This is a genomic window from Bacillus sp. TH19 (genome assembly GCF_016651075.1).
GTDB classification, from domain to species: Bacteria; Bacillota; Bacilli; order Bacillales; family Bacillaceae_G; genus Bacillus_A; species Bacillus_A mycoides.
Genome location: NZ_JAEKEO010000007.1, coordinates 755,949 through 871,291 on the forward strand (window position 1 = coordinate 755,949; position 115,343 = coordinate 871,291).

The window sequence follows — 115,343 nt, forward strand, 5'->3', positions numbered from 1 at the left end:
CGTTCTTGAAAGCTTTGTACATTTTGTAAGCGTGGATGATACGCGTATACAGTAAATGAAAAGAAAACCATTATAGAAAAAGCACTACTTACAAAATAAGCAAAATATGCTTTAGAATTACGCGAGACATTTTTAAATGCAAATTGCCAAAACGTCATCCACGCCTTCCTCCTAATAATGCTAAAACATCTAATATTTCTTGATAAAATTTCTCGCGATATAGTCCGCGGTGTAATTCATTGTAAAGCCCACCATCTTTAATGAAAATAACGCGGTTACAATAACTTGCTGCAAACGGATCGTGAGTAACCATTAAAATTGTTGCATCTTCTTCTTTATTTAACTTCGTAAATAGTTCCATTACATCGATAGCTGCTTTTGAGTCCAAGTTTCCTGTCGGTTCATCAGCTAGTAAGAGAGAAGGGTTATGAATAACGGCACGTGCTACTGCAGTACGCTGTGCTTGTCCTCCAGAAACTTCAAAAATACGTTTGTCCAAAATATGATCAATTCCAAGCTTTTTTGAAATGTTATCGAGTTTTTCGTCCATTTCTTTTAAAGGAACATTGTCTAGCGTTAAAGGTAATACGATATTTTCACCAATTGTTAGTGTATCTAATAAGTTAAAGTTCTGGAAAACAAAACCTAACTCTTGGCGGCGGAAAATAGCTAACTTTTCTCTACGGAATGTATGCGGTTGTTTTCCGTTAATAACGACTTCTCCAGAAGTAGGTGAATCGATAGTCGAAATAACGTTTAAAAATGTGGATTTCCCACTTCCGGATGGTCCCATAATCGCAACGAATTCACCTTTATCTACGTGTAAATTTATATTTTTCAAAGCAGTATGAGGGACTTTTCCTTCATACACTTTTGAGACGTTTTTTATGTGTAATACCTCTTCCATAATAATCACCTTTCTATTTTTAAAACTTAATATGTTGTGATAACTTTTGCATATAAAAGGAACGAATTAAAAGGAAAAAGAGAATTTCAACCGTTCCAAAAATCATAAGCACGACTGTAATTTCAGCGAAGAACGAGAGATTTAATACATCTTGTAGCATCTTTGTCGCAAACATCGTATGGATGGATGCCATAATGTAAGGGACGAAGAATAAAATAGCAAGTTGGATTGTAGCAGATTGCTTCATCTCAGTTTCTGTTAAACCAATTTTTGTAATCGTTATATACTTTTCTTGCTCATTTGTTAAATCTGTATACATTCGGAAGTAAAGAACACTGCCAGCACCAATAAAGAAAATAACGCCAAGGAAAGTTCCGATTAAGAAAAAGGAAGCAACATTTAGTTTCTTGTTGTATAAAGAGTCACTTGCTTCACTTGCGTGGAACGGTGGATGTTCTGCCTGAATAGCTGCATTGTCATTATCAATTTTTGTTATAAATGCTGAACCGATATTATGTGCCTTTTCCCAATCTGGAACTTTGAAGCTATATACACTCATCTGTTTTGAAGCGGTTGATAAGGCTTCTACATTTTCATCAGATAATACGAGAAGTTGTGATATTAAGCTATTCGGGAAAGGGTTATAACTTTTATATTCCTTCACTTGTAGATGTAAAGAGTTTTGAGTAAGTGTCAGAGTATTTCTCTTTTCTTGATCAAAAACTGTTCCAATGAATTGATCATCTATGTCTTTAATAAGGATATAAGACTCATTATTACTTACGGTGAGCGTTTCCAAATTTAATGCTTTAGCAAGTACATTATAGTCACTTTGTTTAATTGCATAATAGAGCTGCGCGTTATCTTCTGCCGAAGACACTTCATATATATCCGTTTTAAATTTCTTATAAGCAAACTGCTCTTCGTTAAATTTTTGTTCTAACCAATTTAAATGTTCATCAGCTAACGTATTTTCAGTATGTGATAAATAAGTAAATGGGAAAGGGTTTTTCCTTATTTCATCAAACTTTGTGAATTTCCCAAACCCATATAAGAATGTAATCATTGTGAAAGCGAGTGTCGATAACATCGTCACGATAAAGAGCATGTTAATATTTGTCCGAATCCGAGTTGCTAAATCAGAAACCCAAAGCATATTAATACGTTTCATATAAAATTTTCTTCTCGTCTTTAATATGCGAATGAGTAAGAAGCTAATTTGTGAGAAGAAAAAATATGTCCCAGCTGCAGCAAGTGATGGGATGACAAATATACAGGAGGCAGCGTACAAAAGCCCAGCGATATCTCCTAGTGACATAAAATATAGTGGGTTTGCTGCTAAAACATATCCAGATATTAAACATATCGCACCAAAGAGAGAGATGAGTACAGATGCTTTTCTTTCTTTTTGTTTTGTTCCTTCTTTTAAAAGACGTACAGCTTTTCTCGTACGGATTAGCATCGGTGTAAAAGATGATACGAGAATGAAGAGTCCAAGAAAGATAACTATAGTTAAAACGATAGCAGCTGTAGGCCACCAATATAAATATAAACCAGGCACATGCGTAATTTTGGCGGTAATTAATAAAAAGAACTGTGAAAAGACAAGGCCAAATTGAATGCCGAAAAATATGGATAGGCCACCAATTAGCATGTTTTCTAGAAATACGAGCCTCTTTAATTGCTTTGGAGATATGCCAAGTACTGTTAAAATCCCGAACTGTTTTTTTCGTACTTTTAAGAAAGTACCGATTGAATATAGTAAAAAGAAAAATGAAAAGAATACAATGACAACTTCTGAGATTGTCATTAATATGTTCAGAGCAGCATTCACGCCTGTCATATGCAATTTAGGATGAAATAAATAAACTGCAAACGAGAAGAAAATTGCAATGGAAAACGCACTACTTACAAAATAGGCGAAATAAGCTCTGGCGTTCCGCGTCACGTTTTTAAATGCAAACTGCCAAAATGTCATGCGCCTAAACCTCCTAATAGAGTGAAGAAGAAAAGGATATAAGAGATACCCTTTTCCTGTACTAATATATTCATAAAACTTAACCATTCGTATACTCTGATAACTTTTGCATGTAAAAGGAACGAATGAATAAGAAAAAGACGATTTCAACTATGCCAAAAATAATAAGAACGGCTGAAATTTCTTTGAATAGTGATAAATCAATTACATCTTGAAGCATTTTTGTTGCGAACATTGTATGAATGGATGCCATAACATATGGAACGAAAAATAAAATGCTAAGTTGAATGGTTGCAGATCGTTTCATCTCTGCATTTGTTACACCAATTTTTGAAATTGCTACATATTTTTCTTGTTCGTTTGTTAAATCTGTATACATTCTGAAGTAAAGAACGCTACCTGCTCCAATAAAGAAAATGACACCTAAGAATGTCCCGATTAGGAAGTATGCAGCACTTCCTGATGTGATTCTATATAATGAGTCTGCTGATTCATAGGGGCGGATAAGGGGGCCTTCGTATTGGAATTCCTGTCGATCTTTTTGTATTTTTTTCATAAAATCATTAGCAATTTTATACGTCTTTTCCCAATTTTGTACGTTATAATTGTACGCTGATATATGCTTTGTTGTACTTGGTAAGTTGTTTACAACAACATCAGGTAAAATTAAAGTTTGATATGAAAAGTTAGATGGAATGGCCCCTACTTGTTCATAGCCCTTTACTTGTAATATCGTATTTGTGCTAGAAAGTGTAATGGATTTTCTATTGAAGCTTGGCTCAAATTGGCTAAATAAGGTGAAATAAGCGCTATCGCTTAAGACATATGCTTCGTTATCGCTCATGAATAGTTGTTTCATTCGTAGGGAAGCTGCAAGTTTATTATAGTCACTTTGTTTCATTGCATAGACGTCATTGTAAGCCGTTATACCTTCATCTTCTTTCAGTGGTGTTTCATATAAATCAGCTTCTATCTTTTTATAAGAGAAATTTTCTTTTTGTAACTGCTGTTCAAGCCAAGTTAAATGCTTGTTAGCAAAAGGATTTGCGTCATATGAAAAATAAGAAAATGGAAAAGGTGAACTTCTCGTAACATCTAGCTTTGTAAACTTTCCAAATCCATATAGAAATGTAATCATTGTGAAGGCTATTGTAGATAGCATCGCTACAATAAAAAGCATATTGATATTCGTGCGAATACGACTTGCTAAATCCGAAATCCAAAGCATATTAATACGTTTCATATAAAAATTTCTTCTTTTCTTTAAAATATAAATAAGTAAGAAACTAATTTGAGAAAAGAAAAAATATGTCCCAATTGTAACAAGTGCTGGAATCACAAAAATACTTGAAACCATATATATAACGCCTACTTGCGGGTTTATTGAGAAAAAATATTTAGGGTTTACAGCTAAAATATAACCACCTAATAAACAGATAGCACCAAATAGAGAAATGGATATGGATGGTTTTCTTTCTTTTTGTTTTACATTGTTTGTTTTTAAAAGGTGCACTGCTTTTTTTGTTCGAATAAGCATTGGTGTGAATGCAGATACAGCGATAAAGAGACCAAGAAACACAATCGTTGTTAAAATGAAAGCATTCGTAGGTATATATAAATATATCCCTGGTAGGTGTGTAATTTTCGCTGTCACTAATAAGAAAAATTGTGAAAATACAAATCCAAACTGCATACCGAAAAAGATAGATAAAATACCAATTAGCATATTTTCAGTGAAAACGAGTCGATGTAATTGCTTTTTTGATATACCTAAAACAGTTAAAATCCCAAATTGCTTTTTACGAACCTTTAAAAACGATCCGATTGAATAGAGTAAAAAAAAGAACGAGAACAAAACAATAACAACTTCTGAAAAAATCATTAATCCTGAAATTTCAGAGATCATAGTGGAATTTTGTAATTTTGGATGAAACAAATAAACAGCGAATGAAAAGAACACAGCAATGGAAAAGGAACTGCTTAAAAAATAGGCAAAATAAGCTCTTGAGTTGCGCGTTACATTTTTAAATGCAAACTGCCAAAATGTCATAATATATGCCTCCCGTTAGCAGGCCGATATGTAGTCTTATTGCAAAAAATGTATGAGAGTAAGTTCTCATACATTTTGCTAGCATATGTTATGGTCATGCTTCGGTCACCTTCTCCGTGTTTTCTGCTTGATTGTTTGCAGCGTTGTGGAAGATGATTTTAATCGTCGTTCCTTTACCAACTTCAGAGTCTAGTTTCACAGAGTGACCTAAATAATCACAAATTTTACTTACAATATAAAGCCCCATACCAGTAGATTCTCCGAATGCACGACCGTTTTTTCCAGTGTAAAAAGGTTCAAATACTCTTCGAATATCTTCTTGCGGAATACCAACGCCTTCGTCACGAACTTCCAAAATAATATCTTTACCATTGCGATAAGCTGATAAGAAAACTTTCTTTCCGCGCTCACCAGAGTAGCGAACTGCATTTGTCATTAACTGATAAATGATGAACTTTAGCCATTTCGCATCAGAAGCAACCTTTAAATCTGAATGAACTTCTAAAACGGGGAAGACTCCGTTTCGAATGAATAATTCTTTCAACCCGTTAATATTTTTTGTCACAGCATCTTTTAATGAAATCGTCTCAACATGGAAGTCTTCATGGAAGTTATTTAGCCTTGCCATATATAAAGCCATATCGAGTCCTTGATTTAATCGTTCTAATTCTTTTTTGAATTTCGGGATTAAATGTTCATCTTCCATTTCAAGCACCATAAGCTGCATAACAGAAACAGGCGTTTTCATTTGATGCACCCAATGATTAATAAATAACTGGTGTTCTTGCTGCTTTACTTCGAATGTTTGTAGGTCTTTTTGGAATAGACGATATTGCGTACGAACGAGCTCGTTTACACTGTGGGGCATAGGAGCAGTCGCTCTTTCAATAAACGCATCTTCCATTTTCTCTGGTGGTTCACTTAATCTGTGGTACATTCTACGGTTACGAACGTAACGATAAGCGAGGAAACAGATGAATAAGTATAAGCTTAAAACGATGAAGTAAAACTTATTATTTTGAAATCCGTCTACTGCATCATAAAGAACGAAAATGATTCCGAAGTTTAATACATATAGTAGGAAAAATGCAAAATGATCACGTAAAAATAGCTTCATGTTTATTCACTCCAAGTTGCGTTAAAACGATACCCAAGTCCACGTACTGTTTCAATAGCATTTTCAATACCAAGCTCATTGAACTTTTTACGAAGACGCGTGATGTTTACGTTTAATGTATTTTCCTCAACGAAGCTTTCGTCGTCCCAAAGAGCGGCTAGTAAATCTTCACGACTCGCTGTACGCGGGAATTTAGATAATAGCATTTCTGCTAAAATAGCTTCTTTCTTCGTTAAAAGAACTTGCTCAGCTCCAAAATGAATTTCTGGACGCTCAGGGAATAGTTTTAGTCCTTCAACCTCAACGATACGTTCAGAAATATTTGGTGCATAATCACCGTAAATACGGCGTAATTGACCTTTGATTTTCGCCATTACAACGTCGTAGTGGAACGGCTTCGTAATATAATCATCCGCACCGCTTTCAATCGCCATAATTTGTTCCATTTCACCAGCACGAGCTGAAATGAAAATAATTGGACAAGTAGATTCATGACGAATTTGACGGCACCAGTAGAAACCATCGAATTTCGGTAAGTTTACATCAAGTAAAACAAGATGTGGTTTCACGGCGTTAAACGATTCCATAATATCATCGAAGTTCTCTGCAACAACAGCATCATAGCCGTATTTTTGAATGTGAGATTGCAGTAATGATGAAATATTTGGATCGTCTTCAACGATTAAAATTTTATACATATGTATATTCCTCCTCAAAAAAACAATTGTAGCTATAGTGTACCATGTGTTTCACGTCTTTTCATTATGTTGAAATATAAGCTAGTAAACAGTATAGGTCAAAAGTGGAAAAAGTAAAAAGGGCCGTATATATAATTGACAATTAACTGAAATCATTTTAACATTTAGATAAATATCTAAATGTCTAATTATCGAAAGGAAGAAAGACATTGAACCAAGCATTCAAAGCATTAGCAGACCCAACAAGGCGAAAAATTTTAGATTTATTAAAAGAAGGCGATTTAACTGCTGGCGAAATTGCTGAACAGTTCAATATGACAAAGCCAAGTATTTCTCATCACCTAAATGCGCTTAAAAATGCTGAACTTATCCAAGATGAAAAAAGAGGGCAATTCGTTATGTATTCTTTGAACACAACTGTATTTCAGGATTTATTGACTTGGGTGTTTACGTTTACGAATAAGGGGGAAGAGGGGAAATGAGGAAGCATCTTATCGCAATTATATTAATTCTTATAACTTGTATCGCATGGGCGTTTGCTTGGCCACATTTGCCAGAAGAAGTTCCGAGTCATTGGAACATTGCTGGTGAAGTAGATGGATATATGTCAAAAATGGGAATGATGATTTTTGATGTAGCAATTATGGTTTTTATATATGTATTAGTGACTGTATTACCTAAGATCGATCCGAAGTACGATAACTATAAAAAATTTCCTAAAGCACTTGGAAGGATAAATGGAGCAATTTTATTTTTCTTATTTACTATTAATATGATGACACTAGCAAATGGTTTAGGATATAACGTTCCAATTGGAATTGTTGTGAACATAATGGTCGGTATCCTTTTCGTTGTACTCGGCAATTATATGCAGCAATGTAAACCAAATTTTTTCATAGGTATTAAGACACCATGGACTTTAAGTAGTGAAAATGTATGGAGAAAAACGCATAGGATAGGATCAAAGATTATGATGATTGGTGGTATTGTAATCATATTTTCCTCGTTTCTTCCGGGAATGTGGAAGATGATTTGTTTGTTAAGCGTTGTCGTTGTACTGGTTGTTGGTACGATGGTTTATTCCTATGTTGTTTATAAGAAAGAGATAGGGGCTTAATATAAAATTTATGGGGGAGAGAGGATGAAAAGACACGTATTACCATGGAGTTTAATTATTGCAATTGCAATTGGCTGGTACATTGTATGGCCTTATTTACCGAAACAAATTCCACGTCATTATAATGCTGCAGGAATGGTAGATGGATATTTTTCTAAAGTAGAAGCGAGTTCAGTTTCAATAGGTAGTATGGTGTTGCTGTATTTGATATGGCTAGCTATGGGGTATATTGATGTAACGAAAGATAAGTATAAACAGCATGCTAAAGTCCTTTCTGCAATCCATTATGCCATTCTTTTGATAGGGTTCGGCTGTAATATATTTGCGCTATTAGCAGTGTCTAATTATATTGCATCGGGCTCCATTGCATTTAATTTCGGACTTGGAACATTGTTTTTAGTACTCGGCAATTATATGCAACAAACGAAGCCAAATGGCTTAGTAGGAATCCGGATGGACTGGACATTAGAAAATCCTGTAGTTTGGAGAAAAACACACAGATTTGCTTCGAAGGTATTTGTAATAGGTGCACTTTGTATATATGCTGGGGCGGTACTTCCAGATCCATTCAATATTTTTATGGCAATTGGAATAATATTAGTATGCATCTTCATATCAACGATAAAGTCATATGTTATTTATAAAAAAGAAATGCAATTGTGAGCAATAAGCGATTGAACTACACTAATCAAATTTAATATTTATAGTTTTTATGTGTTAACAGGTTCTAATACTCAGTGAGGATAAAAAACTTACTGAGTAAAATTAAAGGCTTTTCAGTCTGAATATTTCGTTTTTAATCCAAGGGATAGTTTGGGGGAAATCACATGTTAGAAATTATAAATTTTAGCAAGACATACAAAGGTGGCAAAAAAGCAGTAGATCAGTTAAATATTACTGTTCAAGCAGGAGATATCTTTGGATTTATTGGGCATAACGGTGCGGGGAAAAGCACCACGATTAAGTCGTTAGTAGGAGTTATAGATTTTGAAGAGGGTGAAATTTTTGTTGATGGACATTCAGTAAAAAAGGATCCGATTGCATGTAAAAGAGTAATGGCGTATATTCCAGATAATCCAGATTTATATGAGCAATTAACAGGAATTCAATATTTAAACTTTGTTGCGGATGTTTTTAAGGTGTCTGCAAAAGAGCGGGAAAAGGAGATACAAAAGTATGGAGATGCTTTTGAGATTACACCGTACCTAGGTGATTTAATATCTTCTTATTCACATGGTATGAAACAAAAAGTGGCGATTATATCAGCGGTTTTGCATAAACCGAAATTATTAGTTTTAGATGAACCTTTCGTTGGTCTTGATCCAAAGGCTGCTGTAGTGTTGAAAGGTATTATTAAGGAGCTTTGTGAAAAGGGAAGTGCGATTTTCTTTTCTACGCATGTTTTAGATGTGGCGGAGAAGTTATGTAATAAAATAGCGATGATTAATAGAGGGAAATTAGCACTTTCAGGGGAAGTGAATTCTTTAATAAAGGAAGGTTCATTGGAAGAGCTCTTTATGAAGGAGCTTGCTAATGAATATTAGTAGTCTAGATCTTTTAAAAATCCGCTTGATAACACAGCTTGGTTTAAATACTTTTAAATACGAAAAAGATAAAAAGAAGAAGCAGAATAAGATTTTGTTGTCAGTGTCTATTGCCTTGGTGGGTGTCATGTTAATGCTATATTGTGGTGCCTCAGCATATGGGTTGGTGAGCTTGGAAATAAGTGGAATTATCCCAGTTTATGCATTAGTTATTAGCAGTGTATTGACGTTGTTTTTCACTATATTTAAGGCAAACGGAGAGATTTTTGCTTTTAAGGACTACGACCTTTTAATGTCATTACCGATTCGTGTAAGTACTGTTATTACAAGTAGGTTTTTGTATTTATATTTGCTGAATACGATCTTTTCAATCATAATCATGCTACCAATGGGAGTTGTTTATGGCATACATGAGAAGCCATCAGTTTCTTTTTACTTTATGTGGTTCATCAGTATGTTTATAGCATCTTTAATTCCAACAACAATCGCAGCGGTCTTTGGAGCTGCGATTACGGCAATCGCTTCTAAATTTAAAAATACGAATAAAATAACTACGACTTTAAGTTTTATAGTAATTATTACATTCGGTTTCTTTATGCTAAAAAGCGGAAATGCTCAATATAGTCTTAATGATATGAACGGAATAGGTACAATTATTTCAGAGCAACTAACTAAAGTGTATCCATTAGCTAACATGTTTCAAAAAGCAATTGTTCATGCTGATATTGTAGCTTTCATCCTGTTTGTTGGGATATCGGTTATTTGGTATTATCTTTTTGTAAAAATCCTTTCGTTAAAATATAAGCAAATAAATACAGAGATTACCACTTATCATATGCTTTCAAATTATGAAATTCATAGCATGAGAAAAGAAAGTGTATTGGCCGCATTGTATAAAAAAGAACTGAAGCGTTTCTTTTCTTCTACAGTGTATGTGTTAAATAGCGGAATGGGAGTTGTGATGGCGCTAGCTTTTGCACTAGCTATAGTTGTAGTAGGGCCAAGTCAATTAATAGCGTATCCTGGAATTGAGCCTCTGTTGCAAAAGATTGCTCCATTTGCTATTTCAGCAGCGATTTCGATGACGTGTACAACATGTGTATCATTGTCATTAGAAGGAAAAAATGTATGGATTATTAAGTCGTTGCCTATAGCGCCAAAGATGATTTATGACAGTAAAATTCTTATGAATCTTTCATTAAGTATACCTGCATCACTTATTAGTGCTGTATTACTGATAATAGGGTTAAAACTAGATGTTTGGAGTTCTCTTTTCATCGTAATAACACCGATAACATATTCATTATTTTCGGCAGTATGGGGGATTTTTATTAATAATCGATTTGGTTATTATGATTGGGTATCAGAAACTCAAGTAGTAAAACAAAGTATAGGATCGTTTGTCGGTATGTTCGGTGGCTTAATTATGGCTGTTATACCTGCCTTGTTAATCGGTACTGCTACGATCTCGAACTACAGAGTGTTTACTTTTGGAGTTGTTATAGTACTTACGATTGTTACTATTTTCTTGTATAATAACGAGTCGAGAAGAAGTATAAAATAAAGTTAATGTCATATTCGTATTTTGTTTGTAAAGAAGAAGTTAAAATAAAAAAGCTACTGCTCCTTTCAAAGGAGCAGTAACTTTTTTATTTTAGGGAAATTTGGATCTAGACATTATTTCTTCAAAACCGGTATCCAAATTTCACTTTTGAAGTTTGGAGAAGTTACATCTTTCTGTTCATTCCACAATATTTCCGGTCCTTCTGCTAGTTCATAGTTCGAAGAAGGGAACCATTCGGAATAAATACGTCCCCACACATTTTGTAATGCATCAGGAAATGGACCGACAGCTTCAAATATAGCCCATGTTGAAGCGGCGACTTCAAGTTGCGCAAATTGCTCTGGGCAATCTTTCGTTGTGGCTACTCCAATATAGTGATCGAGTTCGCCTTTTTCTTCCATTCTTCCTTCAGAAAAGTTAGTAGAGGCACTAATGATTCCATTTGGGTTCACATTTGAAAGCATCTTTAATGTTTGAATGGACTGTGGGGTTAAACTTTTCCACATAGAAGCAATTTCTTTGTTTACACCGTTAAAAACGATTGGTACTCGTTTTTGTATACCAATGATTTGAAATGGCCCTTTTTCTTCAATTCGATAGTTCATTTCATTTCCTCCTTGAATGGATAGTTGGAAGGTCATTGGTGAATAAGCCTTCAAAGAACGAATTGTACTTCGAGCTTCTGAAGGCGTTATTCCGTGCAAATTTTGAAATGCACGTGTAAATGAATCTGGTGAGTTGTATCCATATTTTATAGCGACATCAATGACTTTTGCATTGCTATCTTTTAGTTCAAAGGCAGCAAGGGTAAGACGTCTACAGCGAATATATTCTGATAGTGATATGCCAGCTAAAAAAGAAAACATTCTTTTGAAATGATATTCGGAGCAGAAAGCTATTTTTGCGACTTCTTTAAAATCAATTTCGTGTGTAAGGTTGTCTTCAATATACTGCATTGCCGCATTCATATTTTTAAGTGAATCCACTATATGACCTCCTTTGTATATAGAATATCAAGAACGAAATAGCTCCATCCGACATTTCATGCACAACTTTGTGGGGCATTTTTAACCTTACAAAATTGTAATGTTCCTGTAAGGAGAATGAATGGATGGCATGATATCCCAATGTTATAGTAACAAAGTACTTTAGTACATTAGGTTAAATTCTGATGTCTTTACTTATGTGCCTTACATAACTGTCATGTTTGTGTAAGAAACATCGATAGTGGCAAGAGTAGAGAGTGTATATAGTTGAAAATAGAGAATAGAAGAAATGAGGGATGTCGAGATGAAAACAGTGTTAGAAGCAAAAAATATTGAAAAAGTATATGACACAGGTGGGAATAAATTTGCAGCGTTAAAGGGTATTAACTTACAAGTAAAAGAAGGTGAGTTCGTTGGAATTATGGGACCTTCTGGTTCGGGTAAGACGACTTTACTAAACGTTCTTTCTACAATTGATAATGCGACGAACGGTGAAATTTTAATTGATGGAAAAGATATTGTGAAGATGAATGATGATAAGCTAGCGTTATTCCGTCGCGATCATTTAGGATTCATTTTCCAAGATTATAACTTATTAGATACGTTAACGGTAAAAGAGAATATTGCGCTACCTCTTGCGTTATCAAAGGTAAAAGCGAGTGAGATTGATCGCCGCGTTCTGGAAATCTCAAAGAAATTCGGTATTGATCATATTTTAAGTCAGTTCCCATATCAAGTATCTGGTGGACAGAAGCAGCGCTGCGCAGCATCGCGCGCGATCGTTACAAGTCCTAGTATGATATTTGGGGACGAACCGACTGGAGCACTTGATTCTAAATCAGCGACAGATTTATTAGAAAGTATGAAGTCGTTAAATGAATATGATAATTCTACAATTTTGATGGTAACGCATGATGCATTTGCGGCGAGTTATTGTAAACGCGTTATTTTCATTAAAGATGGTGAGTTATATAAAGAATTACACCGTGGTGAATCAACACGTAAACAGTTCTTCCAAAAAGTCGTTGACGTAATGTCTTCTATTTCTGGAGGTATGGCTGATGACCTTATCTAGCATTGCCCTCCGCAACATACAGCGGAACTTTAAAGACTACTTTGTATATTTTGCATCTATGATTTTTAGTATCGTCATTTACTTTACATTTAAAGCACTGCAATATAATTCACAAATGGAAAAAGCAGCGGAAGCCTCTAAAAAGATTAGCGGTGCGTTTCAAGTTTCCAGTGTGATGCTTATCATTTTCGTAGCAGTGTTCATTATATATTCGAACGGATTCTTTACACGTAAACGTAAAAAAGAAGTTGGCTTATATTCTTTATTAGGTATTCGTAAAAGACAAATTGGTAAAATGCTCTTTTATGAAAATATGTTAATGGGATTAATGTCATTAGTAATCGGGATTGCGATTGGTAGTGTCCTTTCAAAATTATTCCTTGAGTTATTAGTAAGTATGATGGGATTAAACTTAAACGTTCATTTTGAAGTACCGATGGCTGCCATTATTGATACAGCAATTATTTTCTTTGTGATTATTTTATATACATCACTCCAAGGGTATCGTTTAATTTATCGCTTTAAGTTAATTGAACTTTTCCGCGCAGAACGTGAAGGAGAAGCAATGCCAAAAGGATCTGTCATTATGGCATTAATTTCAGTTTTCTTAATCGGTTCAGGTTATTTCTTAGCGTTAATGTTTATGAAGGCAATTATGTATGCAAACTTTATGGCAGTTGCACTTTATATTTTACTTGCGACAGTATTAGGTACGTACTTACTATTTATGTTCTTTACTGTATTCGTATTGAAACGTGCAAGAAATAATAAATCATCGTTTTATAACGGTATGAATATGGTAACGACGTCACAGCTACTATATCGTATTAAAGGGAATGCAAAGTCACTTGCGACAATTTCTATTTTAAGTGCGGTAACATTAACAGCGGTTGGTACGTCAGTTACGATGTATTACAATACATTTACACAATCAAAAGCAGTTGCACCATACAGCTACTCTTATGAGAAGAAAGATGCAGAACTAGATAAGAAAGTAAATGCGATTTTTGCTGAGGAAAAAGAGAATCATCCTGTAAAAGATCAATTTGAAGCTGAGATGGTTCCTGTAAAAGGAAAGTTTGAAGGAGCTAAAGTCGATTTCATCTTTAATATGAACTACAGTATCTCAGAGAAATATCAATTTATATCTCAATCTGAATTCAACAAACTTGCGAAAAAAATCGATGCGCAAACAGTGAATGTAGCTGCTGGTGAAGCATTTATATATGATAGTTCTTATATTGAAGGGTATGAGTTTAGCCCTGAATATAAAGGAAATAAAGCGGTATTCCAAATTGGAAATGAAACGAAGACATTGACGATCCAAGGTGCAAATAATAATGCAATTACGAACTTAGGTGAATTAGTTGTTGTCGTTCCAGATGAAATGTATGAACAGGCGAAGCAAGCATTTGGAACACGTGTTGTAAAAAATATTGATGTAAAAGATGAAAGAAACAGTAAAGTATTAACAGAAAAATTAACAAAAGTGATGCCAGCTAGTGAATCAGAAATGGCACCACCATTTAGAGACTTCTATACTGGTTTCCATATGGGACTTGAAGCAACTGGACTAATGATGTTCATCGGAATGTTCTTAGGACTTGTATTCTTACTAGCAACAGGTTCTATTATTTACTTCAAACAGCTAACAGAAGCAAGTGCAGATCGTGAGCGTTACGTTGTCCTTCATAAAGTCGGTGTAACGAAACAAGAAATGAAAAAAGCTATTGCAAAACAAGTGAGCTTTATCTTTGCAATTCCGTTAGTAATCGGAATTCTACACAGTTTGTTTGCATTAAAAGGTTTAGGGAACATACTACCATTTGAAATTATGATTCCGCTTCTAATTAGTATCGGAGTATACAGCGTTATTTATATCGGATATTACTTCTTAACAGTTCGCTCTTATTATAAGATTGTGAGCGCGAAGTAATGAAAGAGTTGTTTTATCTTAGTAAAAAAGCATCCGACTAACATGTTAGTCGAATGCTTTTTTGTCTATACGTGAGCTTTATTTTCGTCCGAACTATCAAACATGTCCATTACTTTAAAAATACCTTCCAATAGCAAGGTACATAAAATAGCGAAAATTAATACGGCATGAGGTGATAATTCAACTGATGTGAAGTTAAGGTCTGCCAACCAAAAGTAACCTACATAAAAACTTAGAAATGTGCTAACAGCCGAAAGTGTACATCCTAAAAATCCTAATTCCTTTAATTTTTCCTCAGATAAGTTACATAAACGTAAAACAATAGAGAAAAGAATTCCTACTATGAAAAATCCCATACATAATGCGAACAATGATATTATGCTTGGATACTTAACTTCATCGGGCATCCACTTTTTCATTCCCACTATTAAAAATGTAGGGACAAGAATAGGTAATAAAAGTGGTAGCACTATTTGTATAGCTGCAAATAATGCATTTGATTTATTATCGTTTTGATTATTCATAAAGCCTCCAAAAATGATTTCTATACTAATTTCAAATATCTTAGAGGATTCTAACATAAAAATAGTAACTTCGCTATACAAAATCGGAGTAGGATCATGATCATTCATGGTAAATAAACAAGATGCCTTATTCGTATATGTTCGAGTCGTTTATCCTTGTAATTCAATTTTCATATCTGCTTATAGTAAATAAGGAGATTTCCTTCATCTTCATAAAATCTTAAGAAATCTCCTCAATTTTTGTTAAGAAACGATAGTTATACTTAAACACAAGTTGAAAACTATTGAACGAATGGAGAGAAGTTACATGCAGCTCATAACATTCTTAAATGAATTTATTAAACATCCGAAACATACTGGTGCGATTGCGCCAAGTTCAAAGATATTAGCAAAGAAAATGGTAGATGTAATTGATTTTAATAGAGCGAAATGCATTGTAGAGCTAGGGCCTGGTACAGGAGCCTTTACGAAAGAAATTATAAAGAGAAAGAAGAAGGAGACAATATTTCTTCTTATTGAAATTAATGAAGTATTTTTCAAAGAGTTAAAGAGAAAATTTAAAGATGAGCAGAACGTGATTGTTATACACGGCTCAGCGGAAAATATAAAGAAGTATATGGAACAATTGAATATAGAATGTATTGATTACGTCTTATCGGGATTGCCTTTCACTTCTTTACCAGAAGAGGTTTCAAAGCGCATTTTAAACAGTGTAATGGAAACGATACATGAGAATGGAGAATTTATTACATTCCAATATTCACTTGTGAAAAAAGGATTTATACAGCATTTCTTCCCTGAAATTACACTAGAAAAAGTGTGGTTCAATTTCCCACCAGCTTACGTCTTTAGCTGTAAAAAAGAGCTAAGGGGAGCATATGCATAATGGAGCTACATGAATTAATGTCATACATTGAGCAGTATGGTTATTGGGCACTATTTTTTTGTTTATGGCTTGGTATTATCGGTATGCCGATTCCAGATGAAATGATTGTAATGAGTGGTGGTTTCGTATCATCATTAGGCATATTAAATGTAATTCCCGCTTTTGTCTTAACATATTTAGGCGTTGTATCAGGGCTTTCTTTAGGTTATATAATAGGAAAAGTATTTGGTACGAAAGTACTTGATAAGCTAATGAAAAAGAAAAAAGCAAAATATCTTTTAAAATCGCAACAGATGGTTGAAAAATACGGTCATTATGCGTTAGTTACAAGTTATTTCATACCTGTTGTAAGACATATTGTGCCGTATTTAGTTGGAATGAATAACATGTCATTTAAGACGTATGCGATTTATTCATATGTAACAGGATTTGTTTGGACGTTAGTTTACTTTGTGCTAGGCTCTATATTTGGAAAGCATATAGAAATGATAGTAACCCTTGTGACCGAGTATGGTATATATTTTGGTGGCATCGTTATCATAGTTTCTAGTATTTCTTATGTGTATATGCATAAGAAGAATGCGGTAGTGAGTGAAATAAAGCAACATTCATAGTTTGGTAAATGATGCTGGAGGAGATTTTGTGAGTAAAGGAACGATACTTATCGTGGACGATGAGAAGGAAATTAGAAAACTTATCGCCATCTATTTGAAGAATGAAGGTTACGAAGTATTACAAGCTGGAGATGGTGAAGAGGGGTTAGAAATAGTAAGGAAAAGAGACGTGCATCTAATTGTACTTGATATTATGATGCCGAAAATAGATGGTATTCATATGTGTATGAAAGTGAGAGAAATAGCGGAAATGCCCATTATTATGCTGTCGGCAAAAACGCAAGATATGGACAAGATTTTAGGGTTAACAACTGGAGCAGACGATTACGTAGCAAAACCATTTAATCCACTTGAACTCATTGCTCGTATTAAATCACAACTTCGGAGATATATGAAAATGAGCGGGGCAAGTGTAAAAGATGAAAATGTATTTGAAGTTGGAGATATAAAGATAAATATAGCAACGCGGCAGGTCATTATTGCAAATGAAGAGGTGAAATTGACACCGAGAGAGTTTGAGGTATTAGAATTGCTTGCACGAAATCAAGGAATGGTATTAAATGCAGAGCAAATTTATGAAAGAGTATGGAAAGAGCAAGCTTTCCAATCCGATAATACTGTGATGGTACATATTCGGAAAATACGTGAAAAGATAGAGGCAATTCCAAGGAAGCCTCGTTACATTAAAACAATATGGGGAGTTGGCTACAAGATTGAGAAAGATATTTGAACCGATAATATGGATGAATCAAGTTTTAAAAAAAATGATAGGTAAAACAGGTAGTTATTTGCAAAAGAGTATACGTGTACAGCTAATTACTACATTTACTTTCTGTACATTACTTGGTGTATTAGTAGGGTGGTCTTCATCTTCCTTTTTCGAGGATGCGAATAAAATTTCTATCATTGATTATGCATCAGGTATGGAAGCCATTGATGGACAGACACAAAGGCTTGTTGAAAGTATGACAGAAGAGGGTAAGGAAATTAATATACAAGAACTGCTTGATCAATTGAATCATCAAAATCAATTGAAGGTTTTAATAATAGATGAGAATGGGAAAGTGGTTTATAAAACAAAGGGAGCACCGGAAGAACAGATTAATCTTCATGAGACGATGCGTAATGTAATGGATTTTAAAATGGATCAAGTACGATATGTAGAGGCACAGAATTTAATTCAAGATAGAGCTGAACAAAAGCGTAAGGAGTTTACAACCTTTTATCCAGTTACTGTTAATACGAAAAATATGTATATCATTGCAAGTGGTATACCACAAGGAAATGTAAAGTATGTAGTGAACGGTAGTAGTCCATTCCCATCTTTACTAGGTTTTATTACTTTTCTACTTTCTTTCTTTTATATAACGAAAAGGAAGATGAATCAGATTGAAGCAATGGCAGAAGGAGTAAGAGAGTTTTCGAAAGGGAACTTACAATACAAAATCAAACAGGCAGGTCAAGATGAAATAGGTGTATTAACTTCAAATATTAATCAAATGGCAGAAAAGCTTTTGGCTAATATAGAAAAAGAAAAACAAATAGAGAAACAAAAAAGTGAATTGATTACAAATGTATCACATGATTTAAGAACACCACTTACTTCTATTATGGGGTATTTACGCTTACTAGGTGATGCGAAATATGAAAATAAAGAACAGCATGATGAGTATATAAAAATTGCTTTTTCAAAATCAGAGCAGTTGAAGATGTTAATAGAGGATTTGTTTGAGTATACAAAACTAACAGATGAAAATATGGTGTTAGATTCACAAGAAGTGTGTATGAATGAACTACTTGATCAGTTAATAGAAGAGCTAGTACCACAAGCGGAGGAACATAATCTTTCATTCGTGAAAAAATTTCAGGAAGATCGTATATATGCCGTTGTGGACTCGGAAAAAATGGTACGTGTGTTTGAAAACCTCTTAATAAATGCAATTAAATACAGTATAGATAAAGCAGAAATTCAAGTTTCACTTCAAAGAGAAGAACAGCATATCAAAATTTCTATAGCGAATCATAGTGAAGAATTTACAAAAACAGAATTGGAGAATTTGTTTGAGCGTTTTTATAAAAAAGATCAATCGAGAAGTAGAGCTGTAGAAGGTTCAGGCTTGGGGCTTGCAATTGCAAAAAGCATTGTTGAATTGCACAAAGGAGAAATTCGAGCAGAATATGAAAATGGGGTTATTCAATTTATTATCTTATTGCCAATTTAATTAGAAGAACATTAGAAATATCGGTTACCTTCTAATTAGGGAAGAATGAGTGATAGTGTTGCTATTGATTTAGAGAGAGTCTTATTCCATCATTCAGGTGGACGTTGATTAATAAAACAGAGAAGTGGAGAATCGAAAGTTATATGAAAAAATTAAGTGCGTTTATCGTATTGATTATAGTTGGAGTTACATTACTTGTAGTGAAAGGTGGACCGATTGTAGATCAAATGAATCCATTTATTAAAGAAGATGTTTATTATGCTGTTGTCGACAGTGATGGGGAATATGAAGTGAAAAGTAAAGGTTTTGGTAGATGGAGTTATAAATTTAAAGGGTATGATGAATCTGGGGAAGAACAAAAAATTATGATGACTTCTTCAAAACATTTACGAATAGGAGCATATTTAAAGATTAAGTCTAAAGGGACGTATGGTATGAAATGGGAAGAAATACAAGGTGACGAAATGCCCGCTAAAGCAAAAGAAAAAGTAACAATAAAGCATGTCTAGTTATAGAAATGATAAGTTGTATTCAATAGATAAAGTAACGATCAAGCTTCAAATGTAATGGCAGTATATGATAATTTCTAAAATTTTTATAAAGAAGATAAAGATTATCTGAACTTTATCTAAACTGCATTTCTTCTGTATACAACTACTAGTATTCTATATTGTGTAGATAAGAATGGTAAGGAGTAACAGGATGATTATGCAGGTTTGTAATAAGAAAATATTATTATTTCTTTCAATTATTCTTTTTGTTTTATTGATGATGTATGTATGCACGAATAATAGGCATGTACAAAATATTGTTCACAATATAGAAGACATTTATAAAGTATATAAAGAGAATCAAGTATTGAAAGAAAAAATCGAGCACCAAGAATCGTTAAAGAGTAAAGTACACATATTAAGTGAGGAGAAAGAAAACCTTACTAAGCTTATCAACAAGACGAGAGAATTAAAGGAACAAGGAAAATACAATTTAATTCAAGCTACAGTAGTAAGGCGCGTAGCAGAAGAGTGGTATGGAAAAATCACTCTTGATAGAGGGGCACAACATGGTGTAAAGGTTGATATGGCTGTTATTACAGTGAATGGTCTTATTGGAAAGATAGAGAGTGTAGATCAATTTACATCTGTTGTGAAATTAATTACGAAAGATGAACGAACAAATCGTTTAACAATCACCTTCCAAAATAATTCATCCATTTTAGGATTTGTTACAGGGTATGATAAGGAAAAACAAGCCCTTCGAATTGATAATATTCCATCAGATAAAGCGAAAGAAATAAAAATAGGTGATAGCATTATTACCTCTGAATTGAGCCAGAAAATACCACCTGGTCTTGAAGTAGCAGAGGTAATAGATCAAGAGCCCGATAAATATGGTCTTGCACATATTATTTATGCAAAACCAAAGGCGAATTTATATGATTTAGAAGATGTCATTTTAGTAGAACCTAAAGGGTAGCAAAGAATAGTGTCTATTAAAAGTGAAGAAGAGATGAATATCACTTTTTTTAGGTAGAGTAAGATTAAGAGGAATAAGAAAAAGTATGGAACAAAGAAAAAGAAGCTTTTGGAAAAGCACGAGAAGAAGTAAAATCAGTTCATAAATCTATAGATAAAATGGAAGATGCAGCTCTTCAGAAACAAGCAAAAATTAAGATTAAAGAGGAGAAATAAAGTCTTTATTTCTTACTCAAAAATAGAATATAGAAACCAAAAGTCCCAAGTACTAGCTTTGGGGCTTTTTCATATTCTTAAAGAAATATTAAGAATATCCACTGCTATTTATTAAGAAATGCTATCTATACTTAGAAATGGGTTAAGAGGTGCTCGGGAAATATGTAAGGAAAATAAAAGTAGGAAAAGAAGTGTAGGAGGATATATATGAAAACATCAGTTGTAGAGGTAAAGAATGTACAAAAGGTATACGGTAAAAAAGGTGAGAGCCAATCACATGCATTAAAGAATGTATCGTTCTCAATCCAAGAGGGTGAATTCGTTGGGATTATGGGACCATCTGGTTCAGGGAAAACAACATTATTGAATGTGATTTCTACATTAGATAAAGCGACAGGTGGAATTGTTGAAATTGCTGGAACAGATATTACGAAAATGAAGCAAGGGGAATTATCTGATTTTCGTTCAGAGAAACTAGGGTTTATCTTTCAAGATTTTAACTTACTTGAAAATTTATCAATCTATGAAAACATTGCATTACCGCTTTCTCTGCAAGGTGTTCATTCGAAAAGAATTGGATCAAAGGTGAAGAAGGTAGCAGAAATGTTAGGAATTTCAGAGATTCTTCAAAAATATCCGTCCGAAGTATCTGGTGGACAAAAACAACGTTCGGCGGCGGCTCGTGCACTTGTACATGAGCCAGCAATAATTTTAGGAGATGAGCCAACAGGAGCGCTTGATTCTAAAAATGCGAAAAGTTTATTAGAGGCGATGACCAACTTAAATGAAGAACAGGATGTTTCAATTATGATGGTTACACACGATCCATTAAGCGCAAGTTATTGCCGACGTATTTTATTCATCCAAGATGGAGAATTGTATAAAGAAATTCATCGCAGAGGTACTCGTGAAGAGTTTTATAAAGAGATTTTAGATGTGCTTGCAGATTTAGGCACACAAAAAGCATAAGAAAGAAGGTTCAACATGTTATTCAAACTTTCCATGTCGGGACTAAAAAGTAAACGAAAAGACTATATGGTCTTATTAGTTGGGCTTATTATGTCTATTTCAATTTTTTATATGTTTCAAACGTTAGCGTTAAATAAAACGTTTATCGAAGGGAATTCCATGGATGGAATTTTTTCAGTCTTCCAAACAGGATCATTTTTATTAGGTTTCATTACATTATTTTATATTTTATACGCCAATTCATTTTTATTATCACTTCGGCAAAAAGAATTTGGTATGTATATGGTATTAGGGGCAAAAAAGCATAAAATTACATTGCTTATGTTTATTGAAACAATTGTATTAGGAATAGTATCTCTTATAGTAGGTGTGATAGTCGGTATAATCTTGGCGCAAGGCGTTGGACATTTACTGATGAAGGAACTAGAATTTACTGGCGGTGGTTATCATGCATTTTATGTACCATCAATTATTGTTACTTTCATCTTTTTCATTGCATTATTTATGTTGTCCGCAATTATGAATGGTATGAAACTAGTGCGTAATTCGCTATTACAACTCGTTCACTCCAATAGTCACACAGAGCGTACGCCTACTAAAGGAAAACTAACGAATATAGTAGTACTTTTATCAATTATTTTATTAGCAGTTGGTTATGCTTCGATGATTTATATGAAAGAGTTAAAGGAATCAGGATTTATCATTGCTACAATTACAGTAACACTAGGAACTTATATGCTATTTGCATCATTCCTTCCCATTATTATTAACAAACTAAAAGCGAATAAAAATCGTAGTGAAAAAGGAATCAATGCGTTTACGTTTGCACAGTTAAGTTTTTCTATTAATAGTTTAACGAAAGTATTAGCGACAGTTGCTATGTTAGTGGCTCTCGGTGCGGGTGCAATTTCTAGTGGGATGGCGTTAAAAAATAATGTCACAAATATGGTGGAGAGTGCAGAATACTATGATGTCGAAATTAAAAATCCCACAGCAGAAGAAAAGAAAATATTAGATAGCATTACATTTAAAGAAAAGAATGAATATCGATACAAAGTAGATGAGCAGTTTATTTATCAATTGAAAGAAGATTTAGAAAGAAATCGTCCGCTAACACGTACTGGAAAAGACGAGAATAGTAGCCGATTCGTGCCTGTTTCGAGGGAGCTAATTGTGGGAGCCGTTTTAAGTCATAGGCAAGAAAAAAATGAGGATAATACCAATGTAATTCCAGAAGAGTGGGGAAATGTTTTAAGGTCTCTTCAAAAGACATATATGAATCCTAGTCAAAAGATACAAATTGTAGATCAAAAGATGTATGACGGGATACAAGGTAAAGAAGAAATTATAATACTGGGGAAAACGGACAATTTTATAACGTATAAAGAAGAATGGAAAAAAATTGATGAATTAGAGCTAGCTAAATATAAAGATATGAAGGACGTACATCTTTTGAGTAAATATATGCTGTATGAAGGATATTACAGTACTTACAGTGGAACAGTATTTATGGGATTTTTCTTAGGCATAGCTTTCTTAGCGATGCTGGCAAGCTGTTTAATGTTTAAAATTCTTTCTGGTGCTTCAAAAGATATTATTCGCTATCAAATGCTTCGTAAAATTGGTGTGCGTTATGAGCTATTAACGAAATCAATTTATAAAGAGTTACTTTTAGTTTTCTTGTTCCCAGCGATCGTAGGTATAATGCACGTATTAGTCGGAATGAGCATGTTCTCGTTCTTAATAGATAATCCATATTTCCGTATTTGGCTGCCGATTATTATTTTCTTAGTCATTTATGTGCTTTATTATTTCATTACAGTTCAATTGTATAAAAAAATTGTTCTTTCGAAAGAAGTGTAGTATGTAGTGAGTAAGGGGGATGATGAATAGAGATAAATTTAGGGGAATATCATATGGAATTTATAGCGATGAAGAAGTTATAGATTGAAAGAAGCAGCTATTCTACGTAATAGCTGCTTCTTTCATTATTTATAATTAGGAAGCAACTTGTACTGTAGATAAGGAGAAATAAAATCCTCTATCTTTTCAGTATATAAAAGATAAAGAGGGAAAGGTATTATAACTTCTGTAGTAATCGTTCGCTGCTTTTCATGTCACCTTTACACAACGGACATTGTGGCTTATCTTCTAAAGAAAAGTTTTTACGCATCCATCCAAGGCAGTCGTCTGCTTCGCATTCCCACACAGCAATTGCTTCTGGTTCTTCTACAGGTTTATCATTTTTTCTCCAATACATGTGATCGCTCCTTTAAATTGAAAAGTTTTTTAGAAAAAACAAAAAAGGCTGTTAACGTTTTTGTTAACAACCTTTTATTTATTCATCATACTATATTTTTTGAAAAATGCGAAGTTTAGTAATTATTAAAGTTATAGTAAAATAGTGATTATACAAACGCAGGATTATAAATCATCGTTGAACGCCTTGGTAACAATTCAATTTGACACGGTGTATGCCGTCAACCTTCTCCGCATGTTTCTACCTCTTTTTCTTCTCTTGTTTCAATTCAGATAAGCCTAAAGAACTATAAAGGAAAATAAGTATACTATCAAAAATTTTTAAGAGAACTGAATTAAAATAGATTTAATATGAGTAATCGAGGAGTATATCCATTAGTAGTTGGAATTTCAAATAGTTTATTTGCGCTAAAAGGTTTATCGGCAGTACTTCCGTATGAAATTGCAGTCCCGTTATTAATTAGTATTGGTCTGTATAGCACCATGTATATTGGCTATTATTTCTTAACGGTTCGTTCTTATTTTCGGATTGTTAGGGAATAAAAATAGTGATGAAATTTCTCGTGAAACGAAAGAGAACGTAGTGGGAATTATGTTCTCTTTCGTTTTTTTATTAGTTAAAATGAAGTATGTATGACAATGGTATTTAAATGGAGTGTTATAATTGGAGATTTTAATTATAGTAGGATGCCTATTAATAGGCATCATTTTTATTGGTCTAAGTATTTATAGGTTTGTAAAAGAAATGAAAGAAAAAAATTCAAAAAAGATAAATGGACAGTAGTATCACAAAACATTCTAGGGCTATTTTGTGATACGCTGCACGGAGCACCGTTCTATTTTTTAGTTGGTGCGCTCTTTTTTGTAGTGGGGCTTTTATTTCTCTATATGGGAATGGGATGGGTTGAAATTGATTAGTTGGCGCTAGAGAATCAATTATATAGTCGTAGTGTTAAGAAGGAGAGAGTAGATGCCGATTATAAGAGATATCCGATTAAGTTTTCTAAAAAGAAAAGAGAATATAAGTAGTCTAGAGGTATTACAATCAACATCCTCGAGTAACTATGAGGAAGAGATATCTTTTTTAAAAGAAACGAGCTGTATTACTTCTTTATACGAGCGACATATGTCAAAGTTAAGAACAGACTATGAAAAAGTTATCTTGATTTACTGTGTGGATGATATTTCATTATTAAATCAGTGGGAGAAGAAATATCGAATTTTTCCTGAATATATGAATGTGTTTGTAGAGTATGGGAATGTAAAGGATTTTCCATATTTATCAGATAGAGAGAAAAAAGAATTAGCACTTCAAATCGTTCATACTGAAATGAAGAGTTTAGCTGTGGAATGTGATTGGGATATAGAGATGTTAGAAAAGGCATACAATAAGGTACTGGATTTGGATTATAAAAATGAACTTGTATATATAAAGAAGAGTAGTCCGAATAAAAAATATGTATGTAGTATAATTTGGCAGCATGAAGTGGCTTATGCTGATATGTACTTAGAAATAAGGGAGTATAGAACGAGACGATTAATCAAAAAGGAAAAGCTTATGAGAGAAGAAGATATGTATAAAATGTCTAATTATGTTAGTGACGTGGCTTGGAAGTTAAACCATAAAGTGATGTTGATGAACGACAAAGGAAAAACTATGTGGATGTTAACCTTTTTAGAGAAAAACAATCCAGATAATTTAGTTTGGAAGATGGAAAGAATTGAGGAAAGTTGATAAAAAAGAGCTTGAAACCATTCAAGCTTCTTTTTATTACTATTTATGTCCTAAAATACGCTCAACCTCATGCACACTTAATTTACTTGCCTTAGTAATCGTTTCAAGTGGTATACCAAGATCATACATACTTTTAATCATTTGAATTTTCCCCTGCTGAACCCCTTCTTTTCGACCCTTTTCAATGCCTTGTTCAATCCCTTTTTCAATCCCTTTTTTTATTCCTTGTTCCATTCCTCTTTTTATTCCTTCTGTCTCTGCGTGGGCGAATTTTGCTGCTTCATCCATTAAAACTTTCTCCCTTGCGTCATAGGCTTGTCGGAAAGAAGAATCTTGACTCATACGTTCCCATTTATTTATCGCTTTTTGTAAAATAGGATCTTGGTTCATAGCAATATCCTCCAATGTTTTAGTTAAGTGCTCATCCTCATTTGCTGAAAGTAATAAAAGCCAACGAGCAAATGGATCTTTCCACGGATTTACTTTTTCTTCATGCCATTGTTCTGTTAACCTTGGAATTTCTACAATGTGAATTTCTATGTCATCACTCAAGAGTTTCTGTTGTTGTGTATTCCATAATGTACCCGTTGTATGAAATTCTTTGTGATCTGAAAACATTATGAAGTTCAATAAATTAATGGTGATGGTTTTATGAAGCGAGCTGTAAGGCATACCTTTTTGTAATTGGGATGTGTATAATTTTCCCCAATAATATAAACTACGTTTTATCATATCGTGATTATTATTGAGCTGTATTTCTACATTTACTTTTGTTCCTGTGTTTAATGTCGCTGAAATGTCTAAAATAGATAACTTATCCTCTTCATATTCCCGATGTAAATGTGGATCTTCTAGTTGTAGAGAAGCAATGGGCGACTCTAAAGACTCTTGTAACATAGCGTTTAAAAATGCAATTAGAATATCTTCACTACCATTCGTACCAAACAATTGTTTAAATGCAAAATCAATGCGTAAATTAACTAACTGTTGGTTGAACACAGTTTTTTCTCTCCCTTGTATCAGGTTGCTTCTTTCCTTCATTGTATCTAAAAAGAACTGGGGCATGCAAACAGACCCTTCTGCTATTTTATTAGTAGTATTATTAGAAAATAAAAGGCAAGTATGTCTATGTTATACTCTAGTGAAATTGGATGGATTTTGAGTGTGAATGAAATTTAAAGGATAGGAGAACTCATAATAGATGAAAAGAAGAAGAAAGTCTGGAGAAAAGATACAAATGAACCGATTTACATTCCCTTTATGTTACGGAAGTGAAGCACCATCTTATTACTACGAGGTAGCGGCTCATGAAAGAGAGGGACGCTTCCATTTAACATCAGATCTTTGTGTAATGGACGATGAACATTATTTTATTAGAGGCTGTTTAGAGATTCCTATAATTGATTACCACGAAAATTTCATCTGGACTGTGTGGGTATCACTTAGTAAAGAAAGTTATGATAAAGTACTAGAAGAGTGGGATGAGAGAGGACGAGAGAATAGTGATCCTCATTTTGGCTGGTTATCTGTAGAAATACCAGTTTATCCAGAAACACTAAATTTAAAGACAAATGTACATATAAGAGAAGTTGGAATGGCACCGTATGTTGAATTAGAGCCAACCGATCACCCTTTAGCGATAGAACAAAGAAATGGAATTACTTTAGAGAGAGTTAAAGAAATACAAGAAATTATACAACGACATAATTAGATTAGAAGAAAAAAACGAGTGATATCACTCGTTTTTTTCATTACACAACATTAGGATTATAAATCATCGTAAAGTGCGCTTGTAACAACTCAATATGACACGGTGTATGAAGAGAGCTTTCACCATCTGTATCTACTTCTTTTTCTTCTTCTGTTTCAATATGAATGGATTTAGCTTTGACGTGGAAGATGTCATTTTCATTTGAGTCTTCAAATAGTTTCTTTCCGATATAATCTTTAAACGCTTGAATGCCTGTTGATTTGACTACGAAAATATCAAGTGTTCCGTCATCACATTTTACGTTCGGAATAAAGGATGGGATACCCCCGAGATATTCACCGTTTCCAACCATAACAAGGACAGCTTCGTCTTCATATACTTGTCCGTCGTACGTAATTTTTACTGGGAATGTTTCAGCATTTTTGACAGTTCGAATAGTGCTTAAGTAGTAACCGATTTTTCCAAGCTTTGCTTTCTCTTCTGCATCAATATTGTTTGATACTTCAGATACGAGTCCAATGCCCCAAAAGTTTAAGAAGTGCTGTCCGTTTGCTTTTGCGACATCAATTGGTTTTACATGTCCTTTTGTAATGAGTTTCGCTGCTTCTGCAATATTTTGCGGAACACCAAGTGTGCGAGAGAAGTCGTTGCAAGTTCCGCCTGGAATGATTGCAAGTGTAGGTCTAGTTTCAAGAGGGGCTAAGCCATTAGTGCATTCAAATACAGTTCCGTCACCACCAAAGACTATAATTAAATCTACTTTACTAGCAAACTCTTGGCAATATTTTGTTGCATCACCTTGTTTTTTCGTATGAAGGATATGCAGGTCAGGAAAAGCTGCCGCAAGAGGTGGTACGATTTTTGTTAAGTTCGTATGTAAATCGCCTTGTCCTGCTTTCGGATTTACGATGAGGAGTACTTTTTCAAATTTTGTCTTTGTCATTTTTATTCTCTCCCTTTGTCTTTTACGAATCGTGATAGAAAATAAACTTCCATCAATAATTGATGGAAGTTTACTCTATTTATATTACTCCGTTACAACTGAAGCGATAAATGGTAAGTTACGATATTTTTCTGCGCAGTCGATACCGTAGCCAACGATAAATTCGTCTGGAATTTGGAAGCCAACATATTCAGCTTTTAAGTCCACTTTACGGCGTTCAGGTTTATCAAGTAACGTACAGAATTTCAATGCTTTTGGTTTATGCATGAAGAAGTGATCTTTTAAGAAGTGAAGTGTTAAACCAGAATCGATAATGTCTTCTACGACAATTACGTTTTTTTCAGTAATGTTTACATCGATATCTTTTAATAGTTTTACTTTTCCAGTTGTTTCTGTTTGATTTCCGTAGCTAGATGCAGAGATAAAATCGATAGTTACTTCGTTTTTAATATGACGAATTAAATCAGCAGCGAATACGAAAGATCCTTTTAATACAGCGATTACAACGATTTCTTCTCCTTCAAAATCACGTTCGATTTGAAGTGCTAGTTCTTTTACTTTTTCTTGTAATTGTTCTTCAGAAATTAAAGTGTCTTTTATTTCAATTTTCATTTGAATCCTCCTACAGTGTAAAACTTGTGAACATTTCGACTGTAAAGGATAGAAAGAAAAAAGTCAAAGAAGATATAAGGTTTTTACAGAAATGCCCACAAAATAGTCAGATGATATGATATACTGATCATATTAAGAAAACGCTTCCGTGAAGGGTGATTATGATGAAAAAGAAACAGTATACAAGTGTAACATTTATAAAAGCATTGCTTTTAACAATCGTTCTTGGTATGTTGGCTTACATAATTGATGTACCTGCAATTCGGATTCCATTAATTGGAATGGCTTTAGTATTAGGCGCAATTTCCCACGGTATGATGTCACAGCTGCAAGAAGTTGGACTTGATGATATGAAAGATCATATAGATAAGAAATGAGAAACCTTCACGTATATAGAGTGAAGGTTTTTTCGTTTCTTACAAAAATGTAAGGTGATTTGTAAGACAAATCGATAGTTGCATAGTAGTGTTTTGGATAAACTATAAGTGTAAGGTAAAAGGCAAGCATATTTTAGGTAAATTAAGTTTTAGGCACTCTATATGTGAAAAAGGAGTAGGAGGGCATGGAGAAACATTGGACGACCTTTTCTTTTTTAGCAACTAGTAACACCGTAATGCTAGCTGGAGAAATGGATTTTTTGCATACGTTTGATCGAGAAGACGATCATTCTTCTTCTAAATTTACAATGAAATGGAGTAAGTGGAGCGATAGTTGTAAATTGGAAGAAGAGGCCCCTAACGAAAGGCAAAAAATTATTTTAACAAATCCTATTAAAGCATGGGTCTTTCAATGTCGTAAGTGTAACGTCAAAAATCACTTCAAGAAAACTGAGCCGAGACAATTAGTTATCACTCCGGCCCTTTCTACTTCTCAATCACGCGAAAGTAACAAATAAATATCGAGACACACACCCGAAAAAAACATCGTATATATTACGGTGTTTTTTTATTTTTCTAAAATGAAATCTTTAACAGAATTCCATTTCATCTGCATCTTATATTTACATCTCTTGTTTATTCTAGTAATACATCCGGTGCGACGTGATGTGTTACTAGAATAAAGTATAAAAGGAGAGAAATAAAATGAAAAAAAAACTATTACCAATTTGTGCAATGGCACTTTTAACAGTAGGATATTCTTCAGTAGCGAGCGCTTCTACTGGAACATTAACAAAAGAAGAATCAGCGCAAATGCAGCAAGATAAAGCTAAAAAAGAAGAAGCAATTAAGGAACAGCAAAAGAGCGAAGTAGAGAAAAAAGAAGCAGCACAAGTACAAGAAAAAAGTGATATGGCTAAAAAAGAGGAAGCAATAAAAGCAGGGCAAAAGAATGATACAGCGAAACAAGAAGTAACACCACAAGTGCAAGAAAAGGAAGCTCTTGCAAAAAAAGAAGCAGCAATTAAGGCAGGGCAAAAGAATGATGCAGCGAAACAAGCTGTACAAGGTGAAAAATTACCAAACACAGCATCAAATAATGTAGCAATGATGGCAGTAAGCGCATGTCTTGTAGCGATAGGGACATTATTTGGTTTGAACCGTCGTAATAAGATTAAGGCATAAATAAAATATTGTTCTATAAAGAATGGGATAATTTCATATATTAAAAATGGTAGGTTACTCCTACCATTTTTTGCATGGAGGGATTCACAGTGACAGTTCTAAATCGTATTGGATTTACGTTAATGATAGTAGGCTTATTAATGGGAGCCTATTACGCTTTTGAATGGTATAAAGGAAAAAGTTCTGCACAAGATTTAACGACAGAAGAAATTAAAAATTTTGAACAACAAACATCCAAGCAGCATTCTAGCGAAGTACCAGTAAATGCACAAGTACCTTCTTCTCAAATACAACATAAAGAAGGAGAAAAGATAGCTATGTTAAATATACCGAAAATAAAGAAGAAGTTTTCTATATATTGGGGAGCAAATGATGCTACATTGAAAAAAGGAGTCGGTATGTTTGTTAGTGATTTAACGACAACACCATCTGGAGGAGGGCATACTGTACTGAGCGGGCATAGGGATACTGTATTTACAGAATTAGGGGAGCTTAAAGAAAAAGACAATCTCATTGTAGAATATGACAATACAATGTACACATATGAAATTCAAAAGATGTGGATTACACACGCGGATGACCGCACTGTTATTGTAAAAAAAGAAGAACCGACATTAACACTGACGACTTGCTATCCATTTGATTATATAGGGGATGCACCGGATCGATATATTATCGAGGCAAAGTTAATTACGAGCAATTCAAAATAAAATTATCAAGTACAAAATGCTAGCTACTTAAAATGAGAGGGGGAGACATAGATTATGTCAAAAAACATTTTAATTGTTGAAGATGAAGATATTTTACGCGAAATATTAAAGGATTACTTTTTGAGTGAACAATATAAAGTGCTTGAAGCGAGAGACGGAAAAGAAGCTTTAGTCTTATTTGAAGAAGAAGAGGTCGATTTAGTTATACTTGATATTATGTTGCCGGAACTTGATGGATGGTCTGTTTGCCGAAGGATCCGTAAGACGTCCGGGGTCCCAATTATTATGCTGACGGCACGTGTAGATGAAGATGATACGTTACTTGGATTTGAGCTTGGGGCAGATGATTATGTTGCGAAACCATATAGTCCGCCTATTTTATTAGCGAGAGCGAAACGATTATTAGAAAGTAGACAAGCATCAAAGAAACCTTTAGAAAATGAAGATGATACGTTATCAATTCATGGCATTCACGTCCATTTTCCGTCACGTACTGTTACTGTTGATGAGGCAGACATTACTTTAACACATACAGAATTTGAAATATTAGCTTATTTCATGAAAAATCAAGGGATTGTTTTAACGAGAGAACAGTTAATTTCACGAATTTGGGGGTACGAATTTGCTGGCGATGATCGAACGGTTAATAGTCATATTCGTAATTTGCGAAATAAATTAGGAGAGAAAGCAAAGTACATTACAACTGTAGTGCGAACCGGTTATAAATTCGAGGGGAACATATGAGAAAAGGGATTGTACTTAAATTATTTACCCTTACAACAGCTCTATGTATGTTGATTTTAGCGACGATATTTATTGGTCAAACGATATTTTTTAAACAATATTATGCGAACCGAAAAGTAGAAGATATTAAAGTGAATTTAAATTCCTTTGAGAAGAATTATTTGAATTATGTAGGAAATGCAGAAGGAATTCAGAAGCTGGAGCAAGATTTTTTAAGAGAAAATAATACGTGGATTACGATATTAGATCAGAATGGGAATTTAAAACATGTGGATGATTTTTATTTTGAAGTAACGATAGACCGTAAGCAACAGAAGAGCTTTGGACAACAAATATTCAAGATTCCCTTAGGTAATCTCGTCAATATAGAGGAGATTGATAATAAATTATCAGAGAAGTTTTTAGGACAAGAAATTTATTTTTCTGGAGTGAGAAAAGAAGAAAGTTTTATTCCATTCTCTTTCTCGTTAGGTAAGCAAAATTTAAGTGGATCTAATAAACCGTTAGAAAAAGCATTTAATGAGAAAATGATTAAATTAGATCAGGAGAAAAAGAAAGCAGCTGAGGAACAAGTTGTTAAGGAAAAGAAGCCGGCCGTTCAGGAGCAAGCTGCTCAGGAATTAGATGCTTTCATAGTAGGACGTGTTACGAAAGTACAGTTCCCCGATGTAAAAGGTCCTGTGAATCCAATTTATAAAAATAGTTTATTCTTAGATAGCATAAAAGAATTTCAAACTGATTTATTATTAAAAGAGAATAATCATATACAGTATTCAACACAAATAATGGACTATGAAAAAAATGATATAAAATATAAATTATTAATTAAACCAAAAAAAGAAAAAGACGGATCGGTAACATATATATATGCGATGGCTTCTTTACAGCCTGTAGATGAGGCTGTACAAATGGTGCAAGATTATTACATCTATATTGTTGCATTTGTAGTCATTCTAATTTTTCTAGCTTCGTTTTATTACTCAAAACAAATTGCAAAACCGCTACTAAAAATAAATGATACAACGAAGAAAATAGCTCATTTGGATTTCACAGAAAAAATTCCGATTACTTCAAAAGATGAAATTGGTGATTTATCGCAAAATATTAATACATTATCTAATAAACTACATTCACATATTGGACAGTTAGAACAAGATATTGAAAAAGAAAGAAAGTTAGAAAACACAAGGAAAGAATTTATTGCGGGTGTATCGCATGAACTAAAAACGCCGCTGAGTATTATGAAAAGCTGTATTTTCATTTTAAAAGATGGGGTAGCTGAGCATAAGAAAGACTACTATTTTCAGGCGATGGAAAAAGAAGTAGACAAGATGGATATACTAATTTTGGATATGCTTGAATTAGCTAAATTTGAGTCTGGCACATATAACATGAAGATGGATTCTTTCTATATAGATGGAGTGATTGAAGAAATATGTGAACAGCTTTCAGCGGAGATAGAGAAAAAAGAACTGAGTGTGCACAAACATATATGTCCAGCAGAAGTGATTGGGAATCAAAATAGAATTGAACAAGTAATTGTGAATTTTATTACGAATGCAATACGTTATACACCAGAAAAAGAAGATATTATTATTTCCACAATAGACGGGAAGGATCATATAAAAGTATGTATTGAAAATAAAGGTGCTCACATTGAAGAAGAACAATTAGATAAAATTTGGGATCGTTTTTATCGCGTGGATGCGGCAAGGAAACGTTCACAAGGTGGAACAGGGCTTGGTCTTGCAATTTCAAAGAATATTTTAGAATTGCACGATGCTGAATATGGGGTGAAGAATACCGAAGATGGTGTGTTATTTTACTTCTATTTACCGAAAAAAGCGTAGACAATACTATCTACGCTTTTTTAATTTATTTTCATATTATCTTTACCTAATCTTTATTTTGGAGCAGTATAATTTGAATAGAAAATGAGGTTATGTAAGGAGTCGATGAACCGTGCATAGCAATTGGCTAAGTATAATGGTATTTATTTTCTTTTGTGCATTTATTGTATTTTTAATTGATATTACGATGTGAAAAAAGAGCGCTAAGTTAAGCGCCCTTTTTTTGTGAATTTATTTGATAAGCACTTATGCTTTTGAATAATCTTGGTGAAGTGATAAATAAAAATATAAGTAAAACGGTACATAGAATATAGGAACCAATCATTGTGCTACCGTTAAATATTAAAGAATATAGAATAGCTGATTGACCTTTCGGTGCATATTGTCCCCAGAAAATAATACCGGCAATAAAGTGACAGAAGTAACGAGCTAGACTACCGATAAAAGTAGCAATGATAATGTATCCAATTACTTTCTTTCCTTGGTTTTGTTTTGATGAAGGCTTATCTTTACGGCTACTTAAGTTTGATTGTTCGTTTCCATTCTTATTAGATGCTAGAAGTGCTTTTTGAATTGGACGATAGAATAAACCAGCAAATCCAATGAATGCGAAAGCAACGAAGTATTCAATGATTACTTGAATTGGTGTGACGATAATGGCATCGCCTACGACAATTTGTAATAATCCCCAAATTAAGCCTCCTAAGAAAGCCATTTTGAAGCCCCAGCGGTATGCGATAATAAAGATAGGAATCATAGCGAATGAGATGGAACCGCCTGTTGCTGATATTTTGATTGAAAGTGGTAAAATATCGATGACCAAGGCGAAGGCTGCAAGAATAGCAGATTCGATCATCGCTTGTAAATTGGTGTTACGCATGTTGTCTCCCCCTATATCCAAGTTGCACAAAAAAGAACATTATCATAGGAGGATACGAAATACGTAAATAAGAAAGAGGTATGTATTTCGGACGTTTGCACAATCCCTGCGATAGCATTAACTAACAGGTTCTAAGGGTCGGAACGAAGTGTTCCCTCTCAGCGATAAGGCTCCCCCTGCGATAACGAGATTCTTTATTTGCTATTGTTTATTGTAAGCGAAATGGATGAGAATGGCAAATGAACCTAGTATGACAATGTTTGAAATAGAATTGTAGCGAAATGTTAATAAATATGAAGCGAAAGGGTATAGTACAAGAGAAATAGATTATGATATAATTTTTTTGAAAATAATTATCATTCTCTTCTGAGGGGGAAGGTTATGAGCTTAGTAGATATTAAAATTGGTGAGAAAGTGTTAGTAAAAAGTATTCAGTCGTTAGATCAGTTATTAAAGCGTAGACTAGCTGCTTTTGGTCTTGCGGAAGGAAGCGAACTTCGCATAAAACAGAAAGCGATGTTTAAAGGTCCTTGTACATTGGAGTGTCGTGGGCAGTTAATTAGTATTCGTCATTGTGACGCGAAAATGATAAAGGTGGAATTAGCGTGAATAAAGTTGCTTTGCTAGGGAATCCGAATACAGGGAAAACATCATTATTTAATGCACTTACCGGTTCTTATGAGTATGTAGGAAACTGGAGCGGTGTAACAGTAGAAAAGAAGGTTGGTAAATTAAAAGATAAGCAAGGAACATTAATTGATTTACCAGGCGTCTATGATTTGAATCCAGTTTCACGTGATGAAGGTGTCGTTACGAATTTTCTACTAACAGACGAATTTCATCATATGTTAAATATAGTGGATTCCTCGCAATTTGAGCGAAATATGCATTTAACATTGCAATTACTTGAATTTGGTAAGCCCGTTTCAATTGGTTTAAATATGGTTGATGTGGCAAAGCAAAGAGGAATTGTGATTAATGTAAAACGGTTATCAGAAATATTAGGTGTAACAGTCGTTCCTGTCATCGCAAGGACCGGAAAAGGCTGTGAAGAATTACTTACTACTCTTCATGAAGAGAAACAAAAAGAGAAAAAGCCATTTGTTATTTCATATGGTGTACAAATGGATGAAGAGATTGGAGAGATAATTGCTCTTTTAGAGACAGCGAATTATGAGCATCCGAGGTGGTTAACCCTTCAATTTTTAAGCAATAACGAAGTAGTAGAAAAAGAAATGAAAGCATTACCAATTTATAAGGAACTTATAGCCATTCGATCTCGTTTAGATGGAAAACTTGATTGTACGTTGGAGGAGCACATTTACAAAACTCGTGAAGCGTATATTGAAAAGTTAAAAACAAATGTTATGCAGCATGAGAAAGAAGGAAAAATTCCTTTTTCGGAAAAAATCGATCAGTTAATTACACATAAAATTTTAGGACTTCCAATCTTTTTAGCAGTTATGTTTTTTATTTTTCAGGTTACGTTTACGTGGATTGGTACACCTTTATCGGATATGCTTGATGGATTTTTTGGCGGACAACTTACTGATTGGGTTACAGCTGGGCTCACAAGTGTTGGCGCTTCTGACTTTATTCAAGCGCTCGTTACAGAAGGTATTATTGCTGGCGTTGGTGCGGTATTAGTATTCGTTCCACAAATCTTTGCACTATTCTTCTTCATTTCATTATTAGAAGACTCAGGATATATGGCACGAATTGCAGTTGTTATGGATAGAATTATGGAGTTTTTCGGTTTAAACGGAAAGGCGTTCATTCCGATGATTATCGGCTTTGGATGTAACGTTCCAGGTATTATGGCAGCGAGAACGATTGAACAAGAGAAAGAACGTTTACTTACAGTTCTTGTAACACCATTTATGTCTTGTTCAGCACGTTTACCTGTATATGCACTATTTGCGGGAGTTTTCTTCCCTAATAGTCAGGCAACTGTTGTGTTTTCTTTATACGTTGCAGGTATTTTTCTTGCGTTACTTGTTACAAAAATTATGTCTCTTACTATTTTAAAAGCGGAAAAATCTATTTTTGTCATTGAACTACCACCTTACCGTGTGCCGCAAGCGAAAACGTTATGGCTGAGCACGTGGGAGAAAGGTAAAGGATTTGTTCGTAAAGCGGGTACATTCATCTTCGGTGGTTCTGTTGTCATTTGGTTATTAAACTATGCAGGTCCATCAGGATTTGGTGTTGATATGGGAGACAGTTTCTTAGCGATGATTGGTGGATTTATTGCACCACTTTTTGCACCGCTCGGTTTTGGAACGTGGCAAGCTGCGGCATCCCTTTTAACAGGATTTTTAGCGAAAGAAGTTGTCGTTTCTACGATGGCAATTATTTATGCGGTTAAAGAAGATGTGCTAGGAAATGTAATGGGAGCACATTATACTGCGCTATCAGCCTATGCATTTATGTTCTTTATTTTATTATATGTTCCGTGCTTAGCGACAGTAGCTGTTATTAAACGTGAAACAGGATCGATGAAATGGACAGTTTTCTCTGTCGTTTATCCGCTCGTTGTTGCTTATGTATTAACGCTCATTATATACCAAGTTGGGTCCTTACTCGGATTCTAGAAGGAGATGTATCGCGGTGATGGTCAATATTATAATTGGAGCTATCATTTTTGGTTATGCAGCATATACGTTAGTTAATTTTGTAAAGAGAAGTAAAAAGGGAAAATGCGCAGCATGCTCTTTAAGTAAGTCATGTCAGTCGCAAACTTGTAGTCCAGATATGGAGCAAATTGCTCAGAAATAGAAAAAAGCTTTGCGAATTTCGCAAAGCTTTTTTGTTTACTTTTTAATTTTTACAAGTTGTGATGCTTCTACTCCATTTGCTCCAGGTAATTCTTTGCTAGGGTCTTTATCAAATTTTAGAATACCTACAGATTTTTCTTCACCTTTTACATTTCCATATGCTGCGTCATCAACGATGGCAAACATATCTCCATAAGAACGGCCGTCACCGATAATTGTGTTACCTTCATATTTTAATTTCGCTCCATCAAATGTAGCATTTTCAACTTTCTCTTTTGCAAATAATACACCTTGTTCTGCTGTTACAGTTGGTAACTTATCAATTGCTTTTGTGTCATCATTTTTATCGACTTTTTTAAGTAGTTCTTTCTTAACGAGTTCTTCACCAGTTTTCTTATCCATTACAAGTACTTTTTTACCTTCAAGTGTTGCAACTTTCATTTTATATACATCTTTTTCTTTTACATCTTTTTTGTTTTTATCTGCGATTTGCTGAACTTGATCTTCCGTTCCGTATAATACTAAGCCGTTCGCTTTTTCTCCTAATAAAGAACAACCTGATAATGCTCCGAATGCAATTGCTGCTGCTAATCCGATTCCTACTAATTTTTTCATGATGATTTCTCCTTTTTATATGTTTTATAGTAAATACAGTTTCTGTATTAGTCCTTACATTATGAGAAGCTTTTTTGTTATTCCGTTGCTTCTGGTATTAGTGTATAAGAAATGTTGAAACGTAACTATCGAGTTAGCTTACAGTAACATTACAATTATGTAATTTAGTGAAATTGCGCAAAAATAAGTTGATTTTGGAGGTAGAAATAATAAGGATATAGTAGGAATACAATATTATATCTGGAATGTCATATTATATTGGCTGTATTTTGGAAATAACATGTAAGGACATATTAGTTTTGTTATAATAAACACATAGGTTGTAAAAATGAATATTCTTACTGAAAAGGGAGATTTTTAATTTTCCAAGTAGTGAATTTGAAATATGAGGTATATCATAGGAGGAATTTGGATGTCTGTATTTAAACGATTAAGAGATTTAACAATGTCGAATGTGTATTCATTAATTGAAAAAGCTGAAGATCCAGTTAAGATGACGGATCAATATTTACGCGATATGCAAGCGGATGTACAAGAAGCTGAGAAAAGTGTAGCAGCTCAAATCGCACTTGAGAAGAAATTCAAAATATTATTTGAAGAGCAAGAAGCACTTGTGAAAAAACGTGAAGAGCAAGCTCATATGGCTGTTCAAGCTAGCAACTTAGATCTTGCGCGCCGTGCTTTAGAAGAAAAACAAAATGCAGAGCAAAAGATGAATGAGTATAAAGCGAGCTATGAGCAAAACAAAGCAGCTGCTGATAACCTTCGTCTTAAGCTAGAAGAAATGCGTAAGCAATTAACAGAGCTGAAAAATAAACGTGAAACACTTGTTGCACGTGTAAATGCAGCGAAAGCACAAAAGAATATTAATCAGGCGATGTCTGGATTTGATTCAAATTCAGCAAAAGCTGGTTTAAGCCGTATGGAAGAGAAAGCACTTCAATTAGAGGCTGAAGCAGAAGCAAGCGGTGAAATTTACAAGAAAGAAAAGTCGTTAGATGATGAATTCGCAAGCTTAAACAAAAATTCTGTTGTTGACGATGAATTAGCTCGTATTATGAAGCAGTACGAGAAATAATATAGAATAGACAAAGAAACCGACATGTCTGAAGAGAATTCATGTCGGTTTTCTATTACTTTTTTAGAGGAGGTTTTGTAATGACGTGGATGAATGTTTTAGCTATGCTTGTATGGACTGGAGCGAGTGCGGTACTTTTATTTGCAATTATGTGGGTTGATTCGATTTTTACAAAATACAATGATTTAAAAGAAATGAAAAATGGAAATACAGCAGTGACAACGCGTTTCGTTATGAAATTATTTGCGCAAGGGTACATTTTATCTCAATCTATAACGAAAGCGAATGACTTATGGCAAGCGCTTCTTGCCTCAGCAGTTTCATTCGTTATTTTATTAATTGTAGAAATGTTCATTGAGTTCGTGTTAAAGAAAATGTCTGGTTTAGATTTAGAAGAAGGAACGAAAGAAGGCAGCGTAGCGCATGCGTTGTTAGCTGGTTCATTACATATCGTTGGTGCACTTATTTTAGGTGCTTGTTTATAAAGAGAAAAGGAGGGGTAGATTGTGAGTTTATTTAAACGTATTAAAAATATAATGAAGAGTCCGGAGCCGCCGAAGCCAGAAAAGAGTCTTTTAACGTTGGCTCCTGGCGATATGATTGAAGTCTCGTTAGTCATGTACGAATTAACTGGGAAAACGAGCATGCATTCTCGCAAGGAGATTATTTTAACTTTGCAGGATGGGAAAGATATTCGTTATTTGAAAATCGAAGACCGTGAAAATACGTATTACAAATTGTATACACCGATTGATGGTCGTTTAGATTCAATCGATGAAATTCCGACGACGATTGAAATGGATGATATAGAGTATCATATGGAAGAACAATATAATGGACGTGTTGTTGTTATGGGGAAAACACCATTTGCTGCTTCAGAAGAACAGTACGTATGGGAATTCCAATCTGATAACCGTAAATTATTACGTGTTGAATGGCAAAATGGTCGCACAATGATGTATGAGGGAGAAGTAATTATTCCTGCTGATGTACAAATCATAAGAGCAACATAAGGGGGGCGTAATCATGTCAAACCGATTGTTTACCATGATTAAATCGTTCGTAATCCCTATACTTGCTATCGTTACATTACTTGTTATTGCCGGTTATGCTTTATCGGGCTGTCAAAGTGGTCAGGCGAAGTCAATTCAGGACCGTTACCCACTAGAGTCTGTCGCAAAGGATGGTAAACAAGAATCTTACGTGTATAGGGCCGCCAATCGGTCAGTTCCTGAAGTTGCAAAGGAACTTATAGCCGAAAGGAAACCGAAGCAAGCATCTAAAGAAGACGAAAATCAAATGTTCCTCGTTTATTCTGATAAAATGTATAATTTACAAAAGGATAAAGAGAAACCATCTGATACGTTAATTGAAATAAGCAATGAAGAATTTGTCCGTCAAAATTACCAACCATCCTTCTTACAAGGATATATCATGGGGAGTATATTAAACGATATATTCGGTTCACGCAAATCATCATACGGTGATTATCGCGGATATAATGACAGACAAAATCATAAACCGGTGATCCCGGAAAGACCACCTACGAAAGAGGAAAAGAAAACCCCGCCTCCAATTACGAAGGAAGGGAAAGGATCCATTATTAAGCGAGGCGATAATGTAGATCCGAAATCATCTGTAGGTGATAAAGGAAGTATTACGGAAAAAGGAAGTAAAACGACGCCACCGCCTTCTACCGGAAGCAAAGGGAAAATTACGAAAAATCCGGGTGGATCGAGTGGATCTGATGTGAAGCCGAAATCATCCATTAAAACCCCACCAAAGAATACGTCGCCCCCGAAAACAAGGGTTGGCGGTTCAGGGAAAATTATGAAGAGAAGATAGTATAGAGACCGAAAAGTGGAATTTGCTTTTCGGTCTTTTTATTATGGGAATTAATTCCTTATAGCTGGTACAATTAAGTTATAAGGAGGAGATTATTATGAGTATATATAAAAGGTTTAGTTTGATTATGTTCCTCGTCTTATTCCTCAGTTTGTTTATTAGCACAACGATGAAATTTCACTTTATCCCGCATTAACGGGCAGTAAAACTCCCACCTCAAAATTCGGCTGGAGCAAAGAAGTTAGGTGGGAGATCAACTGCCCGTAAACGCCCGATTGGTTCAACTAATAATCAGTGGGGGATGAACAAAACCCCCACTGATTATAGTTTCACTTTATAGTAGGTATTCTATGGATACTGTGTACATGTACTCTCTTTCTATATGTTCCGCTTCGCTTTCAGCATGAAGTGCCCGCCTTTCAAAAGTACGTCGATTGGATTAAAAGCGGGGGAAGATGGGGGGAGTAAAATATATCAACGGTTTTTCGATTATATCTATCGTAGCTCAAAATATATCAACGATTCGAAAAGGAATATCGATTTACCAACTTCATAATAAAAAGAGGGTGTACCAATATTTTGGCACACCCTCTTTTTTCATAATGATTAATGAATATCACGTTTCTTAAAGTTACCGCCCTTTACTTCAGCTACGTCATACACTGTAATAAAGGCATTAGGATCGATTTCATTAATCAGGTCCTTCATTTTACTTTCTTCTAAACGGTTAATTACACAAGAAATTTCTTTGAATTTCTCTCTTGAATAACCACCGTATACTTCGTTATACGTTGCGCTTCGGCCTAAACGATCGCGAATTGTTTCTACCATTAATTCAGGCTCTTTCGTGATGATTTTAAATGTTTTCGAACCACTTAAACCAACTTCAACAATATGAATCACTTTCGAAGCGATAAAGTAAGCAATTGCCGAAAGGATAGCCCCTTGAAGACCAAATACTGTTGAAACAAAAATAAAGACAAACATATTTAAGAATAAAATAAGGTCACTTGTTCCAAAAGGTAACTTACGAGAAAGTAATACAGCTAGCATATCGATTCCATCTAATGCGCCGCCGTTACGTAATGCTAGTCCCATACCAAAACCGATAATAATACCACCAACAACTGTAACGAGTAATGTATCACCTTCAATAATAATTGGTATTCCGTGCATGACAACGGTACCTATTGCTAATGAAGCAATCCCGATAATAGAATAAATTGCAAAACTTTTACCAATTTGTTTATATCCTAACCAAACGAAAGGAATGTTAATAACTGCGATTAGAGCTCCTAATGGCAATCCAAATAATCTTGAACTAACGATACTTAAACCAGTCACACCACCGTCTGATACGTTATTTGGAATTAATACCGATTCTAATCCGTACGCTGTGATAAATGCCCCAATAATAATCATCAAAGCTTTTGAAGCGATTTTCAGCTTATTGGGCTTACTCTTGATCATTTTTTTCATATAATTTCCTCGTTTCAAACTAGTTTCTTTTTCTTACATGTTTGCTAATCAGTTCGATTCATGCCTAACAACCATTTTAACATTATATTTGAAAAAATTCTCCTTTAATGGATGTATGCAGGGAATATTATCACCATAGTACCATTAAAATATTTTTGAAATTCGTATAAGAAATCCCATCCTTTTAAAGGATGGGATGTTGTTAAGAAAGTATAAAACTAACGACTGTTAGGAATAAAGCGAAACCTAAAATAGTTCCACATATTTTCATATGGCGCTTACGCCCCATAACGACAATTGCGACATATTCGCGAATCATTGCATTAGGCCAGTAATAAAAGGCTGTTTTTGATCCGATTCCTTGGCTATTAAGACCAGCTTGTCTTGCATATATGCCAGCACGGAAAAGATGGAAATTATTCGTTGTAAAAATACTTTTATACTTACCTTCTGGTTTTAAAGAATCCATAATTTCTTTAGAGAACGACATGTTTTGATATGTGTTTACAGAACGATTTTCTTGTACCGTATGTTCAATCGGAATTCCTTTTTCAACAGCGTAATTTTGCATCGCTTCTGCTTCCGGAAGACCTTCATCAGGCCCTTGCCCACCAGAGAAAATGATTGTTGGTGGTGTATTCACAGCGGCTTGCTTCCAATAAAGGTCGATTGCTTTATTAATGCGACTTGCAAGTAAGGGTGGCACTTTGTCATTAATTAAGCCGCTACCAAGAACGATGATGAAATCTTGATTACGTCTCGGTCTATTGAATTGGTATAGAAAATAAGCGCTTAAGAAGTTAGATAAATGTATAAAGAAATACATAGTTATAAGAGAAATCGCAGCAAAAATAAATTGAAAATGTGCAGAGAATAAACTTGCTGGATTTATGATAGAGAGCATTATAAGGAATAAAATCCCTAAAGCTGCGATTAAAGTTAAAGAATTTGTGAAGCGTCGTCCTTCTCTCTGCATTAAAATTTTTGCATTAAGAAATAGTCCAAACATTAAAGCGACTATAGCAAAAGGTATCATTACAATTAACGCTAGTATAGGAATAAGAACGATAAAATGTAAATTGTTATTACCAGACGCATATGAGGCTATAGCACAAAAGAATAGAAATGAACAGAAAAAGGCATTAAATAAAAAGCCATTTATTATTTTCCGTGGATCTTTTAAGTAAGAGATAAGAAAAATAATAAACAATATAAGAGGAATAATTCCAAAATACATAAATATAGTACACCTCAATTTTTATAATGTTTTATTGCATCCTTAATATTACATGATTTTGAAGATGTTGATAAAAAAATAACGATTTTGAATTTTCTCAACAACCGATATAGTTAAATATGGTAAAATATATTCAAAGTGATATGTTAAAAGTAAAATGGTTTAGAGGGCACTCTGTAGAGTGTCTTTTTCTTTGAAATATGTAATTTTGCATATTTTGTTCCTTTTTAATGAAAGAGGATTAAAATATAAATTGTGGATACATGCTATAAAGCAGAATTGTATACAAACATTAGCCTCTACTCTTTTTGTACCTAACAATCTTGTAACAATTCATGATTCTGTTTTCTAGTGTGTGTTTACGAAAAGCGGATGGGGTTTATATAAACAGGGGAAAGGGCGTCTTTTTAAAAGGCGCCTTTTTGTTGTTTAGTGTAGATAGTTATCACTGTTGATATAGTGGAAAATATCTATACTAAACATTAGCAATCTTCCGTATAAACATTATCAATTTACTATATATTCCAGCGATGTTAAGCTACATATGAAAGGCTTTCTTTTTCAAAATATTACCCCTAATAAATTTTTGAAAAAGTCAACTGTCTCCAAACTTGCCATTAATGCTTAGAGAAAAAGCACTCAATTTGAGTGCTTTTTCTTATTGAAACATGCTATTTTTGTAGGCGATGTTCATAAAATAAAAGTAACGAAATGAAAGTAGGTGATAAAATGCCAGCTATTGTGGAAGGGGTTATTATTGAGAACTGTAATGGGACAATTAACTTAGGTGATAAATATAACGTACATCCGATTGAAAAAACGAAAGCCTATAACGGATCAGGATCTTCAAATACGGGACTAAATGTGAGGACATTCAGTGGTATTAGTACGGCAGATGTAACGGATAACGATGTGTATGACCAAGTAATTCAATCTACGTTATAATTTTTATATGTAAAATTGCATAAAATGATGTGCTTGCCCTGTGATACAATTTAGTTGTGAGCTGTTAGTGATTCTTCTTTATCATAGTTGTTAGATTAGAAATGTAACATCTTATCGAAAATCATACGTAAAATAAAAAAGACACTTCGCTCGAAGTGTCTTTTTTATTTTAGTGATATCCTTTAGCAGAGTCTTTATGAATTTTATTTTTAAATATGCTGTAGCTCCAAAGCTGATATCCAATAACGATTGGTACCATGACGATTGCAACGAAGAACATAATTTTTAAGTTTAATTGACTACCAGCTGCGTTATATAACGTTGTACTGTATGCGTCGTTAATACGTGATGGTAACATTCTCGGGAACATACCTGTAAAACCAGTTGTCATAAACATTGCGATTGTTAAGCAAACGAATGTGAATGCAAGGCCGATTTTATGTTTGTACACCATAATAAGTGTGAGTACACTCATTAACATTGCAAGTACTGGAAGAATGAATAGTACAGGATATTCCGTGAAGTTTTGGAATAAATTTGTACGATTTGCAGTTGCGACATAGAAGATAGCTAAAATGATAGCAGCTGCCATTGAAAATGGTCTTGCGATTTTATAAGCACGATCAGATACTTCGCCAGTTGTTTTAATCATAATCCAAAGGGCACCAGATACGACGAATATAGCAGTGAAGAAAAGACCACCTAAAATACCATAATGGTTTAGTAAGCTAAGTAAAGTTCCTTCATAACCATCTTTTCCGATTTGCAGCCCGTAATACAGGTTAGCGAATGTAACACCGAATAAGAAGGCGATTAGGAAACTACCAATTGTAAATGCCCATTTACAAGTTTTTTGCCAAATTGGTGAATCGTCTTTATGCATAAATTCAAGTCCAGCGGCACGAGCAAATAGTGCAAGTAATACTAAAAATAGTGGTGTATATAGGTAGCTAAACATATTTGCATATGTGACTGGAAAGGCAGCAAATGTTGCACCACCAGCTGTAATTAACCATACTTCATTACCACCCCAGAACGGGCCGATAGCTTCTTGTAATTGATTTCGTTCTTGTCGGTCTTTCGCAACGAATGGGAAAATCATTCCGTTACCGAGTGCGTATCCATCAAGAATGAAGTAAACTGTCCAAATTACGCCCCATAAACCGAACCAGATGATTGCAAGCATATCATGAGACATGAGCTGTACCTCCTTCAGTAGCAGGTTCTTCTAATACAGCGGGTCCTTTTTTCGCGAACTTCAGCATTAAGTATACGTCTGCAATTAAGAGTAAAGTGTAGAACAATATTAAACTAATTAATGAGAACCAAATTTGTGGAACTGATATAGGTGACACGGATTCTGCTGTACGCATTAGTTTATAAACTGTCCACGGTTGACGACCTACTTCAGCGACAATCCAGCCAGCGTTAATTGCGATATATGGAAGTAAAACAGACCACATTGTAATTTTTAAATAGCGTTTTGAGTTTTCTAGCTTTCCTTTACGGTTTAAATAGAAACCGTACCAAGTTAATGCCATAAAGAACATGCCAAGTGCAACCATTAAGCGGAAGCTATAGTACACGAGGTTAACATTTGGACGATCTTCTTTCGGAATATCTTTTAAACCAACAATTTCTCCATCAAATGAGTTTGTATAGAAGAAACTGCCGAGTTTTGGAATTGTAAGTAGTTCAAAGTTCTTTTCATTTTTTACATCAGGAATTTGAATGATTGAGAAACCTTGTCCTTTTCCAGTGTCCCAAACTGCTTCCATCGCAGCTCCTTTTGCTGGTTGATACTTAGCCGCTGATACACCAGATTGATGGCCCATAAATGGTGTAATTGTTGCTGCGAATAACCCTAACATTAAACCAAACTTAAATGATTTTTTGAAGAATTCCACTTCATTTTTACGTAGTAAGTGATATGCACTAATTGCCATAACGAAGAAAGCACCGACAATATAACAACCAATTACAGTATGGAAGAACATATTCCATGCATATGGATTTGTAACAAGTGCCCAGAAGTCATTTAATTCAGCGCGGCCGTTACGTACTACATACCCAACAGGATTTTGCATGAATCCGTTTGCAGTAATAATCCAAAGGGCAGAAATATTTGTTCCAAGTGCAACCATCCACATACAGAAAGCACGGAATTTTGGTGAGATTTTGTCTTTACCGAATAACCATATTCCCATGAAAGTAGATTCTAAGAAGAAGGCAACGAGTGCTTCGATTGCGAGAGGTGATCCGAAAATATCCCCCATATATTTGGAGTACTCAGACCAGTTTGTTCCAAATTGGAATTCCATCGTAATCCCAGTTATAATCCCCATTACGAAGTTAATTGTAAAAAGTTTTCCCCAGAAATTTGCCATTTTGCGGTATGTTGGATTCAATGTGCGGGCGTATTGAGTTTCCATACATGCTACTAAAATAACAAGTCCGATTGTCAAAGGTACAAATAAAAAGTGATAAAAAATAGTAATTGCAAATTGAAAACGACTTAGTAACAGAACGTCGGACATAATAAATATTCACTCCTTTTTTACATTATCTACAATCAGTTTATAGTGAAAAAACGTTTAAAGTATGTGAGACTTGTTACAAAGGTGTGTGTATATTTTGAAAGAATTATGTCGATTATCTGAAAAAATCCTATTTTTACTATAAAGCAATATCCTTTTTGAGTTTTTCAAATTTTGGTACACTACATATGTAATGTAAATGAGAGAAAAGAGGGTTCTTTACTATGAAGTCATTAGAAGAGATTTTACAATACAATGAAAAATTCGTTGAAGAGAAAAAATACGAAGAGTATGAAACAGGAAAATTTCCAAATAAAAAAATGGTAATTATCTCTTGTATGGATACTCGTCTTGTTGAATTATTACCGAAAGCAATGAATATGCGTAACGGTGATGTGAAAATTATTAAAGTAGCAGGCGCTGTTATTTCACATCCATTCGGAAGTATTATGCGTAGTATTTTAGTCGCTGTATATGAGCTTGGAGCTGATGAAGTATGTGTTGTCGGTCATCATGATTGTGGTATGGCAAAAATTCAAGCAAGCAGTACAATTGAAAAAATGAAAGAGCGCGGCGTAACAGAAGAGAAATTAGATACACTTCGTTATTCTGGAATCGATTTAGAAAGATTCTTACAAGGGTTCTCTAGTGTAGAAGAAAGTGTAGAACATAGTGTGTCAATACTCCGCAACCATCCGTTACTTCCGGAAGAAGTACCTGTTCACGGTCTTGTTATAGATCCTGACACAGGAAAATTAGATTTAGTTGTAAATGGTTACGACAATTAAGAATTTACTTTGTCATCCTTTTTATCTGGGACAGGATCAAATCCTCCTGGATGGAAAGGGTGACATTTTAATATACGCTTACATGTAAGCCAAAATCCTTTGAAGGCACCGTGTTTTTGAAACGCTTCTAATCCATAATGAGAGCAAGTCGGATGAAAGCGGCACGTTGGCGGTGTCATCGGAGAAATGAACTTTTGATAAAAGCGTATAATACCGATAAAAATCTGTTTCATAATGGTCTCCTTTTCAGCATAGTCTTAAAGTATTATAGCACGACAGTACATAATACTTTACTAATGTGCATTTCCGTTATATCATATTGGATATAACGGAATTAAATTAAAAGCGGGAGAGATGTTGTATGCCATCAGTAGAAAGCTTTGAATTAGACCATACGATTGTAAAGGCGCCTTATGTAAGACATTGCGGAGTCCACAATGTAGGTAGCGACGGTATTGTAAATAAATTTGATATTCGTTTTTGCCAACCGAATAAACAAGCAATGAAACCAGATGTTATTCATACGTTAGAACATTTATTAGCATTTAATTTACGTAAATATATTGATCGTTATCCGCATTTTGATATTATCGATATTTCACCAATGGGCTGCCAAACAGGATATTATCTTGTAGTAAGCGGAACACCAACGGTTCGAGAAATTATTGATTTATTAGAACTAACATTAAAAGATGCGGTTCAAATTACAGAAATTCCAGCTGCAAATGAAACACAATGTGGTCAAGCGAAGCTTCACGACTTAGAAGGAGCACAACGCTTAATGAACTTCTGGTTAAGCCAAGATAAAGATGAACTTGAGAAAGTATTTGGATAGAAAGAAAAACTGCCTGTGAAAGGGCAGTTTTTTTTATTTTGTTAAGAGAAAACTTGCTCTTCTTTTTATGAAAGCATACTAGACACCCCAACATATAAAATAAAGGCAGAACCAAGAAAATAAACAAATGCTTTTGCTTTTTGCTGCTCTTTTATTTCATCGATTCCAAAAAGGATAAACATAATACTTAAAAGGATAAATACGAATGGTAACAGCATAGGGAGGTTTGCAAAGAGGTTAAGTAGAGCGAGAATGAGGGCAATAGTAGCTATTATAATTCGAATGTTTTTTAACATATAATCCTCCTTTAAATAGACAAATTAACGAAGTATTTCTGAGATACCTAGATATAAAACTGCTGCACCGACTAAAAAAACGAGTGTACTACTTACTTTTTTATGTTCCATCATTTCCTCTATACTTACAATGAAAGCCATACCGCCTAAAAAGATAAACATATAAGGCATAATTCCTCTATTTCCGGTAATAAAACCATAGATTGCTATAGATAAAGCGATAAGTGAAAAAGTAATTCGAACTCCTTTTAGCATAAAGAATCCTCCTTCTATTTTATGTATGTAATGATGAGAACAATCCAAGAGAATGCTCCAGCAACAATGCAAATAAATCCGGTTCCTGAATCCTTCTTTTTTATTTGCTCAATTGCGATGAGAAACATTAAAGCTCCTAATAGAAATTGTGAAAGTGGTAGAAAGTTATTTTGACCTGTATAGAGCCCAATTGCCGACATAATTATCACAGTGAGTGCGAGTGCGATGCGAAGTATACGAAGCATACTATGATTCCTCCTTATTATTTTTCGAGTAAGGGTTATCTTCGGGCTTATCAACAGAATGTTTATATGCGTAGCCTTTATTAATCGTCATAACGGAGAGTACTAATATGATCAGTACGATTATAATGCCGATAATTAATATTTTGAGCATGAAATCCCTCCTTTTCTTTATTTTACATAATTTTGTAATTGATGAAAACAATAGAAATTAAAAGGATGAAAGAAGGGTGTTACATGGAGAATAAAAAAACATATTATATATCAGTTGGAAATGGTCAAATTTCGCAAGTGAAGACGGCGGATACGTATAATTTTGAAATTTATGCAAATGACGAAGAGATTACGGAGTTAAGAGAGTATTTTGATCAAGCGTATGAAGAGGACTTAGGTTCGTATGTACGCTCCCACGTTCCATTCGTTGAGTATCATCACGATTCGAATAATGATCGATATGATGAACAACTACAAAAAGCATATAAAATGATTTATGATCTAGGGAATCATGAAACGAAAGAATTAGTCGCACAAATGGGAATAATCAATGGATTGTAATTGGATAATATTATGCAGAAAAGCGAGAATATGCTACAATTTGTGGTAGGAAAAACTTGTAATCATCAATAGGGGAGTAATGGCATGTACAAATTTAAAGATTATTACCACAACACTGTACAATTATCGTTTGAACGTTACCCATTTTCTCCTGAGCCAAAGCATGTTTGGGTTGTATGCCGGTACGGGGATCAATGGTTATTAACGCATCATTTACGCCGTGGTCTTGAATTTCCAGGTGGTAAAGTAGAACTCGGGGAAACACCGGAAGAAGCGGCAGTTCGAGAAGTTCATGAGGAAACCGGCGGCATAGTTTCTGATTTAACTTACTTAGGGCAATACAAAGTATCCGGAAAAGACAAAATAATCATTAAAAACATTTATTTTGCAACAATTAGTGCGGTAGAGCAACATACGCATTACGAAGAAACGAAAGGGTCTGTTTTATTAAAAGACATTCCTGATAATATTAAAACTGATAGAAAATTTAGCTTTATTATGCGCGATGATGTATTAGCGCGTACGATGAAACATATAGAAGAAATCGGCTGTTTTACGAAGTAAAGTGGCCGGTTTCTTTTTTGTGTTCAAGAATAAATGTAAACATATCTTTACATTATTTTGGGTATATTATACAATTTCGTAAAAGTATATTTACATTTTAGGAGGTGAAAAGGTGGATAACAGAAAAGAAACAACTGTCTCTGTTTCAATGGTTAAATTAAATGTTTATTCATTTTTTATAATATTCGCTCTGGCGATTGGAATTGGTTATTTACATGCGCTTTTTTCAGGCGAGTTTCAAATTGAAATTACATTGCCGATTATGTTTCTTTTGATTATTGGAATGATTATTCTCGTTTGTATTCATGAGGCAATACATTTAATTGGATTTCGTTATATCGGAGATGTTCCGTGGAGTGAACTAAAATGGGGCGTCAATTGGAAATTAGGTGCTGCATATGCTCATTCTAAACAGGTGATTACAGTAAAGCAAATGAAGACAGTGTTAATGCTTCCGTTTTTACCAACTGGAATTTTACCAATTGTATTGGGATTAGCTATGAATCTGGAGCCACTCTCATTTTTAGGGATTCTATTAACAGCAGGTTGTATCGGTGACATTGCTTTATATAAAAAAGTTTCAAAGTTTCCAGATGATGCGCTAGTTAAAGATCATCCGAGTAAACCGCAGTTTACAGTATATGAATAATAAAGGAAGAGGAGGCGTTTTTGAAAAATGGCCTCTTTTTTGTTTGTCAGCTTTTGTCGGTAAGCCGATGTTCCTTGTCGAATCGCTGATAAAGTGAAATTTCATTTACTAGCGTCTTGTTTTTCTCTCCGCCCCTAAAAATGAAAGAACCTCCAACAAATCATCCACGACACGTGAATGTTCAAAGTCACCCCAAAATGAATCTCTCTTCCAAACGCCAAGAATGCCTATTTGTTCAGCTCCTATTACGTCATTTTCTGGATGGTCTCCAACGTAAAGGCATTCTTCTGCTTTTACGTTTAGCTTTTGCAAAGCTCGTTCGAAAATCTCAGGATGTGGTTTTTTAATTCCTTCTGCTTCTGAAATGAAAATTGTGTTTGTATACGTATGTATGTTTAGTGCTCGAAGGGTGCTCATCTGAAATTTAGTAAAGCCGTTTGTAATAATACCAATTTTAATGTTTCGCTGAGTTAGTTGTTGAAGTAATTCATGCATGTTTTGGAAAGGAATACAATGATGTTGGAAGTTTGTAATGTAGTCGTGCAGCAGTTGCTCTTGCGTTAAAGTGGTAATGTTGTATTCGCAAAGGAGAGTGGAATATACCTTATCTTTCCACGTGTAACCATTATTGTCGAGTTCGAGAAAACGAGAGCAATACTCGAATTTTTCTATGTTTATCAAATGAAAGGCGAAGCGATTATATTGATCGCGAATAAATTGCTCTAGAGATTGGCGACGATCTAATAGTGTTCCATCTAAGTCAAATAAGATTGCTCGAATCATGGGAAACCTCCATACAGCTTTTATAATTAATTATCGCATATTCGTTAAAAAATGATTATGATATTTTTGTAGAATGGAATAATGGAGGTGCGTATGAAGAAACTGTATGGCAAGTTAATGTGTTTTATGATTTCAACGGGCTTAGTAGCTGGATGTGATATGTCGGAGCAAACTTCGAAAAGAGAGAAAAAAGATGTGTGCGAAACGACAGAAGAATGCACACAAATAGGTGATAAAACACTTCAAAAAGTATATAAAAAGATAGATGGACTTTCAGAACTTGAAGTACTAGAGGATTATGATTTAGAAGGACATTCAAGTAACGATATGAAAGAAGCAGAAATGAAAAAAAAGGATGATGAAAATTATTTCTTTTTAGCTTCTTATTATATCGATGGTGATGAAATTGTAGATCCTTATTTCGATAAACTAGATCGCAAACGATTGAATAAGGCTTTTGCGGAGGATAAGGACGCGAAAGAAGAAGTATTAAAGCAACGTCAAGATAGGGATTATCATGAATCGTTATGGGAGATGTATAGCACGCTTATTCCTGCTAAGTATCGCACTGACATAAAAGAGTTTGATATGGTAACAGATGGATACGATGGAATTGTGGCTCATGTTATGCCGAGTATGGAGTATCCGAAAGAGTGGACCATTAGTTTAGATACGCTTGATTCTGCAGTAAATATCGATCAAGTGATGAAAACATTAATACATGAGACGGCTCACGTATTAACGCTGGGACATAAACAAATACCAGTAAATGAAAAGTACTTAAAGGCTTTTGAAGAAGATAAAGATATTTCATCATACCAAAATAAATGTAAATCTCTTTTCTTACAAGAAGGATGTGCGAAGGAGAGCTCTTATATAAATCAATTTTATAATTCTTTCTGGAAACCAATTGACCAGGAGTGGACAGAAAAGAAAGTGGAAGAAAGCGAAGAAGCTCAAATTGAATTTTTTAAGGAAAAGCATGGTGAGTTTGTTTCACTGTATGGGACGACAAATGTGGCAGAGGATATTGCGGATACATTTACAGCGTTTATTTTACAAGATTCAAAAAAGGTGAAAGAAGGAACAGAATTAAAATATAAAAAAATTATCTTCTTCTATCAATTCCCCGAGCTTGTAAAAATGAGAGCGGAAGTGTTAGCGGGATTATATGATGTTTCGAAAACGATAGAACAACCAAGTGGACACTAATGCGAATTATGTGTTCGATATATTTTAGCCAAGGGAAAACGTGAAGAATTATAGTTCTTTGCGTTTCTTTATGTTGATAAAATTGAAAATTCTGTCTTTTTTTAAAAAAGAAGAAGGAACTGAATCATTAAAATAGAATTAGTATAAAAACGTCACAAATTAGACACAATTATAATGCGCATAGTATAGGGGCTATAAGTTTACTCTCGAGGAGGTAATGAAACGTATGAAAACGATTCTTGCTGTTGCTGGTCTCATTTGGGTAATGTCTCACGGTTTTCCGATTTTTGAAGGGGAGCAAATTCGTAGTGCATTAAATAAAGAGTTTAATGATTATCATATTATTGATCGAAAAGATAATGTCGTTACGGTGCGTGTGAAAGATTGTTTCCATACAGTTACGGTTGCTAATGGGAATATTGCAGATGATTCGAAAATGTGTGATAAAAGGTAGAAGAAAGAAGCTGACTCTAGCATATCGCTCTAAGTCAGCTTTTTTTTCGTTTTCCAATAAGGAGTTTTTCAAATGCCTCGACAAATACATACATAAGAGTTGCGAGGACGCAAGTGAGCATTACACTGAGCAAGACGAGTGTGAAGTTAAAGACTTGGAATCCGTAGCTAATTAAATAGCCAAGTCCTTGTTTAGAAACGAGGAGTTCCCCGAAAATAACACCGACCCATGATAAGCCAACATTCACTTTTAACGTTGAAATAATTGCAGGGAAAGATGAAGGGAGAATAACGTGCTTATAGCATTGCCATTTATTTGCGCCAAATGTGTCCATGACCTTAATATAGTTGGAATCGACTTCTTGAAATGCGCTGTAAATAACGAGAATGGTAATGATGATGGAGATGATTACCCCCATTGCGATAGAGGATGAAATATTTGGACCGAAAATAACAATGATGATTGGACCGAGTGCAACTTTTGGCATTGCATTTAGGACGACGAGATAAGGATCAAGTACGCGGGACAAAAGTGGCATCCACCAAAGGAGAGTAGCAATAATAGCTCCGAGAACAGTTCCGAGAATGAAGCCTACTCCTGTTTCAAGTAATGTCGTCCATATGTGGACCCAAAGTGAACCGTCAATCCATTTCGTTAAAAAGAGATCCCAAATACTTGAAGGAGAGCTAAAGAGTAAAGGATCAATCCATTCTTTTTTACTAGCTATTTCCCATATTGCAAAGAAAAGAACAAGAAGTACAAGTTGTAAAGAGCGAGCTAACCATGCATGTTGTCTTTCTTTTTTTCGAAACTGTTCATGTAGTTGTTTTATATTATCCAAGTCGTTCCAGCTCCTTCCATATTTCTTGGAAGAGGGATGGAAAGTCATGGTGGTGGCGTGCTTCTAACGGCGATAAGGAACGGATACTTTCTGGAACGATGAATGTTTTTGCGATTTTTCCAGGGTTCGCCTGCAGTAAATAAATACGATCACTCATCGCAATTGCTTCTTCAATATCATGTGTCACAAGTAGGGATGTTTTCTTATAGTTACGTAGTAATGTGAAGACGAGATCTTCTAGTTTTAATTTTGTTTGATAATCAAGAGCGGAAAATGGTTCATCTAACAATAAAATTTTTGGGTCGGTCGCTAATGTTCGAACGAGTGCAGCACGTTGGCGCATACCACCGGATAGTTCACGAGGGTATTGCTGTTCTATATCATATAGGCCGACTTGTTTTAAAAGCTTTAATGTATGTTCTTTCGTATTTTCATCATAAACCTTCCGAATATGAAGTCCGAGCATAATATTTTCTTCAATTGTTTTCCACGGAAACAAGTAATCTTGCTGGAGCATATAGCCCATAGAGGGGGTCTTAGTTGTAATCGGTTCACCATCTAAAAATACGATACCTTCAATTGGATCAAGTAGCCCTGCGATGATGGAGAGGAGCGTTGTTTTTCCGCAACCACTTGGACCAAGGATTGAAATAAATTCGCCTTCTTCTACTTGCAAACTCATATCTTCAAGAATAAGTTTGGCATTTTCTTTTGCAAAAAAGCAGTGAGAAACGTTACGTATTTGTAAAAAGCTCATACACTTCGCCTCTATTTCTTAATAACGCTTTCGGCAATTTTTGTATTGACGAGCGCTTCATGTGGAACTTCTTTTTGTAATTCACCAGATTCTTTCATAATCGTTTGGAGTTGTTTCCATTCTACATCATCTAATAATGGATTTGTCGCATATGAATGTTGTTTTTTGTAGCGTTCAATTACTTTTACTGAAATGTCTTTTGAAGTGTCTTTAAATAGTGGTGAAACGGCATCGGCAATCTCTTCTGGACTATGTGTATCAACCCATTGCTGCGCCTTATATAGTGCGCGCGTGAATTTTTCTGCAGCAGCTTTATCTTTCTTTAAGAAACTTTCTTTTGCCATAAACGTTGTATAAGGGACAGTACCAGATTCAGCTCCGAAAGACGCGACGATATAACCTTTTCCTTCTTTTTCAAGTATACTTGCAGTCGGTTCAAAGAGCTGTACAAATTCTCCCGTACCAGATGCAAAGGCATTTGCAATATTAGCAAACTCGATATTTTGAATTAAGTTCGTATCTTTGCGAGGGTCAATGCCATTTTTCTTTAAAACGTATTCACCAACCATTTGCGGCATGCCGCCTTTACGCTGTCCTAAAAACGTAACGCCTTTTACGTCGTTCCAATTAAAAGAGTCTAATTTTTTACGGGAAACTAAAAATGTGCCATCTGTTTGTGTAAGCTGCGCAAAATTAATGACAGGATCTTTTGCTCCTTGTTGATGAACATAAATAGACGTTTCTGAACCAACGAGAGCAATATCAATTCCGCCAGATAAAAGGGCGGTCATCGCTTTATCTCCGCCAGCTGTTGTTTGTAAGTCAATATTTAAACCTTCATCTTTAAAAAATCCTTTTTCAATTCCAACATATAATGGTGCGTAGAAAAGAGAGTGTGTAACTTCGCCAACGCGAATTTTTTGAGCTTGTTCTTTCGTACTTTCCTTTGTACTACTACAAGCAGCGAATGTGAAAACAGCTAGTAACATGATGCAAAAAACGGTTATTAATTTTTTCACTATATGACACCTCCTAGAAGTCAATCTACAAGCATAATATGTAGGTAAGTGCCCATATGTGAGTATAGATAGCAGGAATTTTTCGGGTAATAAAGAAGTACAAATATAAGGGGTGATAAAATGGATTACGAATACGATGATAGCGTACATTTACATCTTGATTATTTCGGAACTGAATGTGATATGGAATCGATTGCTTATAAGAGGAAGCATGAAGACGTGTGGGATGTGTATTTTAATTTTGGAGTATACGGTCTTCAGAAAGAGGAGATAGAGACAGGTCGGTTTATGGACGAATATGCTGGTTATTACGTTTTTTCTGTACATGCTCGTGATTTGAGCTGGGAGTTTGGAAGTGCTCAGTTTGAGGAATGGGTTTTGAAGAACCATATAGTAGAAAGAACGCTTCAAAAATAGGGAGGAATTTTGTGTTTGAATTTCTCATCTTATTGCTTATTTGTGTAATTGGAATTTACATCATGCAAGTGCTCACTTACCGATTCGCAAAGAAAAATATTCATAAATATAAGGAAATGAAATGGATTCATATGTGGCTAGACATGACTATGAAAAAGGGTCCGAGATTAGATTTGTTTGATTTTGTACTTATAGTAATCGTAAGTATCATATGGAAAATATGGATGCTTCCTCTTGTATAGTAAACATGCTAATCATCGTATCCTAATAAATAACGAAAAGAACCTGTCATATGACAGGTTCTTTTCTATTTGTAGCATGTAGTGTTACATGGAAAATCCAATGTATACGACAAATTACGACAAAGGGGTTTATACATATTTGTTATTCTATTAAAGGTCATTATTTGTAATGTATATATAGGAGGATTTTTTAATGTTAAAGAAATTATTATTATTTTTGCTTATGAGCTTATGTGTAGTGGTTTTAACAGCTTGTAAAGATGAAGAGGAAAAGCTGAAAGCATCGGAAGAACAGAAAATAGATGAGAAGAAAGTTGAAGAAGATAAGAAGGTAGAAGAGCAGCAAAAAGCAGAGGAAGAAAAACGTAAGCAAGAAGAGCAGCAAAGAGTAGAAGAAAAACGTAAGCAAGAAGAGCAGCAAAGAGTAGAAGAAAAACGTAAGCAAGAAGAGCAGCAAAGGGTAGAGGAAGAAAAACGTAAGCAAGAAGAGCAGCAAAGAGTAGAGCAAGAAAAACGTAAGCAAGAAGAGCAACAGAAGATTCAGCAACAACAGTCTGCACAACAAGAGAGAACACAAAAACAAGAAAAAACAACAGAAGCAACAGAAGCAACAGGTGGTAAACCGACAAGATCACAAATTTCGGTTGGTTCACATGTAGTTATTCAATTAGATAAAGATTATAGTAAAACAGTGAGCGGTGTTGTGAAAGATATTTTAACAAACACGGAAACACATCCGTACGGAATTAAGGTTCGATTACAAGATGGACAAATTGGCCGTGTTCAAAGTGTTGGATAAATAAAAAAAGAGGTCGTCCATTTTTGGACGACCTCTTTTTTTATTATGCTTGGCTAGTGCGGAAAAATGGAAGCTTCTGCACAGCGTAAACTAACCCGTATGCAAGAATTAAGCACATAAGAGGGTTAATGAAAAATCCGTAGCGATTAATTGCTAAGAATAAGTTTGAGAAGATGATGTAAATAACAGAACTTGCTACTAGCATCATAACGCGCTTATGCTTAAATGAATTTAGCATGAAGCAGAAACTGCTCAAGAATGTACCGATGATAAAGACTCTATGACACATTTGTATAAAGTTATGAATACGGTATTGGTCTACAGCAGGAGCTGTTTTGAATAACTCAATTGTTTTACCGACAGTGAACCAAGAGAACCAATATGTGAAGTCCGTTTTAAATCCATTTTTGATTAAATCTTTTGCGTATGCATTTTTATCATCTAAGCCCTGGGCTTTCATTTGGTTAACTACATTTTCATAGCCAATTTTGTTAAATGGATCTGCACCGGCAATTAATGGGTCTGCACCTTGGGTTGAGAATAAGATAAATTGATTGAACGCTAAATAGTTACGAACAACCCAGGCACCGATAATAAAGAACGGGCCAATGAACCATAATAATCCAATTCGAATTGAGTCTTTAAATCCATATGTGAATAAGACGACAAGAACAGGAATGAGCATCATTGGAGCTGGATTTGGGCGGAACATAAGTAAAATGGAAACGACAATTCCAAACCATATATGGAATTTTGTTTTATTGTATTTCCATGCGAGAACAAATACATACACGCTTAACGATAATAAGAATATTGAAGGAACTTCTGTTAGTAATGTACGGAAGTATGTATAGTTACTTGGATAAATAGCATATAAAATACTCGCAACAATTCCATAAATATTCTTTTCAAATAACTCTTTCCCTATTAAGAATACTAATAACACTGTGCAAAGGTTTAGTATCATATTAATAACAGTTGCTACGTAATAGTAAGGAAGTGATGTAACATCAGAAATAATCATAGCACCAGCTAATAATAGCGGCTGACCTGGTGTGATGTATGCATTTTTTCCAGGCACTTCACTAGGTTCTAAATAAACATAGCCAAATACACCATGTTTTAATAATTGTTCAGCTGTTAACGAATAGTTAAAGGCATCATTTGCACCATATGTTACTTTGACTAACTCTCCATCTAATCCTGGCTGTTTTACTAGACAAAAAACGTGCAGTAGGAAAGAAAGCGCCAAAATTGCATATACCGCTTTAGGTAGATTTTTAAACTTATTTAGCAAAAATGAGCATCTCCTTTTTTATTGTTTCTTTCGTATTTTCATGATAAAACCCTATTAGTATTAAGGTTTTCCAAAACATAGTTATTATATCATAAAGTGGAATGAAGGAAGTTAGTTTTTTAAGAATGAATAGTTGGTATTCCAAAAATTAACTGTTGATTAAGGGAGAATTAAGAAACTACAGTTATAGTAGAATCCAGTGTGAAGACGAAATGCATGAAGTATGTTATCTTAATAGAAACTGTTTTTACGGTGCGGGGTGAAATTAATAAACAGAAAAGAGGGAATGAATTGAGGTGTGATTTTTCATTTCATCAGCCAAGAAGAAGTATATTAATTTCAGCGATGTTAAGTGGCCTAGTAACCCTATATGTAATACCCACACTTTTTTTGATTTTAAAATATTTTAGTTTAGATACGATGAAAGATATGTTAAATCAAAAAATTGTCTTAAGTATAATGACAATTTTGATGTGGATTGTACTATTGTATGTTGCGCATTTGAATAAAGATATTGTTAATAAATTTAAACCGATTATTCGGATTTATATTAGAATGTTTTTAGTAGCGCATGTGGTTACTTTGCTTTTTATTTTCACGCAAAATAATATGAATCTCGTAAATACACTGAATTGGATTTACAATTATAACGCACAGTTTATATTTAGTTTAATTGTAATTTATGCGATATATGTTTTGGTGTATAACGTGCTTGGGAAAGTTTTTTTGAGTACTATTTTGGCAAGCATTTTGCTAATCATTTTGGCTATTGTAAATCACTTCAAAATTGTTTTTAGGGGAGACCCACTATATCCTTCTGATTTTACACAGATTGGACATATGCAATCTGTTATACCAATGGTGATGGATTATTTTAGTTGGGGTTATATTCTTCTTGTTATTGTAAGTGTTGTTGTCTGTATTTTGGCGGGTATGTATGTGAGGAAGTACATTCAAAATGTAAAAGTTCATGCAGGCGTACGAGTTCTATTTATAATAGGATCCGTTTTTATTTTATATGTGTATGGTAATTTTACGAATACGTTTATAAATAAATGGTTTCAAAAGTCGGGTATAGAGTTCGTTTTGTGGGATCAAAATGAAAATTATGCTTCAAATGGTTTTGTGCTAGGATTTATAAGTAATTTAGATACGACAGTCATTGAAAAGCCGAAAGATTATTCAAAAGAAAATATGCTTCAAATAGCAAACGATATAAAGAAACAATATAGTAGCAATATAGGGGCGCAGAAGCAAAAAGAGAAACCGAATATTATTTTTGTAATGAGTGAATCGTTTTGGGATCCAACGAAGTTAACGAACCTGTCCTTTAGTGAAGATCCTTTACCGAATTTGCATCATTATATAGAAAATTTTCCTGGTGGACAAACTATTTCTCCTACATTTGGAGGAAATACTGCGAACGTTGAATTTGAGGCGTTAACGAGTTATTCAATGAGTTTGTTAAAGCCAGGATCTATACCATATCAGCAAGCCGTTACAAGTCAGATAGAAGTTCCATCTATTCCTCGAGCGCTGAAAAAAGAGGGGTATTACACAAGCGCTATTCATTCGTTCGGTCGCTCATTCTTTAAACGTGATGATGTATATAAAGTGTTAGGATTTGATAAGTTTAATGCACAAGATACGATGAAAAATGTAGAAGTTGATGGAGACTATATTAGTGATTTATCTATGAGTAAAGAGATAATAGCTGAATTAGAGAAGCAAAAACAACCTACTTTTATTCATGCAGTTACGATGCAAAATCATTTTCCATTTACAGAAGGAAGATTTGGCGAAAATCAAATCGAGATTAGTGGATTAGAAAATGAAGAATCGAAGGCTGAATTAGAGACTTATACAGAAGGTTTAAGACGTTCAGATGAAGCTCTTCAATATTTAATAGAGGAGCTAGATAATTTAGATAGACCTACATTATTAGTATTCTTTGGGGACCATCTTCCGTCGCTAGGAACAAATAAATCTCTTTATAAAGAGAATGGGTATATAACGAATGAAAAAACGCCAAGTGAACGATTAGCGATGGCGCAAACGCCGTTATTAATGTATGCAAATTTTGATATACCAAATGACAATTTAGGTTTAGTAAGTCCAATTTATTTTTCAAATCTTGTCTTTGATTATGCTGGATTAAATAAGGTACCATTCTATCAATTTTTATCGAAGTTATATGAAGAAATTCCTGTACTTCGTGACGAATTGAGGATAGGAAAAGACGGAAAAGCAATAAAAATTTTAACAGAAAAACAAAAAGAAATGCTAAAGCAATATGAGCTTATTCAATATGACTTACTCGCCGGAAAGCAATATAGTAAGGATATATTATTTAAATAAGCGAAAAAAAGAACTTGTATACGATACAAGTTCTTTTTTCATAGTATTTAACGGGGTAACCAGACAAGCTAGGTTTAGGGAGTATTACTTGTACATTTAGTATAAAGTAAAATAGAATCGTTTTAATAATTGATTTGTGAGAAGTATGTGAATTTTTCATCTATTATATAATTGGACAATTTGTTTAATTTTAATAGAATCAGTTCCAGATTTATTATTAGTTTTTAGTTTACAATTATTTGTTGTGTGGATTTATAAACAAACAGGATTTCGAGTGGTTAGTATTTATGCGTTTAACGATGAGCGTGTTTATTTTTTATCTATTCTTTGTATGACAATTGTTCCAACTCTTCATTTTTTCCGCATTATCGTTTTATTTTTAATGGAAGAGAAGAATAAGTCATATGTGGAATTTGCTCGTGCAAAAGGTAGTTAAGAAAAAAGAATTTGCCGTAAGGGCAAATTCTTTTTTTACTGTAAAGGAACTATGAATTTAAAAATTTTATCAGTTCCTTATTTAATTCATCCGCTTGATCGATTGGAGAGCCGTGGCCACTATTTGTAAGAGGATATAGTTCAGAGTTTTTAATTCGCTCTTTTGTTAGCTCAGCACTTTTATAAGGGATGAGTTGGTCGTGAACACCGTGGAATATTTTTGTTGGGACGTTAATTTTACTTAAGTCCTTCGTTACGTCTTCGTTTGCAGCGGCTTGCAAAATTTTGATGAGAGCATAAGAAGCGGACTGCATACCGAGATAGGAAAACCATTCTAACGTGGCAGCTCCTAAGTTTCTATTAAAAAATGATAAAGATACATCACTTAGAAACTTAGGTAAATTTACATACATTTGAGCAATCAGAGCATCTGCTTGTTCTTTCGGTACGCCGTAAGGGGATTCTTGGTTTTTCACGAAAGAAGGAGAGACAGCATCCACTAATGCAAGTTTGGAAATACGACGCCCATTATATCGTGACATATACCGAATAGAGAGAGCGCCACCGACTGAGAAGCCGACTAACGTAGCATTTTCTATTTGAAGTGCATCTAATACAATTGCGATATCATCAGCTAAACGATCATAAGTGTAACCAGTCCATGGTTTATCAGACTGTCCGTTTCCTCGTATATCCATGGCGATGCAGCGGAAACCATGTTGTGGTAAGATATTAAATTGATATTGGTACATTTGATGATTTAAAGGCCAGCCATGAACGAAGAAGACAGGTTTATTTCCAGGGCCTGGGTTAATATCCTCAACAAAAATGTGTACATCTTTTTCCACTGTAACGAACATGACGTATCCTCCTCATGTATTTTAATAGGCTCTTTCCCAAAATCGCTGTTTTGTCATTGCCTGAATAAATTCATTCGCAAGTAAGGTAGGATTTTGTTCTGTTATAACGCCAGGTTTTCCTTCGATGTTTAAAGATTGAACAATAGTAGTTCCATTTTGGAAAGCGCCAATTGGCTTAAAGTGATTATACGATTCTACGACAAATGAACTTGCTTTGTTAAGAAAATGATCATTAATATTTCCGCCAATAAGAAGTAGCCCATCATAAAGAAGTGGTGATCCTGTTAAGAAAGTATCATTCACTTCCCACTGTCCATTTTGAGAGCCTTGCACAAAACCTAATCGTTCGGAAATAATAACGGGCTGAAGACCGGCTTGTTTGAATTGATTTATAATATATTGTGCGTTTTGACCGTCATATCCGTTTGCGACAATGACGCCTACTCGTAATGTATTTGGGCTGAATGTTGTATGTTCCATACTTAGTGCTGGTGAGGATTTTGTAACATTTGATTCTTGAACATTTGGCACTGTTGCCCCGACTGCTTCAGCTACTAAAGTAGCTAATTCTGTACTTATATGACCAATCATACCTACGACTTGTTGGCAAACTGATTTACTTTTTACTTTTCCTAATTCAAAGGAAAAGGCCTGCATAATATGGATTCTTTCGACGTGGCTCATACTATTCCAAAATAAACGGGCTTGTGAGAAATGGTCTTTAAAACTAGCGGCTGTTTCTCTTGTTTTATGTCCAGAAACAGTAGAAGGATATGTAACGAAACCGCCTTTCGTACCAGGTACAGTAAAGGGAGAGTTATTAGCTAAAGAGTTATTATGGTAAGCGACTTTTCCTTTATCAATTATATATTTAGACGCACCATCTCTTTGATTGTTATGAAAAGGACATACCGGACGATTAATCGGTAACTCTTGATAGTTTGTACCGACGCGTGCTAATTGTGTATCTGTATAAGAAAATAGTCTACCTTGTAAGAGAGGATCATTTGTAAAATCGATACCGCGGACGATGCTTCCAGGGTGCAGTGCGACTTGTTCTGTTTCCGCAAATACGTTATCAACGTTTCGGTTTAACGTCATTTTTCCGATGATCTTAACAGGGAAGTCTTCTTCCGGCCAAATCTTTGTTGCATCTAATATATCGAAATCGTATTTAAATTCATCCTCTTCTTCTAAAATTTGAACGCCAAGTTCGTACTCAGGGTAGTTTCCGGCATTAATATTTTCCCATAAATCACGGCGATGATAATCTGGATCAGCGCCGCCTAGTTTTTGAGCTTCATCCCAAATTAACGAGTGAACGCCAAGCTTTGGCTTCCAGTGGAATTTTACGAATCGTGACTTTCCGTGCGTATTAACTAAACGAAATGTATGAACGCCGAACCCTTGCATCATTCGAAAACTTCTCGGAATTGCGCGATCCGACATAATCCACATCATCATCGCAGCTGATTCTTGATTATTGGCGATAAAGTCCCAAAAAGTATCGTGTGCTGTTTGTCCTTGGGGAATCTCATTATGTGGCTCTGGTTTAAGAGCATGAATAAGATCCGGAAATTTAATACCATCTTGAATGAAGAAAATCGGAATGTTATTACCCACTAAATCGAAATTTCCTTCCTCTGTATAAAACTTAACAGCGAATCCTCGTACATCTCGGTTCGTTTCATTTGCACCTTTTGATCCAGCAACTTCAGAAAAACGAATAAAAATAGGTGTCTTTTTAGATGGGTCTTGTAAAAAATGAGCCATTGTTAAGTCTTCTAAAGAATCATATAGCTCAAAAACACCATGTGCTCCGTAACCGCGGGCATGAACGACTCTTTCAGGAATTCGTTCACGGTCAAAATGAGCGAGTTTTTCTCGCATCAGGAAATCTTCTAAAAGTGTAGGACCACGATCGCCGGCGGTTAAAGAGTTTTCATCATTTGAAATTTTGACACCCGTATTCGTTGTCATCTCTTTTCCTTCATTGTTTTTCGTAAAGGATTGTAACTGTTCTATCTTCTTATTTTCACGACCGTCCATATAAAGCACCTCCCATATTATACGTATTATTGTTCATGGTTTTTATGCTTACATATGGTGTGGGGAAGTATATTATCTATGGATTGATTTTCCTCATTTGTTCAATTTATCTTTGTTTGTCTATGAAAATCATTTATTATAATAAATGGTATTCTTTTGAAGGGGTGTTGAAGTGGAAGAGAGTTTTCTATCAGCTAAAGAAGAAAAGAAAAACGCTAAGATTTTCTTATGGGTAATACATGTTATTTTAATTGTATACGAGGTTGCATACGCGATTATATTAGAAGATACAATGCCTTTAGGAAATTGGCATAAAGGGATATGGAAGCTTGCATATATTATGGCTATATTAGGTATTAGTGTTTACTTATTTGAGAGAGAAAAAGCATATTTAGTTAAATATACATATTTATTTGCATACATGATCGCAGAGACTTTTAATATTGGATGGTATGCTTTTCATAATAGAATAGCATTTGATGAAGGGAATGTAATTGAATATATTTTTATTTTCTTCGTACCGATCTTTTTGAGTAAAAGATATTTATTTGTCTTAGCGCCATTCCTTATAGGGAAATATATGATATACCTATTTGTATTTGGAGAACTTAACCTGTTTATGTCTCTTGTTATAAATATGGTGTTACTTTTCGTGTCATTTATTATTTTAAATCGATTTTTACAATATCTTTCAGCAGTAAAGGGACGTATTGCAGAGGCAAGTCAGTCACAAAAATTGGCGGTTATCGGAAAAATGGCAGCGACAGTCGGACATGAAATTAAAAACCCACTTGCTTCATTAAAAGGGTTTACGCAATTACAAAAAGAGAAACACGAAAAAGATGCAACATATGAACAAATGATTCTCGAAATCGAAAATATGAATAATATGATTAGTGAATTAATGGAGGTTGCTACATGTAAACCTTCTGTTTATGAAAAACACATTGTAAGTGATGTTTTAGTACAAGCGGTAGAAAACATGCGCGGAAAAATGAACGAGTTAAATATAAATTGCACCTTTAATGAAGAACAAAATAGAAGTGAAATTGAATGTGATAAACGCAAATTAAAAGGAGTATTTTTGTATGTTATTAAAAATGCTTTAGAGGCAATGGAACATGGCGGAACATTAAAAATACAAGTTGAAAATAAAAAAAGAGATTATGTAATAGTAAGTATAGTAGATAGTGGTTTTGGGATAAAAAAGGATAATTTAGGACGAGTTAAGGATGCTTTTTATACAACGAAGCAAGATAGAATTGGATTAGGTCTTACGGTAGCAGAGCGAATTATGACAGAGCATCTTGGAGAATTACACATTTCTAGTGAAGTAAAGAAAGGAACGAGAGTAGAAATACTGCTCCCGAAAAAATGTGAGCACAATGTGTCACAAGATTAAGAGGTGTTGTTAAAGGAGTTATCATATGGAAAAAGGAAATATATTTGAAAAAGAAGAGATAAAGGCATTAATAATATTTTTAAGCTTATTCTTCGTTATATTTTTTGCGTATGATTTTGCTGAAAAAGTTATTGTCCTTTTATCAGATAAAAATCAAAAACTAGCAGATGCTTTTGGAGAAGGATTAGGTTTATGGCTATATAGTTTGATGGTTGGATTATTCTTTATAGGACTTTATTTTATGAAATGGAAAAAGCCGTATATTGTGAAGTATATTATTTTAATTGGCTATAATATATTGGATTTTATTAATAACTTCATTATTTATTACGGAAGTGATGCGGAATTTGATGGCGGGAATATAGTAGAAGGATTCTTTATTTTATTTGCACCGATATTTGTGAATAAGAGGTACTTTTGGTTAGTTGCCGGAACTATTGTTGGAAAATATGCACTTATGGGATTCGTTGTTCAATCCTTTATCGTTCTTATCCCAATAGCATTATATAGCGTGTTTGTTATTATATGTTGGATTATATTTTTAAGATTCCAATCTTACGTTCGTACACTTGAAATGATGGATAAAGAAATACAAAATGTAGAAAAATTAGCGATGGTTGGAAAAATGGCGACAGTAATTGGTGATAAGATTAGACGACCGTTAGAAAAATTGAAAAAACTTGTGAATAAGCAAGCGAAAAAATATCCAGAAGATAAGATTTATAGTGAAATTATGAGACAGGAAGTAGAGCGAATTTATACAATTGCTACAGAACTAAATGGGTTTGAGAAATCTAAATCGGTAGAATCCGAAACGCATAATATTAAAGAAATCATCTCTTATGTTATCAGGGTTATGGAAAAGCCAGCTTTAGAACAAGGGATAAAAATGCATGCTATTTATAGTAAAGATATACCATCAATTACATGTGAGGAAAAACGATTGAAACAAGTATTTTTTAATTTAATAAAAAATGCGATTGAAGCAATGTCAGTTGGCGGAACTATTACTATAAAAGTTATAGTGGAAGATGTGATCATTGTTCAAATTATAGATGAGGGATGCGGCATTCCGAAAGATAAAATTCCGAAGCTAAATGAAGCTTTTTACACAACGAAAGAAACTGGAACAGGCTTAGGATTAGTAGTTACGGAAAAAATTATTAAAGATCACCACGGTAAATTGAACTTTGAAAGTGAAGTTGGAGTTGGAACGACCGTTGAGATTATGTTACCGATTTAATTATAGTGGGAAATTTTAAAAAGGGGAAATCACTTTCTTGAGAGTGATTCCCCTTTTCATTGTAGAGGGGATGTTTACAACATTGACAAACTGTACAAATTCACAATCCAAAATATGGGTGTTTTAAAGCGAGAGTATATAATGAATTTGTCTGTTATTTGTTTTCATTTATTTGTAATTTTTTTGCCTCGGTAGCGAGGTTTTTGTGAAATGAACGATTTGTAAGTGTGGGCTATATATCAGTGATTAGAAAAATAGAATATACAGCACTTGCCGTAATCCCGGGGGCAATATAAAGAGATATCGCATCCCCCCTCGAAACAGGGTTTCCGGTTGTAATACTAGTCCAAGTTACAGTGGCAGGTCCAGGTGCTGGAGTAGGGTTATACACTTGAGGTTGTCTAGAGCCAATATCCGTAGGTTTAATTGAAAATGTCATAGTTCCCGTAATTTTATCTGTAGTAGTTAAAGTAATAGTGGATAGGATGTAACTAGAGGTAGGGACAGAGAGGTTTGTTGGGACATTCCTGCAAATATCAATCGTATAAACAGCAGCGGGTAAGTTATTAATATTTATAGATGTAGCAAAACCAACTATATTTCCAGCTCCAGCAGTTACATATGGAATAACGTTAGAATCAATTCCTGGAGAACCTGCTATACGTTGAAACCCAGCGTTCGTCCCTTGAAAAACAATACTTTTCGCTGTTGAACTACCAGCAGGTCCAGTAGTTCCGGTAGAACCAGTGACTCCAGTAGCTCCGCTAGAACCAGTGGCACCAGTAGTACCGGTAGAACCAGTAGTTCCGGTAGCTCCGGTAGAACCAGTGACTCCAGTAGAACCGGTAGAACCAGTGGCACCAGTAGAACCGGTAGAACCAGTAGCACCGGTAGTTCCGGTAGAACCAGTAGGACCACCTTCTACCAATACGATATAATCTTGAGACACATTCGGAAATCCTTGAGGTGCATCTTTTTTTACAACATAGCCGCTACTCGTGTAAGTGACAACTTGTCCCGTTTTATAGTTAGGAGCGGCTGCTAGACTAAAAGCGGTAGTACTTTGCAAACCGGCCCCGGTAGGCCCGGCATTGCCAGTAGGTCCAGTAGCACCAGTAGGTCCAGTAGCACCAGTGGGTCCAGTAGCGCCAGTAGGTCCAGTGCTACTAATAGAACCGCTGTTGCGTCTACCGTCACAACTAAAGCAATTGCGTTGGTACATATATTATCTCCTTTCTATATTTTTGAAAATCTAGTTTTAAAAGTAGAACTACTATATATATATTGTAGATTCTATATTTTTGTGTGGTCGATCGTATTGTGTATATAGATTTTAAAAATAGGGGAGGTGTTATTAGTTTTATAACGACCAGGTCTCCTGCGGAATCAAAGTAACATCTACATCAAAATTCTCTTTAAACCAATCATACATCAATGTCTCTTTCACTAAATATTCAGGGGCAGAGTGTGACACACCGATGAGTGACATATTTGTTTCTTTCGCATAATCCATAATGAGTGAGTATTTATGCCTACCATAATCATTGTCGATATGGCAATGGATTTCTCCTGTAATAAATGATTAAGTTATTGTTCTATTTCTTTTAAGGCTGGCATGTTTGGTAATCCTCCTTAAGATAGTTCTTACTTTGTTAGTTGTTTTTGTTTTTTATGGAAAAATAAGAAGCGGATAGGAAACAAATAAAACCTAGAATCCAGCCAATAGAAGGAGAATAGGGAAGTATATGTTGTAATACCATTCCGCTAGAAATAAAAAAGCTACCTAATAGACCTAAGAAAATGAGATATCGCTGTAGTTTGAACATCAGTGATACAACCTCCCACGCATTAACTGCCCGTAAAAGCCTGATTGGCGAGGGCTAATAATCAGAGGGGGATGGATACCCCCTGATTAAAGTTTCACTTTATCACATATATTTTATAGTAGTCTTAATTTTCTGCATATAAAATCCAAGAAAAATGGTGGTACAATATATAAATGATACGAGAAGAGAGGATGTAGGTTAACACATGTACGTTACTGTAACAGAGGCAGCATATAAAAAGATTATGGATACGATTCCAAGTGAAACGAAATATATAAAGTTATTTTATGATAATGAAGGTTGCGGTTGTGTTATGAGCGGGATTATTGATTTAGTAGCCGTTTCAGAGAAAGATGAGCGCGATGTAGATATCGAATCAAGCGTACTAAACTTTATTGCAGATCGTACAAAGCTTGTATTTATGGATGATAAATTAACAGTTGATTGGCATGAAGTTGGAGGGACTTTCCAGCTGAAGAGCCCAAGCCAGTTTTATAATCCGAATATGAAGTTACATGTTCGAGTATAATGAAGAAAGAAGGAGTATATAATATGCTCCTTTTTCTTATAGATTTTTTCACATAATGAAATGTACATATAGTTGAATTTTCTGTATAATTCTCTTTGCGGAGGGGGTTGTGCATGAAAAGATGGGGAATTGAGTTATTAATTTTAAGTGTCGTTATTATTTGGGGGATTAACTATACGATTGCGAAATATGGACTTTTAGAATTTACAGCAATTGAGTTTACTGCAGTTCGAATGATGACAGCAGCACCACTACTGTTATTACTTACGTTCTTTATCGAAAAGTCACTTTATATGGAGCGAAAAGATATACCAAGATTAATCATTGTTAGCACGGTAGGTATTGTACTGTATCAAACGCTATTTATGGAGACTGTTAAATATACATCCGCTACAAATGCTTCGTTACTCATTTCTATTTCACCTATTTTTACAACTTTATTTGCGATTTTCTTGAAACAAGAAAAATTTTCTTCTCGAAAGTTAGTTGGTTCCATGATTGCCTTTGTTGGTGCTACATTAGTTTTAGTAGCGGGGCATTCACTCGCTAGTTCTTTCTACGGAAATGGGATTGGACTTATTACATCAATATGTTGGGGACTTTATCCCGTTTTAGCAGGGCCGCTTATTAAAAAATACTCAGCATTACGTGTTACTGCATGGTCGACATTAGTTGGAGCGATTCCGCTCTTATTGTTAAGTGGTCCACATGTATTTGTCATGCCATTTCACATTACACACGGAATGACACTATTTGCTTTACTATATTCTGTTTTCTTTGTAACAGTATTCGGTTTAGTCATGTGGTATGTTGGTGTACAAAAAATAGGTGCGTCGCACACGATGGTATATATGTATATTACACCGCTTGTAGCGGTTTTATTTGCAGCTATATGGGCAAAAGAATATATTTCATTACAGCAAATTATTGGTGGAATCATCATTTTCTTCGGTTTATGGTTTGTGAAATCAGAGAAAGTAGAAGCTAATTCTATCGTGCAAGAACCTATATCAAAATAGGAAAACAGATCACCTATGATCTGCTTTCCTATTTTTTTATTTTTGGTAAAAATACGAGGAATAAAATGGCAGTGATAAGTGGGATTAAATTAAGAAAAGGAATGCGGAAGAGTGTAATTAGAATAATTCCTGGAAGAAGAACACCGAGGACAGCATAGAAAATACTATGTTTTTTCATGTACCAATATAATGAAAGTCCAATAAGTGCAGGAACAATGAGATGAATGAGAGCCATTAAAAAATAAATCATTAGACGCCCCCTTTAATTATGTGCTTATTACATCATATCCGTATGTTCATAGATTGATATCAATTTTTTCATAATTGGACGAAAATGTTTTGAAAAACGTCACATTTATGAGGGATTCTATATTAGAAATCTTGTATAATATTATTTCCTAAAAGCATTTTAACAACATAAACATACCGTCTATGTTGTTTTTAATTTGAATGAAATAGATTTTAAGTAGTATGGACTCGAAAGAAATGAGTTATACAGCTTTTGTTGGATAAATAGAAAAAACATTGAAGGGGAGTACAGCATGATTAGTTTGTCATTAAAATCGTTTAAAGTTCAATCATATTATCTACTAGGTATTCTGTTATTAGGCTGGATGTTAACACCGTTTTCAGCACATTTTCTAGGTGCAGGAATTGGACTTATTGTAAGCATGTATTGTGTTTGGATTTTAGGAAGGCGTATCGAAAAGCTTGGAGATAGTATAGTAAAGAAGACGAAAGCGCCGACGCTTGGTATGTTTAATCGCTTTGCAGCTGCAATTTTGGGTGCTATTATCATGTACGAAATTGAGCATCATATGGTAATGTGGGCATTTGCAGTAGGTATTCTGGGTGGTTATTTCTTAATCGTTATTAATTTAGGGTATTATAGTATGAAGGATGAGGAAGAATTACCGAAGGGCTGAAAAAGATAAAAAGATGAAAAGCCTCTTTTTAGATGGAATAGAGGATCCAGCGGTGGATAGAAGCGGTCAGAGCCTTTTTTAGCCCCATGCGGTGTGAAACCAGAGCGAGGTAGTGAGCAGGAATATAATTTATATGTTCGAAGCCGTAATTTGTATATATGAAAATCTGGTTATTTAAATTGGAAATTGGCTTACTCTGGAATAAGGGATCCGGCGATGGATAGTACAACAGGAAGCGTAACTTTGTATAAAATATAGGTTTCCGCTTCCAATAAGTTAATATGAAATCACTTAGTAGTATGACTCTTAGGTTCTTTAAAAAAGTTGGATACAATACAACAAACTATTCCGGTAATTAGAATAATGTATTTTATCGTTTCACTTGTATGCTCAAATAAATTAACGTTAAGCATTACAAGTCCCCAAAACATTTGAATCGCTCCATAACTGAATAAAATTTTTCCTGTACGAGAAAAATTTTTCATGGGTCTCACCCTTTCCTTTATATGTAAAATATATCATAGGAAACTACAAACGAATGATTATAAAATGAATTTCCTGTAAGTTTATGGGTATTGGTATGCAATAGATGAAGAGATTAAAGTTTCACTTTATATAAGATATAGAAAGAAGCTTACGTTTTTAACGTAAGCTTCTTTTTTATGTAAGTGTGTGTAACCGTTAAGCCGCATTGGGTTTTGTCGGTGAGTACGCGGAACTTTACGGTTACACGACACTTATTCATATGAGTAAAAGGGTTATTCCAACAGAAAATTTGTAATTAAGCGATTGGACCGCCTAAGTTAATAATAGCTTCAGAAACGCTATCGAATTTTTTGAAGTTTTCTTTAAATTCGTTTGCAAGCTCAATTGCTTTCACTTTGTAAGCATCTTTATCAGCCCAAGTTTGTTCAGGCATTAATACTTCATCAGGTACACCTGGAACATGACGAGGTACTTCAAGGCCAAAGATGTCGTGTTTTGCAGTTTCAGCTTTAGCAAGTTCACCGCTTAGTGCTGCTTGAATCATTGCACGAGTGTAACCTAAGTTCATACGTTTACCAACGCCGTATTCGCCACCAGTCCAGCCAGTGTTTACTAAGAATACTTTCGCATCATGTTTCTCGATTTTTTCACCAAGCATTTCAGCATAACGAGATGCATCAAGCGGTAAGAACGGTGAACCGAAGCAAGTAGAGAATGTAGCTTGCGGAGATGTAACACCGCGCTCTGTTCCTGCTAGCTTACTAGTGTAACCGCTTAAGAAATGGTACATAGCTTGTTCTTTTGATAACTTACTGATTGGAGGCAATACGCCAGATGCATCAGCAGTTAAGAAAATAATTGTATTTGGATGTCCTGCAACACTTGGCAGTACGATATTGTCAATCGCATGCATAGGGTATGCAGCACGTGTATTTTCTGTTAAAGTAGTATCGTTATAGTCAGCGATGCGTGTTTGACCATCAATGACAACGTTTTCTAAAACTGAACCAAATTTGATTGCATCGAAGATTTGTGGTTCTTTCTCATGAGAAAGGTTTACACATTTTGCATAGCAACCGCCTTCAATATTGAATACGCCGTTATCAGACCAACCGTGCTCATCGTCACCGATTAATTTACGGTTTGGATCAGCAGATAATGTTGTTTTGCCTGTTCCAGATAAACCGAAGAATAGTGCTACGTCGCCTTCTTCGCCTACGTTTGAAGAGCAGTGCATAGAAAGAATGTCTTGTTCAGGTAGTAAGAAGTTCATAATAGAGAAGATTGATTTTTTCATCTCTCCAGCGTATTCTGTACCACCGATTAGTACGATACGTTTTTCGAATGAAACCATAATGAATGCTTCAGAATTTGTACCGTCAATTGCTGGATCTGCTTTGAAGTTTGGTGCAGAAACAATTGTGAACTCTGATTCGTGAGTTGCTAATTCTTCTTCATTTGGACGAATAAATAATTGATGTACGAACAAATTATGCCATGCATATTCGTTAACTACTTGAATTGGTAGGCGATAGTTGCGATCAGCGCCAGCAAATCCTTTGAAGATGAATAACTCTTCTTTTTCTTTTAAGTATTCTAAAACTTTTATATATAATTTATTAAAATGTTCTTCAGAGATCGGTTGGTTCACGGCTCCCCAAGCAATTTTGTCAGCAACCGATGCTTCCTTCACAATAAATTTATCCTTAGGAGAACGTCCTGTGTATTTTCCTGTTGAAGCAGAAACGGCACCAGTAGAAGTTAATTTCCCTTCGTTTCGCATTAATACTTTTTCCACTAATTGCGGAACACTTAATTGAATCTGTGCATTGCTTCCGTTCAATAATTCATGTAAACCAATTTGGACATTCACAGTACTCATATTTATATACCATCCTTTTCATTTAATGAAATATTTCTCGTAATCCCCATCAATAGTATAACACAATTATATAAATAATGTATACTATTTATTTATTTTTGTTTGTGTGAATGTATCATTTCCCTATTAATATTTCATTCTATGGGTATTGAGAAAAACTTTCAGGAAAATGTGAATATTAATTGACAAATGAATATCATTTCTTTAGTATAGGTTGGGACGGATACTCTCTTATCCCGAGCTGGCGGAGGGACAGGCCCGATGAAGCCCAGCAACCTCATTTGTAGTGGTAAATACAGGTGAATAGGTGCTAAAACCTGTGCGAGGCTAACGGTCTCGAACGATAAGAGCAAAGGGCAAAAAGCAGTATGCAAGTAGCAAATTAAACCTTTCCTCTATGTTAAGTAGGAAAGGTTTTTCTGTATGCTTGTGTGGGAGAATAAATGTATGTCGCAGTTTGTGGCAAATTAAGGATGAGTTCCGTACAATATATACAATTACTGTAGGGAGGTTTACCACATGACAAAAAAACGTCATCTGTTCACATCTGAGTCTGTAACTGAAGGACATCCAGATAAAATTTGTGACCAAATTTCTGATTCAATTTTAGATGCGATCTTAGCAAAGGACGCAAATGCACGTGTAGCTTGTGAAACAACTGTAACAACTGGTTTAGTATTGGTAGCGGGGGAAATTACGACTTCTACTTACGTAGATATTCCAAAAATCGTTCGTGAAACAATTCAAGGCATTGGTTACACACGCGCAAAATACGGATTCGATGCAGAAACTTGTGCAGTTTTAACATCTATCGATGAGCAATCTGCTGACATCGCTATGGGTGTTGACCAAGCACTAGAAGCACGCGAAGGTCAAATGACTGACGCTGAGATTGAGGCAATTGGTGCGGGAGACCAAGGTTTAATGTTTGGCTTCGCATGTAATGAAACACAAGAATTAATGCCACTTCCAATCTCGCTTGCTCACAAATTAGCTCGTCGTTTAACTGAAGTACGTAAAGATGACACATTATCATACTTACGTCCAGATGGAAAAACGCAAGTTACAGTTGAGTATGATGAAAATGGTAAACCTGTACGTGTGGATACAATTGTAATTTCTACACAACATCATCCAGATGTTACGTGGGAAGAAATCGATCGCGATTTAAAAGAGCACGTAATTAAAGCTGTAGTTCCAGCAGAATTAATGGATGGAGAAACGAAATTCTTCATTAACCCAACTGGCCGCTTCGTAATTGGTGGACCACAAGGTGATGCTGGTTTAACAGGACGTAAAATCATCGTTGATACTTACGGTGGATACGCTCGCCATGGCGGTGGTGCATTCTCTGGTAAAGATGCAACGAAAGTTGACCGTTCTGCAGCATATGCAGCTCGTTATGTTGCGAAAAACATCGTAGCAGCTGGTCTTGCTGACAAAGCAGAAGTACAACTTGCATACGCAATTGGCGTAGCACAACCAGTATCAATTTCAGTTGATACATTAGGCACTGGTAAAGTATCTGAAGACGTATTAGTAGAACTAGTTCGTAACAACTTCGATCTTCGCCCAGCTGGTATTATTAAAATGCTAGACTTACGTCGCCCAATTTACAAACAAACAGCAGCTTACGGCCACTTCGGGCGTACTGATGTAGATCTTACATGGGAACGTACAGACAAAGCAGCTACTTTAAAAGAGCAAGCTGGTCTATAATATATGAAAAAAAGCTTTGCGCTGTGTGCGCAAAGCTTTTTTTATTTGGTTTTATCCCGTAAAAGCCCGATTGGTTTAACTAATAATCAGTGGGGAAGAACAAAATCCCCACTGATTAAAGTTTCACTTTATTTACTACTTGAATGCAAGAACTACAATAAACTTCCCCGTCTAGCTCAATATACTTCTTCATATTTGTCATACCACTTGCCGGAAATGGCATATGAATCCACGCTTTTTCATACGTTTGTATTTCCTTTTCACATGATTTACAAAGGATTGGTTTCTTATGGAACATAGACGGTCACCCTTTCAGTTGGCGTGCTTTTCCTGCGCAAAAAGCACTGCTCAGTAAAAATAGCGTTGCGAATATAATACTCACTAATGTAGCGTATGGAATTGCTCCTTTTAGAGAAAAACCGACAGTGATGGAAGCAACAAATAAGAGGATGAATGTTGTTGTTAATTTTTTGTATAGTTCCATAGTGAGTGAACCTCCAAATTATTTTGTAATTTAAAATGAAATCTACTATGTAGAAAATATAAGGGGACTTAAAGAGTAGCTAATGGTGTGTAGTCCAGGCGTATAAGAAAGTATATTTTCCTTTTTGTGGTCGTATATACTTATATTGTATCACGGTGCATCATTGGCTTCATACATAATTGTGTAAAGATATGTATGATAAAATGAAGAAAAGTCTTTAGGAAAGGAAAGATGAAAAATGAGTGTAACTGAACATAAAAAACAAGCTCCAAAAGAAGTGCGCTGCAAAATCGTGACGATTTCCGATACACGTACGGAAGAGACGGATAAGAGCGGACAACTATTACATGAATTATTAAAAGAAGCAGGACATAAAGTGACCTCTTATGAAATTGTGAAAGATGATAAAGAAAGTATCCAGCAAGCAGTGTTAGCAGGTTATCATAGGGAAGACGTTGATGTCGTGTTAACGAATGGCGGAACTGGTATTACGAAACGTGATGTAACGATTGAGGCAGTGTCAGTGTTATTAGATAAAGAAATTGTTGGATTTGGTGAGTTGTTCCGTATGATAAGTTACTTAGAAGATATCGGAAGTAGTGCGATGTTAAGTAGAGCAATCGGTGGTACAATCGGGCGTAAAGTTGTCTTTTCGATGCCAGGGTCTAGCGGAGCGGTTCGTCTTGCGATGAACAAGTTAATTTTACCGGAATTAGGTCATATTACATTTGAGTTGCATCGTCAATGAAAATTGCAGGAATTGTATTAGCTGGCGGACAGTCTAGTCGTTTCGGAGAACCGAAAGCATTGGCGATTTGGAAGGGAACTACTTTTGTTGAGCATATTGTGCAAGTAATGGAAAGTATTTTGCAAGATGTTGTTGTTATTAGTCATACTGATATAAAAGAGAGAGTAGAGCAATTAGTACAAGTTCCAGTTATAGAAGATATGTCGCACTATAAAGGAAATGGGCCACTTGCTGGAATAGTGTCAGGAATGGAATACATAGATTCAGATTGGTATATTATCATGCCTTGTGATGCACCGAACGTTTCAAATGAATGGATTACCATTTTATTAGAGCAAACGAGCGATGAATATGATGCTGTTGTCCCTATTATTAATGGAAGAAAACAACCGTTACTTGCAGCGTATAATAACCGCGTGAAAGAAAAGATTTATGCTTTGCTTCAAGAAGAAAAAAGAAGTATGGGCCAGCTTTTATCACAATGTAATGTGAAATATATTGCTGGTGAAGATGTACAGGCGAATGTAGATTGGTTTATAAATGTGAATACGAAAGAAGAATATGTGCAGGCTCAAAAAGACCTTTCAAATGAATGAAAGGTTTTTTGATATACAGAAATTGGGGAACAATTGCTGTATAAAGGTATGTGAGTAAGTTGATTTTAACGGGATTTTTTAAAATCACCATACAGTAAAAAACACTGTATAACCATATATTAATTTTTATGGGTTTTTATTACAAGTCTGTTTAGTTATGTATCTTTTTGTTATAATGAATATAGGAATAAAATGATATTTCACCTTATGTATCATTTATTAAACTAAAATTTATAACTGTGTAATAAACTCCCTTCGTTTTTTGGAAGGGAGTTTTTCTGTTTAAGCGAGTAATTCTGATGCAGTGTGCTGAAGGACTTCTGCATATTGGTCAAGTAAGCCACGAAGGATCTCATCCCAGCTTTTTGATTTAGCATAAGACGAAGCTGCTATGCCCATTTGCATAAGTTGATCTTCATTTTGCAATAAAGAATTGATGGAGGATAGAAAGGAATCTATATCTTTTGGTGGACAAAGAATTCCCGTTTTTCCATCTGTAATAATATTTTTAACCCCGCCACTATTCGCACCAATAACAGGTGTACCACATGCGAGTGACTCCAGCACGACGTTCCCAAATGTTTCAGTAGTAGATGGAAATACCATTAGATGGGAGGAAGCATAGACTTCAGCTAAATCTTTACCTTGTAAATATCCAGTAAAGGTTACATTTGTTTTTGGAACATTTTCATGCAGGCCCTTGGCAAGAGGTCCATCTCCAGCGATGAGCCAATGAATATCGTCACGTTCTTTGTTTGTCGTTTGAATAAGTGTTTGAAGAGTATCGATATCTTTTTCAGGAGCAAGGCGTCCGACGTAGGAAAGAATATATTTCGTTGTAATATTATATTTTTTTCGGAATAGGTCTTTATTGTAAGTTGGATGAAAGAGAGTACAATCTACACCACGTCCCCAAATATAGAGCTGTTGAAATCCTTTTTTCTTTAATTGATGTAATGTTTCAGGGGAAGGAACAAAGTTTTTTTGCATATGACTATGAAACCACCTTAAATAGTTCCATAGCATATTGGAGAGAAATTCGATTTTGTAATAACGTAAATAGGCGTCAAAATCAGTATGATAAGAACCGACAACTGGGATATTTAGCTTTTTGGCATAATATAACCCACAAAGTCCCATATTGAAAGGCGTAGCGATGTGAATGATATCAGGTTTAAAGGCAAGAAGTTCCCGCTTAATGCGCGGAGTAGGAAAGGCAAAGCGACATTCTGGATATAATACTGTTAACGGGATACTTCTCATTTTGTTCACATTCGCTACGAAATTATCTTCTGCCGTATGCTGAGGGGCGAAAACAGAATAGGCGATATTTTCTTTTTGAAAATATTTAGTTAAACGTTCCAAAGTTTTCGCCACACCGTTGACTTGTGGTGTAAATGTATCGGTAAAAATGGCGACTCTCATCATATCGCTCCTTTACATGAGTGGAATGAGTTGATAAAAAGAGATGATGCCAGAGCAAGTGCCAAGGCACATGCCTACAAATACATCTGACGGATAATGAAGCCCTAAATAAATACGGGAAATACCGACGCATAATGCTAACGGTAATAGAAAAGCAAGCAAGTTTGGATTATAGCAAATAAATGGAATGAGGACAGAGAAAACAGCCGTTGTATGTCCGGATGGAAAAGAATGATTTTTTAATGGATGAACTGGATATTTCGCATCCTGAATTGTTAAATAAGGGCGTTTTCGTGGATACCATCTTTTTAATATTTGCACAGGAATATGGCTAATTGTTAAAGAAATAGCAGTTGCAATTGCAGCTTGATGCAAATTCCCTGTTGCGAAAATTAAAAAGAATAGGGTAAGTGCAATGGAAAAACTTGCACCACCGATATGGGTAATATTGCTAAAAAAGATATTTAATGTTTTTTGATCAAAGTAGCGATTAATTCCTTTGAAGATGTAACATTCTATTTTATATAGTCCACTGACCTTCATGAGATTTTTCCTCCCTCATTTACATATATATGGAGTTATTAACTTCTATTTTAATAAGATTTTATTGAGGGGATAATAAGGTTTTGTAAAGAAAAAGTTAGATTTTTTCATAAAAAAAGCTGCCAGTCTTATGGCAGCGATAAAATCACTTTTGTAACGATTTATAATATTGTCCTTTTTCAACGTATTGTGTGCGGATACGTTCCATATCTTTACGGTCTTCTTCTGTTAATTCGCGAATGACCTTCGCAGGGCGACCGAAAGCTAACGTATTAGGAGGGATTTTCTTTCCTTGTGAAACGAGACTACCAGCACCGATGAAAGCTCCTTCACCAATTTCAGCGCCATCTAATATGATAGATCCCATTCCGATTAAAGCATCTTTTTCAATTTTGCAGCTATGTAAAATAACTTGATGCCCAACGGTAACGTCATCTTCTAAAATAAGAGGATACTGGGGGCTTTGGTGAAGTGTACATTGATCTTGTACATTTACTCTATTTCCAATTATCGTTGGTGATACATCACCGCGGATGACTGTATTAAACCAAATGCTAGATTCTTCGCCAATTGTCACATCGCCTGTAATGGTAACATAGTCAGCGATAAAAGCACTACTCGCAATTTTTGGATTTTTTTCTTTGTAAGGATATATCATGTAAAGCCTTCCTTTCCTAGAGACTAGTTTTAGTGTATCAAATTATGAAAAAGAGTGAAATGGGGGAGTTTCGTATGTGGAACTATGAAGCGGAGGAAGCGAACGCCGTCATTATTATCGTACATGGTGCCATGGAATATCACGGGCGTTATGAAGCAGTTGCAGAAATGTGGAATCATATCGGTTATCACGTCGTTATGGGCGATCTTCCAGCACACGGAACCACTTCAAGAAATAGAGGACATATCGACTCATTTGATGAATACATAAAGGAAATAAAGTTATGGGTGAAAGAAGCAAGGAAATATAGATTGCCTATTTTTTTATTTGGTCATAGTATGGGAGGACTTGTCGTTATTCGTATGATGCAAGAAACGAAAAGAGAGGACATAGATGGGATTGTACTAAGCTCACCTTGTTTAGGAATATTAGCTGCACCTTCCGCTTCGCTTCGTGCTGCTTCAAAAATATTAAATGTCGTTGCTCCAAAATTGCAATTTGCAACGAATCTTACAGTGGAAATGTCAACTCGTAATCATGAAGTGAGAGATGCGATGGAGAATGATTCATTGTTCTTGCGCAAAGTATCAGTACGTTGGTATAGTGAATTGATTAAGTCTATCGAGATTGCTCATGAGAAAATAGATGATTTTCCAGATGTTCCGCTCTTGCTAATGCAGGCGTGTGAGGATAAACTTGTAGATAAAACACGTGTCCGTACATGGTTTGATAATGTTAAAATTAGTGATAAGGCATATAAGGAGTGGCCTAATTGTTATCATGAGTTATTAAATGAGTATGAGCGTGATGAAATTTTGAATTATATTCAGTCATTTACTGAAATACGTGTCAATAATATAGTAGAAACAAACAAATAAATTATTATTTGTACATTTAATAGAGGAGATGAAGGAAGAAGTGAACGTACCGAGTAATCCCATAACGCTCATGGCGAAAGTATACCGTGATGTGTTTCCGGTAGTACACCATGAGCTAGCGATGTGGAAAGAGCGTGCCTACCATATTCCGAATGACGAGCTTCATAGTCAGGCAATCGCAAGTATTGAGAATAAAACGTTTCATTGCGAGGGCGGTGGCATTTTAGCGCTACTAGCAAATGAACACCGAGAGGAATGTATTCGTTTTATCGTAGCTTATCAAACGATTAGCGACTATTTAGATAATTTATGTGATCGTAGTACATCACTTGACCCGAAAGACTTTGCGGCTCTTCATGAGTCGATGGTAATGGCATTAAGCCCTGAAGTTGAAGGGGGCGGTAACTATTATCGTTATCGTGATGATCAAGATGATGGTGGTTATTTAGATGAGCTTGTTGAAACATGTCAGGATGTTTTAAAGAAAACGAAGCATTATGATAAAATTGCTCCAATTCTTCATGAACTTGCTTGTTATTATTGTGATTTGCAAATTCATAAACACGTGAAGTTAGAGGAAAGAGAACCACGCTTAAAAACATGGTTTGAAGCACATAAAGAAAACTTACCAGAGATGAGTTGGTTTGAGTTTTCAGCATGTGCAGGTTCTACGCTTGGAATTTTCTGTCTTGTAGCATATGCATTTCATGATGAATTACATGATGAAGATATTGCGAAAATTAGACAAGGATACTTCCCTTACGTACAAGGACTTCACATTTTACTTGATTATTTCATCGATCAAGAAGAAGACCGTATCGGCGGAGATTTGAATTTCTGTAGTTATTATGAAAACGAGCAAGCTATATTAGATCGTATGAAACATTTTGTAGAAGAAGCAGAGAAGAGCATTGGTGATTTGCCTCATGCGAAGTTTCATCGTCTCATAAGCCGAGGATTACTTGGTATTTATTTATCAGATCAAAAAGTATCAGCGCAAAAGAATATGCACAAAATGGCACGGCGCATTGTAAAATACGGAGGGCTCACTTCACGATTCTTCTACTGGAACGGGAAGATGTACCGAAAGAAAATGGCGCAGTGATGAAAAAAACCACTCATGTTGAGTGGTTTTTTTATTATGATCGTATTTGTGAAAATATGTATATGAGAAGTTCAATCGCGAAAATAACTAAAACAGATAGTCCGAATAAAGGCATGACAGCGCCTAGTATAACCATCATGATAAAGAAAACGAATGTGCTTTTCTTATCTCTTTGCTTAGGAGGTGCTGCTAATTTTCCTTTCGGTTTTCTCGCTAACCACATTTTTACTCCGTAATAAATAAGAAGTAATAAAGATAACGTCGTTAGTAAGCATAATATTTTATTTGGCCATCCGAATAAATGTCCTTCGTGAAGCGGGATACCGTAAGTGAACCATTGTGCAAATAATCCATAATCACGATAGTCCGTTTTCGAAATGAGTTCTCCGCTATATTGATCAAAGTAAGCTGTTATTTCTTCATTTGGTGCCACATCCATACCCGTAATACCAGAACCACTTGATTTCGAAACAGTGAATACACCTTTCGGATCAGTCGGTAGTGAGATAACGTATGGCTTCTTTATTTCAATTCCTTTTTGTAATTCATCAACTGAAATTGCTTTTGGTTCATTTGAGTTTGATTCCGGAGGAGCTTCTTTTCTTGTTGCCCAGGGTAATTCTTTTACCTTTGATTCAGGTGGTGCCATATACAATTTCGGATATCCGATTGATTCATTCGACGCTGCGATTTTATAAATTTGGTTACCCATAAATCCTGACCAAGGTAAACCTGATGCAACTAAAAGAACGAGAGGAATTGTAAATATAATACCGATAATAGAATGACGTCGTTTTGCCTTTTCTCGCTTATTGGATGCTGGTGTGTTTTTGAATTGGCGTATACTCATATACAACCCGGTTACAATTAAAAAGATTGTCCAGCACGCTGCAAGTTCTACAATATAATTGACGACAGTGCCACCGACTAAAAGGGAACTATGTAATTCCCGCATTATATTGGCAAACGTTTCAGCTGCATTTTGATCCCCAACAATTTGATTATTGCTATCTAAATACACAAATTTTTGCTTTCCTGTATATTCATTAGCAATCGTAAGCCTAGTATTATAATCCCCATTAAACTCACTAATTTTCGCCACACTATAATGTGGATATTTTTTCTCTGTTAAGAAAAGCGAATCAGCCATCGAAATAGACTCTGTTTGGGCGCTCTTCCCAAAATATAAATCTTTATAGATGAAATCTTCAACTTCTTCCCGAAATAAATACCCAATTCCACTCAGTGACAATGTAATAAGAAGCGGCGTAATAAAAAGCCCAGCATAAAAATGCCAACGCCAAAAAATGTAATGAAGCGAACGATTTTGTTTCATACTTCAGTTCCCCTAACCTTCCCTATATGAATAGATTACTCATCTAATATAGCGAGATTAAGTGTGATTACTTTGAAAGAATTGTGAAAAAAGTTAAAAGTTTTGGTTGTTTTTATCAAACATAAAACACATTTTAAAAAGGATGTGTTCTATGTTTATGAAGACTTTTTTATATTTGATGCATAGATCCTAACAACTGCTTTCGCAAGACATTGAGCGGAATCAACAAAGTCCTCACTCACCACCACATTCAAATCGGTACATGCGATAATAGCGGTATCTACTTCGTCTTTTAACTGTAAAACGAGCAGACTCCATAATTTACGAGCTTCCTCAATTTCTCCGCCTTTAATACAAGTAATAATTTGATTAATCATTTCTTGCCATTGTTCATTATGAATGTACTCTATATCACGTTTTGTAATTTCATCTTGGTAAATACTTGCTTGAACAGTCGCTTCTGTTGCAAGAAGAGCGACTCTTTTTGTGTTTTCAGGAATTGCTTTTAACGTCTCATCGACTATATTCAAAATAGGAATGGTAATAGAACGTTGTAATTCCTCGAAATAAAGATGCGCTGTATTACATGGCATTGCGATGAAATCTACACCAGTACTTTCAAGTTTTTGCGCTCCTTCAATAATCGCTTTTTTCATCGCCGCATGATCAATAGGGCGATCCATATAAAACGGTGTTGGGCACGAATAAATCATCATATGAGGAAAGTCTATATCATGCTTTGCTCCATATATTGTTTGGCACTCTGCTACAACTGTATCGACGAATGGTCCGGTTGATTTTGGACCCATTCCTGCTAGTATTCCAATCATTGTTTAGTCCCCTTTAATATGTAATCAAAAACGTTTTCTGCGAACGAGAAAAAGAAATAAAGTAAGTAATAAAAATGAATATACGATAGCCCAAGCTGTAAGCCATAGAGTATGAGTAAGTATATTATATTTGTATTGTCCAAGCATTATAAAGCTTTCGACAGGTGGTAAAAACCATAGTAACTCTTTTTTTAACCGGATTGAGGCAATCGTCATAAGTAATATAAATGTAAGACTAAGCCAAGCGGTGCTTGCTTTTTGAATAATATTTCTAGTAAATAATGTTGCGATTGAAATTCCTAGTATAGATAAAGACATGTGAGCGAGAAATCCGACTAGAAATAAAGAAGCTGTCATTTTTTCATTAAACATTTGCAAAATAATTGGATAGATTACGGATATAAAAGATAAAACAGTACAAATAAGAAGAGCCGTAACATATTTACCAACGTATAATGCCGAAATATTATTTGTATGTGAAATAGTGATTTGTTCTTGTACAGGATCTTCAGTATGAAAAATTGTGACTGTAATCCAGGCAGATAATAAATAAAGTGCGAGTGCTGTTTCTAAGTATGTCGGTACAATGGGAGTTGGTTTATATGTATATACAAAAAGTAAGCTTATGCAGTACATCGCAATAGGAGGAATGTACTTATACGATTTTGTGTAGTCGAGAAAATGGTAACGAATAAGTGCAAACATAATAAACCTTCTTTCGATTTAAAAATTAGGCTGTAGCAGTGTGATAGATGCTTTTTTATGTAATAAAAACTGAAGCATTTCGTTTGTATATTCCTTTTCGATTTGTAATTGAATGAGGTTTTGATTTGAATTGTGTGTAACTTGTATAAATCCTGATTGCTTTTGTAGTTCTATAGATGAAAATGTTTCGTGAACAATTGCCTCAATATAGACCTGTTCTGTTGATTTTTGCACAGAGGTATCTTCCGCAATTGTATAATTTGCTAATGTCACAATTCTATCGGCGAAGTTTTCTAGTAGTTGTTTTTCGTGACATGTGAAGAGTATAGATATGCCTTGTTGTTTTAATGAGAGTAAAATATGCTCTAATTCTTGCTGAGAGTTAGGATCGAGCCCAGAAAGAGGTTCATCTAGAATTAATAAATGAACGTCCGTAAGTAATGCTTGCATAATGCCTGTTTTTTGTTTCATACCTTTTGAAAAGTTTCGTACAACGTAATGCTTTGCATGATGTAGATGAAAAGATTCAAGGAGCATCGGAATTTTATTTCTTAAATATTTTGTTGATAAACCGTGAATGTGGCCGAGATGATATAAATAATCCTCTAATGTAAAACGAATTCCTTCAGGAAAATGTTCAGGGACATAACCGATTTGTATATGTTCTTTTCTTTGAAGTGTCCCTGCCGTAGGTGGAATAAAGCCTGCAATTATTTTGAGTAAAGTACTTTTTCCAGTCCCGTTCCCACCAATAATAGCGAGTGCTTCTCCTTCTGGAATGGATAAATCGATGTTGTCTAGTATAAGTGATTTGCCATACTTCTTTTGAATTCCCCTTAGTTCTACTAGCAAAGTTCTATCCTTCTTTCTTCAAATATTGTATACATCCATTATATAGGAGAATAAGAAAAAGACGTGCAATGAATGCACGTCTTTTTTTGTTATGTTTTGTCGAATGATCGATATATCTGAAAAATCGTTGATATAATTATCCCGCTATTTGCTGGACAGTAAACCCCACTGATTAAAGTTTCACTTTATCGCTTCTCAATCGCCACAATAAATGGCGGGTTATTTTGCTGGTTAATGAAGCCGTATCGTAGTACGTGAGCTTGTTTTTGGTCGAGTTCTTCTGCAAATTTGAGAACAGCGTCGCGTTCTACTTGTCCTTCTGGATGTCCGTGGTAAATGACAAGGACGATGATACCTTCAGGTGCCATTACTTCTAGTAATTGTTCGATGGCGTAGATTGTTGAGTTCGGTTTTGTGACGATATGTTTGTCACCGCCAGGAAGGTAACCTAAGTTGAAGATTGCTCCTGTTACTTTTCCTTTTGCGTTTTCTGGTAATACGGATAAGAGTGTATCGTGACTACCATGAACTAAAACAGTACGTTCGAAAAGTTCTTTTTCTTTCAGGCGGATAGTAGAATTTTCGATTGCTTCTTTTTGAATATCAAATCCAAATACTTTGCCGTTATCTCCAATGATTTCAGCTAGGAAGCAAGTGTCATGTCCATTGCCAAGCGTTGCATCTACAGCGTAATCGCCTTCTTTAACAGCCGTTTGCAGCAGCGAGCGAGCAAACGGTAATACACGTTCTAATTTCATTTTTGTTTCTCCTCATTTGCATATTTTCCTTGCCAGCTTCCGCGGCGTACAAATTCTGCATCGATGGAATTTAATACTTCCCATTTATTTAAGCTCCACATTGGGCCAATCATTAAATCAGGCGGACCGTCACCTGTGATGCGGTGCACAATTACATCTTCTGGAATAATTTCAAGTTGGTCAACAACGAGACTTACGTAATCTTCAAGAGAAAGGAACTCGAGTTGTCCTTTTTCATATTGCTTCACCATTGGCGTTCCTTTTAATAAATGAAGTAAATGAATTTTAATTCCTTGTACGTCAAGCTTCGCTACTTCACGAGTTGTTTCCATCATCATGTCGTAATCTTCAAGTGGAAGACCGTTAATAATATGAGAGCAAACTCTAATGCCATGTTTGCGTAATTTATTTACGCCTTCCACATAAGATGGATAATCGTGAGCACGGTTAATAAGATTTGCAGTGCGTTCATGAACAGTTTGTAGTCCGAGTTCAACCCAAAGGTACGTACGTTTATTTAAGTCCGCTAAATATTCAACGACATCGTCTGGTAAACAATCTGGACGAGTTGCGATAGAAAGACCAACAACGTCTTTTTCTGCTAGAAGCGGTTCGAATTTTGCTTTTAACACTTCAAGTGGTGCATGTGTATTTGTGTACGCCTGGAAATAAGCGATACATTTTCCGTCTTTCCACTTTGAGCGCATTTTTTCTTTCATTTCATGATATTGCGTTATAACATCATCGCGGCGATCACCAGCGAAGTCACCAGATCCAGCAGCACTACAAAACGTGCAGCCGCCGTAAGCAACTGTACCGTCACGGTTCGGGCAATCGAAGCCAGCATCTAATGAAACTTTAAAGATTTTTTCACCAAATTCATTTCGTAAGTGGTAATTCCATGTATGATAACGTTTATTGTCGTTTGTATATGGAAAAGGGTTTTGAACCTTCATTACTTTCCCTCCTAAGACGAGTCAAAATAAAGTGAAACTTTAATCAGTGGGGGATGTTCCCCCACTGATTATTAGTTGAACGAATCGGGCGTTTACGGGCAGTTGAGCTCCCACCTACCTTTTTTTGTTTCATCCAAATTTTGAGGTAGAGGTCTTACTGCCCGTTAATGCGGGATGAAACAAAATCCATTATAACATACTCATAAGGTTCATATGGAAGGGACACACTAAAGGGGAATTGAAGCAAGGAGGGACAATTATGGCAGAGCGTCAATCACTTGAAGAGTATATTACACAGGCAGAACAAGCGGTGGAATATGCGAAAGAACAATTAGACCAAGGCATGAGACAGGAGCATTACAATACGATGGAGTATTCGGATGCTCAGTTGCAATTAGAACAAGCATATAATGATTTACAAACGATGCAACAACATGCGAATGATGAGCAACGTGAGCAATTAAATAGAGCACGTATGGCAATTCGCCAATTGCAACATCAAATGATTATTACACCGCACTAATAAGGAGTGAATGTAATGGCGAAACGTTCAGATCAAAATAATCCAGAGCAAAAAACGCAAAATGGACATAACGCTGAGTTTTCAAATGAACTTGATCCAGTTGTTCAAGTGAAACAGCGTAATAGTAAAAAGGGACAACCTCAAAGATCAAAGCAATCAGAGTAAACCAGGTCGCAATATGACCTGGTTTTATTTTGCTATATGACAATAATGTAAGATTTCTGTAAGGTTTGTCGATAGTTGTAAGCTTACTTTTCCAGTAGAGTAAGGGAGGATTTAATTTTGGACAAGGAGTTGTATTATGGGGAACAATATTACAAACAAACGAATTGATGAGTTAGATTACATTCGTGGCTTCGCATTACTGGGGATTATTTTAGTAAATATTCTTGCACTACTGAATATTAAAGTTCCAGATCCTAGTACAGTGGATGCAAGTTATCAAAGGTTTTTATACTTATTTGTAGAAGGTCGTTTCTTCTCAATCTTTTCATTCTTATTTGGAGTAGGATTCTATATCTTCATTACAAGAGCAATTGCGAAAGGGAAGAATGGATATGTTCTATTTCTACGCCGCTTAGTTGCACTATTTATTTTTGGTTTGATTCATCAAATGTTTCAGCCTGGGGAAGCACTAGCGTTATACGCAATTTGTGGATTAGTCACTTTACCATTTTATAAAGTGAAGAAGCAAATAAATTTAGTAATCGGTCTTATTCTTACGATAGTTTTTAGTATTATGGCAGCTAAGGAATTATTACCATTAGGTTTAATTTTATTAGGTCTTGCTGCAGGACAGTACAAAGTATTTGAAAATCTTTCAGCGAAAATAAAGCAAGTCGCTATTTTTACAGGAGCTATGTTTGTTTTAAGTGTGATAGCTTTATGGTATCAATATGGTCACGTTCCTGCTGAGCCATTTATAAATGGGATAATGGAGAACGAAGATGGAACAATGGATGCTGCAAGCCAATTTTTAAAAATTGGTATTACAGTTGGACCAATCATTTCAGCTTTCTATGTTGGAGCATTAATTTTACTACTTCAATTAAAATCAGTTCAAACATTGTTAGCACCATTGAAATACTACGGCCGTATGGCTTTAACAAATTATATCGGACAAACTGCAATGATTTTAATTGCAGGCAGTGTATTTAACTTTGCAGGAAACTTAACGTACATGCAGACGTTATATGTATGTATTGCAATTTACGCAATTCAAATTGTGTTTAGTGTGATTTGGATGAAAATCTTTAAAATGGGTCCATTAGAATGGATTTGGCGAGTTGTTACGTATTGGACGGTAACACCTTTAAAGAAATAAAGATAGAAATGGGCTGTTCCGCTTGTGGAATAGCCCATTTTTTATTGTCAGTTTTTGTCGGTAAATCGATATATTTTGAAAATCGCTGATATATTTGGTGTTACGGTCGATATATTTGAAAATCGCTAATATAATTGCATTCACCGACTTAATGTGTCACTAAGATTAAAAGGAAAAAAGCCAACCTTACAAGCTCTCCTTTTTTATATTACAAAAGTGTAAGGTAATTGTAATGTTAACAAATAGCAGTTTACCCCTAAAAGGCGCAAAATAGGTAATGGAAAAACAAGTGTAGGAGGATATATATGACGAAACCAGTTGTAGACGTGAAAAACGTTCAAAAAGTGTACGGTAAAAAAGGTGAGAACCAATCACATGCGTTAAAGGGTGTGTCATTCTCAATTCAAGAGGGTGAGTTTGTTGGGATTATGGGACCTTCTGGTTCTGGTAAAACGACATTGTTAAATGTAATTTCAACGCTTGATAAGGCGACAGGTGGCGTTGTTGAAATTGCAGGAACGGATATTACGAAAATGAAGCAAGGTGAGCTTTCTGATTTCCGCTCACAAAAGTTAGGATTCATCTTCCAAGACTTCAACTTATTAGAGAACTTATCTATTTATGAGAACATTGCACTTCCACTTTCACTTCAAGGTGTCTCGTCACGTAATATTGGTCCGAAAGTAGAGAAAGTAGCGGATATGTTAGGAATTTCAGAGATACTTCAAAAGTATCCAACTGAAGTATCTGGTGGACAGAAACAGCGTTCAGCAGCAGCGCGCGCTTTAGTGCATGAGCCTGCAATTATTTTAGGGGACGAGCCAACAGGAGCTCTTGATTCTAAAAATGCAGCAAGTTTACTTGATGCGATGACAAACTTAAATGAAGAACAAGGCGTATCTATTATGATGGTTACTCACGATCCATATAGTGCAAGTTACTGTCAGCGTATTTTATTCATTCAAGATGGTGAGCTATATAAAGAAATTCATCGCGGTGGTACACGTGAAGAGTTTTATAAAGAAATTTTAGATGTGCTTGCAGACTTAGGCACACAAAAAGCGTAAGAAAGGAGACTTTGGCATGTTATTCAAACTTTCCATGTCAGGGCTAAAAAGTAAGCTGAAAGATTATATCGTCTTACTTGTCGGTCTTGTCATGTCGATTTCAATTTTTTATATGTTCCAAACGTTAGCGCTGAATAAAGCGTTTATCGAATCTAATTCAGTGATTAAGTCTATCGGATTTGTATTCCAAGCAGGTTCATTTTTATTAGCAATTATAACGTTCTTCTACATTTTATATGCGAACTCTTTCTTACTATCGCTTCGTCAAAAAGAGTTTGGTATGTATATGATGTTAGGAGCAAAAAAGCATAAAGTTACATTACTTATGTTTATTGAAACAATCGTATTAGGTGCTGCGTCTCTTGCGATTGGACTTACAGTTGGTGTAGGACTTGCGGAAGGTGTCGGTCAGTTATTAATGAAACAACTCGAATTTGCGGGTGAAGGCTATAAAGCATTTTATCTGCCATCTATGACTGTTACTTGCATCTTCTTCTTTGCACTATTTGTATTATCAGCAATTATGAACAGTATTAAGTTATCGCGTATTTCTGTACTGCAACTTGTACATGCAGATGCACAAACAGAACGTGTTGCAGTAAAAGGAAAAATGACAGGTTTAGTTGCATTTCTTGCGGTTATTTTATTAGGCATTGGCTATGCATCAATGATTTATATGGACAAACTAAAAGAAATGGGAATTATAATAGCATTAATTACAACAACAGCTGGTACTTACATGCTGTTTGGATCGCTTCTTCCAGTTATTATTAAAAAGTTAAAAAGTAATAAAAAACGTAGTGAAAAAGGACTTAACGCTTTTACATTTGCACAATTAAACTTCCGTATTAATAGTTTAACGAAAGTGCTTGCGACAGTAGCAATGTTAGTTGCTCTTGGAGCTGGTGCAATTTCAGGTGGTATGGCGTTTAAAAATAACGTTATAAAAATGGTCGATGGTTTAGTAATATATGATTCAGTTGTTCATAATCCTACAGCTGAAGAGAAGAAAATTTTAGATGGTATTCCATTTAAAGAGAAAAATGAATATCGTTACAAAGTTGACGATAAATACGTTTACTATGTAAAAGAAGATTTAGAGAACAATCGTCCTTTAGTAAAAGATATGGCAAATATGGAATCGATGAAGGATTTAGTAAATACGAAAAAAGTTTCAGAGGAACTACCAGTAGGTGCAGTTTCTAGAGAAATGAATGAAAAAGATGCGAACGCTAAAGAACTTCCAGGAGAATGGGTTGATGCTTTTAGTACAATCCAGCCATATTATATATACGAAGATCATGCAATTAAAATTGTGGATCAAAAAATGTACGATGGGATAAATGGTAAAGAAGGTATAGCATTTATCGGAAAAACAGATGACTTTTTAACATACACAAAAGAATGGAAAAAACTTGACGAGTTGCAGCTAGATAAATATAAAAATGTAACGGCTGAAAGAATGAACAGTAAATATCAAGCTTACGATATGTTCTACGGTGTTGCGAGTGGAACAGTGTTTATGGGCTTCTTCCTTGGAATTGCTTTCTTAGCGATGATGGCGAGTTGCTTAATGTTTAAAATTCTGTCTGGTGCATCAAAAGATATTACGCGTTATCAAATGCTTCGTAAAATCGGTGTGCGCCGTGAATTATTAACAACATCTATTTATAAAGAGTTATTCTTAGTATTCCTATTCCCGGCAATTGTGGGTATTGCCCACGTATTAGTTGGTATGAATATTTTCGGTTTCATTTTAGTTGATCCGTATTTCCGTATTTGGGTACCGATTGTAATTTTCGTAGTCATTTATGCGATTTACTACTTCATTACAGTTCAATTATATAAAGGAATTGTTCTTCCGAAAGAAGATTAATAACGAAAAATACCGAGCAGAGGGTGCTCGGTATTTTTTATTATTTTCAGAAAAAATAATAAAAAAACGTTGATATGTTACTTAATTGTGTTATATAATATAATTAAGTAACATAAACTGAATGTATAAAGTAACAGGAACTGAAAGGAGGAATCTAACTTGCAGAAAGAAGATGGATCTTTATTTGAAGTTATAGGTATAGCGCTAAGGTCCAAAGAAGTTTTACTATTTTCATTTTTATCCCTCGTTATTTTTCTAACCGCAACGTATTTTTACAATAGTAAGTTTCCAAATCATAAATATCCAGAATTTTTAGGTGCATTAAAGTATATCGCTCCAATTGTATAGCGTAAAAAATTTAAAAGGAAATGGATAATACATGGAATTCCCATAGCATGATAAGGTAAAATGGACAACATGATGAGAAAATTACCGTTCATAAGATGAGGAGAATACATGTATGGAAGTTGTAGAGGCATTAAAAGATATAAACCAAATTGAGGCTATGAAAAAGTATTTAAAAGAGCACTCGCAGCGAGATTATCTTTTATTTGTTATTGGAATTAACACTGGATTAAAGATCACTGAGCTACTTAGTATGAAATTTGAAGAGGTATTAAATGAAGATAAGACTGTTAAAGAGTTTTATTCTCTTCCTGTGAAAGATGAAAAGTTTAAACAAGATATTTATTTAAATACAAAAGTAAAAGAGGCGCTTTTAGCGTACGTACAATCTTTTGATATTCAAAGAGAAAACTACGTATTTCAATCTAATAAAACGACAAATTCAATCTCACGCCAACAAGCATATCGTGTTATCCATAGCGCAGCTGAAGCGGTTGGGATTGTTGGAAAGATTGGAACGAATTCAATGCGAAAAACATTTGGATTTCATGCGTACAAAAGAGGAATAGCGATTGCGCTATTGCAAAAGCATTTTCATCACGCAACTCCATCAGAGACGCTCAAGTATTTAGGAATCTCAAAAGATGAGAAGTTTAAAACAGAGATTGATGTAGATTTGTAAAAGCCGTAACTAAAAACTTTAGGAGGCGGAAAATATGAATATTAGAGAGAGTGAACTACCGGGCATTGGTTGTAAGTTTGAAGTAATCACAAAAGGTAATGAAAAAATGGTTATCGTTATTCATGATGATGGCCGAAGAGAAATGTATCATTTTGATGCGGATCACGATGAGAGTATTTCAAGCATTTCTCTTCGTGATTCTGAAGCGAGACAAATTGCGGCTATATTAGGCGGAATGGTATATAGGCCGCAAGCGCTAGACACAATTGAGATGGCTTTTGAAGGATTATCAATTGAATGGTTTAAGGTGGAGAATAATGCACCAGTAGTACAACAAACAATTGGTAGCTTACACGTTAGAAAAACATATAACGTAACAATCATTGCTATTTTGAAAAAGAATATGAAGAAGTTCTTTAATCCAGGCCCAGATTCTATCATTGAAGCTGGCGATATGCTCGTATTATCGGGCGAAAGACATGAAGTGAAAAGAATCATTAAGGAATTACTTTCGGCAGGAGGTGATTCATAATCGATGGATACTTTAATTTTGGAAGTTGGAACTGCGTTAGTATTAGTAGCTTTTGCAGCTATCCTCGCTGCAAAGTTAAAGTTTTCGATTATTCCGTTTCTCATTATACTCGGTATGCTAGTGGGGCCTCATGCCCCAGATTTAGGACTTATCGATTTAAGGTTTATTGAAAGCGGAGAAGTTATTTCCTTCCTCGGCCGTGTTGGCGTCATATTCCTCCTATTCTACTTAGGCTTAGAATTCTCAATAAAAAAATTAATTAAATCAGGAAAATCGATTGCTTTTGGGGGGAGTGTTCATATATCGCTTAATTTCATATTAGGTTTACTTTATGGATATATAATGGGCTTCCCCTTACTAGAAACATTAATTATTGCTGGAATCATTACAATCTCATCGAGTGCAATTGTTGCAAAAGTAATTGTTGATTTAAGAAGATCTGGTAATAAAGAGACTGAATTAATATTAGGAATCATTATGTTTGATGATATCTTTTTAGCTGTATATTTATCAGTCGTTTCAGGGTTAGTACTCGGTGGTGCAACATCATTTGTAGGTGCTCTTACATCGGTGTTAATCGCGGTAGGGTATATGCTCCTATTCTTTGTAATCGCTAGAAAAGCTACGCCGTTCCTAAATAAAGTATTAGATATTTCGTCAAACGAAATTTTTATTATCGTAATATTCGCTATTTTATTCTTTGTAGCAGGATTTTCAGAAACAATTCATGTTGCGGAAGCGATTGGGGCTTTATTGTTAGGACTCGTCTTTTCAGAAACAGAGCATAGTGATCGAATCGAGCATCTCGTCGTTCCGTTTCGTGATTTCTTTGGAGCTATATTTTTCTTCAGCTTCGGTTTAAGTATAGATCCGTTTTCGCTTGGAGGAGCAGTATGGTTGGCATTAGGAGCAGTTTTCATTACTCTCATCGGTAATTTTACAGCTGGAATGATTGCAGGGCGTAAAGCCGGGTTATCGCATAAGGCTTCTACGAATATCGGTTTAACACTTATATCACGTGGGGAATTCTCCATTATTGTCGCGAATCTCGGAATAGCGGGTGGCTTAATGGCAACGATTAAACCATTCTCAGCTTTATATGTTTTAATATTGGCGTCGTTAGGGCCATTATTAACGAAGGAGTCTGGGAGAATATACTCTCTACTAGACAAAATATTTAAATGGAGTGCTAAAGAAAGTGCAAAACGTAAAAAGGAAGTTGGATAACCTTTCGCGAGGGAACGATTCCATTATTTATAGATTAATATTTTACAAAGACGATTAGAATACATTCTAATCGTCTTTGTGCTATTATCTGAATTTCATCAACTATTAATCAGTTGCCTTCCTATTTAAAAACGACTACAATTTTACTGTTATATATATGAACGAAAAAAAGAGAATAGGAGGGGAGACTATGCCAAGGAAAGTATGGCTATTAGTAGCTGGGATGATTATTAATGTCACGGGTGCTTCTTTTTTATGGCCTTTTAATACAATTTACTTACATGATAGTTTAGGGAAATCTTTATCAGTAGCCGGAATGGTATTAATGATCAACTCGCTTACTGGTGTAATCGGAAACTTGCTCGGCGGTGTTTTATTTGATAAATGGGGCGGTTATAAATCAATTTTAGTAGGGATTATCATTACACTTGTATCGATTTTAGGTCTTGTATTTTTCCATGGTTGGCCATTATATGTTGTGTGGCTAGCATTAATCGGATTCGGTTCTGGAATGGTGTTTCCATCGATGTATGCGATGGTCGGTACGGTTTGGCCAGAAGGCGGGAGACGAGCGTTCAATGCAATGTATGTTGGACAAAACGTTGGGATTGCGATTGGAACAGCGTGCGGTGGATTAGTTGCGTCTTATCGTTTTGATTATATTTTCTTAGCGAACTTTATTTTATATTTTATTTTCTTCTTAATTGCGTTTATTGGATTTCGTGGTATGGAAGCAAAAAAAGAGCAAGAGGTACAAAAAGAAGCCGAAACGAAAAAAGGTTGGTCACTTACACCTGGCTTCAAAGCGCTTCTAATCGTATGTGTAGCATATGCTTTATGCTGGGTTACATACGTACAGTGGCAAGGGGCAATTGCGACTCATATGCGAGAATTAGATATTAGCCTCCGCCATTATAGTTTATTATGGACGATAAACGGAGCGATGATTGTTTGTGCGCAGCCACTTGTTAGTATGTTAATTCGCTGGATGAAGCGTTCTTTAAAACAACAAATTATGATTGGAATCGTCATTTTTGCGGCGTCGTTTATTGTTTTAAGCCAAGCGCAGCAATTTACGATGTTTCTCGTTGCGATGGTGACATTAACAATTGGTGAATTATTCGTATGGCCGGCAGTTCCGACCATCGCAAATATACTTGCACCGAAAGATAAGCTAGGATTTTATCAAGGTGTTGTAAATAGCGCAGCGACTGTAGGGAAAATGTTCGGACCGGTCGTTGGCGGAGCGATTGTTGACTTATACAATATGGAAGTATTGTTTATTGCGATCATGGTAATGCTTGTAGTAGCGCTTGTAGCAACGAGTATTTATGATAGACGAGTAAAAGTAGAAGAAACAGTTGAAGAAAAAATTGCAGTTTAGTTTGACGGAACATGCAACATGTTTTAGAATATATTTAAATAAATAGTAATAAAATATCCTTTGGAACAAGGGAGTTAGCTCGGCTGTCCTAAGACAAATTCGTTAGTTAGCAAGAGTAATGATTAACCGAGAAGCCCTCGCTTCTAGTAAGCTCTTAAGAGATACTAAGTGGTGGGTAGTTCACATTAACTCATATTTGTAATAACAGTGAGAAGGAGTAGTAGTAATAGAAGCTGGTTTAGAGAGTTGACGGTCGGTGCAAGTCAATCCACGTTTCGTTATGAACTCGCCTTTGAGTTGCAGTTGTGAAATCATTAGTAGCAATTGCCGTTAATCCACGTTACGGATCTAAGCGAATGTATTTATTACATTAATTTAGGGTGGTACCGCGGGAATCTATAACCTCTCGTCCCTTTCTAGGGATGAGAGGTTTTTTGTATTTTGGGCGGTGAAAATAAATAGAATTTCAAGGAGGGTATCTCATGAGCTTTAATCATCAAGAAATTGAGAAGAAGTGGCAAGGGCATTGGGAAGAGAATAAAACATTCCGTACGCCAGATGAAACAGAAAAACCAAAATTTTATGCACTAGATATGTTCCCATATCCATCAGGTGCAGGCTTACACGTAGGTCATCCAGAAGGTTATACAGCGACAGATATTTTATCTCGTATGAAGCGTATGCAAGGATATAACGTTCTTCATCCAATGGGATGGGATGCATTCGGTCTTCCAGCAGAGCAATATGCACTTGATACTGGGAACAGCCCGGCTGAATTTACAGAGCTTAATATTAATACGTTCCGTAATCAAATTAAAGCATTAGGCTTCTCTTACGATTGGGATCGTGAAGTAAATACAACAGATCCAACCTACTACAAGTGGACACAATGGATCTTCCTAAAACTATTTGAAAAAGGTTTAGCTTACGTTGATGAAGTACCTGTAAACTGGTGCCCAGCACTTGGTACAGTACTTGCAAACGAAGAAATCATTGACGGTAAGAGTGAGCGCGGTGGACATCCAGTTGAGCGTCGTCCGATGAGACAGTGGATGTTAAAAATTACAGCTTACGGAGATCGTCTATTAGAAGATCTAGATGAGCTTAATTGGCCAGAAAGCTTAAAAGACATGCAACGTAACTGGATCGGTCGTTCTGAAGGTGCAGAAGTACACTTCAACATCGACGGTACAGATGAGAAGTTCACAGTTTTCACAACGCGTCCTGATACACTATTTGGAGCAAGCTACTGTGTACTGGCTCCAGAGCATGCACTTGTTGCTAACATTACAATACCAGAACAAAAAGAAGCTGTAGAAGCTTACATTAACTCTGTTAAAATGAAGAGCGATTTAGAGCGTACAGAACTTGCGAAAGAAAAAACTGGTGTATTTACTGGTGCTTACGCAGTTAACCCAGTAAACGGTGAGAAATTACCAATCTGGATCGCTGATTATGTTCTTGCAACTTACGGAACAGGTGCTGTAATGGCAGTTCCAGCTCACGATGAGCGTGACTATGAATTCGCATCAACGTTCAATCTTCCAATGAAGGAAGTTGTAAAAGGCGGAGACATTTCGAAAGAAGCATATACAGGTGATGGTGCGCACGTAAACTCAGCATTCCTTGATGGTTTAAATAAAGAAGAAGCAATTGTAAAAATGATTGAGTGGCTTGAAGTAACAAGCGCAGGAAATCAAAAAGTAACGTACCGTCTACGTGACTGGTTATTTAGTCGCCAACGTTACTGGGGTGAGCCAATTCCAGTAATCCATTGGGAAGATGGTACAATGACAGCTGTGAAAGAAGAAGAATTACCATTAGTTCTTCCGAAAACAGAGAATATTCGTCCTTCAGGTACAGGTGAATCACCACTTGCAAACATTGAAGAGTGGGTAAATGTTGTTGATCCTGAAACTGGTAAAAAAGGTCGTCGTGAAACAAATACAATGCCACAATGGGCTGGTAGCTGCTGGTACTACCTACGCTACATCGATCCAAACAACAGCGAAGCACTTGTAGACCCTGAAAAAGTAAAACAATGGCTTCCAGTTGATATTTATATCGGTGGAGCAGAGCACGCTGTACTTCACTTACTATATGCTCGTTTCTGGCATAAAGTATTATATGATATCGGTGTAGTTCCAACGAAAGAACCGTTCCAACAATTATTCAACCAAGGTATGATCTTAGGTGAAAACAACGAGAAAATGAGTAAATCAAAAGGTAACGTTGTAAATCCTGATGATATCGTAGCAAGCCACGGTGCAGATACACTTCGTCTATATGAAATGTTCATGGGACCATTAGATGCTTCAATCGCTTGGTCTGAAAATGGTCTTGACGGAGCTCGTCGCTTCCTAGACCGCGTATGGCGCCTATTCATTCAAGAGAACGGTGAATTGAGTGAGAAAATTACTGATGCACCAAACAAAGATCTTGAAAAAGCTTACCACCAAACAGTGAAGAAAGTAACAGAAGACTATGCAGAGCTTCGCTTCAACACAGCGATTTCTCAAATGATGGTATTCATCAACGATGCATACAAAGCTGAAACACTTCCGAAAGAATATGTAGAAGGTTTCGTAAAAATGATTGCACCAGTTGCACCTCACATCGGGGAAGAACTATGGAGCAAACTTGGATACAGTGAAACAATCACATATGCAAGCTGGCCAACATTTGATGAGTCTAAACTTGTAGAAGATGAAGTTGAAATCGTTGTTCAAATTATGGGAAAAGTTCGCACAAAACTAACAATGAGTAAAGACGCATCAAAAGAAGAAATGGAACAACTTGCACTTGAGGCAATCAAAGAACAAATTGAAGGAAAAACAGTTCGTAAAGTAATTGTTGTTCCTGGAAAACTTGTTAACGTTGTTGCAAACTAATTAATTATTAATAAAAGCTCAGAGCGTTTATGCTCTGAGCTTTTTTGCGTGAAAAATAAGCTCAGGATCACCTTCATCTAAGTTTTCGATCATTCCACTACGCATAAATCCATTTGCTTTAAAAACTTTTTGCATATTTGTATTCGATTTGTTCGTTGAAGAAAATATTTTTTGAGTAGGAGAATGTCTTAACATATATGAGATTAATGAGCTTGCATGACCTTGTCTTCTTTTCGTTGGCGAAACAATGATTAATGAGAGGAAAGTATAACCAAAGAAATTTGTATCGTATGTTAGAAAACCAGAAATGGAATTGTCCTCTTTTGCAATGATGCAGGTTCCTTCATCAATAGCGTGTTTAATATAATCTCGTCTACTATCGTCTCCGATTACATTAACATCTATATGTACGATTGAATCTAAATCGTCGATGGAAGCTTTTGCTATGTTCTCCAATGGAAATGCCCCCTTTCAAGTGAAAGAAAAATAATCAGTCAATTAATCCTATCATGAATGGAGAACGAAGAAAAAGGTGCGGAATTCCTATATAGACAAACACCTATTCTTCTATAGGAAATATGATAAAAAAGGTAGGTTAAATTGAGCAGAAGAGGTGAAAGGAATGAAAGGGATGGACAATAATGCACCACATGGCTTCTTCGGAGGTGGATCGGATAGTTATGGACAAATGATGTTTATGGGAGGAGATGGTCAACACGGATATGGCGGAATCCCAAGTTGGATGGGAGGAGCAGCTGGAGGATTTCCGACGTCAGTGGCGGGTGTACAAACAGGATTCCCAACGTCAGTAGCTGGAGTGCAAACAGGATTTCCAACGTCAGTAGCTGGAGCGCAAACAGGATTTCCGGCACTAGTAGGAGGTGCACAAGGAGGAGTTCCTGTAGGTATGCCAACTACATTCCCATCTTTCGTTGGCGGTGTACAAACAGGATTTCCTGTACCTGGCGTTGGTGTTGTAGCAGGTGGGATCGGCGGCTTTCCTCAAGGTGTTCACGGTCAGCATGTGCATCATGAGCATCACGGTCATCACGGTCATCATGTACATCATGAGCATCACGGCCATCACGGTCAGCATGTACATCATGAGCATCACGGCCATCACGGTCATCATCAACAACACGGCCATCATCAGCATCATGGCCATCATCAACAACAAGTACATCATCATGGTCATCATCAAATTCATCCGCAGGCTGTCCTTTATCAAACACATCATCATGGTCACCAAGGCCATCATCAACACCATGGTCATCATGGTCATCATGGTCATCATCAACACCACGGCCACCATCAGCAACAAGTACATCACCAAGGTCATCATCAAATTCACCCGCAGGCTGTCCTTTATCAAACTCATCAAGGTCAACAGCATCACCAAGGCCAACACCATCACCAAGGTCAACATCATCACCAAGGCCAACACCATCACCAAGGTCAACACCATCACCAAGGTCAACAGCATCATCAAGGCCAACACCATCACCAAGGCCAACAGCATCATCAAGGTCAACATCATCATCAAGGCCAACAGCATCATCAAGGTCAACAGCATCATCAAGGTCAACAGCATCATCAAGGTCAACAACAATACCAACAGTATCAGCAGCAACAACAGCCTTGGGCAGGTGGAATTGGAGCAGGGACGGCAGCAGGAGCAGCAGCTGGTACTGCAGGAGCAGCAGGACACGCGGGACACGTGGGTCATTAATAGACCAAAGGAAAAAAGACATAATAAAAAACTGCTAGGAGATCCTAGCAGTTTTTTTCTGCCTCTTGACGTTGGCGTTCGATTTCCGCACGAAGTTGTGGTTCCGGTGCTTGCCATCCTTCTGGTTTCATAATTTTGCCGTCGCCCTCGCGGAATCGAGGCTTTCCATCAGGGAATAGTTTTGCCATGTTAGCATTGTTTACAATTTCGAATCCTTTATCTGGACGTACGCCCATTTCTGCAAACGTTCCGAATGCAAAGTAAATAAGGTCAATAAGTGCATCATATTGATCTTCAACAGTTGTTGCTTCTAGAAATTCTTCTAGCTCTTCTTGCATAAAGCTAGCACGAATTTTTGCACGCTCTTCTGTTAGTTTTGTTGGAGTACTTGTCACAGGATGTCCGAATTCTTCATGCATTTTTGCAACAAGTTCGTATCCTTTATCTAAACCTTTTTCGTTTGTCATGTTGTTTCATCCTTTCTTACGTTATGCCGAATTTTATTGTAACATAAGGTAGTTATTAAATAAAAAGAACATCTTATGAGAAATAAGATGTTCGCTCGTTATTCTTCTTTTTTTATTAAAATGGATAAAACAAGATCGATGCCAAACATACCAACGAGCAACATTGGTATAACGACAAGTAAATAACGTGTGAAGGAAACATTTTTTAAGTATGTATGAGCAAATAAAAAGACACCGAGAAATAAAATACCGTTTAAAATAGGCTTTACTAATTTTTTGGACATAAGCTCCCCCATAAATATCTTCTCTCTCTAAAAAATAAAAACTCCTCTTTCCGTTGTATCATGCTGGAGAGAGGAGTTCAATCATTTCTCATTCAATTACACCAGAATTTGTAATGTTTACGGTGTATTTTATATTAACTGGAACATCTTTGTACATTTGTTTCCACTCTTCTAATTTGAATGGGCGATAATGTTGCTTATATTTAGCTCCTAGCCCGAGAGGATCGACACCTAAAGATTTGAATTGCTTAATTAACTTGTTACCCTGTATATCCAATTGTTTTTGGACGGCCTTCTCAATCTTTTTTGTGTTCTTAGCATTCTCTAAGTTAATTTGTTTCGATACTTCTTGAATACGAGCATCAACTTTAACATGAATGGAAAAAGAAGGCTTTCCATTTTTTATTTTTATATCGTATGTTGGAACAGAACGAATATTATTAATCATTACGTACCCAGGAGTTGCTTTAAATTCATGTGAATCCAACTTATGTTTCTCTAAAAGTCCTTTGAATATAAACATATCTTTTTCCGCAATTTTACCAACATATTTATCCTTTTTAAAAAGGCCAATTCCAATGACTTTTATTTTATCACCATGCTTTTTTAAAATTGGAATATAGTAGTCTTGTCCTTCTCGATAATAACGGAATGCTCCTAAATGCAGGTTATCTTTTGGTAGAGGACCAGTTTCCATATTATGTTCTAGCATTTTTTTTATATAAATGGCAACGTTGGATGAAGTCGTGTACTTTCCTTTTAAAAGTTCAGTACCATTACCTTCAAGTAAAGCAACATATAAGGCATTCCCAATGTTTACATCGCGAATTAATGTATCGAAGGAAGCAACCATTCCTTTCTTGGCAATTCTGGTGGTGAATAGAGCAACACGCATTTGTCCGCTAGCGAATGGTTGAGAAGATTCTAAAGATGTATCTGCTTTTACTTGTTTTACAGCATTTGCCGTACCTTCAAAAACTTGAACTTTGTTACCTTTTTGCTGAATAGGACAAACAAATGTCACTTTTACTTTATTATCTTTTGCTACATCAAAGACAGTTCCTTGGATAAGGTGTACGTCATCGATAATATTCTTTTGTAAACACCCAGTTAGACTGAAGAGTGTTATACAAGAAATAAGTATTAATTTTCTTTTGATTTTTTCCATTTTCTTTTCACCCACACAATAATAAATAGGATTGGGATGTATACATAAATGAGCCAAAAACTAACTTTTGATGCGTTACTAATAAAATTATTAATATCGTGCCTGTTTGTTAAAAGTTGTGAAACAATGAGAGTGATGAAGATGAAAGCGATTAGAACACCTCTTTGTTTTACACGGAATATTTCGTGAGTTGCTCTCATTGACGCCCATAAAGGAAGGATAAAGCTTGTAATAATAACGAGTGCATAAGCTGAAATTGCAATATATTCTAGCCTTTCTATGAATGGTAATTGAATGACTTGGGTCATAGAAAGTTGGGACCATATTGTTTTTAATAATTGTTTTTCACTAAAAAACGCAAAGGCTAAAAGGGTACTAAATAAATATAGTAGGTTTGAAAATAGTGCCCCATATTGAGCGAATTTATGAGATTGTTTAGGGTTTTTCACAAATGGATAAACCATGAGGTAAACCTCAAAACCGGTCATACTGTAGATTGACAGTTGAGCGGCTTTTAAAATATCTGAAAAAGAATGTGTGAATATAGGGAGTAAATTAGGCCAATGAGAGTATTTCAAAACGAATAGGCTAAGAAATAAATATCCTAATGTACCACCAACTGAGATGACACAAATGCCGGTAATTACACGAAATCCAGAAGAGATAATGTAATAGCTAACTAAGCATAAAAATAGTGTTAACATAAAGGTGGAAGCGGTAGGAAACATCCACACTTGAATAATTTCAACGTATGTTCGAATGACGGAAATACTGACGATTAAAAAATAAGCAGCAAAGATGATATTAATGCCGTTTCCTAGCCACTTTCCAAATGTTTGCCGATGTAAGTCGATTAAATTCCCGTTTGTTTCTTTTAATAAGAAATACATCATCCATATAAGAATATGGATACAGATTCCTGTGATTAGAACGCCCATCCAGCCGTCGTATCCAGCGGCTTTTGCAATGATTCGAGCGAATCCGAGAACACCAGCACCAAATTGTGCACCGTGAATTAAAAAGAAAACGAAGACGGGTGATATTTGGTGTTCTGCTTTAATTTTACTCATCGATGCACCTCATTTCTTAATCATCAAAATCTGACGTATGTTTTGTAGAAATTCCATTAGTTGCTTTCTTTACGTGTTGCGGTCTTGCTTGAACATCTCGAGTATCAATCATTGTTAATGGAAAACGAATCCAAGAATCTTTAAAGGATTGTTGTCTCGTTGGATAAAAGAGAGCGTACGGCTTACGTAAAGAAGTAAGTCTAAACAAATGGGTAAATAAAAAGATAAATCCAAGAGATATACCGAAGAGCCCACCTATTTCTGCAAATGCGAGAAATGGGAAACGTAGTAAACGAACGGCGTTACCCATTTTATAAATGGGCGTAATAAAGGAAGCTAACGCTGATAAAGCAACGATAATTAATAAAATATTACTCGTTAAACCAGCTTGTACAGATGCTTGCCCAATTACAATACCGCCTACAATACCTAGTGTTTGTCCAACTTTCATTGGTAATCGCGCGCCAGCTTCTCTTAATAAATCAATGGCTAATTCTAAAAAGAGCGCCTCGATTAAAGGTGGGAAGGGTACTTGTGCCCTTGATAAAATCAATGTTTCAAGCAAATCACTTGGAATGAGCTCGTAATGATAATTTAAAATAGCGACATATAGCGGTGTGGCACAAATTGAGAATAGAACTGCGATAAGGCGTAATATTCTTGAAAATGTCGCGTATAGCCAAGATACGTTATAGTCTTCTGGTGAAATGAAAAAATCGAAATATGATACAGGCGTTAAGAGGACACTTGGAGAACCATCAACAAAAATAGCGATTTTTCCATCAATAAGTGCTTTTGTGACTCTATCAGTGCGTTCTGTATTTATATAGAGAGGAAAAATTGACTTTTCACCCATTAATTCCTGTATATAAGCACTATCGTTAATTTGATCATATTCAAGAGCTCGAAGTGATTCTTCTAGAAAGTCTACATTATCTTTTTCGGCAAGGTTGTCTAAATACATCATGACAACCTTTGTTTTTGAAAACTCTCCAATAATCATCTCTTTTGTGTGTAAATCTAAAACAGGAAGACGTTTTCGTACTAAATTAATATTCGTATCAATATCTTCTACGAATCCTTCTTGTGGCCCGATAACGGTGGATTCATTTAATGGAGGAGTTGGTGCACGATAATTATCAATTGCAATGTTTGCAAGCATACATTTTTGATCTTGCTGATTTAATTGAATAATTGCATGTCCCTTTAAAACCATGTCCTCAATTTTTTGTAAGTCGTTCGTAATCGTTATACCACTCATTGGAATATGTTCTTTTAATTCTTCTAATGGAGCGCAAGGACGTTCCATTAGAGTAGGCATTAAATACTTTTGCAATTTCTCACCATCAAGTGAAGGACGATAGTAAGAAATCCAATAAGGCATCGTGTCATCGTCAGATGTATGGTAATTAACAAAGTCACTAGACTGTTTCATCTTCTCTATTAAATCTTGTAGAGAATGAATATGGTCACTTTCTGGTTTGCTAAAGTCATAAATGCTGTTACTTCCTGAGCTTTGCTGTTTGTTTTGAGAATTATCATCTTGTTTAGAATTTTGCTGTTTGTCTTGAGAAGAATCATTTTGCTTAGAATTTTGCTGTTTGTCTTGAGAATTATCATCTTGTTTAGAACTTTGCTGTTTGTCTTGAGAAGAGTCCTCTTGTTTAGAACCTTGCTGTTTGTTTTGAGAAGAATCCTCTTGCTTAGAACTTTGTTGTTTGTTTTGAGAATTATCCTCTTGTTTAGAGTTTTGCTGTTTGTCTTGAGAAGAATCCTCTTGTTTAGAACTTTGCTGTTTGTCTTGAGAAGATTCCTCTTGTTTAGAACCTTGCTGTTTGTTTTGAGAAGAATCCTCTTGTTTAGAACTTTGTTGCTTGTTTTGAGAAGAATGCTCTTGTTTAGAATTTTGTTGTTTGTCTTGAGAATTATCATCTTGCTTAGAATTTTGCTGCTTACCTTGAGAATTATCCTCTTGTTTAGAACTTTGCTGCTTGTTTTGAGAAGAATCCTCTTGTTTAGAACTTTGCTGCTTGTTTTGAGAAGAATCCTCTTGTTTAGAATTTTGCTGCTTATTTTGAGAATTATCCTCAGTTTGTTCCGTACTTTTTGGCTCGCCATTCTTATCTTTGTTATGTTCCTTTTGATCATCTGGCTGTTGTTTCGAATCATCTGTCTCTTTTGTATTTGAGTTTTTTTTCTTACGTAACCAATTCCAAATCATATGTATGCCCTCTTTGATCTTGTAATATAGTGCTATTTTGTGGCTAATTTTGTATATTATTCATTTATTTATGAAAAGAAGGAGGAGATTGGTTTGTATAGAAAAAATCCTTTAGTAAGCAGTTCATAATATGATGGGAAGAAGGCGAGTCTGTGCAAATTGTAAAAAAGGAGAAGTTTATTTTAAAAGAATTTGTGTTTGAAAATGGTAGGGGAATTCCTGTTCAAATGGGGTATGAGACGTATGGCACTTTAAATAGAGAAAGATCAAATGCGATTTTGGTTTGTCACTATTTTAGTGCAACAAGTCATGCGGCAGGAAAATATACAGAGCATGATGAGGAAGCTGGTTGGTGGGATGGATTAATTGGACCTGGGAAAGCAATTGATACAAATAAATATTTCGTTATATGTACTGATAACCTTTGTAATGTACAGGTGAAGAACCCCTACGTAATTACAACGGGACCAAAATCGATAAATCCGGTGACTGGCTTTGAGTATGCGATGGATTTTCCAGTCTTCACATTTTTAGATGTAGCACGTATGCAATATGAGTTAATAACAGATATGGGGATTTCTAGGTTACATGCTGTAATGGGACCATCGGCAGGTGGGATGATTGCGCAGCAATGGGCTGTTCACTATCCTCATATGGTAGAGCGAGTGATTGGAGTTATTACGAATCCACAAAATCCAATTATAACGTCGGGAAATGTAGCGCAAAATGCGATTGAAGCAATTCAGCTTGATCCAAACTGGAAAGGTGGAAAGTATGGAGAAGAGCAGCCAACGAAGGGTCTTCATTTAGCAAATCGAATGATGTTTATGAATGCGTTTGATGAACATTTTTATGAAACGGCATTCCCACGGAACAGTATAGAAATGGCACCTTATCAGGAATTTTCTGCATTAACATCATTTGAGAAAGAGATTAATAAAGTGACATGCAAAAGTATAGATTTAGTAGATGCAAATTCGTGGATGTACACTGCGAAAGCAGTCTTATTACATGATATTGCGCATGGGTTTTCTTCTTTAGAGGAGGCTCTTTCTAATATAGAAGCGAATGTACTCATGATTCCATGCAAACAAGATTTACTTCAGCCACCTCGTTATAATTATAAAATGGTAGACATTTTGCAAAAACAGGGGAAATATGCAGAAGTGTATGAGATAGAAAGTATAAATGGGCATATGGCTGGGGCATTAGATGTTCATTTGTTTGAAAAGAGAGTTTACGAGTTTTTAAATCGGAAAGTATCTAGTTTTGTGTAGGAAATAATTAATGTGGAAAGGTGCATGATTTATAGTAGGCACCTTTTTTTACATGATTTGCAGACGGAAAATATATGAAGCGACTGATAAACCGAAGAAAGCTATACTAAGTAATAGAAATAAGAATGACATTTCTTGAGGGGATTTTATCTTTTTATTATTTTTCATACTAAGAGCAATAACTGCAAAAACTAAGAAAATGATGCCCATAATGAAAAGAAAAAGTGTCATTTTAACTGGCTCCTTTCATCAAACAAGTATATTGAGGATACAATGCGTCAGTTATGTTTGTAAAGAATAAGTTTTGCTGGAAAATTGAGAAATAAATGTTCCATTCTTTGCGTTCCTTCCTTCGCGTGCTAAAATTGATGAGAAATGATTGTTTAAAGAAGAAACTGAAGGTTTTATTGTATATAAGGAGGAACTACATATGACAGAAGTAAAAACAATTACTACAGAAGAAGTGCAAGAGCGTTTAGAAAATGGAGAAACATTATTTTTAGTAGATGTAAGGGAAGATGAAGAAGTTGCGGCAGGGAAAATTCCGGAAGCTGTACATATTAAAATGGGCGATATTCCAAATAAAGTAGATTTCTTTGAGAAAGAGAATGAATATATCTTTATTTGCCGTTCGGGAATGCGTAGTGAAAATGTATGCCATTATTTAAATGAGCAAGGATTTAAAACGGTGAATATGGTTGGCGGTATGCTTCAATATGAAGGTGAAACGAAATAGTTAATTGTTAAAAACTTGAAACGAGTCTGTTTCAAGTTTTTTTCTTTTGCATACAGTATACAAAAGGGGGAGGCGAAATGGGAATTAACATGCGTAAAGTAAAAATTATAAATAATACAGGAGCTGTTAATGTTGGCGACTGTTATGATATCTCACCTTTAGCTGTGGCAAAAATATATGCTGGTGCTGGAGGATCGAGTGCGGCTGTTTTTTTAAATGGGAAACGACAGCCAGAAGCTGTGATTAGAACATCAGTGTTTCTTCCGCCATTAGCGACGAGTACACGTACATTAGGTGCATAAAGGAAAGGTAGAGTGTAACTATGCCTGCACGTATTAAAGAATTTATTATCGTTAATAATACTGGGAATATATTTACAGGTGACAATTTGAGTGATACTTCATTTACTGCTTCGAAATCGTATAGTGGTTCAATGGGGTGCACTTGGATTGACGTTGTTACAGTAATAGGGACGGAGACGAAGCTTTGTTTACAACCGGGAGATTCGGTGACGACAACCTATACACGAGGTACCCCTGCTGGTACTGTAACGGGAACAAATATGGGGCAAGGTGCAAATGTGTCGAGTATATCGCAAGCTGTCCCTAATACAGATAATATGGATTCAGTTGCTGGACTCCCTTAAGGAATTAAGGGAGTTTTTATTATTTAGAATAAAAATAGTCTTTGAGATTGTTTTTGTAAATACATATTAAGAAGAAGAGGTTTGTTTAAAGTAAAAAAGATGGTGTGTAGGTGGTGAAAGTGTGAAAGAGCGCGATAGACAAAATTCATTAAACTCTAATTTCAGAATTTCACCGAATCTTATTGGACCTACTTTTCCTCCCGTTCCAACGGGATTTACTGGCATTGGGATTACTGGTCCAACCGGTCCACAAGGCCCGACTGGCCCACAAGGACCAAGGGGATTTCAAGGTCCGATGGGGGAGATGGGCCCGACAGGACCTCAAGGAGTGCAAGGGATTCAAGGACCAGCTGGACAAATGGGTGCAACAGGACCAGAAGGACAGCAGGGACCACAAGGATTAAGGGGACCACAGGGAGAAACTGGAGCGACAGGACCTCAAGGAGTGCAAGGGTTACAAGGTCCAATTGGTCCGACCGGAGCGACTGGGGCACAAGGTATACAGGGGATACAGGGATTACAGGGGCCGATTGGAGCTACCGGGCCAGAGGGACCTCAAGGAATTCAAGGAGTGCAAGGGGTACCGGGTGCAACAGGTTCACAAGGAATACAAGGAGCTCAAGGGATACAAGGCCCACAAGGACCGAGTGGAAATACGGGAGCAACCGGAGCGACTGGTCAGGGGCTAACCGGCCCGACAGGAATAACAGGTTCAACAGGGATAACCGGCCCATCTGGAGGACCTCCAGGTCCGACTGGAGCAACTGGTGCGACAGGGCCAGGAGGTGGACCGAGTGGAAGTACAGGTGCGACGGGAGCGACTGGAAATACTGGAGTAACTGGAAGTGCGGGAGTGACTGGAAATACAGGACCGACTGGAAGTACAGGAGAAACAGGAGCACAGGGCCTGCAAGGAATCCAAGGGGTTCAAGGGCCAATTGGACCAACGGGTCCAGAAGGTCCGCAAGGTATTCAAGGTATTCCTGGTCCGACAGGAGTAACTGGTGAACAAGGAATCCAAGGGCTTCAGGGAATTCAAGGGATAACGGGGGCAACTGGAGATCAAGGTCCGCAAGGTATACAAGGGGCCATAGGACCTCAAGGTATAACAGGAGCAACAGGAGATCAAGGCCCACAAGGAATACAAGGGGTACCTGGTCCAACCGGAGACACAGGTTCACAAGGAGTCCAAGGAATTCAAGGGCCAATGGGTGATATAGGACCAACAGGCCCAGAAGGCCCAGAAGGACTTCAGGGTCCGCAAGGAATACAAGGAGTGCCAGGGCCAGCTGGAGCAACAGGTCCAGAGGGCCCACAAGGAATCCAAGGAATTCAAGGACCAATAGGAGTAACAGGTCCAGAAGGTCCACAAGGAATTCAGGGAATACAAGGGATTCAAGGTATAACAGGAGCAACCGGAGCACAAGGAGCAACTGGAGTTCAAGGTGTTCAAGGGAATATAGGAGCAACAGGTCCAGAGGGCCCGCAAGGAGTGCAAGGTACTCAAGGGGATATAGGTCCAACAGGTCCAATGGGTCCACAGGGAGTTCAAGGAATCCAAGGAATTCAAGGACCGACGGGTGCGCAAGGAGTGCAAGGCCCACAAGGAATTCAAGGAATCCAAGGGCCGACAGGAGTAACTGGAGATACGGGTACAACAGGGGCTACAGGGGAAGGGGCTACAGGGGCAACTGGAGTAACGGGTCCATCAGGTGTAACGGGTCCATCAGGAGGCCCAGCCGGACCGACTGGCCCAACAGGTCCATCAGGTCCGACGGGATTGACAGGTCCATCCGGTGGACCACCTGGTCCGACAGGAGCGACAGGTGTAACGGGAGGAGTAGGAGATACGGGAGCAACAGGGGCGACGGGTGTGAACGGAGCAACTGGAGTAACTGGTGCAACGGGGCTGCAGGGTCCACAAGGAATACAAGGAGTACAAGGAGACATAGGACCAACCGGTCCGCAAGGTGTTCAAGGTCCACAAGGGATCCAAGGTATAACGGGAGCAACGGGAGATCAAGGGCCGCAAGGAATTCAAGGCCCGCAAGGAATCCAAGGTCCAACAGGTCCTCAAGGAATCCAAGGAGGTCAAGGCCCACAAGGGATACAAGGGGCAACAGGTGCAACCGGAGCACAAGGCCCACAGGGAATTCAAGGGATACAAGGAGTGCAAGGTCCGACTGGTCCACAAGGTCCAACCGGAATACAAGGTGTGCAAGGAGAAATAGGTCCAACTGGTCCGCAAGGTGTGCAAGGTTTACAAGGTCCACAAGGCCCAACCGGGGACACGGGTCCAACAGGAGCGCAAGGCCCACAAGGAATTCAAGGTCCAACGGGAGCAACAGGAGCGACAGGTTCACAAGGAATTCAAGGTCCAACGGGAGCAACAGGAGCGACAGGTTCACAAGGAATCCAAGGTCCAACGGGAGCAACAGGAGCAACAGGAGCCACTGGAGCGACCGGGGTGACTGGAGTTAGTACAACTGCAACGTATTCCTTTGCAAATAATACTTCAGGAAGTGCTATTTCCGTGTTGTTAGGGGGTACGAATATACCATTACCGAACAATCAAAATATTGGACCGGGAATAACAGTTAGTGGTGGAAATACTGTGTTTACCGTTACAAATGCAGGTAATTATTATATAGCCTACACAATTAATATAACGGCAGCTTTACTTGTAAGTTCGCGTATAACTGTAAATGGAAGTCCGCTAGCAGGAACAATAAATTCACCGGCAGTGGCTACAGGTTCATTTAATGCGACAATTATTAGTAATTTAGCTGCGGGCTCTGCTATTAGTTTACAGTTATTTGGATTACTTGCAGTGGCTACATTATCTACGACAACGCCAGGAGCTACTCTAACTATTATTAGATTAAGTTAATAAGCAAAAAAACCTTGGAACTTTTATGTTTCAAGGTTTTTTATCCCTCTATTTGTGGGCTAATAATCAGTGGGGATGGACAAAATCCCCACTGATTAAAGTTTCACTTTATTCACTTGAGCAAAAACATCGCGGTTCAAAAATATATTATAATAGAATGAAGAGAGGTATAAATTTGGCAGAAAGGGAGAGTGGCGATGCAGGAGAAGGTTAAAGATTTTTTCGGACGCCCACTTCAAGATTTACGCATCTCTGTCATTGATCGTTGTAATTTACGGTGTACGTATTGTATGCCAGCCGAAGTGTTTGGTCCTGATTATGCTTTTTTGAAAGATGAGTTTTTACTGACATTTGATGAAATAGAGCGATTAGCAAAAGTATTTGTTAGCATCGGTGTACGGAAAATTAGACTTACTGGTGGCGAACCCTTGCTCCGTAAGGACTTAACAAAACTTATCGAACGTCTCGTGAAAATTGACGGTTTAGTGGATATAGGATTAACGACAAATGCGATTCATTTAACGAAGCAAGCGAAGGCGTTAAAAGAAGCTGGGTTACACCGAGTAAATGTTAGTTTGGATGCGATAGATGATAATGTGTTCCGCACAATTAATGGCCGGAATATGAATACGAAGCCAGTGTTAAAAGGAATTATGGCAGCGAAAGAAGCAGGCCTTGAAGTGAAAGTAAATATGGTTGTGAAAAAAGGAATGAATGATCATCAAGTACTTCCGGTTGCTACGTATTTTAAAGAACAAGGAATCACGCTTAGATTTATTGAGTTTATGGATGTTGGCAGTACGAATGGATGGAATTTTGATCAAGTTATTACGAAACGAGAATTAATTGATATGATTCATGGGGTGTATCCAATTGAGCCAGCTGAAGCTCATTATTTTGGTGAGGTTGCGAAGCGGTATCGATACGTTGGAACGAATGTAGAGGTTGGTTTTATTACCTCTGTTTCTGAGTCATTTTGTTCTTCTTGTACGAGAGCAAGAATTTCGGCAGATGGAAAGTTTTATACTTGCTTGTTTGCGACAGAAGGAATGGATTTAAGGAAACTTCTGAGGGAGAACCTTTCGGATAATGAGTTATTAAAAGCTATACAATATGTATGGGAGAATAGAAAAGATCGATATTCAGATGAACGGACAGAAGAAAGTGCGAAAAATCGTCCGAAAATTGAAATGTCTTATATAGGAGGATAAGAAAGGGGGATGTCGTATGCAAGAGCGATATTCAAGACAAATGTTATTTTCTGGTGTTGGGGAAGCAGGGCAACGGAAAATAAGAGGGAAGCATGTGCTCGTTATCGGTGCTGGTGCACTCGGAGCAGCGAATGCAGAAGCAATTGTTAGAGCAGGTGTTGGAAAAATAACAATTGCGGATCGTGATTATGTAGAATGGAGTAATTTACAAAGGCAACAATTATATACAGAAGAAGATGCGAAGCATTATAAACCGAAAGCAATAGCGGCAGCAGAACATTTAAAGGCAATTAATTCCGAAGTAGAAATTGTACCGGTTGTGACTGATGTAACGGTGCAAGAAATGGAAGAGTTAATTAAAGGTGTAGATTTAATATTAGATGCGACAGATAATTTTGAAACGCGCCTTCTTATTAATGATATATCGCAGATGTATAACGTTCCGTGGATATACGGAGGATGCGTTGGAAGCTACGGAGTAACTTATACAATCTTGCCAGGAAAAACGCCGTGTTTTCGATGTTTAATGGAGCATCCAGCGAGCGGAGCGACATGTGATACGGCCGGTATTATACAGCCAGCAGTGCAATTAGTAGTTGCACATCAAATAACGGAAGCCTTGAAAATATTAGTAGAAGATTTTGAGGCACTTCGTGAAACGATGCTATCATTTGATCTTTGGAATAATCAACAGATGGCATTTAAAGTGAATAGGCAGAAAAAGGATACATGTTTATCCTGTGGAAAGTTACGTACATATCCGAGTTTAACATTTGAAGCACAAACGAAAACAGAAGTATTATGTGGGCGAAATACAGTTCAAATCCGTCCAGGTGTGCGTCAGGGTTTTAATTTAGAGGAAATTAAAAAGCGCTTACAAAAAAGTGTGGATGTAAAAGAAACGCCGTACTTATTATCATTTCCAGTGGAAGAATATCGTTTTGTTTTATTTACAGATGGCAGGGCGTTTATTCATGGTACGAATGATATGAATGTTGCGAAACGACTATATGCAAGATATATAGGTTGAACCTAAAGGGGAATCCTTTAGGTTCAAATGGAAAAGGTAGGATTAAGAATTTCTAATATAATCTCCATTTTTTCCGCCCGTTTTTTCAAGTAAGTACGTTTCGCCAATAATCATACCCTTATCAACGGCTTTACACATGTCATATACAGTAAGAGCAGTAGCGGAAGCAGCTGTTAAAGCTTCCATCTCAACGCCGGTACTACCTTCTGTTTTAACTTTTACTTCAATAAGTAGCCGATATTGTTCTTCTGACTGTTTCCAATCGAAAGAGACGTCAACACCTTTTAATAATAAAGGATGGCACATTGGGATAATATCAGAAGTACGTTTTGCAGCCATAATACCTGCGATTTGTGCGACGGCTAATACGTCACCTTTACCAATTTCGTTGCGTGAGATTTTATCAAAAATTTCTTTTGTAACGAGAATGCTAGAGCATGCTATTGCTGTTCGAACGGTTATTTTTTTGTCACTTATATCAACCATTTTAGCGCGCCCTTGGTCGTTGAAATGTGTGAATGAAGACATGGAATTCCTCCTTGAAGTAATTGCGATTTAATATATAAAGTGTAATCGAGATTAGATATTTTGCAAATATGAGGTGAGAAACAATGGTAGAAAAACGAATCCCGATTCAAGTTGCTGAGGCTGTAGAGCGGGTTATGAAATATGCTAAGCATGGTGAAGTAGAAGAAGTTTCTATTACAGAAAGTTATGGGAGGATTCTTGGAGAGGATGTTGTCTCAGATCACGATG

The 115,343-nt window shown here is 35.8% G+C and carries 126 protein-coding genes, 3 pseudogenes, 2 riboswitches and 1 other annotated feature (2 of these 132 cut by a window edge); of the genes and pseudogenes, 75 read left to right on the forward strand and 54 right to left on the reverse strand.

What is annotated here, in order from left to right:
* The 6 genes from JFU54_RS07585 to JFU54_RS07610 form a co-directional block, all read right to left on the reverse strand.
* Positions 1-158 carry the start of an FtsX-like permease family protein gene (locus JFU54_RS07585; RefSeq protein ID WP_002143552.1) on the reverse strand. It extends 1,822 nt beyond the left edge of the window, so only the first 158 of its 1,980 coding nucleotides appear in the window; its start codon is at positions 156-158; the stop codon falls past the left edge of the window.
* Positions 155-907 (reverse strand): ABC transporter ATP-binding protein, encoded by a 753-nt coding sequence (locus tag JFU54_RS07590; protein ID WP_002164884.1) that lies wholly within the window; start codon positions 905-907, stop codon positions 155-157. Before JFU54_RS07590 ends, JFU54_RS07585 begins: the two co-directional genes overlap by 4 nt.
* Positions 908-926: 19 nt before the next feature.
* Complete coding sequence (locus JFU54_RS07595; RefSeq protein WP_063218170.1) at positions 927-2,885, reverse strand: FtsX-like permease family protein; 1,959 nt, start codon at positions 2,883-2,885, stop codon at positions 927-929.
* A gap of 79 nt (positions 2,886-2,964) precedes the next feature.
* The gene (locus JFU54_RS07600) at positions 2,965-4,935 is read right to left on the reverse strand and encodes an FtsX-like permease family protein (RefSeq protein ID WP_078184706.1); all 1,971 of its coding nucleotides are present in this window, start codon (positions 4,933-4,935) and stop codon (positions 2,965-2,967) included.
* 94 nt (positions 4,936-5,029) lie between these two features.
* Complete coding sequence (locus JFU54_RS07605) at positions 5,030-6,052, reverse strand: sensor histidine kinase (RefSeq protein WP_002167488.1); 1,023 nt, start codon at positions 6,050-6,052, stop codon at positions 5,030-5,032.
* 2 nt (positions 6,053-6,054) lie between these two features.
* Positions 6,055-6,750 carry a response regulator transcription factor gene (locus JFU54_RS07610; RefSeq protein WP_000276730.1) on the reverse strand — a complete coding sequence of 232 codons (696 nt, stop codon included), beginning with the start codon at positions 6,748-6,750 and terminating at the stop codon, positions 6,055-6,057.
* 209 nt (positions 6,751-6,959) lie between these two features.
* Here JFU54_RS07610 and JFU54_RS07615 point away from each other — a divergent pair, with 209 nt between their 5' ends.
* The 5 genes from JFU54_RS07615 (at position 6,960) to JFU54_RS07635 (ending at position 10,975) form a co-directional block, all read left to right on the forward strand.
* Complete coding sequence (locus JFU54_RS07615; RefSeq protein WP_002089211.1) at positions 6,960-7,232, forward strand: autorepressor SdpR family transcription factor; 273 nt, start codon at positions 6,960-6,962, stop codon at positions 7,230-7,232.
* Entirely contained in the window at positions 7,229-7,867 is a 639-nt protein-coding gene (locus tag JFU54_RS07620; RefSeq protein WP_201064102.1) for an SdpI family protein, read from the forward strand. Before JFU54_RS07615 ends, JFU54_RS07620 begins: the two co-directional genes overlap by 4 nt.
* Before the next feature lie 24 nt (positions 7,868-7,891).
* The gene (locus JFU54_RS07625; RefSeq protein ID WP_201064104.1) at positions 7,892-8,530 is read left to right on the forward strand and encodes an SdpI family protein; all 639 of its coding nucleotides are present in this window, start codon (positions 7,892-7,894) and stop codon (positions 8,528-8,530) included.
* Positions 8,531-8,694: 164 nt separating this feature from the next.
* The gene (locus JFU54_RS07630) at positions 8,695-9,411 is read left to right on the forward strand and encodes an ABC transporter ATP-binding protein (protein ID WP_201064106.1); all 717 of its coding nucleotides are present in this window, start codon (positions 8,695-8,697) and stop codon (positions 9,409-9,411) included.
* On the forward strand, positions 9,401-10,975 hold the full coding sequence (locus tag JFU54_RS07635) for a permease (protein WP_201064108.1): 1,575 nt from the start codon (positions 9,401-9,403) through the stop codon (positions 10,973-10,975). The genes JFU54_RS07630 and JFU54_RS07635 overlap by 11 nt, the downstream gene beginning before the upstream one ends.
* Before the next feature lie 113 nt (positions 10,976-11,088).
* Here the strand turns inward: JFU54_RS07635 and JFU54_RS07640 are convergent, their stop codons facing one another.
* Positions 11,089-11,961 (reverse strand): AraC family transcriptional regulator, encoded by an 873-nt coding sequence (locus JFU54_RS07640; protein ID WP_201064110.1) that lies wholly within the window; start codon positions 11,959-11,961, stop codon positions 11,089-11,091.
* A 304-nt stretch (positions 11,962-12,265) separates the two neighbouring features.
* Here JFU54_RS07640 and JFU54_RS07645 point away from each other — a divergent pair, with 304 nt between their 5' ends.
* Together JFU54_RS07645 and JFU54_RS07650 are read left to right on the forward strand one after the other, a co-directional pair.
* Positions 12,266-13,036: an ABC transporter ATP-binding protein gene (locus JFU54_RS07645; protein ID WP_000859659.1), complete on the forward strand. Its 771-nt coding sequence runs from the start codon at positions 12,266-12,268 to the stop codon at positions 13,034-13,036.
* Positions 13,023-14,972: an ABC transporter permease gene (locus tag JFU54_RS07650; protein ID WP_201064112.1), complete on the forward strand. Its 1,950-nt coding sequence runs from the start codon at positions 13,023-13,025 to the stop codon at positions 14,970-14,972. Before JFU54_RS07645 ends, JFU54_RS07650 begins: the two co-directional genes overlap by 14 nt.
* Positions 14,973-15,037: 65 nt before the next feature.
* Here the strand turns inward: JFU54_RS07650 and JFU54_RS07655 are convergent, their stop codons facing one another.
* Positions 15,038-15,604 (reverse strand): epimerase, encoded by a 567-nt coding sequence (locus JFU54_RS07655; RefSeq protein WP_201064114.1) that lies wholly within the window; start codon positions 15,602-15,604, stop codon positions 15,038-15,040.
* 199 nt (positions 15,605-15,803) lie between these two features.
* Here JFU54_RS07655 and JFU54_RS07660 point away from each other — a divergent pair, with 199 nt between their 5' ends.
* The 8 genes from JFU54_RS07660 (at position 15,804) to JFU54_RS07695 (ending at position 23,738) form a co-directional block, all read left to right on the forward strand.
* Positions 15,804-16,382 carry a class I SAM-dependent methyltransferase gene (locus JFU54_RS07660; RefSeq protein WP_002129619.1) on the forward strand — a complete coding sequence of 193 codons (579 nt, stop codon included), beginning with the start codon at positions 15,804-15,806 and terminating at the stop codon, positions 16,380-16,382.
* A complete protein-coding gene (locus JFU54_RS07665) occupies positions 16,382-16,996 on the forward strand; it encodes a DedA family protein (RefSeq protein WP_201064116.1) in 615 nt (204 codons plus the stop codon). The genes JFU54_RS07660 and JFU54_RS07665 overlap by 1 nt, the downstream gene beginning before the upstream one ends.
* A 28-nt stretch (positions 16,997-17,024) precedes the next feature.
* The gene (locus tag JFU54_RS07670; RefSeq protein WP_002164891.1) at positions 17,025-17,726 is read left to right on the forward strand and encodes a response regulator transcription factor; all 702 of its coding nucleotides are present in this window, start codon (positions 17,025-17,027) and stop codon (positions 17,724-17,726) included.
* Positions 17,710-19,218, forward strand: a complete 1,509-nt coding sequence (locus JFU54_RS07675; protein WP_201064118.1) for a sensor histidine kinase — start codon at positions 17,710-17,712, stop codon at positions 19,216-19,218. Before JFU54_RS07670 ends, JFU54_RS07675 begins: the two co-directional genes overlap by 17 nt.
* Before the next feature lie 143 nt (positions 19,219-19,361).
* Positions 19,362-19,727, forward strand: a complete 366-nt coding sequence (locus JFU54_RS07680) for a YxeA family protein (protein WP_201064126.1) — start codon at positions 19,362-19,364, stop codon at positions 19,725-19,727.
* A gap of 193 nt (positions 19,728-19,920) precedes the next feature.
* Positions 19,921-20,691, forward strand: coding sequence for a rod shape-determining protein MreC (gene mreC, locus JFU54_RS07685; protein WP_201064128.1), 771 nt, complete (start codon positions 19,921-19,923; stop codon positions 20,689-20,691).
* 422 nt (positions 20,692-21,113) lie between these two features.
* Entirely contained in the window at positions 21,114-21,875 is a 762-nt protein-coding gene (locus JFU54_RS07690) for an ABC transporter ATP-binding protein (protein ID WP_002015781.1), read from the forward strand.
* 15 nt (positions 21,876-21,890) lie between these two features.
* Positions 21,891-23,738: an FtsX-like permease family protein gene (locus JFU54_RS07695; RefSeq protein WP_201064130.1), complete on the forward strand. Its 1,848-nt coding sequence runs from the start codon at positions 21,891-21,893 to the stop codon at positions 23,736-23,738.
* Between the two features lie 217 nt (positions 23,739-23,955).
* Here the strand turns inward: JFU54_RS07695 and JFU54_RS07700 are convergent, their stop codons facing one another.
* The gene (locus JFU54_RS07700) at positions 23,956-24,135 is read right to left on the reverse strand and encodes a cold-inducible protein YdjO-related protein (protein WP_002067775.1); all 180 of its coding nucleotides are present in this window, start codon (positions 24,133-24,135) and stop codon (positions 23,956-23,958) included.
* A gap of 371 nt (positions 24,136-24,506) precedes the next feature.
* On the opposite strand from JFU54_RS07700, the pseudogene JFU54_RS07705 reads away from it, so the two are divergent.
* The 3 genes and pseudogenes from JFU54_RS07705 to JFU54_RS07710 all read left to right on the forward strand — a co-directional run.
* Positions 24,507-24,677: pseudogene (locus JFU54_RS07705) on the forward strand (FtsX-like permease family protein); the annotation flags it as partial.
* Between the two features lie 121 nt (positions 24,678-24,798).
* A pseudogene (locus tag JFU54_RS29705) lies at positions 24,799-25,052 on the forward strand (hypothetical protein).
* 52 nt (positions 25,053-25,104) lie between these two features.
* Complete coding sequence (locus tag JFU54_RS07710) at positions 25,105-25,869, forward strand: hypothetical protein (RefSeq protein ID WP_201064133.1); 765 nt, start codon at positions 25,105-25,107, stop codon at positions 25,867-25,869.
* A gap of 39 nt (positions 25,870-25,908) precedes the next feature.
* Here the strand turns inward: JFU54_RS07710 and JFU54_RS07715 are convergent, their stop codons facing one another.
* Positions 25,909-26,868, reverse strand: coding sequence for an Rpn family recombination-promoting nuclease/putative transposase (locus JFU54_RS07715; RefSeq protein WP_201064135.1), 960 nt, complete (start codon positions 26,866-26,868; stop codon positions 25,909-25,911).
* A 202-nt stretch (positions 26,869-27,070) separates the two neighbouring features.
* Between JFU54_RS07715 and JFU54_RS07720 the strand changes: the two genes are divergently transcribed.
* Complete coding sequence (locus JFU54_RS07720) at positions 27,071-27,580, forward strand: DUF2199 domain-containing protein (RefSeq protein WP_002143522.1); 510 nt, start codon at positions 27,071-27,073, stop codon at positions 27,578-27,580.
* A 40-nt stretch (positions 27,581-27,620) separates the two neighbouring features.
* Here the strand turns inward: JFU54_RS07720 and JFU54_RS07725 are convergent, their stop codons facing one another.
* Together JFU54_RS07725 and hpt are read right to left on the reverse strand one after the other, a co-directional pair.
* Entirely contained in the window at positions 27,621-28,523 is a 903-nt protein-coding gene (locus JFU54_RS07725) for a diacylglycerol/lipid kinase family protein (protein WP_201064137.1), read from the reverse strand.
* A gap of 84 nt (positions 28,524-28,607) precedes the next feature.
* Entirely contained in the window at positions 28,608-29,135 is a 528-nt protein-coding gene (hpt, locus tag JFU54_RS07730) for a hypoxanthine phosphoribosyltransferase (RefSeq protein WP_201064139.1), read from the reverse strand.
* Positions 29,136-29,296: 161 nt separating this feature from the next.
* Here hpt and JFU54_RS07735 point away from each other — a divergent pair, with 161 nt between their 5' ends.
* The 6 genes from JFU54_RS07735 (at position 29,297) to JFU54_RS07760 (ending at position 34,001) form a co-directional block, all read left to right on the forward strand.
* Positions 29,297-29,512: a hypothetical protein gene (locus tag JFU54_RS07735; protein WP_201064141.1), complete on the forward strand. Its 216-nt coding sequence runs from the start codon at positions 29,297-29,299 to the stop codon at positions 29,510-29,512.
* 185 nt (positions 29,513-29,697) lie between these two features.
* Complete coding sequence (locus JFU54_RS07740) at positions 29,698-30,030, forward strand: hypothetical protein (RefSeq protein ID WP_201064142.1); 333 nt, start codon at positions 29,698-29,700, stop codon at positions 30,028-30,030.
* Positions 30,031-30,217: 187 nt separating this feature from the next.
* The gene (locus tag JFU54_RS07745; RefSeq protein WP_201064143.1) at positions 30,218-30,697 is read left to right on the forward strand and encodes an LPXTG cell wall anchor domain-containing protein; all 480 of its coding nucleotides are present in this window, start codon (positions 30,218-30,220) and stop codon (positions 30,695-30,697) included.
* Positions 30,698-30,786: 89 nt separating this feature from the next.
* Positions 30,787-31,407: a class D sortase gene (locus JFU54_RS07750; RefSeq protein WP_078176443.1), complete on the forward strand. Its 621-nt coding sequence runs from the start codon at positions 30,787-30,789 to the stop codon at positions 31,405-31,407.
* A gap of 54 nt (positions 31,408-31,461) precedes the next feature.
* Positions 31,462-32,151 (forward strand): response regulator transcription factor, encoded by a 690-nt coding sequence (locus tag JFU54_RS07755; protein WP_000041840.1) that lies wholly within the window; start codon positions 31,462-31,464, stop codon positions 32,149-32,151.
* The gene (locus JFU54_RS07760; protein ID WP_201064144.1) at positions 32,148-34,001 is read left to right on the forward strand and encodes a sensor histidine kinase; all 1,854 of its coding nucleotides are present in this window, start codon (positions 32,148-32,150) and stop codon (positions 33,999-34,001) included. Before JFU54_RS07755 ends, JFU54_RS07760 begins: the two co-directional genes overlap by 4 nt.
* Positions 34,002-34,209: 208 nt before the next feature.
* Here JFU54_RS07760 and JFU54_RS07765 read toward each other — a convergent pair whose 3' ends face one another.
* Positions 34,210-34,881: an energy-coupled thiamine transporter ThiT gene (locus JFU54_RS07765; protein ID WP_002129599.1), complete on the reverse strand. Its 672-nt coding sequence runs from the start codon at positions 34,879-34,881 to the stop codon at positions 34,210-34,212.
* An 85-nt stretch (positions 34,882-34,966) separates the two neighbouring features.
* Positions 34,967-35,068, reverse strand: a riboswitch (TPP riboswitch).
* Positions 35,069-35,262: 194 nt separating this feature from the next.
* Between JFU54_RS07765 and JFU54_RS07770 the strand changes: the two genes are divergently transcribed.
* Genes JFU54_RS07770 through JFU54_RS07780 form a run of 3 tightly spaced genes read left to right on the forward strand, consistent with a single transcriptional unit; the run spans position 35,263 to position 37,659 of the window.
* Positions 35,263-35,490 (forward strand): FeoA family protein, encoded by a 228-nt coding sequence (locus JFU54_RS07770; RefSeq protein WP_000060510.1) that lies wholly within the window; start codon positions 35,263-35,265, stop codon positions 35,488-35,490.
* The gene (gene feoB, locus JFU54_RS07775) at positions 35,487-37,475 is read left to right on the forward strand and encodes a ferrous iron transport protein B (protein WP_201064145.1); all 1,989 of its coding nucleotides are present in this window, start codon (positions 35,487-35,489) and stop codon (positions 37,473-37,475) included. The genes JFU54_RS07770 and feoB overlap by 4 nt, the downstream gene beginning before the upstream one ends.
* 16 nt (positions 37,476-37,491) lie before the next feature.
* Positions 37,492-37,659, forward strand: a complete 168-nt coding sequence (locus JFU54_RS07780) for a FeoB-associated Cys-rich membrane protein (protein ID WP_033708410.1) — start codon at positions 37,492-37,494, stop codon at positions 37,657-37,659.
* A gap of 35 nt (positions 37,660-37,694) precedes the next feature.
* On the opposite strand, the gene JFU54_RS07785 is transcribed toward JFU54_RS07780, so the two are convergent.
* Positions 37,695-38,273 carry a lipoprotein BA_5634 family protein gene (locus tag JFU54_RS07785; protein WP_002015756.1) on the reverse strand — a complete coding sequence of 193 codons (579 nt, stop codon included), beginning with the start codon at positions 38,271-38,273 and terminating at the stop codon, positions 37,695-37,697.
* 412 nt (positions 38,274-38,685) lie between these two features.
* Here JFU54_RS07785 and JFU54_RS07790 point away from each other — a divergent pair, with 412 nt between their 5' ends.
* The 4 genes from JFU54_RS07790 (at position 38,686) to JFU54_RS07805 (ending at position 41,196) form a co-directional block, all read left to right on the forward strand.
* Complete coding sequence (locus JFU54_RS07790; RefSeq protein ID WP_002015754.1) at positions 38,686-39,351, forward strand: PspA/IM30 family protein; 666 nt, start codon at positions 38,686-38,688, stop codon at positions 39,349-39,351.
* A gap of 80 nt (positions 39,352-39,431) precedes the next feature.
* A complete protein-coding gene (locus tag JFU54_RS07795) occupies positions 39,432-39,836 on the forward strand; it encodes a DUF350 domain-containing protein (RefSeq protein WP_002089172.1) in 405 nt (134 codons plus the stop codon).
* Positions 39,837-39,857: 21 nt separating this feature from the next.
* On the forward strand, positions 39,858-40,364 hold the full coding sequence (locus JFU54_RS07800) for a DUF4178 domain-containing protein (protein WP_002015752.1): 507 nt from the start codon (positions 39,858-39,860) through the stop codon (positions 40,362-40,364).
* A gap of 13 nt (positions 40,365-40,377) precedes the next feature.
* Positions 40,378-41,196, forward strand: coding sequence for a DUF4247 domain-containing protein (locus JFU54_RS07805; RefSeq protein WP_002129590.1), 819 nt, complete (start codon positions 40,378-40,380; stop codon positions 41,194-41,196).
* A 606-nt stretch (positions 41,197-41,802) separates the two neighbouring features.
* On the opposite strand, the gene JFU54_RS07810 is transcribed toward JFU54_RS07805, so the two are convergent.
* Entirely contained in the window at positions 41,803-42,675 is an 873-nt protein-coding gene (locus JFU54_RS07810; protein ID WP_033709525.1) for a YitT family protein, read from the reverse strand.
* A 202-nt stretch (positions 42,676-42,877) separates the two neighbouring features.
* Positions 42,878-43,912 carry a YdcF family protein gene (locus tag JFU54_RS07815; RefSeq protein ID WP_201064149.1) on the reverse strand — a complete coding sequence of 345 codons (1,035 nt, stop codon included), beginning with the start codon at positions 43,910-43,912 and terminating at the stop codon, positions 42,878-42,880.
* Positions 43,913-44,623: 711 nt separating this feature from the next.
* On the opposite strand from JFU54_RS07815, the gene JFU54_RS07820 reads away from it, so the two are divergent.
* Positions 44,624-44,857: a spore germination protein gene (locus JFU54_RS07820; RefSeq protein ID WP_002015747.1), complete on the forward strand. Its 234-nt coding sequence runs from the start codon at positions 44,624-44,626 to the stop codon at positions 44,855-44,857.
* A 169-nt stretch (positions 44,858-45,026) separates the two neighbouring features.
* Here the strand turns inward: JFU54_RS07820 and cydB are convergent, their stop codons facing one another.
* Complete coding sequence (cydB, locus tag JFU54_RS07825; protein WP_201064150.1) at positions 45,027-46,055, reverse strand: cytochrome d ubiquinol oxidase subunit II; 1,029 nt, start codon at positions 46,053-46,055, stop codon at positions 45,027-45,029.
* Entirely contained in the window at positions 46,045-47,394 is a 1,350-nt protein-coding gene (gene cydA / locus JFU54_RS07830; protein WP_201064155.1) for a cytochrome ubiquinol oxidase subunit I, read from the reverse strand. The genes cydB and cydA overlap by 11 nt, the downstream gene beginning before the upstream one ends.
* A gap of 224 nt (positions 47,395-47,618) precedes the next feature.
* On the opposite strand from cydA, the gene JFU54_RS07835 reads away from it, so the two are divergent.
* Positions 47,619-48,182 carry a beta-class carbonic anhydrase gene (locus JFU54_RS07835; RefSeq protein ID WP_002015742.1) on the forward strand — a complete coding sequence of 188 codons (564 nt, stop codon included), beginning with the start codon at positions 47,619-47,621 and terminating at the stop codon, positions 48,180-48,182.
* On the opposite strand, the gene yidD is transcribed toward JFU54_RS07835, so the two are convergent.
* Positions 48,179-48,415 carry a membrane protein insertion efficiency factor YidD gene (yidD, locus tag JFU54_RS07840; RefSeq protein ID WP_002112460.1) on the reverse strand — a complete coding sequence of 79 codons (237 nt, stop codon included), beginning with the start codon at positions 48,413-48,415 and terminating at the stop codon, positions 48,179-48,181. The genes JFU54_RS07835 and yidD overlap by 4 nt on opposite strands.
* Before the next feature lie 128 nt (positions 48,416-48,543).
* Between yidD and luxS the strand changes: the two genes are divergently transcribed.
* Positions 48,544-49,017: an S-ribosylhomocysteine lyase LuxS gene (luxS, locus tag JFU54_RS07845; protein ID WP_001141371.1), complete on the forward strand. Its 474-nt coding sequence runs from the start codon at positions 48,544-48,546 to the stop codon at positions 49,015-49,017.
* A gap of 65 nt (positions 49,018-49,082) precedes the next feature.
* Here the strand turns inward: luxS and JFU54_RS07850 are convergent, their stop codons facing one another.
* Genes JFU54_RS07850 through ytzI form a run of 4 tightly spaced genes read right to left on the reverse strand, consistent with a single transcriptional unit; the run spans position 49,083 to position 49,964 of the window.
* Entirely contained in the window at positions 49,083-49,313 is a 231-nt protein-coding gene (locus JFU54_RS07850; RefSeq protein ID WP_040963128.1) for a YczI family protein, read from the reverse strand.
* A 24-nt stretch (positions 49,314-49,337) separates the two neighbouring features.
* On the reverse strand, positions 49,338-49,568 hold the full coding sequence (locus tag JFU54_RS07855) for a DUF3953 domain-containing protein (RefSeq protein WP_012261875.1): 231 nt from the start codon (positions 49,566-49,568) through the stop codon (positions 49,338-49,340).
* 14 nt (positions 49,569-49,582) lie between these two features.
* Positions 49,583-49,813: a YczI family protein gene (locus JFU54_RS07860; RefSeq protein WP_012261874.1), complete on the reverse strand. Its 231-nt coding sequence runs from the start codon at positions 49,811-49,813 to the stop codon at positions 49,583-49,585.
* Between the two features lies 1 nt (position 49,814).
* Positions 49,815-49,964: a YtzI protein gene (ytzI, locus tag JFU54_RS07865; protein ID WP_012261873.1), complete on the reverse strand. Its 150-nt coding sequence runs from the start codon at positions 49,962-49,964 to the stop codon at positions 49,815-49,817.
* An 83-nt stretch (positions 49,965-50,047) separates the two neighbouring features.
* Here ytzI and JFU54_RS07870 point away from each other — a divergent pair, with 83 nt between their 5' ends.
* The 3 genes from JFU54_RS07870 to JFU54_RS07880 all read left to right on the forward strand — a co-directional run bounded on the left by JFU54_RS07870 (position 50,048) and on the right by JFU54_RS07880 (position 51,578).
* Positions 50,048-50,365, forward strand: a complete 318-nt coding sequence (locus JFU54_RS07870; RefSeq protein WP_002089150.1) for a hypothetical protein — start codon at positions 50,048-50,050, stop codon at positions 50,363-50,365.
* Between the two features lie 84 nt (positions 50,366-50,449).
* On the forward strand, positions 50,450-50,929 hold the full coding sequence (gene mutTA, locus JFU54_RS07875; RefSeq protein ID WP_002015736.1) for an antimutator 8-oxo-(dGTP/GTP)ase: 480 nt from the start codon (positions 50,450-50,452) through the stop codon (positions 50,927-50,929).
* Between the two features lie 112 nt (positions 50,930-51,041).
* Positions 51,042-51,578 carry a DUF3267 domain-containing protein gene (locus JFU54_RS07880; protein ID WP_201053234.1) on the forward strand — a complete coding sequence of 179 codons (537 nt, stop codon included), beginning with the start codon at positions 51,042-51,044 and terminating at the stop codon, positions 51,576-51,578.
* 108 nt (positions 51,579-51,686) lie between these two features.
* Here the strand turns inward: JFU54_RS07880 and JFU54_RS07885 are convergent, their stop codons facing one another.
* Positions 51,687-52,361 carry an HAD family hydrolase gene (locus JFU54_RS07885; protein WP_012261870.1) on the reverse strand — a complete coding sequence of 225 codons (675 nt, stop codon included), beginning with the start codon at positions 52,359-52,361 and terminating at the stop codon, positions 51,687-51,689.
* Between the two features lie 93 nt (positions 52,362-52,454).
* On the opposite strand from JFU54_RS07885, the gene JFU54_RS07890 reads away from it, so the two are divergent.
* A complete protein-coding gene (locus JFU54_RS07890; RefSeq protein ID WP_016102904.1) occupies positions 52,455-53,573 on the forward strand; it encodes a hypothetical protein in 1,119 nt (372 codons plus the stop codon).
* A gap of 226 nt (positions 53,574-53,799) precedes the next feature.
* The gene (locus JFU54_RS07895; protein ID WP_002129567.1) at positions 53,800-54,027 is read left to right on the forward strand and encodes a hypothetical protein; all 228 of its coding nucleotides are present in this window, start codon (positions 53,800-53,802) and stop codon (positions 54,025-54,027) included.
* A 34-nt stretch (positions 54,028-54,061) separates the two neighbouring features.
* Here the strand turns inward: JFU54_RS07895 and JFU54_RS07900 are convergent, their stop codons facing one another.
* The 3 genes from JFU54_RS07900 to JFU54_RS07910 are packed head-to-tail and all read right to left on the reverse strand — an operon-like array spanning position 54,062 to position 56,644.
* Positions 54,062-54,868, reverse strand: a complete 807-nt coding sequence (locus JFU54_RS07900; RefSeq protein ID WP_201064156.1) for an ABC transporter permease — start codon at positions 54,866-54,868, stop codon at positions 54,062-54,064.
* Positions 54,861-55,625, reverse strand: a complete 765-nt coding sequence (locus JFU54_RS07905) for an ABC transporter ATP-binding protein (RefSeq protein ID WP_002034467.1) — start codon at positions 55,623-55,625, stop codon at positions 54,861-54,863. The genes JFU54_RS07900 and JFU54_RS07905 overlap by 8 nt, the downstream gene beginning before the upstream one ends.
* 11 nt (positions 55,626-55,636) lie before the next feature.
* Positions 55,637-56,644 carry an ABC transporter substrate-binding protein gene (locus tag JFU54_RS07910; protein ID WP_201064157.1) on the reverse strand — a complete coding sequence of 336 codons (1,008 nt, stop codon included), beginning with the start codon at positions 56,642-56,644 and terminating at the stop codon, positions 55,637-55,639.
* Positions 56,645-56,764: 120 nt separating this feature from the next.
* Between JFU54_RS07910 and JFU54_RS07915 the strand changes: the two genes are divergently transcribed.
* The 3 genes from JFU54_RS07915 to JFU54_RS07925 all read left to right on the forward strand — a co-directional run bounded on the left by JFU54_RS07915 (position 56,765) and on the right by JFU54_RS07925 (position 58,102).
* The gene (locus JFU54_RS07915; protein WP_002034469.1) at positions 56,765-57,061 is read left to right on the forward strand and encodes a DUF3986 family protein; all 297 of its coding nucleotides are present in this window, start codon (positions 56,765-56,767) and stop codon (positions 57,059-57,061) included.
* Between the two features lie 11 nt (positions 57,062-57,072).
* A complete protein-coding gene (locus JFU54_RS07920; protein WP_002034470.1) occupies positions 57,073-57,303 on the forward strand; it encodes a hypothetical protein in 231 nt (76 codons plus the stop codon).
* Positions 57,304-57,496: 193 nt separating this feature from the next.
* The gene (locus tag JFU54_RS07925; protein WP_201064158.1) at positions 57,497-58,102 is read left to right on the forward strand and encodes a YwbE family protein; all 606 of its coding nucleotides are present in this window, start codon (positions 57,497-57,499) and stop codon (positions 58,100-58,102) included.
* Between the two features lie 43 nt (positions 58,103-58,145).
* Here JFU54_RS07925 and JFU54_RS07930 read toward each other — a convergent pair whose 3' ends face one another.
* On the reverse strand, positions 58,146-59,399 hold the full coding sequence (locus JFU54_RS07930) for a glycosyltransferase family 39 protein (RefSeq protein WP_012261866.1): 1,254 nt from the start codon (positions 59,397-59,399) through the stop codon (positions 58,146-58,148).
* A gap of 291 nt (positions 59,400-59,690) precedes the next feature.
* On the opposite strand from JFU54_RS07930, the gene JFU54_RS07935 reads away from it, so the two are divergent.
* On the forward strand, positions 59,691-61,757 hold the full coding sequence (locus JFU54_RS07935; RefSeq protein ID WP_201064159.1) for an LTA synthase family protein: 2,067 nt from the start codon (positions 59,691-59,693) through the stop codon (positions 61,755-61,757).
* Between the two features lie 187 nt (positions 61,758-61,944).
* Complete coding sequence (locus tag JFU54_RS07940) at positions 61,945-62,193, forward strand: hypothetical protein (RefSeq protein ID WP_227590928.1); 249 nt, start codon at positions 61,945-61,947, stop codon at positions 62,191-62,193.
* A 49-nt stretch (positions 62,194-62,242) separates the two neighbouring features.
* On the opposite strand, the gene JFU54_RS07945 is transcribed toward JFU54_RS07940, so the two are convergent.
* Positions 62,243-63,052: an alpha/beta fold hydrolase gene (locus tag JFU54_RS07945; RefSeq protein ID WP_201064160.1), complete on the reverse strand. Its 810-nt coding sequence runs from the start codon at positions 63,050-63,052 to the stop codon at positions 62,243-62,245.
* Between the two features lie 21 nt (positions 63,053-63,073).
* Positions 63,074-65,101 (reverse strand): catalase, encoded by a 2,028-nt coding sequence (locus JFU54_RS07950; RefSeq protein WP_201064162.1) that lies wholly within the window; start codon positions 65,099-65,101, stop codon positions 63,074-63,076.
* A 172-nt stretch (positions 65,102-65,273) separates the two neighbouring features.
* On the opposite strand from JFU54_RS07950, the gene JFU54_RS07955 reads away from it, so the two are divergent.
* Positions 65,274-66,503: an ATP-binding protein gene (locus JFU54_RS07955; protein ID WP_201064163.1), complete on the forward strand. Its 1,230-nt coding sequence runs from the start codon at positions 65,274-65,276 to the stop codon at positions 66,501-66,503.
* Between the two features lie 25 nt (positions 66,504-66,528).
* Positions 66,529-67,746 carry an ATP-binding protein gene (locus tag JFU54_RS07960; protein WP_201064165.1) on the forward strand — a complete coding sequence of 406 codons (1,218 nt, stop codon included), beginning with the start codon at positions 66,529-66,531 and terminating at the stop codon, positions 67,744-67,746.
* 232 nt (positions 67,747-67,978) lie between these two features.
* Here JFU54_RS07960 and JFU54_RS07965 read toward each other — a convergent pair whose 3' ends face one another.
* Together JFU54_RS07965 and JFU54_RS07970 are read right to left on the reverse strand one after the other, a co-directional pair.
* Positions 67,979-68,968, reverse strand: a complete 990-nt coding sequence (locus JFU54_RS07965) for a collagen-like triple helix repeat-containing protein (RefSeq protein WP_201064167.1) — start codon at positions 68,966-68,968, stop codon at positions 67,979-67,981.
* 138 nt (positions 68,969-69,106) lie between these two features.
* Positions 69,107-69,328, reverse strand: a pseudogene (locus JFU54_RS07970) (Nif3-like dinuclear metal center hexameric protein); the annotation flags it as partial.
* 449 nt (positions 69,329-69,777) lie between these two features.
* Between JFU54_RS07970 and JFU54_RS07975 the strand changes: the two are divergent.
* Complete coding sequence (locus tag JFU54_RS07975) at positions 69,778-70,101, forward strand: iron-sulfur cluster biosynthesis family protein (protein WP_002089124.1); 324 nt, start codon at positions 69,778-69,780, stop codon at positions 70,099-70,101.
* A gap of 113 nt (positions 70,102-70,214) precedes the next feature.
* Positions 70,215-71,120, forward strand: a complete 906-nt coding sequence (locus JFU54_RS07980) for a DMT family transporter (RefSeq protein ID WP_201064169.1) — start codon at positions 70,215-70,217, stop codon at positions 71,118-71,120.
* Positions 71,121-71,148: 28 nt separating this feature from the next.
* Here JFU54_RS07980 and JFU54_RS07985 read toward each other — a convergent pair whose 3' ends face one another.
* On the reverse strand, positions 71,149-71,370 hold the full coding sequence (locus JFU54_RS07985; RefSeq protein ID WP_002015710.1) for a hypothetical protein: 222 nt from the start codon (positions 71,368-71,370) through the stop codon (positions 71,149-71,151).
* A gap of 292 nt (positions 71,371-71,662) precedes the next feature.
* Between JFU54_RS07985 and JFU54_RS07990 the strand changes: the two genes are divergently transcribed.
* Positions 71,663-72,046: an ATP synthase subunit I gene (locus JFU54_RS07990; protein WP_201064171.1), complete on the forward strand. Its 384-nt coding sequence runs from the start codon at positions 71,663-71,665 to the stop codon at positions 72,044-72,046.
* Between the two features lie 287 nt (positions 72,047-72,333).
* Here the strand turns inward: JFU54_RS07990 and JFU54_RS07995 are convergent, their stop codons facing one another.
* Together JFU54_RS07995 and pckA are read right to left on the reverse strand one after the other, a co-directional pair.
* The gene (locus JFU54_RS07995; RefSeq protein WP_002089120.1) at positions 72,334-72,531 is read right to left on the reverse strand and encodes a hypothetical protein; all 198 of its coding nucleotides are present in this window, start codon (positions 72,529-72,531) and stop codon (positions 72,334-72,336) included.
* A gap of 296 nt (positions 72,532-72,827) precedes the next feature.
* A complete protein-coding gene (gene pckA / locus JFU54_RS08000) occupies positions 72,828-74,414 on the reverse strand; it encodes a phosphoenolpyruvate carboxykinase (ATP) (protein WP_002034448.1) in 1,587 nt (528 codons plus the stop codon).
* A gap of 228 nt (positions 74,415-74,642) precedes the next feature.
* Positions 74,643-74,764: riboswitch (SAM riboswitch) on the forward strand.
* A gap of 169 nt (positions 74,765-74,933) precedes the next feature.
* Here pckA and metK point away from each other — a divergent pair.
* Positions 74,934-76,133 (forward strand): methionine adenosyltransferase, encoded by a 1,200-nt coding sequence (metK, locus tag JFU54_RS08005; protein ID WP_002015707.1) that lies wholly within the window; start codon positions 74,934-74,936, stop codon positions 76,131-76,133.
* A 115-nt stretch (positions 76,134-76,248) separates the two neighbouring features.
* Here metK and JFU54_RS08010 read toward each other — a convergent pair whose 3' ends face one another.
* Entirely contained in the window at positions 76,249-76,431 is a 183-nt protein-coding gene (locus tag JFU54_RS08010) for a hypothetical protein (protein WP_201064173.1), read from the reverse strand.
* 6 nt (positions 76,432-76,437) lie between these two features.
* Positions 76,438-76,617: a hypothetical protein gene (locus tag JFU54_RS08015; protein WP_002067722.1), complete on the reverse strand. Its 180-nt coding sequence runs from the start codon at positions 76,615-76,617 to the stop codon at positions 76,438-76,440.
* Positions 76,618-76,855: 238 nt separating this feature from the next.
* Between JFU54_RS08015 and JFU54_RS08020 the strand changes: the two genes are divergently transcribed.
* Positions 76,856-77,365, forward strand: coding sequence for a MogA/MoaB family molybdenum cofactor biosynthesis protein (locus JFU54_RS08020; protein WP_002034407.1), 510 nt, complete (start codon positions 76,856-76,858; stop codon positions 77,363-77,365).
* Positions 77,362-77,961 (forward strand): molybdenum cofactor guanylyltransferase, encoded by a 600-nt coding sequence (locus JFU54_RS08025; protein WP_113734054.1) that lies wholly within the window; start codon positions 77,362-77,364, stop codon positions 77,959-77,961. The genes JFU54_RS08020 and JFU54_RS08025 overlap by 4 nt, the downstream gene beginning before the upstream one ends.
* A gap of 282 nt (positions 77,962-78,243) precedes the next feature.
* On the opposite strand, the gene JFU54_RS08030 is transcribed toward JFU54_RS08025, so the two are convergent.
* From JFU54_RS08030 to JFU54_RS08040, 3 genes are all read right to left on the reverse strand, one after another.
* Positions 78,244-79,386, reverse strand: a complete 1,143-nt coding sequence (locus JFU54_RS08030; RefSeq protein ID WP_201064175.1) for a glycosyltransferase family 4 protein — start codon at positions 79,384-79,386, stop codon at positions 78,244-78,246.
* A 12-nt stretch (positions 79,387-79,398) separates the two neighbouring features.
* A complete protein-coding gene (locus tag JFU54_RS08035; protein ID WP_201064177.1) occupies positions 79,399-79,929 on the reverse strand; it encodes a phosphatase PAP2 family protein in 531 nt (176 codons plus the stop codon).
* Between the two features lie 145 nt (positions 79,930-80,074).
* The gene (locus JFU54_RS08040; RefSeq protein ID WP_002015678.1) at positions 80,075-80,587 is read right to left on the reverse strand and encodes a gamma carbonic anhydrase; all 513 of its coding nucleotides are present in this window, start codon (positions 80,585-80,587) and stop codon (positions 80,075-80,077) included.
* A 74-nt stretch (positions 80,588-80,661) separates the two neighbouring features.
* Between JFU54_RS08040 and JFU54_RS08045 the strand changes: the two genes are divergently transcribed.
* Entirely contained in the window at positions 80,662-81,465 is an 804-nt protein-coding gene (locus tag JFU54_RS08045) for an alpha/beta hydrolase (RefSeq protein ID WP_201064179.1), read from the forward strand.
* Positions 81,466-81,505: 40 nt separating this feature from the next.
* A complete protein-coding gene (locus JFU54_RS08050; protein WP_016102926.1) occupies positions 81,506-82,570 on the forward strand; it encodes a tetraprenyl-beta-curcumene synthase family protein in 1,065 nt (354 codons plus the stop codon).
* 34 nt (positions 82,571-82,604) lie between these two features.
* Here the strand turns inward: JFU54_RS08050 and JFU54_RS08055 are convergent, their stop codons facing one another.
* The 6 genes from JFU54_RS08055 to mnmL form a co-directional block, all read right to left on the reverse strand.
* Positions 82,605-83,906, reverse strand: coding sequence for a PepSY-associated TM helix domain-containing protein (locus tag JFU54_RS08055; RefSeq protein ID WP_201064181.1), 1,302 nt, complete (start codon positions 83,904-83,906; stop codon positions 82,605-82,607).
* 155 nt (positions 83,907-84,061) lie between these two features.
* Positions 84,062-84,736 (reverse strand): aspartate/glutamate racemase family protein, encoded by a 675-nt coding sequence (locus tag JFU54_RS08060; RefSeq protein ID WP_201064184.1) that lies wholly within the window; start codon positions 84,734-84,736, stop codon positions 84,062-84,064.
* Positions 84,737-84,760: 24 nt separating this feature from the next.
* Positions 84,761-85,441, reverse strand: coding sequence for a hypothetical protein (locus JFU54_RS08065; RefSeq protein ID WP_016092477.1), 681 nt, complete (start codon positions 85,439-85,441; stop codon positions 84,761-84,763).
* Between the two features lie 18 nt (positions 85,442-85,459).
* Complete coding sequence (locus JFU54_RS08070) at positions 85,460-86,293, reverse strand: ABC transporter ATP-binding protein (protein WP_201064186.1); 834 nt, start codon at positions 86,291-86,293, stop codon at positions 85,460-85,462.
* 185 nt (positions 86,294-86,478) lie between these two features.
* On the reverse strand, positions 86,479-87,051 hold the full coding sequence (mnmM, locus tag JFU54_RS08075; RefSeq protein WP_201064187.1) for a tRNA 5-(aminomethyl)-2-thiouridylate-methyltransferase MnmM: 573 nt from the start codon (positions 87,049-87,051) through the stop codon (positions 86,479-86,481).
* Complete coding sequence (mnmL, locus tag JFU54_RS08080) at positions 87,048-88,007, reverse strand: tRNA modification radical SAM protein MnmL/YtqA (protein WP_201064188.1); 960 nt, start codon at positions 88,005-88,007, stop codon at positions 87,048-87,050. The genes mnmM and mnmL overlap by 4 nt, the downstream gene beginning before the upstream one ends.
* A 259-nt stretch (positions 88,008-88,266) precedes the next feature.
* Between mnmL and JFU54_RS08085 the strand changes: the two genes are divergently transcribed.
* From JFU54_RS08085 to leuS, 11 genes are all read left to right on the forward strand, one after another.
* Positions 88,267-88,530, forward strand: a complete 264-nt coding sequence (locus JFU54_RS08085; protein ID WP_002089099.1) for a YtzC family protein — start codon at positions 88,267-88,269, stop codon at positions 88,528-88,530.
* Between the two features lie 15 nt (positions 88,531-88,545).
* The gene (locus JFU54_RS08090) at positions 88,546-88,695 is read left to right on the forward strand and encodes a hypothetical protein (protein WP_001129345.1); all 150 of its coding nucleotides are present in this window, start codon (positions 88,546-88,548) and stop codon (positions 88,693-88,695) included.
* Between the two features lie 136 nt (positions 88,696-88,831).
* Positions 88,832-89,854 carry a DUF418 domain-containing protein gene (locus tag JFU54_RS08095; protein WP_201064189.1) on the forward strand — a complete coding sequence of 341 codons (1,023 nt, stop codon included), beginning with the start codon at positions 88,832-88,834 and terminating at the stop codon, positions 89,852-89,854.
* Between the two features lie 305 nt (positions 89,855-90,159).
* Positions 90,160-90,921, forward strand: coding sequence for an ABC transporter ATP-binding protein (locus JFU54_RS08100; RefSeq protein WP_002067633.1), 762 nt, complete (start codon positions 90,160-90,162; stop codon positions 90,919-90,921).
* Between the two features lie 16 nt (positions 90,922-90,937).
* Positions 90,938-92,797, forward strand: a complete 1,860-nt coding sequence (locus JFU54_RS08105; RefSeq protein ID WP_201064190.1) for an FtsX-like permease family protein — start codon at positions 90,938-90,940, stop codon at positions 92,795-92,797.
* A 159-nt stretch (positions 92,798-92,956) separates the two neighbouring features.
* Positions 92,957-93,145 carry a hypothetical protein gene (locus JFU54_RS08110; RefSeq protein ID WP_002067637.1) on the forward strand — a complete coding sequence of 63 codons (189 nt, stop codon included), beginning with the start codon at positions 92,957-92,959 and terminating at the stop codon, positions 93,143-93,145.
* A 112-nt stretch (positions 93,146-93,257) separates the two neighbouring features.
* Positions 93,258-93,824, forward strand: coding sequence for a tyrosine-type recombinase/integrase (locus JFU54_RS08115; protein ID WP_201064193.1), 567 nt, complete (start codon positions 93,258-93,260; stop codon positions 93,822-93,824).
* 34 nt (positions 93,825-93,858) lie between these two features.
* Positions 93,859-94,356: a cation:proton antiporter regulatory subunit gene (locus JFU54_RS08120; RefSeq protein WP_060750062.1), complete on the forward strand. Its 498-nt coding sequence runs from the start codon at positions 93,859-93,861 to the stop codon at positions 94,354-94,356.
* 3 nt (positions 94,357-94,359) lie between these two features.
* A complete protein-coding gene (locus JFU54_RS08125) occupies positions 94,360-95,583 on the forward strand; it encodes a cation:proton antiporter (RefSeq protein WP_060750061.1) in 1,224 nt (407 codons plus the stop codon).
* A 190-nt stretch (positions 95,584-95,773) separates the two neighbouring features.
* On the forward strand, positions 95,774-96,967 hold the full coding sequence (locus JFU54_RS08130; protein WP_201064194.1) for an MDR family MFS transporter: 1,194 nt from the start codon (positions 95,774-95,776) through the stop codon (positions 96,965-96,967).
* 198 nt (positions 96,968-97,165) lie between these two features.
* Positions 97,166-97,384: a binding site (T-box leader), on the forward strand.
* A gap of 65 nt (positions 97,385-97,449) precedes the next feature.
* On the forward strand, positions 97,450-99,858 hold the full coding sequence (gene leuS / locus JFU54_RS08135; protein WP_016102930.1) for a leucine--tRNA ligase: 2,409 nt from the start codon (positions 97,450-97,452) through the stop codon (positions 99,856-99,858).
* Positions 99,859-99,885: 27 nt separating this feature from the next.
* On the opposite strand, the gene JFU54_RS08140 is transcribed toward leuS, so the two are convergent.
* Positions 99,886-100,314 (reverse strand): GNAT family N-acetyltransferase, encoded by a 429-nt coding sequence (locus JFU54_RS08140; protein ID WP_033731463.1) that lies wholly within the window; start codon positions 100,312-100,314, stop codon positions 99,886-99,888.
* A 166-nt stretch (positions 100,315-100,480) separates the two neighbouring features.
* On the opposite strand from JFU54_RS08140, the gene JFU54_RS08145 reads away from it, so the two are divergent.
* The gene (locus JFU54_RS08145) at positions 100,481-101,587 is read left to right on the forward strand and encodes a VrrB protein (protein WP_201064195.1); all 1,107 of its coding nucleotides are present in this window, start codon (positions 100,481-100,483) and stop codon (positions 101,585-101,587) included.
* A 44-nt stretch (positions 101,588-101,631) separates the two neighbouring features.
* On the opposite strand, the gene JFU54_RS08150 is transcribed toward JFU54_RS08145, so the two are convergent.
* From JFU54_RS08150 to JFU54_RS08170, 5 genes are all read right to left on the reverse strand, one after another.
* The gene (locus JFU54_RS08150) at positions 101,632-102,054 is read right to left on the reverse strand and encodes a pyrophosphohydrolase domain-containing protein (RefSeq protein ID WP_002034433.1); all 423 of its coding nucleotides are present in this window, start codon (positions 102,052-102,054) and stop codon (positions 101,632-101,634) included.
* A gap of 98 nt (positions 102,055-102,152) precedes the next feature.
* The gene (locus JFU54_RS08155) at positions 102,153-102,338 is read right to left on the reverse strand and encodes a hypothetical protein (RefSeq protein ID WP_193652323.1); all 186 of its coding nucleotides are present in this window, start codon (positions 102,336-102,338) and stop codon (positions 102,153-102,155) included.
* A gap of 88 nt (positions 102,339-102,426) precedes the next feature.
* Positions 102,427-103,506 (reverse strand): Ger(x)C family spore germination protein, encoded by a 1,080-nt coding sequence (locus JFU54_RS08160; RefSeq protein WP_201064197.1) that lies wholly within the window; start codon positions 103,504-103,506, stop codon positions 102,427-102,429.
* Positions 103,482-104,576, reverse strand: a complete 1,095-nt coding sequence (locus tag JFU54_RS08165) for a spore germination protein (RefSeq protein WP_201064198.1) — start codon at positions 104,574-104,576, stop codon at positions 103,482-103,484. Before JFU54_RS08165 ends, JFU54_RS08160 begins: the two co-directional genes overlap by 25 nt.
* 16 nt (positions 104,577-104,592) lie before the next feature.
* Positions 104,593-106,797 (reverse strand): spore germination protein, encoded by a 2,205-nt coding sequence (locus tag JFU54_RS08170; RefSeq protein WP_201064199.1) that lies wholly within the window; start codon positions 106,795-106,797, stop codon positions 104,593-104,595.
* A 152-nt stretch (positions 106,798-106,949) separates the two neighbouring features.
* On the opposite strand from JFU54_RS08170, the gene JFU54_RS08175 reads away from it, so the two are divergent.
* Positions 106,950-108,074, forward strand: a complete 1,125-nt coding sequence (locus tag JFU54_RS08175) for a homoserine O-acetyltransferase family protein (RefSeq protein ID WP_201064200.1) — start codon at positions 106,950-106,952, stop codon at positions 108,072-108,074.
* Between the two features lie 48 nt (positions 108,075-108,122).
* Here the strand turns inward: JFU54_RS08175 and JFU54_RS08180 are convergent, their stop codons facing one another.
* Positions 108,123-108,305, reverse strand: a complete 183-nt coding sequence (locus JFU54_RS08180; RefSeq protein WP_002015640.1) for a hypothetical protein — start codon at positions 108,303-108,305, stop codon at positions 108,123-108,125.
* A gap of 199 nt (positions 108,306-108,504) precedes the next feature.
* On the opposite strand from JFU54_RS08180, the gene JFU54_RS08185 reads away from it, so the two are divergent.
* From JFU54_RS08185 to JFU54_RS08210, 6 genes are all read left to right on the forward strand, one after another.
* Positions 108,505-108,810 (forward strand): rhodanese-like domain-containing protein, encoded by a 306-nt coding sequence (locus JFU54_RS08185; protein ID WP_000141214.1) that lies wholly within the window; start codon positions 108,505-108,507, stop codon positions 108,808-108,810.
* Between the two features lie 77 nt (positions 108,811-108,887).
* A complete protein-coding gene (locus JFU54_RS08190) occupies positions 108,888-109,112 on the forward strand; it encodes a spore germination protein (protein WP_000512595.1) in 225 nt (74 codons plus the stop codon).
* Between the two features lie 20 nt (positions 109,113-109,132).
* Positions 109,133-109,456, forward strand: coding sequence for a hypothetical protein (locus tag JFU54_RS08195; protein WP_002067673.1), 324 nt, complete (start codon positions 109,133-109,135; stop codon positions 109,454-109,456).
* A 121-nt stretch (positions 109,457-109,577) separates the two neighbouring features.
* Positions 109,578-112,346, forward strand: coding sequence for a BclA-related collagen-like exosporium protein (locus JFU54_RS08200; RefSeq protein WP_201064202.1), 2,769 nt, complete (start codon positions 109,578-109,580; stop codon positions 112,344-112,346).
* 197 nt (positions 112,347-112,543) lie between these two features.
* Positions 112,544-113,557: a GTP 3',8-cyclase MoaA gene (moaA, locus tag JFU54_RS08205; protein WP_201064204.1), complete on the forward strand. Its 1,014-nt coding sequence runs from the start codon at positions 112,544-112,546 to the stop codon at positions 113,555-113,557.
* Between the two features lie 16 nt (positions 113,558-113,573).
* Entirely contained in the window at positions 113,574-114,587 is a 1,014-nt protein-coding gene (locus tag JFU54_RS08210) for a molybdopterin-synthase adenylyltransferase MoeB (RefSeq protein WP_201064206.1), read from the forward strand.
* Positions 114,588-114,629: 42 nt separating this feature from the next.
* Here JFU54_RS08210 and moaC read toward each other — a convergent pair whose 3' ends face one another.
* Positions 114,630-115,115: a cyclic pyranopterin monophosphate synthase MoaC gene (gene moaC, locus JFU54_RS08215; RefSeq protein ID WP_002129484.1), complete on the reverse strand. Its 486-nt coding sequence runs from the start codon at positions 115,113-115,115 to the stop codon at positions 114,630-114,632.
* A gap of 83 nt (positions 115,116-115,198) precedes the next feature.
* On the opposite strand from moaC, the gene JFU54_RS08220 reads away from it, so the two are divergent.
* Positions 115,199-115,343, forward strand: the start of a protein-coding gene (locus tag JFU54_RS08220) for a molybdopterin molybdotransferase MoeA (RefSeq protein ID WP_201064208.1). The gene runs 1,145 nt beyond the window's last position; 145 of the gene's 1,290 nt are visible here — the first part of the coding sequence; the start codon lies at positions 115,199-115,201; its stop codon lies beyond the right edge, outside the window.

Bases quoted from the DNA above. Each gene is read 5' to 3' on its own strand.
- JFU54_RS07590 (WP_002164884.1), bottom strand. From the start codon at position 907: ATGGAAGAGGTATTACACATAAAAAACGTCTCAAAAGTGTATGAAGGA.
- JFU54_RS07595 (WP_063218170.1), bottom strand. From the start codon at position 2,885: ATGACATTTTGGCAGTTTGCATTTAAAAACGTGACGCGGAACGCCAGA.
- JFU54_RS07600 (WP_078184706.1), bottom strand. From the start codon at position 4,935: ATGACATTTTGGCAGTTTGCATTTAAAAATGTAACGCGCAACTCAAGA.
- JFU54_RS07605 (WP_002167488.1), bottom strand. From the start codon at position 6,052: ATGAAGCTATTTTTACGTGATCATTTTGCATTTTTCCTACTATATGTA.
- JFU54_RS07610 (WP_000276730.1), bottom strand. From the start codon at position 6,750: ATGTATAAAATTTTAATCGTTGAAGACGATCCAAATATTTCATCATTA.
- JFU54_RS07620 (WP_201064102.1), top strand. From the start codon at position 7,229: ATGAGGAAGCATCTTATCGCAATTATATTAATTCTTATAACTTGTATC.
- JFU54_RS07625 (WP_201064104.1), top strand. From the start codon at position 7,892: ATGAAAAGACACGTATTACCATGGAGTTTAATTATTGCAATTGCAATT.
- JFU54_RS07630 (WP_201064106.1), top strand. From the start codon at position 8,695: ATGTTAGAAATTATAAATTTTAGCAAGACATACAAAGGTGGCAAAAAA.
- JFU54_RS07635 (WP_201064108.1), top strand. From the start codon at position 9,401: ATGAATATTAGTAGTCTAGATCTTTTAAAAATCCGCTTGATAACACAG.
- JFU54_RS07645 (WP_000859659.1), top strand. From the start codon at position 12,266: ATGAAAACAGTGTTAGAAGCAAAAAATATTGAAAAAGTATATGACACA.
- JFU54_RS07650 (WP_201064112.1), top strand. From the start codon at position 13,023: ATGACCTTATCTAGCATTGCCCTCCGCAACATACAGCGGAACTTTAAA.
- JFU54_RS07655 (WP_201064114.1), bottom strand. From the start codon at position 15,604: ATGAATGATCATGATCCTACTCCGATTTTGTATAGCGAAGTTACTATT.
- JFU54_RS07660 (WP_002129619.1), top strand. From the start codon at position 15,804: ATGCAGCTCATAACATTCTTAAATGAATTTATTAAACATCCGAAACAT.
- JFU54_RS07665 (WP_201064116.1), top strand. From the start codon at position 16,382: ATGGAGCTACATGAATTAATGTCATACATTGAGCAGTATGGTTATTGG.
- JFU54_RS07680 (WP_201064126.1), top strand. From the start codon at position 19,362: ATGAAAAAATTAAGTGCGTTTATCGTATTGATTATAGTTGGAGTTACA.
- mreC (WP_201064128.1), top strand. From the start codon at position 19,921: ATGATTATGCAGGTTTGTAATAAGAAAATATTATTATTTCTTTCAATT.
- JFU54_RS07690 (WP_002015781.1), top strand. From the start codon at position 21,114: ATGAAAACATCAGTTGTAGAGGTAAAGAATGTACAAAAGGTATACGGT.
- JFU54_RS07695 (WP_201064130.1), top strand. From the start codon at position 21,891: ATGTTATTCAAACTTTCCATGTCGGGACTAAAAAGTAAACGAAAAGAC.
- JFU54_RS07700 (WP_002067775.1), bottom strand. From the start codon at position 24,135: ATGTATTGGAGAAAAAATGATAAACCTGTAGAAGAACCAGAAGCAATT.
- JFU54_RS07710 (WP_201064133.1), top strand. From the start codon at position 25,105: ATGCCGATTATAAGAGATATCCGATTAAGTTTTCTAAAAAGAAAAGAG.
- JFU54_RS07720 (WP_002143522.1), top strand. From the start codon at position 27,071: ATGAAAAGAAGAAGAAAGTCTGGAGAAAAGATACAAATGAACCGATTT.
- JFU54_RS07725 (WP_201064137.1), bottom strand. From the start codon at position 28,523: ATGACAAAGACAAAATTTGAAAAAGTACTCCTCATCGTAAATCCGAAA.
- hpt (WP_201064139.1), bottom strand. From the start codon at position 29,135: ATGAAAATTGAAATAAAAGACACTTTAATTTCTGAAGAACAATTACAA.
- JFU54_RS07735 (WP_201064141.1), top strand. From the start codon at position 29,297: ATGATGAAAAAGAAACAGTATACAAGTGTAACATTTATAAAAGCATTG.
- JFU54_RS07740 (WP_201064142.1), top strand. From the start codon at position 29,698: ATGGAGAAACATTGGACGACCTTTTCTTTTTTAGCAACTAGTAACACC.
- JFU54_RS07745 (WP_201064143.1), top strand. From the start codon at position 30,218: ATGAAAAAAAAACTATTACCAATTTGTGCAATGGCACTTTTAACAGTA.
- JFU54_RS07755 (WP_000041840.1), top strand. From the start codon at position 31,462: ATGTCAAAAAACATTTTAATTGTTGAAGATGAAGATATTTTACGCGAA.
- JFU54_RS07760 (WP_201064144.1), top strand. From the start codon at position 32,148: ATGAGAAAAGGGATTGTACTTAAATTATTTACCCTTACAACAGCTCTA.
- JFU54_RS07765 (WP_002129599.1), bottom strand. From the start codon at position 34,881: ATGCGTAACACCAATTTACAAGCGATGATCGAATCTGCTATTCTTGCA.
- JFU54_RS07770 (WP_000060510.1), top strand. From the start codon at position 35,263: ATGAGCTTAGTAGATATTAAAATTGGTGAGAAAGTGTTAGTAAAAAGT.
- JFU54_RS07785 (WP_002015756.1), bottom strand. From the start codon at position 38,273: ATGAAAAAATTAGTAGGAATCGGATTAGCAGCAGCAATTGCATTCGGA.
- JFU54_RS07790 (WP_002015754.1), top strand. From the start codon at position 38,686: ATGTCTGTATTTAAACGATTAAGAGATTTAACAATGTCGAATGTGTAT.
- JFU54_RS07795 (WP_002089172.1), top strand. From the start codon at position 39,432: ATGACGTGGATGAATGTTTTAGCTATGCTTGTATGGACTGGAGCGAGT.
- JFU54_RS07805 (WP_002129590.1), top strand. From the start codon at position 40,378: ATGTCAAACCGATTGTTTACCATGATTAAATCGTTCGTAATCCCTATA.
- JFU54_RS07810 (WP_033709525.1), bottom strand. From the start codon at position 42,675: ATGAAAAAAATGATCAAGAGTAAGCCCAATAAGCTGAAAATCGCTTCA.
- JFU54_RS07815 (WP_201064149.1), bottom strand. From the start codon at position 43,912: ATGTATTTTGGAATTATTCCTCTTATATTGTTTATTATTTTTCTTATC.
- JFU54_RS07820 (WP_002015747.1), top strand. From the start codon at position 44,624: ATGAAAGTAGGTGATAAAATGCCAGCTATTGTGGAAGGGGTTATTATT.
- cydB (WP_201064150.1), bottom strand. From the start codon at position 46,055: ATGTCTCATGATATGCTTGCAATCATCTGGTTCGGTTTATGGGGCGTA.
- cydA (WP_201064155.1), bottom strand. From the start codon at position 47,394: ATGTCCGACGTTCTGTTACTAAGTCGTTTTCAATTTGCAATTACTATT.
- JFU54_RS07835 (WP_002015742.1), top strand. From the start codon at position 47,619: ATGAAGTCATTAGAAGAGATTTTACAATACAATGAAAAATTCGTTGAA.
- yidD (WP_002112460.1), bottom strand. From the start codon at position 48,415: ATGAAACAGATTTTTATCGGTATTATACGCTTTTATCAAAAGTTCATT.
- luxS (WP_001141371.1), top strand. From the start codon at position 48,544: ATGCCATCAGTAGAAAGCTTTGAATTAGACCATACGATTGTAAAGGCG.
- JFU54_RS07850 (WP_040963128.1), bottom strand. From the start codon at position 49,313: ATGTTAAAAAACATTCGAATTATAATAGCTACTATTGCCCTCATTCTC.
- JFU54_RS07855 (WP_012261875.1), bottom strand. From the start codon at position 49,568: ATGCTAAAAGGAGTTCGAATTACTTTTTCACTTATCGCTTTATCTATA.
- JFU54_RS07860 (WP_012261874.1), bottom strand. From the start codon at position 49,813: ATGCTTCGTATACTTCGCATCGCACTCGCACTCACTGTGATAATTATG.
- ytzI (WP_012261873.1), bottom strand. From the start codon at position 49,964: ATGCTCAAAATATTAATTATCGGCATTATAATCGTACTGATCATATTA.
- JFU54_RS07870 (WP_002089150.1), top strand. From the start codon at position 50,048: ATGGAGAATAAAAAAACATATTATATATCAGTTGGAAATGGTCAAATT.
- mutTA (WP_002015736.1), top strand. From the start codon at position 50,450: ATGTACAAATTTAAAGATTATTACCACAACACTGTACAATTATCGTTT.
- JFU54_RS07885 (WP_012261870.1), bottom strand. From the start codon at position 52,361: ATGATTCGAGCAATCTTATTTGACTTAGATGGAACACTATTAGATCGT.
- JFU54_RS07890 (WP_016102904.1), top strand. From the start codon at position 52,455: ATGAAGAAACTGTATGGCAAGTTAATGTGTTTTATGATTTCAACGGGC.
- JFU54_RS07895 (WP_002129567.1), top strand. From the start codon at position 53,800: ATGAAAACGATTCTTGCTGTTGCTGGTCTCATTTGGGTAATGTCTCAC.
- JFU54_RS07905 (WP_002034467.1), bottom strand. From the start codon at position 55,625: ATGAGCTTTTTACAAATACGTAACGTTTCTCACTGCTTTTTTGCAAAA.
- JFU54_RS07915 (WP_002034469.1), top strand. From the start codon at position 56,765: ATGGATTACGAATACGATGATAGCGTACATTTACATCTTGATTATTTC.
- JFU54_RS07925 (WP_201064158.1), top strand. From the start codon at position 57,497: ATGTTAAAGAAATTATTATTATTTTTGCTTATGAGCTTATGTGTAGTG.
- JFU54_RS07945 (WP_201064160.1), bottom strand. From the start codon at position 63,052: ATGTTCGTTACAGTGGAAAAAGATGTACACATTTTTGTTGAGGATATT.
- JFU54_RS07950 (WP_201064162.1), bottom strand. From the start codon at position 65,101: ATGGACGGTCGTGAAAATAAGAAGATAGAACAGTTACAATCCTTTACG.
- JFU54_RS07960 (WP_201064165.1), top strand. From the start codon at position 66,529: ATGGAAAAAGGAAATATATTTGAAAAAGAAGAGATAAAGGCATTAATA.
- JFU54_RS07965 (WP_201064167.1), bottom strand. From the start codon at position 68,968: ATGTACCAACGCAATTGCTTTAGTTGTGACGGTAGACGCAACAGCGGT.
- JFU54_RS07975 (WP_002089124.1), top strand. From the start codon at position 69,778: ATGTACGTTACTGTAACAGAGGCAGCATATAAAAAGATTATGGATACG.
- JFU54_RS07980 (WP_201064169.1), top strand. From the start codon at position 70,215: ATGAAAAGATGGGGAATTGAGTTATTAATTTTAAGTGTCGTTATTATT.
- JFU54_RS07985 (WP_002015710.1), bottom strand. From the start codon at position 71,370: ATGATTTATTTTTTAATGGCTCTCATTCATCTCATTGTTCCTGCACTT.
- JFU54_RS07990 (WP_201064171.1), top strand. From the start codon at position 71,663: ATGATTAGTTTGTCATTAAAATCGTTTAAAGTTCAATCATATTATCTA.
- JFU54_RS07995 (WP_002089120.1), bottom strand. From the start codon at position 72,531: ATGAAAAATTTTTCTCGTACAGGAAAAATTTTATTCAGTTATGGAGCG.
- pckA (WP_002034448.1), bottom strand. From the start codon at position 74,414: ATGAGTACTGTGAATGTCCAAATTGGTTTACATGAATTATTGAACGGA.
- metK (WP_002015707.1), top strand. From the start codon at position 74,934: ATGACAAAAAAACGTCATCTGTTCACATCTGAGTCTGTAACTGAAGGA.
- JFU54_RS08010 (WP_201064173.1), bottom strand. From the start codon at position 76,431: ATGTTCCATAAGAAACCAATCCTTTGTAAATCATGTGAAAAGGAAATA.
- JFU54_RS08015 (WP_002067722.1), bottom strand. From the start codon at position 76,617: ATGGAACTATACAAAAAATTAACAACAACATTCATCCTCTTATTTGTT.
- JFU54_RS08020 (WP_002034407.1), top strand. From the start codon at position 76,856: ATGAGTGTAACTGAACATAAAAAACAAGCTCCAAAAGAAGTGCGCTGC.
- JFU54_RS08025 (WP_113734054.1), top strand. From the start codon at position 77,362: ATGAAAATTGCAGGAATTGTATTAGCTGGCGGACAGTCTAGTCGTTTC.
- JFU54_RS08030 (WP_201064175.1), bottom strand. From the start codon at position 79,386: ATGAGAGTCGCCATTTTTACCGATACATTTACACCACAAGTCAACGGT.
- JFU54_RS08035 (WP_201064177.1), bottom strand. From the start codon at position 79,929: ATGAAGGTCAGTGGACTATATAAAATAGAATGTTACATCTTCAAAGGA.
- JFU54_RS08040 (WP_002015678.1), bottom strand. From the start codon at position 80,587: ATGATATATCCTTACAAAGAAAAAAATCCAAAAATTGCGAGTAGTGCT.
- JFU54_RS08045 (WP_201064179.1), top strand. From the start codon at position 80,662: ATGTGGAACTATGAAGCGGAGGAAGCGAACGCCGTCATTATTATCGTA.
- JFU54_RS08055 (WP_201064181.1), bottom strand. From the start codon at position 83,906: ATGAAACAAAATCGTTCGCTTCATTACATTTTTTGGCGTTGGCATTTT.
- JFU54_RS08060 (WP_201064184.1), bottom strand. From the start codon at position 84,736: ATGATTGGAATACTAGCAGGAATGGGTCCAAAATCAACCGGACCATTC.
- JFU54_RS08065 (WP_016092477.1), bottom strand. From the start codon at position 85,441: ATGTTTGCACTTATTCGTTACCATTTTCTCGACTACACAAAATCGTAT.
- mnmM (WP_201064187.1), bottom strand. From the start codon at position 87,051: ATGAAATTAGAACGTGTATTACCGTTTGCTCGCTCGCTGCTGCAAACG.
- mnmL (WP_201064188.1), bottom strand. From the start codon at position 88,007: ATGAAGGTTCAAAACCCTTTTCCATATACAAACGACAATAAACGTTAT.
- JFU54_RS08085 (WP_002089099.1), top strand. From the start codon at position 88,267: ATGGCAGAGCGTCAATCACTTGAAGAGTATATTACACAGGCAGAACAA.
- JFU54_RS08090 (WP_001129345.1), top strand. From the start codon at position 88,546: ATGGCGAAACGTTCAGATCAAAATAATCCAGAGCAAAAAACGCAAAAT.
- JFU54_RS08095 (WP_201064189.1), top strand. From the start codon at position 88,832: ATGGGGAACAATATTACAAACAAACGAATTGATGAGTTAGATTACATT.
- JFU54_RS08100 (WP_002067633.1), top strand. From the start codon at position 90,160: ATGACGAAACCAGTTGTAGACGTGAAAAACGTTCAAAAAGTGTACGGT.
- JFU54_RS08105 (WP_201064190.1), top strand. From the start codon at position 90,938: ATGTTATTCAAACTTTCCATGTCAGGGCTAAAAAGTAAGCTGAAAGAT.
- JFU54_RS08115 (WP_201064193.1), top strand. From the start codon at position 93,258: ATGGAAGTTGTAGAGGCATTAAAAGATATAAACCAAATTGAGGCTATG.
- JFU54_RS08120 (WP_060750062.1), top strand. From the start codon at position 93,859: ATGAATATTAGAGAGAGTGAACTACCGGGCATTGGTTGTAAGTTTGAA.
- JFU54_RS08125 (WP_060750061.1), top strand. From the start codon at position 94,360: ATGGATACTTTAATTTTGGAAGTTGGAACTGCGTTAGTATTAGTAGCT.
- JFU54_RS08130 (WP_201064194.1), top strand. From the start codon at position 95,774: ATGCCAAGGAAAGTATGGCTATTAGTAGCTGGGATGATTATTAATGTC.
- leuS (WP_016102930.1), top strand. From the start codon at position 97,450: ATGAGCTTTAATCATCAAGAAATTGAGAAGAAGTGGCAAGGGCATTGG.
- JFU54_RS08145 (WP_201064195.1), top strand. From the start codon at position 100,481: ATGAAAGGGATGGACAATAATGCACCACATGGCTTCTTCGGAGGTGGA.
- JFU54_RS08150 (WP_002034433.1), bottom strand. From the start codon at position 102,054: ATGACAAACGAAAAAGGTTTAGATAAAGGATACGAACTTGTTGCAAAA.
- JFU54_RS08155 (WP_193652323.1), bottom strand. From the start codon at position 102,338: ATGTCCAAAAAATTAGTAAAGCCTATTTTAAACGGTATTTTATTTCTC.
- JFU54_RS08160 (WP_201064197.1), bottom strand. From the start codon at position 103,506: ATGGAAAAAATCAAAAGAAAATTAATACTTATTTCTTGTATAACACTC.
- JFU54_RS08165 (WP_201064198.1), bottom strand. From the start codon at position 104,576: ATGAGTAAAATTAAAGCAGAACACCAAATATCACCCGTCTTCGTTTTC.
- JFU54_RS08170 (WP_201064199.1), bottom strand. From the start codon at position 106,797: ATGATTTGGAATTGGTTACGTAAGAAAAAAAACTCAAATACAAAAGAG.
- JFU54_RS08180 (WP_002015640.1), bottom strand. From the start codon at position 108,305: ATGACACTTTTTCTTTTCATTATGGGCATCATTTTCTTAGTTTTTGCA.
- JFU54_RS08185 (WP_000141214.1), top strand. From the start codon at position 108,505: ATGACAGAAGTAAAAACAATTACTACAGAAGAAGTGCAAGAGCGTTTA.
- JFU54_RS08190 (WP_000512595.1), top strand. From the start codon at position 108,888: ATGGGAATTAACATGCGTAAAGTAAAAATTATAAATAATACAGGAGCT.
- JFU54_RS08195 (WP_002067673.1), top strand. From the start codon at position 109,133: ATGCCTGCACGTATTAAAGAATTTATTATCGTTAATAATACTGGGAAT.
- moaA (WP_201064204.1), top strand. From the start codon at position 112,544: ATGCAGGAGAAGGTTAAAGATTTTTTCGGACGCCCACTTCAAGATTTA.
- JFU54_RS08210 (WP_201064206.1), top strand. From the start codon at position 113,574: ATGCAAGAGCGATATTCAAGACAAATGTTATTTTCTGGTGTTGGGGAA.
- moaC (WP_002129484.1), bottom strand. From the start codon at position 115,115: ATGTCTTCATTCACACATTTCAACGACCAAGGGCGCGCTAAAATGGTT.